The organism is Sphingomonas sp. LM7 (genome assembly GCF_002002925.1).
In the GTDB taxonomy this organism is placed as follows: Bacteria; Pseudomonadota; Alphaproteobacteria; order Sphingomonadales; family Sphingomonadaceae; genus Sphingomonas.
The window spans coordinates 678,505-793,847 of the sequence record NZ_CP019511.1 but is presented as its reverse complement, the minus strand read 5'-3'; the positions used below and the strand labels follow the sequence as shown (position 1 = coordinate 793,847).

The 115,343-nt window shown below is 64.5% G+C and carries 88 protein-coding genes, 1 tRNA gene and 1 pseudogene (2 of these 90 only partly in view); 39 read left to right on the top strand and 51 right to left on the bottom strand.

From position 1 onward, the window contains the following. From BXU08_RS03625 to BXU08_RS03615, 3 genes are all read left to right on the top strand, one after another. Positions 1-2,716: the 3' portion of a S8 family peptidase gene (locus BXU08_RS03625; RefSeq protein WP_077508845.1), read on the top strand. 215 nt of this gene lie to the left of the window's left edge; only the last 2,716 of its 2,931 coding nucleotides appear in the window; its start codon lies off the left edge, out of view; it ends in the stop codon at positions 2,714-2,716. A gap of 101 nt (positions 2,717-2,817) precedes the next feature. Beyond that, entirely contained in the window at positions 2,818-5,292 is a 2,475-nt protein-coding gene (locus BXU08_RS03620; protein ID WP_150125402.1) for an ATP-binding protein, read from the top strand. Between the two features lie 61 nt (positions 5,293-5,353). Further along, a complete protein-coding gene (locus BXU08_RS03615; RefSeq protein WP_077508843.1) occupies positions 5,354-5,746 on the top strand; it encodes a response regulator in 393 nt (130 codons plus the stop codon). Positions 5,747-5,795: 49 nt separating this feature from the next. On the opposite strand, the gene BXU08_RS03610 is transcribed toward BXU08_RS03615, so the two are convergent. The 4 genes from BXU08_RS03610 to BXU08_RS03595 all read right to left on the bottom strand — a co-directional run bounded on the left by BXU08_RS03610 (position 5,796) and on the right by BXU08_RS03595 (position 13,586). After that, entirely contained in the window at positions 5,796-7,085 is a 1,290-nt protein-coding gene (locus BXU08_RS03610; RefSeq protein WP_077508842.1) for a site-specific integrase, read from the bottom strand. 686 nt (positions 7,086-7,771) lie between these two features. After that, positions 7,772-9,211, bottom strand: a complete 1,440-nt coding sequence (locus BXU08_RS03605) for an efflux transporter outer membrane subunit (protein WP_077511966.1) — start codon at positions 9,209-9,211, stop codon at positions 7,772-7,774. Positions 9,212-9,215: 4 nt separating this feature from the next. Then, positions 9,216-12,398, bottom strand: coding sequence for an efflux RND transporter permease subunit (locus BXU08_RS03600; RefSeq protein ID WP_077508841.1), 3,183 nt, complete (start codon positions 12,396-12,398; stop codon positions 9,216-9,218). A 6-nt stretch (positions 12,399-12,404) separates the two neighbouring features. Next, a complete protein-coding gene (locus BXU08_RS03595; protein ID WP_077508840.1) occupies positions 12,405-13,586 on the bottom strand; it encodes an efflux RND transporter periplasmic adaptor subunit in 1,182 nt (393 codons plus the stop codon). 107 nt (positions 13,587-13,693) lie between these two features. Here BXU08_RS03595 and BXU08_RS03590 point away from each other — a divergent pair, with 107 nt between their 5' ends. From BXU08_RS03590 to BXU08_RS03580, 3 genes are all read left to right on the top strand, one after another. After that, positions 13,694-14,299 (top strand): TetR/AcrR family transcriptional regulator, encoded by a 606-nt coding sequence (locus BXU08_RS03590; RefSeq protein ID WP_077508839.1) that lies wholly within the window; start codon positions 13,694-13,696, stop codon positions 14,297-14,299. A 41-nt stretch (positions 14,300-14,340) separates the two neighbouring features. Further along, positions 14,341-14,961: a TetR/AcrR family transcriptional regulator gene (locus tag BXU08_RS03585; RefSeq protein ID WP_376787770.1), complete on the top strand. Its 621-nt coding sequence runs from the start codon at positions 14,341-14,343 to the stop codon at positions 14,959-14,961. Positions 14,962-15,371: 410 nt separating this feature from the next. Continuing rightward, positions 15,372-16,580, top strand: coding sequence for a serine hydrolase (locus BXU08_RS03580; protein WP_077508837.1), 1,209 nt, complete (start codon positions 15,372-15,374; stop codon positions 16,578-16,580). 9 nt (positions 16,581-16,589) lie between these two features. Here BXU08_RS03580 and BXU08_RS03575 read toward each other — a convergent pair whose 3' ends face one another. Together BXU08_RS03575 and BXU08_RS03570 are read right to left on the bottom strand one after the other, a co-directional pair. Continuing rightward, complete coding sequence (locus BXU08_RS03575; RefSeq protein ID WP_077508836.1) at positions 16,590-19,058, bottom strand: glycosyl hydrolase family 28-related protein; 2,469 nt, start codon at positions 19,056-19,058, stop codon at positions 16,590-16,592. 468 nt (positions 19,059-19,526) lie between these two features. Next, positions 19,527-21,071: an amidohydrolase family protein gene (locus BXU08_RS03570; RefSeq protein WP_077508835.1), complete on the bottom strand. Its 1,545-nt coding sequence runs from the start codon at positions 21,069-21,071 to the stop codon at positions 19,527-19,529. Between the two features lie 328 nt (positions 21,072-21,399). Here BXU08_RS03570 and BXU08_RS03565 point away from each other — a divergent pair, with 328 nt between their 5' ends. From BXU08_RS03565 to BXU08_RS03535, 7 genes are all read left to right on the top strand, one after another. Further along, positions 21,400-22,725: a methyl-accepting chemotaxis protein gene (locus tag BXU08_RS03565; protein WP_253190497.1), complete on the top strand. Its 1,326-nt coding sequence runs from the start codon at positions 21,400-21,402 to the stop codon at positions 22,723-22,725. Between the two features lie 19 nt (positions 22,726-22,744). After that, entirely contained in the window at positions 22,745-23,722 is a 978-nt protein-coding gene (locus BXU08_RS03560) for a DUF11 domain-containing protein (RefSeq protein WP_077508834.1), read from the top strand. Positions 23,723-23,733: 11 nt separating this feature from the next. Next, positions 23,734-24,189 (top strand): hypothetical protein, encoded by a 456-nt coding sequence (locus BXU08_RS03555; protein ID WP_253190496.1) that lies wholly within the window; start codon positions 23,734-23,736, stop codon positions 24,187-24,189. Between the two features lie 38 nt (positions 24,190-24,227). Then, positions 24,228-25,319, top strand: coding sequence for a DUF11 domain-containing protein (locus tag BXU08_RS03550; protein ID WP_077508832.1), 1,092 nt, complete (start codon positions 24,228-24,230; stop codon positions 25,317-25,319). A 116-nt stretch (positions 25,320-25,435) separates the two neighbouring features. Beyond that, the gene (locus BXU08_RS03545) at positions 25,436-30,403 is read left to right on the top strand and encodes a carboxypeptidase regulatory-like domain-containing protein (protein ID WP_077508831.1); all 4,968 of its coding nucleotides are present in this window, start codon (positions 25,436-25,438) and stop codon (positions 30,401-30,403) included. A 165-nt stretch (positions 30,404-30,568) separates the two neighbouring features. Then, entirely contained in the window at positions 30,569-31,003 is a 435-nt protein-coding gene (locus BXU08_RS03540; protein WP_171982409.1) for a MarR family transcriptional regulator, read from the top strand. A 43-nt stretch (positions 31,004-31,046) separates the two neighbouring features. Then, the gene (locus tag BXU08_RS03535; RefSeq protein WP_171982408.1) at positions 31,047-32,069 is read left to right on the top strand and encodes a protein CsuE; all 1,023 of its coding nucleotides are present in this window, start codon (positions 31,047-31,049) and stop codon (positions 32,067-32,069) included. 48 nt (positions 32,070-32,117) lie between these two features. Here the strand turns inward: BXU08_RS03535 and BXU08_RS03530 are convergent, their stop codons facing one another. Further along, positions 32,118-32,921, bottom strand: a complete 804-nt coding sequence (locus BXU08_RS03530) for a class III extradiol ring-cleavage dioxygenase (RefSeq protein WP_077508828.1) — start codon at positions 32,919-32,921, stop codon at positions 32,118-32,120. Between the two features lie 229 nt (positions 32,922-33,150). On the opposite strand from BXU08_RS03530, the gene BXU08_RS03525 reads away from it, so the two are divergent. The 6 genes from BXU08_RS03525 (at position 33,151) to BXU08_RS03500 (ending at position 39,545) form a co-directional block, all read left to right on the top strand. Beyond that, positions 33,151-33,654 carry a (2Fe-2S)-binding protein gene (locus tag BXU08_RS03525; protein WP_077508827.1) on the top strand — a complete coding sequence of 168 codons (504 nt, stop codon included), beginning with the start codon at positions 33,151-33,153 and terminating at the stop codon, positions 33,652-33,654. Between the two features lie 120 nt (positions 33,655-33,774). Then, positions 33,775-34,761, top strand: a complete 987-nt coding sequence (locus BXU08_RS03520; protein WP_171982407.1) for an RcnB family protein — start codon at positions 33,775-33,777, stop codon at positions 34,759-34,761. Positions 34,762-34,829: 68 nt separating this feature from the next. Beyond that, positions 34,830-35,570, top strand: coding sequence for a 2OG-Fe(II) oxygenase (locus tag BXU08_RS03515; RefSeq protein WP_077508826.1), 741 nt, complete (start codon positions 34,830-34,832; stop codon positions 35,568-35,570). Between the two features lie 45 nt (positions 35,571-35,615). After that, positions 35,616-37,382, top strand: coding sequence for a single-stranded-DNA-specific exonuclease RecJ (gene recJ, locus BXU08_RS03510; protein ID WP_077508825.1), 1,767 nt, complete (start codon positions 35,616-35,618; stop codon positions 37,380-37,382). A gap of 54 nt (positions 37,383-37,436) precedes the next feature. Next, a tRNA-Glu gene (locus tag BXU08_RS03505) sits at positions 37,437-37,511 on the top strand. A 99-nt stretch (positions 37,512-37,610) separates the two neighbouring features. Further along, positions 37,611-39,545 (top strand): site-specific integrase, encoded by a 1,935-nt coding sequence (locus tag BXU08_RS03500; RefSeq protein WP_150125400.1) that lies wholly within the window; start codon positions 37,611-37,613, stop codon positions 39,543-39,545. Between the two features lie 96 nt (positions 39,546-39,641). Here the strand turns inward: BXU08_RS03500 and BXU08_RS03495 are convergent, their stop codons facing one another. Both BXU08_RS03495 and BXU08_RS03490 read right to left on the bottom strand, forming a co-directional pair. Next, positions 39,642-40,730, bottom strand: a complete 1,089-nt coding sequence (locus BXU08_RS03495; RefSeq protein WP_077508823.1) for an endonuclease NucS domain-containing protein — start codon at positions 40,728-40,730, stop codon at positions 39,642-39,644. A 215-nt stretch (positions 40,731-40,945) separates the two neighbouring features. Next, entirely contained in the window at positions 40,946-42,334 is a 1,389-nt protein-coding gene (locus BXU08_RS03490) for a hypothetical protein (RefSeq protein ID WP_077508822.1), read from the bottom strand. Between the two features lie 742 nt (positions 42,335-43,076). Between BXU08_RS03490 and BXU08_RS03485 the strand changes: the two genes are divergently transcribed. The 7 genes from BXU08_RS03485 (at position 43,077) to BXU08_RS03455 (ending at position 46,320) form a co-directional block, all read left to right on the top strand. Further along, positions 43,077-43,580: a hypothetical protein gene (locus BXU08_RS03485; protein WP_077508821.1), complete on the top strand. Its 504-nt coding sequence runs from the start codon at positions 43,077-43,079 to the stop codon at positions 43,578-43,580. 3 nt (positions 43,581-43,583) lie between these two features. Continuing rightward, a complete protein-coding gene (locus BXU08_RS03480) occupies positions 43,584-44,234 on the top strand; it encodes a MobA/MobL family protein (RefSeq protein WP_253190495.1) in 651 nt (216 codons plus the stop codon). Then, the gene (locus BXU08_RS03475) at positions 44,234-44,722 is read left to right on the top strand and encodes a hypothetical protein (RefSeq protein WP_077508820.1); all 489 of its coding nucleotides are present in this window, start codon (positions 44,234-44,236) and stop codon (positions 44,720-44,722) included. Before BXU08_RS03480 ends, BXU08_RS03475 begins: the two co-directional genes overlap by 1 nt. 104 nt (positions 44,723-44,826) lie before the next feature. Then, positions 44,827-45,117 (top strand): hypothetical protein, encoded by a 291-nt coding sequence (locus BXU08_RS03470; protein ID WP_150125399.1) that lies wholly within the window; start codon positions 44,827-44,829, stop codon positions 45,115-45,117. After that, the gene (locus BXU08_RS03465) at positions 45,110-45,424 is read left to right on the top strand and encodes a hypothetical protein (protein WP_077508818.1); all 315 of its coding nucleotides are present in this window, start codon (positions 45,110-45,112) and stop codon (positions 45,422-45,424) included. Before BXU08_RS03470 ends, BXU08_RS03465 begins: the two co-directional genes overlap by 8 nt. Beyond that, the gene (locus tag BXU08_RS03460) at positions 45,421-45,687 is read left to right on the top strand and encodes a hypothetical protein (RefSeq protein WP_150125398.1); all 267 of its coding nucleotides are present in this window, start codon (positions 45,421-45,423) and stop codon (positions 45,685-45,687) included. The genes BXU08_RS03465 and BXU08_RS03460 overlap by 4 nt, the downstream gene beginning before the upstream one ends. A 60-nt stretch (positions 45,688-45,747) precedes the next feature. Continuing rightward, positions 45,748-46,320, top strand: a complete 573-nt coding sequence (locus BXU08_RS03455) for a hypothetical protein (RefSeq protein ID WP_150125397.1) — start codon at positions 45,748-45,750, stop codon at positions 46,318-46,320. A 192-nt stretch (positions 46,321-46,512) separates the two neighbouring features. On the opposite strand, the gene BXU08_RS03450 is transcribed toward BXU08_RS03455, so the two are convergent. From BXU08_RS03450 to BXU08_RS03430, 6 genes are read right to left on the bottom strand one after another with little or no spacing between them, the layout of a single operon-like run. After that, the gene (locus BXU08_RS03450; RefSeq protein WP_077508815.1) at positions 46,513-49,191 is read right to left on the bottom strand and encodes a DEAD/DEAH box helicase; all 2,679 of its coding nucleotides are present in this window, start codon (positions 49,189-49,191) and stop codon (positions 46,513-46,515) included. Continuing rightward, a complete protein-coding gene (locus tag BXU08_RS03445; RefSeq protein WP_077508814.1) occupies positions 49,188-50,834 on the bottom strand; it encodes a site-specific DNA-methyltransferase in 1,647 nt (548 codons plus the stop codon). The genes BXU08_RS03450 and BXU08_RS03445 overlap by 4 nt, the downstream gene beginning before the upstream one ends. Next, positions 50,831-52,624 carry an AIPR family protein gene (locus tag BXU08_RS03440; protein ID WP_077508813.1) on the bottom strand — a complete coding sequence of 598 codons (1,794 nt, stop codon included), beginning with the start codon at positions 52,622-52,624 and terminating at the stop codon, positions 50,831-50,833. The genes BXU08_RS03445 and BXU08_RS03440 overlap by 4 nt, the downstream gene beginning before the upstream one ends. Before the next feature lie 3 nt (positions 52,625-52,627). Further along, positions 52,628-54,949 carry an ATP-binding protein gene (locus tag BXU08_RS03435; protein ID WP_077508812.1) on the bottom strand — a complete coding sequence of 774 codons (2,322 nt, stop codon included), beginning with the start codon at positions 54,947-54,949 and terminating at the stop codon, positions 52,628-52,630. Beyond that, positions 54,949-55,131, bottom strand: a complete 183-nt coding sequence (locus tag BXU08_RS19470) for a hypothetical protein (RefSeq protein WP_150125396.1) — start codon at positions 55,129-55,131, stop codon at positions 54,949-54,951. The genes BXU08_RS03435 and BXU08_RS19470 overlap by 1 nt, the downstream gene beginning before the upstream one ends. Further along, complete coding sequence (locus BXU08_RS03430; protein ID WP_077508811.1) at positions 55,128-57,983, bottom strand: SNF2-related protein; 2,856 nt, start codon at positions 57,981-57,983, stop codon at positions 55,128-55,130. Before BXU08_RS03430 ends, BXU08_RS19470 begins: the two co-directional genes overlap by 4 nt. A gap of 435 nt (positions 57,984-58,418) precedes the next feature. On the opposite strand from BXU08_RS03430, the gene BXU08_RS03425 reads away from it, so the two are divergent. After that, a complete protein-coding gene (locus tag BXU08_RS03425; RefSeq protein WP_150125395.1) occupies positions 58,419-59,390 on the top strand; it encodes a hypothetical protein in 972 nt (323 codons plus the stop codon). A gap of 39 nt (positions 59,391-59,429) precedes the next feature. Here BXU08_RS03425 and BXU08_RS03420 read toward each other — a convergent pair whose 3' ends face one another. Then, on the bottom strand, positions 59,430-60,086 hold the full coding sequence (locus tag BXU08_RS03420) for a hypothetical protein (protein WP_216352897.1): 657 nt from the start codon (positions 60,084-60,086) through the stop codon (positions 59,430-59,432). A gap of 115 nt (positions 60,087-60,201) precedes the next feature. After that, the gene (locus BXU08_RS03415; protein WP_077508809.1) at positions 60,202-61,218 is read right to left on the bottom strand and encodes a GTP pyrophosphokinase family protein; all 1,017 of its coding nucleotides are present in this window, start codon (positions 61,216-61,218) and stop codon (positions 60,202-60,204) included. A 672-nt stretch (positions 61,219-61,890) separates the two neighbouring features. On the opposite strand from BXU08_RS03415, the gene BXU08_RS03410 reads away from it, so the two are divergent. The 10 genes from BXU08_RS03410 to BXU08_RS03365 all read left to right on the top strand — a co-directional run bounded on the left by BXU08_RS03410 (position 61,891) and on the right by BXU08_RS03365 (position 78,683). Then, positions 61,891-62,403: an RNA polymerase sigma factor gene (locus BXU08_RS03410; protein WP_171982406.1), complete on the top strand. Its 513-nt coding sequence runs from the start codon at positions 61,891-61,893 to the stop codon at positions 62,401-62,403. Further along, positions 62,396-63,439: a FecR domain-containing protein gene (locus tag BXU08_RS03405; RefSeq protein ID WP_077508807.1), complete on the top strand. Its 1,044-nt coding sequence runs from the start codon at positions 62,396-62,398 to the stop codon at positions 63,437-63,439. The genes BXU08_RS03410 and BXU08_RS03405 overlap by 8 nt, the downstream gene beginning before the upstream one ends. A gap of 80 nt (positions 63,440-63,519) precedes the next feature. Further along, entirely contained in the window at positions 63,520-66,651 is a 3,132-nt protein-coding gene (locus tag BXU08_RS03400) for a TonB-dependent receptor (RefSeq protein ID WP_077508805.1), read from the top strand. A 17-nt stretch (positions 66,652-66,668) separates the two neighbouring features. Further along, positions 66,669-67,739: a family 43 glycosylhydrolase gene (locus BXU08_RS03395; protein WP_077508803.1), complete on the top strand. Its 1,071-nt coding sequence runs from the start codon at positions 66,669-66,671 to the stop codon at positions 67,737-67,739. Between the two features lie 120 nt (positions 67,740-67,859). Next, on the top strand, positions 67,860-70,640 hold the full coding sequence (locus BXU08_RS03390) for a TonB-dependent receptor (RefSeq protein WP_077508801.1): 2,781 nt from the start codon (positions 67,860-67,862) through the stop codon (positions 70,638-70,640). A gap of 212 nt (positions 70,641-70,852) precedes the next feature. Then, on the top strand, positions 70,853-71,905 hold the full coding sequence (locus BXU08_RS03385; protein ID WP_077508799.1) for a family 43 glycosylhydrolase: 1,053 nt from the start codon (positions 70,853-70,855) through the stop codon (positions 71,903-71,905). A gap of 44 nt (positions 71,906-71,949) precedes the next feature. Beyond that, a complete protein-coding gene (locus tag BXU08_RS03380) occupies positions 71,950-74,871 on the top strand; it encodes a glycosyl hydrolase 115 family protein (RefSeq protein WP_077508797.1) in 2,922 nt (973 codons plus the stop codon). 196 nt (positions 74,872-75,067) lie between these two features. Then, entirely contained in the window at positions 75,068-77,356 is a 2,289-nt protein-coding gene (locus BXU08_RS03375; protein WP_171982405.1) for an FdhF/YdeP family oxidoreductase, read from the top strand. Further along, entirely contained in the window at positions 77,347-78,132 is a 786-nt protein-coding gene (gene fdhD / locus BXU08_RS03370; RefSeq protein ID WP_077508793.1) for a formate dehydrogenase accessory sulfurtransferase FdhD, read from the top strand. The genes BXU08_RS03375 and fdhD overlap by 10 nt, the downstream gene beginning before the upstream one ends. Next, a complete protein-coding gene (locus BXU08_RS03365; RefSeq protein ID WP_077508791.1) occupies positions 78,129-78,683 on the top strand; it encodes a molybdenum cofactor guanylyltransferase in 555 nt (184 codons plus the stop codon). Before fdhD ends, BXU08_RS03365 begins: the two co-directional genes overlap by 4 nt. On the opposite strand, the gene BXU08_RS19745 is transcribed toward BXU08_RS03365, so the two are convergent. The 18 genes from BXU08_RS19745 to BXU08_RS03285 form a co-directional block, all read right to left on the bottom strand. Next, positions 78,644-79,303 carry an AprI/Inh family metalloprotease inhibitor gene (locus BXU08_RS19745; protein WP_171982404.1) on the bottom strand — a complete coding sequence of 220 codons (660 nt, stop codon included), beginning with the start codon at positions 79,301-79,303 and terminating at the stop codon, positions 78,644-78,646. The two genes, BXU08_RS03365 and BXU08_RS19745, sit on opposite strands and share 40 nt — an antisense overlap. Beyond that, positions 79,300-79,845 (bottom strand): hypothetical protein, encoded by a 546-nt coding sequence (locus tag BXU08_RS19740; RefSeq protein WP_171982403.1) that lies wholly within the window; start codon positions 79,843-79,845, stop codon positions 79,300-79,302. Before BXU08_RS19740 ends, BXU08_RS19745 begins: the two co-directional genes overlap by 4 nt. Continuing rightward, positions 79,842-80,285: a hypothetical protein gene (locus BXU08_RS03355; RefSeq protein ID WP_077508787.1), complete on the bottom strand. Its 444-nt coding sequence runs from the start codon at positions 80,283-80,285 to the stop codon at positions 79,842-79,844. The genes BXU08_RS19740 and BXU08_RS03355 overlap by 4 nt, the downstream gene beginning before the upstream one ends. A gap of 101 nt (positions 80,286-80,386) precedes the next feature. Continuing rightward, on the bottom strand, positions 80,387-80,674 hold the full coding sequence (locus tag BXU08_RS03350) for an Hpt domain-containing protein (protein ID WP_077508785.1): 288 nt from the start codon (positions 80,672-80,674) through the stop codon (positions 80,387-80,389). Continuing rightward, the gene (locus tag BXU08_RS03345; RefSeq protein ID WP_077508783.1) at positions 80,671-81,036 is read right to left on the bottom strand and encodes a response regulator; all 366 of its coding nucleotides are present in this window, start codon (positions 81,034-81,036) and stop codon (positions 80,671-80,673) included. Before BXU08_RS03345 ends, BXU08_RS03350 begins: the two co-directional genes overlap by 4 nt. Then, a complete protein-coding gene (locus tag BXU08_RS03340) occupies positions 81,033-83,186 on the bottom strand; it encodes an ATP-binding protein (protein ID WP_077508781.1) in 2,154 nt (717 codons plus the stop codon). The genes BXU08_RS03345 and BXU08_RS03340 overlap by 4 nt, the downstream gene beginning before the upstream one ends. 102 nt (positions 83,187-83,288) lie before the next feature. Beyond that, on the bottom strand, positions 83,289-85,775 hold the full coding sequence (locus tag BXU08_RS03335; protein WP_077508779.1) for a pilus assembly protein PapC: 2,487 nt from the start codon (positions 85,773-85,775) through the stop codon (positions 83,289-83,291). A 15-nt stretch (positions 85,776-85,790) separates the two neighbouring features. Beyond that, a complete protein-coding gene (locus BXU08_RS03330; protein WP_253190494.1) occupies positions 85,791-86,543 on the bottom strand; it encodes a fimbria/pilus periplasmic chaperone in 753 nt (250 codons plus the stop codon). A 129-nt stretch (positions 86,544-86,672) separates the two neighbouring features. Continuing rightward, positions 86,673-86,834, bottom strand: a complete 162-nt coding sequence (locus tag BXU08_RS19735; protein WP_171982402.1) for a hypothetical protein — start codon at positions 86,832-86,834, stop codon at positions 86,673-86,675. 55 nt (positions 86,835-86,889) lie between these two features. Then, a complete protein-coding gene (locus BXU08_RS03325; RefSeq protein WP_077508775.1) occupies positions 86,890-87,447 on the bottom strand; it encodes a hypothetical protein in 558 nt (185 codons plus the stop codon). 146 nt (positions 87,448-87,593) lie between these two features. Continuing rightward, positions 87,594-88,592 carry a hypothetical protein gene (locus tag BXU08_RS03320; protein WP_171982401.1) on the bottom strand — a complete coding sequence of 333 codons (999 nt, stop codon included), beginning with the start codon at positions 88,590-88,592 and terminating at the stop codon, positions 87,594-87,596. Between the two features lie 35 nt (positions 88,593-88,627). Then, a complete protein-coding gene (locus BXU08_RS03315; protein ID WP_077508771.1) occupies positions 88,628-88,948 on the bottom strand; it encodes a hypothetical protein in 321 nt (106 codons plus the stop codon). Positions 88,949-89,061: 113 nt separating this feature from the next. After that, positions 89,062-89,667 carry a hypothetical protein gene (locus BXU08_RS03310; RefSeq protein ID WP_150125393.1) on the bottom strand — a complete coding sequence of 202 codons (606 nt, stop codon included), beginning with the start codon at positions 89,665-89,667 and terminating at the stop codon, positions 89,062-89,064. 99 nt (positions 89,668-89,766) lie between these two features. Further along, complete coding sequence (locus tag BXU08_RS03305; RefSeq protein WP_077508768.1) at positions 89,767-90,396, bottom strand: response regulator transcription factor; 630 nt, start codon at positions 90,394-90,396, stop codon at positions 89,767-89,769. Between the two features lie 76 nt (positions 90,397-90,472). Then, positions 90,473-90,757 (bottom strand): hypothetical protein, encoded by a 285-nt coding sequence (locus BXU08_RS03300; protein ID WP_077508766.1) that lies wholly within the window; start codon positions 90,755-90,757, stop codon positions 90,473-90,475. 3 nt (positions 90,758-90,760) lie between these two features. Then, entirely contained in the window at positions 90,761-93,292 is a 2,532-nt protein-coding gene (locus BXU08_RS03295) for a cbb3-type cytochrome c oxidase subunit I (protein WP_077508764.1), read from the bottom strand. Continuing rightward, complete coding sequence (locus BXU08_RS03290) at positions 93,289-94,233, bottom strand: c-type cytochrome (RefSeq protein WP_216352896.1); 945 nt, start codon at positions 94,231-94,233, stop codon at positions 93,289-93,291. The genes BXU08_RS03295 and BXU08_RS03290 overlap by 4 nt, the downstream gene beginning before the upstream one ends. Further along, the gene (locus BXU08_RS03285; protein ID WP_077511956.1) at positions 94,220-94,507 is read right to left on the bottom strand and encodes a cytochrome c family protein; all 288 of its coding nucleotides are present in this window, start codon (positions 94,505-94,507) and stop codon (positions 94,220-94,222) included. The genes BXU08_RS03290 and BXU08_RS03285 overlap by 14 nt, the downstream gene beginning before the upstream one ends. 98 nt (positions 94,508-94,605) lie before the next feature. Here BXU08_RS03285 and BXU08_RS03280 point away from each other — a divergent pair. Beyond that, positions 94,606-95,199 (top strand): annotated as a pseudogene (locus tag BXU08_RS03280) (c-type cytochrome); the annotation flags it as partial. A 43-nt stretch (positions 95,200-95,242) separates the two neighbouring features. Here BXU08_RS03280 and BXU08_RS20270 read toward each other — a convergent pair. Continuing rightward, complete coding sequence (locus tag BXU08_RS20270) at positions 95,243-95,914, bottom strand: cytochrome b (protein ID WP_077508758.1); 672 nt, start codon at positions 95,912-95,914, stop codon at positions 95,243-95,245. After that, the gene (locus BXU08_RS03270) at positions 95,911-96,627 is read right to left on the bottom strand and encodes a cytochrome c oxidase assembly protein (protein ID WP_253190493.1); all 717 of its coding nucleotides are present in this window, start codon (positions 96,625-96,627) and stop codon (positions 95,911-95,913) included. The genes BXU08_RS20270 and BXU08_RS03270 overlap by 4 nt, the downstream gene beginning before the upstream one ends. Positions 96,628-96,718: 91 nt before the next feature. On the opposite strand from BXU08_RS03270, the gene BXU08_RS03265 reads away from it, so the two are divergent. Continuing rightward, entirely contained in the window at positions 96,719-99,124 is a 2,406-nt protein-coding gene (locus tag BXU08_RS03265; RefSeq protein WP_077508756.1) for a membrane-bound PQQ-dependent dehydrogenase, glucose/quinate/shikimate family, read from the top strand. Between the two features lie 9 nt (positions 99,125-99,133). On the opposite strand, the gene BXU08_RS03260 is transcribed toward BXU08_RS03265, so the two are convergent. The 14 genes from BXU08_RS03260 to BXU08_RS03195 form a co-directional block, all read right to left on the bottom strand. Then, positions 99,134-101,107 carry a PAS domain-containing hybrid sensor histidine kinase/response regulator gene (locus BXU08_RS03260; protein ID WP_077508754.1) on the bottom strand — a complete coding sequence of 658 codons (1,974 nt, stop codon included), beginning with the start codon at positions 101,105-101,107 and terminating at the stop codon, positions 99,134-99,136. Further along, positions 101,100-101,738 carry a chemotaxis protein CheX gene (locus tag BXU08_RS03255; protein ID WP_077508752.1) on the bottom strand — a complete coding sequence of 213 codons (639 nt, stop codon included), beginning with the start codon at positions 101,736-101,738 and terminating at the stop codon, positions 101,100-101,102. Before BXU08_RS03255 ends, BXU08_RS03260 begins: the two co-directional genes overlap by 8 nt. Beyond that, positions 101,735-102,118 carry a response regulator transcription factor gene (locus BXU08_RS03250; protein ID WP_077508750.1) on the bottom strand — a complete coding sequence of 128 codons (384 nt, stop codon included), beginning with the start codon at positions 102,116-102,118 and terminating at the stop codon, positions 101,735-101,737. Before BXU08_RS03250 ends, BXU08_RS03255 begins: the two co-directional genes overlap by 4 nt. Before the next feature lie 86 nt (positions 102,119-102,204). Beyond that, positions 102,205-102,438: a hypothetical protein gene (locus BXU08_RS03245; RefSeq protein ID WP_077508748.1), complete on the bottom strand. Its 234-nt coding sequence runs from the start codon at positions 102,436-102,438 to the stop codon at positions 102,205-102,207. Then, positions 102,435-104,363 (bottom strand): chemotaxis protein CheA, encoded by a 1,929-nt coding sequence (locus BXU08_RS03240; protein ID WP_077508746.1) that lies wholly within the window; start codon positions 104,361-104,363, stop codon positions 102,435-102,437. Before BXU08_RS03240 ends, BXU08_RS03245 begins: the two co-directional genes overlap by 4 nt. Then, complete coding sequence (locus BXU08_RS03235; RefSeq protein ID WP_077508744.1) at positions 104,363-105,160, bottom strand: protein-glutamate O-methyltransferase CheR; 798 nt, start codon at positions 105,158-105,160, stop codon at positions 104,363-104,365. Before BXU08_RS03235 ends, BXU08_RS03240 begins: the two co-directional genes overlap by 1 nt. Positions 105,161-105,192: 32 nt before the next feature. Continuing rightward, positions 105,193-106,281, bottom strand: coding sequence for a chemotaxis-specific protein-glutamate methyltransferase CheB (gene cheB / locus BXU08_RS03230; protein ID WP_077508742.1), 1,089 nt, complete (start codon positions 106,279-106,281; stop codon positions 105,193-105,195). Then, complete coding sequence (locus BXU08_RS03225) at positions 106,278-107,711, bottom strand: chemotaxis protein CheW (protein ID WP_253190492.1); 1,434 nt, start codon at positions 107,709-107,711, stop codon at positions 106,278-106,280. Before BXU08_RS03225 ends, cheB begins: the two co-directional genes overlap by 4 nt. After that, entirely contained in the window at positions 107,680-109,596 is a 1,917-nt protein-coding gene (locus tag BXU08_RS03220) for a methyl-accepting chemotaxis protein (RefSeq protein WP_077508738.1), read from the bottom strand. Before BXU08_RS03220 ends, BXU08_RS03225 begins: the two co-directional genes overlap by 32 nt. A 604-nt stretch (positions 109,597-110,200) precedes the next feature. Continuing rightward, positions 110,201-112,456, bottom strand: a complete 2,256-nt coding sequence (locus BXU08_RS03215; RefSeq protein ID WP_253190491.1) for a xanthine dehydrogenase family protein molybdopterin-binding subunit — start codon at positions 112,454-112,456, stop codon at positions 110,201-110,203. After that, entirely contained in the window at positions 112,453-113,463 is a 1,011-nt protein-coding gene (locus BXU08_RS03210; RefSeq protein WP_077508734.1) for a xanthine dehydrogenase family protein subunit M, read from the bottom strand. The genes BXU08_RS03215 and BXU08_RS03210 overlap by 4 nt, the downstream gene beginning before the upstream one ends. Beyond that, complete coding sequence (locus BXU08_RS03205; protein WP_077508732.1) at positions 113,460-113,927, bottom strand: (2Fe-2S)-binding protein; 468 nt, start codon at positions 113,925-113,927, stop codon at positions 113,460-113,462. Before BXU08_RS03205 ends, BXU08_RS03210 begins: the two co-directional genes overlap by 4 nt. Further along, the gene (locus tag BXU08_RS03200) at positions 113,924-114,994 is read right to left on the bottom strand and encodes a catalase family protein (RefSeq protein WP_077508730.1); all 1,071 of its coding nucleotides are present in this window, start codon (positions 114,992-114,994) and stop codon (positions 113,924-113,926) included. Before BXU08_RS03200 ends, BXU08_RS03205 begins: the two co-directional genes overlap by 4 nt. A gap of 98 nt (positions 114,995-115,092) precedes the next feature. Next, positions 115,093-115,343, bottom strand: the end of a protein-coding gene (locus tag BXU08_RS03195; RefSeq protein ID WP_077508728.1) for a pitrilysin family protein. Its footprint extends 2,467 nt past the window's final position; the window shows 251 of its 2,718 coding nt (coding positions 2,468-2,718); its start codon lies off the right edge, out of view — the gene reads right to left on this strand; its stop codon occupies positions 115,093-115,095.

Below are 115,343 nucleotides of genomic sequence, written 5' to 3'. Positions count from 1 at the left end.
CCGCACGTTTAGTGGCGACATCGACCCGTCGATCGGCAACATCCGCACCTTCTCCGGCGACCTCAGTCCCTATATCCGGAACATCCGCACGTTTAGTGGCGATGTGAATCCCTATATCGGCAATATCCGCACGTTCTGGGGTGACCTGGCGCCGAACAGCGGCTCGCTCGACCCAATGATCCGCAACATCCGCACCTTTTCGGAAAGCTTCGCCGTCTCCAGCAAGGATACGCTGGGCAGCTGGCTCGATCTGGGCGCCGCGGCGACACCCGGCGACTATGCCGCGATCGCGACCAAGATCGGCACGGTCATCGCGGAATCCAAAACCGCCTGGGGTGCGCAGGTCACCGCCCGCACTGGCCAGACTTTCGAGCAGGCCTTTGTGGGGCCGATGCTGTCGAAGCATGGTGTCGATCTTTCCGACCCGGCTTCGCTCGCCAGGCTCGATCCCTACAGCCGCCAGATGTTCTTCCTCGACTGGTACGACCAGCTGCTGGAATATTCCGGCTATGATCACGTCGATCACTGGATGAGCACGATCAACTGGTCGCCGTCGGTCACGAAGACGATCGGCGAAGGCAAACGGTCGGTGATCGGCCTGCTGGACTTTACGGTCACGGGTGACGGCACGCAGAACATCACCAAGTACGACGGCATCTCGAACTTCTCGAACGGGCATGGCGCGGCTGTCGCGAGCCTGATGATTGCCGCGCATGATGGCCGAGGTGCGATGGGCATCGCGCCGATGGCGTCGGTTGTCTCCTACAATCCGTTCGACAGCTCGGGCACTGCCAACTGGAGCGACGTTCGCAATGGCGTGATGATGCTGGCGCAGAACAAGGCGAGCATCATCAACATGTCGCTGGGGGAACCCGGCTGGACGCTGCCGGCAGGCTGGAACGAGGTTTTCGGCGACGCCGCCGTCGCAGAGGTCGCAAAGAAGTCGATCTTCGTCATCGCGGCCGGCAATGACGGGATAGTCCAGACGAAGAACATCGCCTGGGACAAGGCCAACCCCTATTTCATCGTGGTCGGCTCGGTCGGAGCGGACGGGACCATCTCGCCCTTCTCGAACCAGCCCGGAACGGCGTGCCTGCTGAAGGACAACAAGTGCGCACCCGATGGTGCGCTGATGAACCGCTTCATCACTGCGCCCGGCGAGATGATCCTCGTCTCCGACGGCCAGGGTGGAGTCACGCGCGTGTCGGGTACTTCCTTCGCCGCGCCTTTAGTGTCTGGCACGATCGCGCTGCTCCACGATCGTTGGCCATGGCTGGCAGAATACCCCAAGGAGTCGGTCGAGATCATTCTGAAGTCGGCGCGCGACGCGGGAGCCCCCGGCGTCGATCCCGTCTACGGAGTCGGCATTCTCGATGTTACCGCTGCCCTGTCGCCGCTCAATTTCAGCAACCTGAAATGGTACGAGTACGACGACAAGGGTCGGATCAAGTCGACCCAGGCCAACAAGATCCGGGACCCGAAGGAGCAGGCCAAGTGGGAAGCCGCGGGCATGTTCTTCTATGCCTATGAGGATGTCGGCGCCACGTTCCGCGATTTTGCCATCCCCGTCTCGTCCAAGCTCGTCGACGGCACAGCCATTTCGCTGACCGGATCGACCGAGTTCCTGCAGAGCTACATCTATAGCCGCTTCATGGCGTGGGCGACCGCTGCCAAAGCCGGCGGCCCGGGCAAGGGCTTCACCGGGTTCGCCAGCTCGGCCCCGATCCCCAATGCGTCCGGAATGCGACTCAGCATGGCTGTCGCCCCGCGCACCCGAACGGTCGGATTCCGTCAGGGCAATGTTCCGTACCAGACGGCCGTTCGCCTCGACACCGCCAATGAACGGGTCTCGTTTACCTTTGGTGAAGGCGACGGCGCAGTCCAGCTCGGCGGCGGCGGTTTCGGGATGCCGTCCGATTTCGACCCTGTAAGTGGCGGCGCCAATCCGCTGATGGGCTTCGCTTCCGGCGGTGGTTATATCGGCACCAGCGTCCGTTTCGGAAAGAACTGGAGCATCTCGACGGGTCTAACCCAGCGTCATCTGCGGCGCGATCTGAACCAGCTGGACCTTCTGTCCCAGATGGCAATGGGCGCAATCGATCCTTACAGCTCCGGTGCCCAGAACGTCTCGGTGCGTTACGAAGCGCCGGAAGCTTCGGTCTCCGCCAGCTACACTCGCTTGCGTGAAAATGAGGCCCTGCTCGGGATCCAGTCGCTCGACCCTAACGACTTTGGGGATGGCAGCACCACCGAGGGCGCCAGCCTCGCGGCCGAGCTCAATCTGTCCCCCACCCTGTCCGTCGCGGCGACCGGTACGCTTAACCGGTCCCGAACCGGTAACGGCGCCAACATTACCCCATCGGATGGCGGCCTTGTCAGCACTTCCTTCCAGGTCGGGGTCACCAAGAGCAAACTGTTCGGGCGCAATGACGCCGTCCGGTTCACCATGGCGCAACCGATGCATCTCGAGAGCAGCAGCGTCGACCTGCAGACTGTGCGCGTGATCAACCGGCAGACCGGGGAACTCGGCCCGGTGACGGAGCGGTTCAATCTCGGCGTACCTGAGCGGCAATATGTGGGTGAGCTGATGTACGGCGTGAGCGCTCTCGACGGCACTGCCCAGTTCAGCCTCTTCGGGCGTGCGACGCTCAACGGAAGGCAGACGGAGATGCTGCCGCGCTTCACCGCGGGTGCCGCCCTCCGCTTGTCGTACTGAACGCAATGGCACCGCCAGCTTCTCGCTGGCGGTGCCATTGAGCGGCGCTTAACGAATATCCGCTACTGTAAGCCTTTGATCCAATTATGGAGACAAGGCCGATGCGAGTCATCGCGCTGCTCGCAATAGTATTCGTGATCGCGAGCCCAGCCACCGCCGCGGCGCAATCGTCTTCGCCCTTGCGCGCGCCTGTCAGCGACGCGCGCAGTGCGCGGTTTGAGGCCGCGGTCGCCGAGGCGAAGGCGGCGATGATGGCCAATCCCGAACAGGCTTTGGCGGCTGCGGATGTCGCCGAGCAACGCGCGCGCGAGTTGCCCGCCTCGCCCCAGGCCGAGCGTGCGCTCGCGACAGCCGGATGGCTGAAGGGCGAATCGCTCATGTTTCTCAACCAGCTCGACAAAGCGCGTCCGATCGTCGAGGCGGCAATCGCCCGCGCCGAGCGCCACTCGCCAAACAGCAAACTCCTCGGCGACCTGATGCGTTCACGCGGTGCGATCGCCGCGACCGACAACGCCGTCGAGGCGCTGCGCGATTTCCAGCGCGCCTATGAGATCTTTCGCGCCGCCAAGGAAGTGCGAAGCCAGGCGATCGCTCTCCAGGACATCGGTCAGATTTACTCGAACGCGGGCGATTTCTCGCGGACGCTCGACTATTATTCGCAGGCTACCGAGCTTTACAGCGCCGACCCGGGTTTCCGCCTGAGCTCCTTCAACAATCGCGCCGAGGTGCTGCGGGAGCTGAAGCGCTACGAAGAAGCCGAGCAGGATTTCACGGAGGCACTGAAAAGCGCCCGTACGCTCGGAAGTCCGCTCCTCGAAGCACGCATCCTGAGTAATCTGGCCGGAGCACAGGTTGAGCACGGACGCTTCAATGACGCCCAAAGGTCACTCGACGAGGCGCTTCGCCTGTCCCGTTCCGGCGAGGCAGCAGGCTGGAGACCAATCGTTCTCGGATCGGTAGCGAAACTCAGGGCTGCCAATGGCGACTGGCGGGCAGCCGCCTCCTTGCTTCGTCAGGCTTTCGCCAACGTGGATTTCGATACGACGGACGCCTCGTACAGGGAGTTCCACGAGCTTGCCGCGCGCGTGTTCGAGCGGACCGGCGACGAGGCCAGCGCCCTGCGGCACTTGCGCGCGTTCCAGCGTCTGGAAAGCGAGTCCAGCAAACTCACGGCATCTGCGGCATCGCAGCTTGTGGCGGCGCGGTTCGACTTCCAAAACCAGAAGCAGAAGATCCTCGAGCGCGACGCGCGTATCAAGGAACAACAGGCGCAGTTTCGTACAAGGTTCCTGCTCGCATTGACCGGCGCAGTGGCGATCGTCCTTATCCTCGTGCTGATCAGCGCATTGCGAATCCGCAAGAGCCGGAATCAGGTTCGTGCGGCGAACGTGGTGCTCAACGAGACCAACACGGCGCTTGAAAAGGCCCTGCAGGCCAAGACCGAATTCCTCGCCATGACCAGCCATGAAATCCGGACACCGCTGAACGGCATCCTTGGCATGACGCAGATATTGTTGACCAAGCGGACGCTCGACAGCGAGACGCGGGAACAGGTTCAGGTCGTGCACGGCGCAGGCGAAGCCATGCGCGCGCTGGTCGACGACATTCTCGACGTCGCAAAGATGCAGACCGACGAGACCGCGGTCACCGACGAGGAGGTGCGGTTCAGGCGGCTGCTCGAGGACGCGGCGCGCTTGTGGAGCGGACATGCGGCAGCGAAGGGTATCGCGCTCGATCTCGACATAGAGGGTGCGCCTGCGGCGATCCGTTCGGATGAGGCCCGTCTGCGCCAGATCGTCGGCAACCTTGTGTCCAACGCCGTCAAATTCACGAACGCCGGTACGGTGGCGTTGCGCGCCTACGCCGAGGAGGAACGCAGCACCCTTGTCGTGGAGGTCTCCGACACCGGGATCGGCATCCCCGAAGATCAACTCGAACGCGTGTTCGAGGCTTTCCATCAGGTCGATGGCGGAACAAGTCGCCAGTTCAGCGGAACAGGTCTCGGCCTCGCTATATGCCGTAATCTCGCGAATGCCCTTGGAGGGGAACTAACGCTGCGGAGTATCCTGGGCCAAGGTTCAATCGTTACTCTCCGGATCCCGCTGCTCATCGTAGCGGATCGTCTGACCCAAGCTTCCGGCGAATACGTCCGGCCGCTCTCGCTTGCGCAAGCGCGCCTTCTCCTCGTCGAATCAAACCCCATGACCGAGGGCGTAATGCGCAGCATCTTGGAACCCGCAACGGCGGGAGTGGATTGCGCGCCCGACGGTGCGGCGGCGATCGATGCAATCCAAATGAGGACGAGCGATCACGTCCTGGTCGAAGCCAGATCGGGCGCCATCGAGGGGCTGTCTGGTATTGCGGCGCTTCGCGCCATCTCGGAGGCCTGCAAGGCCGTGAACGTACCCATGACTGTTCTGGTCGCTCCTTCGGATGACCACCCGCTGCAGGATGTCGCTACGGTAGACGCGACGAACATCGTGTTGAAGCCGGTCGGGGCCAAGCAACTCCTCGGAGCATTGCAGTCGGTCTACGACATACCGAATGAGGCGACATTGCGGGTCGAGGCCGCCTGATCGCCTATAATCAATCCTTTACGCCTCTCGCATTAGGGTGCGCGAAGCCGGAGCGTGGTCGATGCAAGTCCTGTTCGTAGAAGATGATCCCATGAATCGCCGTGTCGTGAAGGACATGTTGCGCGTAGTCGGTGCGGACATGGAAGAAGCACCGGACGCGGAATCGGGGCTGCGTATGATCGCTGATGGCGACTACAACATCGTGCTGATGGACCTGCGGATGCCCGGTATGGATGGTCTTGCCGCCATACGGCACCTGCGTGCTGCCAGCGGGGACCGGGCGCTGCTTCCAGTCATCGTCGTCACCGCCGACACAGCACCCGACCTGCGTGATCAGTGCCTCGCGGCAGGAGCCGACGACGTCATCATGAAGCCGGTAGCCATGGGTGCCCTGCTGAGCGCGATGGGCAGAATGATGACCAAGAACGGAACCGACGATATCATCTTGAACTGATCGGACGATAACTACCGGCAGCGCTGATCCCGGGTTCGCCGGCAAGAACCTAAGCAGCTTTGATCCCAGGCGGACGTGTGGATAATACGGCCACGTTGGAGGCTTCGACTATCCCTAGGCCGGCGATCGCCGCCCTCACCGTCTCCGCCACATAGGACGGAGCAAGATGCGCGTAGTGTTTGCGGGTGATGCGTTCGTCGGCGTGTCCCAGTGCTTCCGCAATCACGGCCATCGGAACACCTCGAAGCGCCATGCGGGCTCCGAAGGTTCTGCGAAGATCGTGGAACCCAGTTTTGGCGATCTTTGCCGCACTGTGAGCCTCGGCCATCCGGCGTAGCTGCTGGCTAGGCTTCCAAGGTTCACCGTCCGTCCTTACGAACAGATGGTCGTTCTGACCGCGGCCCAATGTTGATTTCTCCATCAGCGCTACCCCCTCCGGATCGAGATAGGCAGCGCGCGGGTTCCCACTCTTGGTCTCGGCAATCCAGAGCGTCTTCGACTGTGGATCGTAGTCGCGAACGCGCGCGTGACATAGTTCGCCGTAGCGCGCGCCGGTGAGCAAAGCGGCCTTCACCATCGGTCGGAATTCTTCCTCGCAAGCGTTAACCAGCAACCGCGCCTCTTCGTCGCTCAAGTAGCGACGCTTCGCCACGTCGACTTTGGCGAAGGCCTTTACCCTCGACCACGCGCTTACCGGGAGCCGTTCGCGATAAAGCACCGCCCGGTTGAGCGCAGCTTTGAGGACGGTAAGTTCGCGATTGGCAGAAGACCTTCGCCGGCGCACGGACTCCGGGTCCATAGCCTTCGCCAAGATAGGCTTGCGGGTGAGGTTCTTCGTCCGGATGTGCGGCTGACACCTCGACCGCTGCATATGCCAGTCTGACAATATCTTCGCGGTGAGATCCATCACCTGATAGTGACCGAGCGTCGGCTTTATGCGGTTCGTCCGCGAGCGCATGTCGGAGAGCGCTTTTCCTCGGTAGTTCTCCATATACTCATCGAGAGCGTCGCTGACGGAGAAAGGTTCGGCTGGAACGGTTCGGCCGGATACCTGCGCCTCGAACCAAGCTCTGGCGGCTTGGTCGGCCTGCGCGAAGCTCAGGATGTCCGCACCATCGGCGTCACGGATGTCGTCCGCTTCGGCCAGCGTGGTCTTCACATACCCCGATCCGCTGCCGGGCTTGCGATAACGTGCGACCCACTTCCCAACCCGGCCGCCGCGAAAGTAGCCGAGATGGGCACCCTCGGTGATCAGGCGCCAATAGGGCTCCTTGCTTACGGCAAGTCGAAGCCGCGCTTCACGCTTGTCTATTTTTGCATCGCGAACCGCACGTCCCATAACGTCACCAAAAGTTCGGTAATAGATCGGTAATAAGCATAGCTAGACGCGGCGGAATGTTCAAGGACGCTTTGTGCGACATTCCAAGATAACTGAAGACGTTATGTAGTACTCATTACGTCCTATACTGTCTCTTTACTAACTCTCTCACGGCGAAAACACGAGTTCGATTCTCGTAGGGGTCACCAGCGATTTCCATGGGTTGGCGGACTGCCGCGCCCATCATCAGCTGCTTCCCTCAAATCGCTTTCTGTAAGGCTCCCGGCCGATCCCGGATGTTGCTGGAAACGGCAAACCAACGAGCGCGCCAATGCAACGCTGTGAGCTGAGCCCCTGGCGGTATCCGGAACCGACATCCATTCCGTTTCCGTTCTCGCGCCACCGAGCGCTCCGTACTGGTTGGCCCTTCCGCTGCGGACCAAGGAAGCGGCGTTCTGGAATTGGCGCGTGATCCCCGGGTGTGGCAACCCGCTAGTCGGAGGCAGCAACCTGCGCGGGGCAGCAACGAGGCAAACCAACGCATCCCGATGCGGCCACAGTTACGCTCGACGAACCTCGCCACGTCAGCGGCTCGCGCTCGGCGAAGCGTCGCGCCAGACCGCAACCCTGCCCGGCTGGCCGGCTCGCCAATCGCGATAAACCCGACGGAAGTCAGCCAGCCAGGCCAAGCTTTCTGGCGCTTGCGCCTACTGTGGCGCGCGTTCAGCCGGTTCGTTCAAGCCACCGCCCAGCGAACGATAGAGTTCGATGAGATTGCTTGCCTGGGTGAGACGCGCAGTCACCAGCTGCTGCTGCGCTGCATAGGCGGTGCGTTGCGCATCGAGCGTCGTCAGGAAGGAATCCACGCCCGCGCGGAAACGCGCGTCCGAAAGCCGCGCCGCGACTTGCGCCGCGTTCGCACGCGCCGATTGCGCGCCGATCTGCTCACCGATCCTGCCGCGCTGGGCGAGCGCGTCGGCGACTTCGCGAAACGCCGTCTGGATCGCCTTTTCGTAGGTAGCGACAGCGACTTGCTGCGACGCGCGCGCATAGGCCAGATTGCCCGAACGCCGGCCGCCATCGAAGATCGGCAAGCCCACCGAAGGCGTCGCCGAATAGGTGAAGCTGCCGGCGCCGAACAGGCCCGAGAGCGCCGTGCTGACCGTGCCGACCAGCCCGGTCAGCGAGATCGTCGGGAAGAACGCCGCGCGCGCCGCGCCGATATTGGCATTCTGCGCGATCAGCTGATGCTCGGCCTGCAGGACGTCGGGCCGGTGCAGCAGCACTTCGGACGAAAGGCTGGCGGGAAGCGCGTCGCGAGTCATCGGCTCGGCGCCGAGGCCGGTCGGCAGATGCTCGGTCGGCACGGTCGCGCCGGCGAGCAGGTTGAGCGCATTCTGGTCCTGCGCGATGCGGGTTTCCAGCGTCGCGATGTCGTTGCGCGCGCCCTGATAATTGGTCTCCGCCTGGCGCACTTCGAGTTCGGAGCCGACCCCGATGCGGAACTGCTCGCGGGTAAGGCGCAGCGTTTGCTCGAACGCCTTGAGCGTCTCGCGTGACAGCCGCAGCTGTTCCTGATCGGACGCCATCGTCAGCCAGCTGGTGGCGATCTCGGCGATCAGGCTGATCCGTGCCGAGCGCTGGGCCTCCTCGCTCGCGAACAATTGTTCCTGTGCCGCACGCGTCAGATTGCGGACGCGGCCGAACAGGTCGAGTTCATAGGCGGAGAAGCCGGCGTTGAGCGAATAGGCCTCGATATCGGCGGAGCCTGCAGCACCCGCAGCGCCCCCTGCCCCGGCGATGTTGTTGGTATAGGTGCCGCTGCCGGTAACCGTCGCGGTCGGGAACAGGTCCGATCGCTGGGTGCGCAATTGCGCGCGTGCCTGGAGCACGTTGCCCGCCGCGATGCGCAAGTCGCGATTATTGGCGAGCCCGGCCTCGATCACCTGGCGCAGCCGCGGATCGAGAAAGAAGTCCCGCCAGCCGATCGCGCTGACATCGGCCGCGTCGGTCGCCGCGCGCGGATAAACGCCGCCTTCGGGCAGCGCCGCCGGCACCGCGCCTTCTGGCCGGACATAGCTGGGCGCCAAGTTGCACCCGCTGAGAATGGTCGCGCTCGCCAGGAGCACGAGAAACGGCTTGGTCATGATATCAGGCTCCGTGCGGCGTGGGGCCGCCATCCGGGAAGTGGGTTTCGTCGGCAGGGGCGACCGGCTTGGTGCCCTGGCCGTGGCCGAACAATCGGCTCACGACGACGAAGAACATCGGCACGAAGAAGATCGCGAGCACGGTGGCCGAGAACATGCCCCCCACCACCGCGCGGCCGATCGCGTTCTGGCCGCCGGCACCCGCGCCGGTGGAGATCGCCAGCGGCATTACGCCGAAGATGAACGCGAGGCTCGTCATCAGGATCGGACGGAGGCGTAGCCGTGCCGCTTCGACCGCCGCGTCGAAGGCGTGCATCCCCTCGCGCACGCGCTCCTCGGCGAACTCGACGATCAGGATCGCGTTCTTGGCCGCGACGCCGATCGTGGTGATCAGGCCCACCTGCAAGTAGATGTCGTTGTTGAGCCCGGTGAAGCGGGCGGCGAGCAGCGCGCCAAGCACGCCGAGCGGCACCACCAGCAGCACCGCGATCGGCACCGACCAGCTTTCGTAGAGCGCGGCGAGGCAGAGGAACACGATCAGCAGCGACAGCGCATAGAGCGAAGGCGCCTGACCACCCGACAGCCGTTCCTCGTAGGAGAGGCCGGTCCATTCGAGTGACGTGCCCGGCGGCAGCTTGGCGTGGATCTCCGCCATCGCCGCCATCGCGTCGCCGGTGCTCACGCCGGGTGCCGGCGCGCCCTGGAGCTGCATCGCCGACTGGCCGTTGTAGCGCGTGAGCTGCACCGGCGCCTTGACCCAGCTGATCGTCGAAAAGGCCGAGAACGGCGCCATCGCGCCATTGGCGCCGCGGACGTAGAAGTTGGCGAGGTCGTCAGGCGAGCTGCGATAGCCTTCGTCGGCCTGGAGATAGACGCGCTTGACGCGGCCGCGATCGATGAAGTCGTTGACGTACGCACTGCCCCAGGCGCTCGAGATCGCATTGTTGATCGTCGCGATGTCGAGCCCCAATGCGGCGGCCTTGTCCTGATCGATATCGATCTTGAGCTGCGGCGCGTCCTCAAGGCTGAGCGGCCGCACCTGCGCAACGCGCTTTTCCTGCATCGCCATGCCGAGCATCATGTTGCGCGTCTGGAGCAGCTTTTCCGGCCCCGCATTGGCGCTATCGACCAGCCACAGGTCGAAGCCGGTGGCGTTGCCGAGTTCCTGCACCGCCGGCGGCACCAGCGCGAAGATCATCGCATCCTTATATTGGCTGAATGGCCCCATCGCGCGCGCGGCGATCGCCTGTGCCTTCTGCTCGGCGTCGCCGCGGTCGCCCCACGGCTTGAGATTGATGAAGGCGAGGCCGGCATTCTGGCCCTGACCGGCGAACGAGAAGCCGCTGATCGTGAACACGCCGGCGACGCTGTCCTTCTCGGCCTGGAGGAAGTGATCGCGGACCACTGCCAGTGCCTTCTCGGTGCGCGGCAATGCGGCACCTGCCGGACCCTGGGTCAGCGCGATCACCGTGCCCTGGTCTTCTTCGGGCAGGAATCCCGCGGGCAGCCGGACGAACACGATCGCCATCACGGCGACGATCAGCAGATAAACCAGGCCCGAGCGCTTCCAGCTGCGCGAGACGCGCTTGACCCCGCCCTGATATTTGTCGGTGCCGCGGTCGAACTTGTCGTTGAACCAGCGGAAGAAGCGCGCGAGCGGCCGGGTGCCTTCGTGCTTGGTAGGATCGTGCGGCTTGAGGATCGTCGCGCAGAGTGCGGGCGTCAGGATCAAAGCGACCAGCACCGAGAGCACCATCGCCGAGACGATCGTGATCGAGAACTGGCGATAGATCACGCCGGTCGATCCGCCGAAGAACGCCATCGGCAGGAACACCGCCGAGAGCACCAGCCCGATGCCGATCAGCGCGCCGCTGATCTCGTCCATCGATTTGCGCGCCGCTTCCTTGGGGCTCAGTCCCTCGGTCTGGATCAGGCGTTCGACATTCTCGACGACGACGATCGCGTCGTCGACGAGCAGGCCGATCGCCAGCACCATGCCGAACAAGGTGAGCGTGTTGATCGAATAGCCTGCCACCGCCATCACCGCGAAGGTGCCGAGGAGCACCACCGGCACCGCGATCGTCGGGATCAGCGTCGCGCGCCAGTTCTGCAGGAACAGGAACATGACGAGGAAGACGAGCACCACCGCCTCGATCAGCGTGTGGATCACCTGCTCGACCGACAGGCGGACGAACGGCGTCGAATCGTACGGGTAGATGACCTTGACGTCGGCGGGCAGCGTCTTCGCGATCTCGCTCACCCGTGCCTTGACCGCATCGACGGTGTCGAGCGCGTTTGCGCCGGCTGCGAGGCGCACGCCGAAGCCCGAGGCCGGCTTGCCGTTATACTTGACGTCGAAGCCATAGGTCTCCGCGCCGAGCTCGACCCGAGCGACATCGCGCAGCCGCACGATCGCGCCGCTGGCGGCGGTCTTCAGGCGGATATTGCCGAACTGCTCGGGCGTCTGCAGCCGCGACTGGACCGAGACGGTGGCGTTGAGTTCCTGCTCCTTGGACGCGGGCAGCGCGCCGATCTGGCCGGCGGAGACCTGGGCGTTCTGTGCCTGCACCGCAGTGGTGACGTCCGAGATCGCGAGGCCGTAATTCTGCAGCTTGATCGGATCGAGCCAGATGCGCATCGCATATTGGCCGCCGAACACCATCAGCTCGCCGACGCCGTTGACGCGGCTGACCGGGTCCTGAAGCCGCGACACGACCATGTCGGACAGATCGACGTTCGAGTGCGAGCCGTCCTCCGAATAGAGGCCGACGATCACCAGGAAGCTGGCTGCGGACTTGGCGACCTGTACGCCCTGGCGCTGGACTTCCTGCGGCAGCAGCGAGGTCGCCGCCGCCAGCTTGTTCTGCACCTGGACCTGGGCGATGTCCGGATCGGTGCCCTGCTCGAACGTGAGCGTGATGCCTACCGTGCCCGCCGACGAGGACGAGGACGAGAAATAGCGAAGGTTGTCGATGCCCTTGAGCTGCTGCTCGATGATCTGCGTGGTGGTGCGTTCGAGCGTCTCGGCATCGGCGCCGGGATAATTTGCGCTCACCGTGACGGTCGGCGGAGCGATCTCCGGAAACTGCGCGATCGGCAGCGAGCGGATCGCGAGCAGCCCCGCGAGCATCAGGATGATGGCGATGACCCATGCGAAGATGGGCCGGTCGATGAAATAGCGGGCCATGACGGGTTACTGCGCCTTCGGTGCGGCGACGGCCTGCTGGGCAGGGGCCGCGGGCTTGTCCGCCTGATAGGGCTCGCCCTTCACCGGGGTGCCCGGCTGGAGGTTCTGCGCACCTTCGATCACGACCTTGTCGCCGGGCTTGAGCCCGCTGGTGACCAGCCAGTTGGTGCCGATCGTCCGCGGCGCGGCGATCACCCGCGGCTGGAGCTTGCCATCCGCGCCGATGACCAGCGCCGTTGCCTCACCCTTCTCGTTGCGCGAGACCGCGCGCTGCGGCACCAGCATGCCACGCGCCTGCGTCCCCTGGATCATCTCGGCACGCGCGAACATGCCGGGCAGCAGCAAACCGTTGGGATTGGCGAAGACCGCGCGGATCACCTGGCTGCCGGTCGCCGGATCGACCGTCACATCGGTGAACTTGAGCGTACCCTCCTGCGGGTAGGTCGAGCCGTTCTCGAGCTTTAGCCGCACCCGCGCAGCGCCGCTGCCGCGCGTCACGTCGCCCTGCATCATCTGCTGGCGCAGGTTGAGCACTTCGGCGCTCGACTGCTGGATATCGACATAGATCGGGTCGAGCCGCTGGATCGTCGCCAGCGGATCGGACTGCGACGCCGAGACCAGCGCGCCGGTGGTGAAGGTCGAACGCCCGATCCGGCCCGAGATCGGCGCGCGGACCGTGGTGCGGTCGAGATCGATCTGCGCGGCGCGCAGCGCGGCTTCCTGCGCCGCGACGTCGGCGCGGGCCTGTTGTGCGCCCGCGGTGGCGTTCTCGGCATCCTGGCGCGAGATCGCGTTGATACGGACGAGTTCGTCGTAGCGGCGCGCCAGCGACGCCGTCGAGCCGATCGTGGCGCGGGCACGCGCCAGCGCCGCGCGGGCGCTGGCAACCTGCGCCTGATACGGCCCAGGATCGACTCGATAGAGCGGCTGGCCGGCGCGGACCATGTCGCCTTCCTCGAACAGCCGTGCCTGGATGATGCCATTGACCTGCGGGCGCACGTCCGACGTCTCATAGGCGCTAGTGCGGCCCGGAAGCTCGGTACTCAGCGTCACCGGCTCCTCGCGCACGGTGATGTAGCCGACCGTCGCCGGCCCCGCTGCCGCCGCCTGCTGCGCGGCATCCCCGCCACCACTGCCGCAGCCCGAGAGAATCAGTGCTACACCAAGCGCCGACAGCAGTTTTTTCATGAAATCACCGGGGAAATATTGACTGTGAGTGAGCGTTCACACACATATGGAGGGCGGGCTTATATGAAGGCGATCTCAGCTTGGCAACCCCGGGAGAAGTACCGCAGATGAATGACGAACCACCGCGGCCGAACCGCGCAGAAATGCGCCGCGAACATCTTCTCGAAACCGCGCGCACGCTGTTCATCGAGCAGGGATTTCACCAGACCGGCGTCGCCCAGATCGCTACCGCGTCGGGCATCAAGGTCGGCCAGATCTATCGCGACTTCCAGAGCAAGGAGGACATCATCGCCTCGATCTGCGAGCGCGACGTCGCCGACTGGCTCGAAGAGGACGTGCTCGCTGCCGCAGTCAGGACGGGGGATATTCCAGCGGTGCGCGAATGGCTCGATCGCTTCCTGCGCAGCGACGAGCCGGTCGAGGATGGCCGGCTGATGAGCGAGATCGTCGCCGAATCGGGCCGCAGCGCGCGGATCGCCGAGCTCAACCGCACGGTCGACCGCAAGGTCCGCGACAGCCTGTCCGCCGCGCTCACTGCCATATCGCCGCGCGCCGAAGATTCGGGTGAGCGGACCGCGCTCGTTGATTTCATCCTCGCGCTTGGGCTGGGGATCATGATGCGGCGCACCTTCGATCCCAATCTGAGGACCGAGCCGCTGTTCGCCTATGTCTCCGCCATCGTTGATCGGCGCATCGAGGCGCTTTCGGCCTAGCCGATGCGCACAGGGCTTCACTCACAAATCAGAGAAAGACCGTGAAGAAGATCGTCCTTTGTCCCGCCCGGATGGGTCGCCCGCGCGCGTTCGACACCGATCGCGCGCTCGAAGCGGCGATGCGGGTGTTCTGGACCAAGGGCTATGAAGGCACGACGCTCACCGACCTGACCGACGCCACCGGCGTGTCGCGGCCCAGCCTCTATTCGGCGTTCGGCAACAAGGAAGCGCTCTTCAAGATGGCGCTCGATCGCTATGTGCGCGAGAAGCTCGACTTCATCGACCGTGCGATCGAGGCGCCGACGGCACGGGGTGTGGCGAAAGCCCTGCTCCACGGGATGCTCGCCATGCAGGCGAGCGACAGCGATCCCAAGGGGTGCATGGGCGTCATCAATTCGGTCGCGTGCGGAGCCGAGGCCGAGACGATCCGGGCGGACGTGCTGGCGCGGGCGCTGGTAATCCGGAACGCGCTGATCGCCCGTTTCGAGCAAGCGCGCGAGGAAGGTGACTTGCCCCTGGACACCAATCCGGTCGCCCTCACGGCGTTCCTGATCGCGATCCTGCAGGGCACGGCGCTTCAGGCCGGAGCAGGCGCCTCGTATCAGGAACTCGAATCGTTGGTCGCCGGCAGTCTGGCGTTGTGGCCGGGGACGCCAGCGTAAAGGTCAGACGGCCCGGCTCAATGGACGGGCGACGGCTGGTGACCGACCGGCAAGTGATGCATCACTGCATATATGTCGCGCCGGTCCACGGCCTGGCCACACATCGGGCACAGTTCGAAATGGGCCAGCTCGGACTTGCGCGACGCTGCCGCTTCTCGCTTCCGGCTGACGCTCATGGGGTCTTGTACGTTTGCGTAAATCACCGGGCTCGCCTCCGCGTTAGCATCTTATTCACCATTATAGGGGATAGTCCGGGTTTGGCGTTCCGGACGCTGTAATTTTCCCGAATGGCATTGCGAACGCCTCTAATGCAGGCGGCTTTTACGCACCCCGCGTTCGCCCCAATCCGGTTGCGCAGACGATGCGCCTCCCCCAAGATCGGCACCTGATTCCTCAAGAACGAGGTTGCCATGTCCCGTCGGCTCGCTGCCTGGCTCCTGCTGGCGGCATTGCAGATCGCCAGTCCCGCCGCAGCCGGTGAACGCGCGTTCGACAAGTCGCTGACCGATTTTCGCTCGCTTCACCGCGCCGAAACCGAACGGGCCGGCATCGTCGGCAGCAGCTTCTACGTCGTTCGCGACGGCCGCGTCGCCGCGGCAGACCATCACGGGCTGCAGGACGCGGATTCGGGCGTCCCTGTGGATGCGCAGACCATCTATCATTGGGCGTCGATCACCAAGACGATGACCGGGATCGCCATCCTCCAGCTGCGCGATCGCGGCCTGCTAACGCTCGACGATCCGATCGTCCGCTTAGTGCCCGAGCTTGCGGCGGTGCATAATCCCTTCGGCGACACCGGCGCGATCACGCTGCGCCAGCTGATGAGCCACAGCGCCGGCTTCGGCGGCGGAACGTGGCGCTGGCGCGACCGCGACTGGCAACCCTTCGAACCCCGGAGCTGGGCACAGCTCGCCGCGATGCTGCCCTATACCGACGTGCAGTTCCGCCCCGGCAGCCGCTTCAGCTATTCCAATCCGGGCATCGTCTATCTCGGCCAGGTGATCGAGCGCCTCACTGGCGAGGATTTCGAAGTCTATATCGACAAGAACATCCTCAAGCCGCTCGGCATGCACGCCAGCTATTTCGACCGCACCCCGCCGCACCTGCTGCGGCACCGGTCGCACAGCTATTACATCCGCGATGGCAAGCGCGTCGCGGCCCCGTTCGACGTCGATACCGGCGTGACCGTATCCAATGGCGGGCTTAATGCACCGCTGCCCGACATGGCGCGATATGCGGCCTTCCTGCTCGGCGATGCGAAGCGCCGGGCGGAATACGACGTCGTCCTAAAGCGCGCCTCGCTCGAAGAAATGTGGGTGCCGCAGATCGCGGCGGGCGAGGATTTCACTCAGGGCCGGATGGCGCCGACGACGTGGAGCGGCCTCTCCTTCTTCGTCGACCGCAGCGACGGGATCCGCATCATCGGCCACAATGGCGACCAGAACGGTTTTCGCGCCTATCTGAGCCTGTGCCCCGACCAGCATCTCGGTACGCTGCTCGCGTTCAACACCGAGACGCGCGGCGTGGCGAACGATCCGTCCAACCGGACGACAGCGGAATCGCGCATCGCGCTCGCCACCGACGGGCTATGCAAGGCGCTGGCCCCGTCAACGGGCTGACAACGCGGACTAGATAAGGAAGAAGTCGGTGTGGGTCAGCGACAATCCGGCGCTCAGGGTGGCGAACTGGATCGCGGCGCTCGCGCCGTTGCCGTCGGCATCGTAGAACAGCCCGCCCGACTTCGGATCGTAGAGAATGCGTTGGTCTGCGTGGGTGGCGACGGCTCCCAGGCCGAAGGCGCTCGGCGCCAGATCGGCATCGGCCAGCGCGGCGAATATCTTGCGGTCCAGCGCGATCCTGTCTTCGCCGGCCACGAAATCCACCACCAGATCGATATTGTCGGGCCCGAGCGCGGTGCTGAACACGAAGGTGTCCGGGCCGCCCATGCCACGCAGCGTGTCGCTGCCCGCGCCGCCGTCGAGGCTGTTCGCGCCGGCATTGCCGATCAGCTTGTTGTTGAGATTGTTGCCGGTCAGGTCGATCGCATCGCGCAACGCCGCGTTGGCCGTTCCGAGCACTTCGATCGAAGCGTCGGCCGCAAGCGCGAATGATTCCCACGCATAGACCGAATCGAACCCCTCGCCATCCAGTTCGATGACCTGATCGCCGCCGGTGACGTAATAGCTGTCGTCGCCCTCGCCGCCCTGCATCAGGTCGCGTCCGGCACCGCCGTCGAGGATGTCGTTGCCGGCCAGGCCGAGCAGCGTGTCGTCGCCGGCGCCGCCATAGAGCTGGTTTGCGCCGCTATTGCCGATCACCCGGTTGTTGAGTTCGTTGCCGACCAGGCGCAGCGCGTCGGTCAGCCGCCAGTCTGCCGTCGCGATCACCTCGACATGCGACCCCGCCTCCAGCGAGAAGCTGGAACGCACATAGACCGTGTCGAAGCCCTCGCCTTCGCGCTCGCGCGCCACGTCGAGAATATCGTCGACATAATAGCTGTCGTCGCCCTCGCCGCCCAGCATCACGTCCCCGCCCGCACCGCCATCCAGGATATCGTCGCCGGCCATGCCGATCAGGCTGTCATTGCCGGCGCCGCCATAGAGCTGGTTGGCGCCGCTGTTGCCGACCAGCTTGTTGTTGAGCTCGTTGCCGTCCAGCCGCAGCGGGTCGGTCAGCCGCCAATCGATCGTTCCGAGCACCTCGATATGCGAGCCCGCGTCCAGGGCGAAGCTGGAACGCGCATATATCGTATCGAAGCCGTCGCCCGCCCGCTCGAAGACCAGTTCGTCGCTGCCGACATAATAGACATCATCGCCCGCGCCGCCCTGCAGCACGTCCCGTCCGGTGCCGCCGTCGAGGATATCATTGCCGGCCAGCCCGACAAGGACGTCGTTGCCGGCACCCCCGACAAGCTTTTCGCTCGCATCGGAACCGAGAATGAATTGGTCGAGAATGCCTTCCCCTAGAAGCGGGGGCGACCCGAAATAACCGTCCGCGACCAGCAAGGTGTCGGCGCTGACCTCGGGCGATCCGGAAACCGCATATACTAGTCCCGGCGGCCCCCAGGCTTCGATCCTGCCGCCGTCCCAGACGATGCCATCGCCGAAGACGTTGATGCCGTAGGAAGCGGCGAGCGACCACGGGCTCGAGATGCCGAGTGCATCGCTGTGGGAAATGACGATTTCGCTGGCGGTGCCGTCGGAGGAATAGCCGAACTCGGCGCCGATGACGGCACCTTGGAAATAGGAATCGTCGATCGTACCGCTGACGCCACCCAGCCTGGCGCCCGCATTCGAAGCCGAAACGAAACTGGATCCGGAGATCACCAGACCGATCACCGGGTTGAACCCGGCCGCGGTAATCCCCGGGGAGGTCCCCACCTCCACCGTACAATCGATGATCGATATGTTCTCGAGCGCGGCGAGACTGGTGACGAGCCCGAAGCCACCGCTCGCCGCACCGATCGAGCTACAATCCTGGAAAAGGATGTTCTTCGATCCGGCCAGCGGGTGGAAGCTGTACTCGACCCAGATGTCGCCATCGCCATCGCGGGCATGGCAATTGGTAAGGGTGATGCCGTCGCCCATCATCTGTTCGAAGGCGACATTGGCGTTGAAGCTCCAGCAATCCGTATAGGTGCCGCTGGCGTAGACGGCATCGGGATTGCCGAACTGGAATGCGCCGACATCGCCTTGCGCGAACTGGCCATATCCGGTCGCATTATAGGTATTGACGCCGGAGACGGTAAATCCGGTGGCCTGATCCATGTAGCATGCGTTGAGGCGCGCGCCATCGACCAGCAGCTTGTTGGCATCGATGCTGAGATTGGAAACGGTGACTCCGACCGCGCCGGTCTCCGACGCGACCACGCCGAACGATCCCGCGTCGCGGGCGAATTCGGGCAGCGCCTGGATCATGGTGGCGCTCGCGCCCTCACCCGTCAGCGTCTTGTTCGATGGGACGAGGATCGAAGAAGCCGCGTAGAACGTGCCCGGCCCCAGAACGACACTGGTCACATCCGGATCTGCGAGCGCCGCGTTGATCCGCGCGCTGTCGTCCGTACCCGACGGATCCGCTTCGATGTAGATAGTGGTCAACGCCGAACTCCACGCATGCCCTCAATGCACGGGAGGGCTGCGCAACCGCACCATTGATGCAGTTGCACTTCTACAAGACAGACGGCCAAACACCGTCGCGAACAATGACGTCAGGCCCGATGCCTGAAAGACATTCCGAAGACGCGCATGCCTTTCGTGTCTCGACCTAACAAGATCGAAATACCTTCCAGGCCGGCCAAGCCAACTAATGGTCAACCTTTATTTGGTGTCCGTGGAATTCACGCGCAGCGATCTTTATTATTATTATAGATACGACCTGCGCTGGCCATTCGAACCAGAAGCGAACCCAAACCGCGTCGGACCTACGGGGCATGGCACGCCTCGCATTCCAACGAGTATCTTCGAATATATGAAATAAGACAAACATGTTTCTCGATTATTTCACGTTCGAAAGGATTTTCGTCGGGCGTGCGATGGCGTCAGCGCGCTCCTTTCGTACGAGGAAATCTACCGGGCGCGGAGCAGACGACCGGCGCCACCGGCCCGCGCGCCGCTTTCGAAGGCGAGCCGGCCGTTCACCATCACCAGGTCGAATCCCTCGGCTTTCGCGAACGGATCGACATAGGTCGAGCGCGCCTTGACCCTTGCAGGGTCGAAGAGGATGCAATCGGCCTTTGCACCGACCCGGATCACGCCTCGGTCGGCAAGGCGCAGGATGCCCGCGGGGAAGCCGGTGGCCTTCCGGACCGCCTCCTCGATCGGCAGCTTCCTGTCGCGCACGACATATTCCTCGATCCACTTGGCATAGGTGCCGGTCGCGCGCGGATGCCGCATGCCGGGGCCGCCATCGGTCGAGATCGCGACGTGCGGATCCAGGATCATCAGGTCCTGCAGCGCCTTGTCCATCGTGAAGTGGGCGCCAGACGCCGCCACGGGGCCCAGCTTGATCAGGAAATCGGGATAGGCGAGTCCGGCCTCTGCCGCCGCCTGGGCGAGGGTCTTGCCTGCCCAGGGCGCCGTGCCGAGCAGCAGCGCCTCGGGGCCGCCGCGGCGCGTCATCCGCTTCTCGAGATGTTCGCGCAACGCCGGCCGGCGTGCCGCGACGACCGCGGCATAGTCGGTCGGCGGCAACGCCCATTCGGGGAAAAGCAGCGCAATACCGGTATAGCCGGCGGTATAGGGATATTCGTCTGATGTGAGTGCGATGCCCTGGCGGCGCTTGGCGGCGAGGAAGTCGAGCAGTGCCCGCGCCCGCGCCTCGCCTTTGCCGAACACGACCTTCAGGTGCGAGATATGCGGCCGCGCGGGGAGCGACGAAGCGATCAGCTCGTCGATCGACGCTTCGATCTCCTCGTCATTCTCCGAGCGCATATGGCTCATCACCACGCCGTCGTGGCGGCTGACGACGCGGCCGAGATTGGCCAGCTCGGGCGTCTGCGAATAGATGCCGGGGACGTATTCGAGGCCATAGGACAGGCCAAAGGCGCCCGCGCGCAATTCGGCTTCGAGCTGCGCCGCCATCCGCGCCAGCCCGGCCTCGTCGGGACGCCGGACAGCGTCGGGCACCCTGACTGCGCGCCGCAGCGTGCCGTGGCTCGACAGTGCCGCGACGTTGACGTCGATATGCGCGCGATCGACTGCGGCCATCCAGCTTCGCAGGTCGAGATCCTTGCCGATCCGCGGCCCGTCGCCATCCTGGCCGAGGACGATCGTGGTGACGCCCATCGCGAGGAAACTCTCGTACGAGTCCTCCAGCGGATCGCCATGACTGTGCGTGTCGATGAAGCCCGGCGCGAGAACGCGTCCTTCCCCCGCGACGACGCGCGTGGCCGAGACCCGCGTGCGCGCGGCAGGCGCTCCGATCCGCGCGATCCGCTCGCCGGCAACCAGCACGTCGGCAAGCCGCGGCGGCGCGCCGGTGCCGTCGACCAGCAGCACTTCGCGGAACAGGGTCGAAGCCTCGGCCGATGCCGCGCGCGCCGGCCAGTTCGCCAGCCCGCCCGCCGCCACGGCCCCGCCGATCAGCTGACGCCGTGTAACACGCTGCGACATGACCCTTCCCCCGCACCCCTGCCCGAAGCCACCGCTATGCCGGAAGGGCCAAGGCAGGGCAATTAGGTCGCCCCCGCCGATGCCGGCCAAGTTGTTCTGCCCCGGATCCTCACTGTCGGAGCACAATCGAAGCTCTCGTAAATACACTTAAGGTTAATGCCGCCGCCCCTTAGAAAAGCTGCCAATACCTCTCAAAATGGGCATTGTTGCGGCCCCTCAAATCCAGGGCACCCAACGCTAAGCCTCTACAAATCAAGATGATCCCCCTCGCCCGCTGTGGTCGCAGCAGGCGGTGGAGTGGCATCGTGCTTTACTGAGGGGTTCAGCCTTGAACTGGTTTACCGCGCACGCTCCGATCCGGCTCAAGCTGCTGATCGCCTTTGGTGCAATGGCCGCATTGGTCGCCGTCCAGCCTATCGCCACCGTGATCGCCGGCCCCTCGGCGGGCCTTGTCGTCGGGCTGGGCGCCACCGCGCTTGCCGCCGTGCTCGGGATCGTCTTTCGTACTGCGATCGCAACGCCTTACGTCACCACCGTGCTCCGCATGGAGGCGCTGGCAGAGGGTGACCTGACGAGCCCGATCGTCTTCACTGACTATCGCGACTGCGTCGGCCGGATGACCAAGGCGATGTTCCGCTTCCGCGATTCCGCCCAGGCGCAGATTACGCTTAACGCCCAGGCCGAAAAGCATGCCCGCCTAGTGAACGGGATGACCGCCAACTTCAAGCGCCTCGCCAATGGTGATCTCACTGCCGATATTATCGAGGACTATCCCGCCGACTATGCGGAACTGAAGGCCAACTTCAACGATGCGCTGGCCAGCCTGCGCGACTTGATCGGTTCGGTCACGCAGAGCACCACGATGATCCGCGCGGGCTCCAGCGAGATCGCCGGCGCGTCGGAATCGCTCGCGCGCCGCACCGAAGCCAATGCCGCCAGCCTCGAGCAGACTTCGGCTGCGATCGCCCAGATCGACGGTCGCCTCAAGTCCAACGCCGTTGCCGCGACGCGCACCGTCGCGCGTGCCGACGGCGCCATCTCCACCGTCGGCAAGGGCCGCACCGTGACCGGCGAAGCCGTGCAGGCAATGAGCCGCGTCTCGGAGAGCGCCAAGGGCATCGACGACGTCATCGAGGGTCTCGACAAGATTGCCTTCCAGACCCGCGTCCTCGCGATGAATGCCGCCGTCGAGGCCGGCCGCGCCGGCGAGGCGGGCCGCGGCTTTGCCGTGGTCGCCGATCTCGTCTCCGCGCTCGCCATGCGCGCCGAGGAAGAAGCCAAGCGCGCCCGCGAGCAACTCACCGTCACCCAGAGCGAAGTGCTGACCGCCGTCGAGATGGTCCAGCGCGTCGATGGCGCCCTCGCCGCGATCTCGGGCGATGTCGATGAAGTCCATGCGCTGCTCAGCAACATGGCGAGCGACAACCAGGCACAGGCGATCGCGATCTCGCAGATCACCGAAGCCGTCGGCACGATGGATTCGGCCACGCAGCAGAACGCCGCGATGGTCGAGGAAACCTCGGCCGCCGCGCGCAACCTCGATGCCGAAGTCAATGCGCTCGCCGAACAGGCCACGCGCTTCCGCACCGGCAACACCGCCCCGACGAACCAGGCTCCGGCCCGCACGGCGCACCGCGCCCTCGCGCTCCACTGAGTTCGGGCTCGAGGACGTCATGACCCCCCGCTCGCCCTTTCCGCACCCCAGCCCGGCCGCGCGGCTTCGCCGCCGCGCGCTTTGCGCGGGCGCAGCGTGCGCGATGCTGGCATGCGCTGCGCCGGCAATGGCGCAGCGCGCAGGTAGCGAAGTGCGCAATATCGCAAGCGCCGAGTTGCTGGTCGAGGGTGCGCCCGCGCGCATCGCCTCGAACGCCGCGACGCTGCGGGTCGCCGAGCGCCTCGATATCGGCCTCGCTGCGACCGGCAGCGGCGTCACGATCGACGGCGCCGGGAGCGCGGTTCCGTTCACGCTGGTCAACGGCGGCAACGGCAATGAACGCTTCATCCTCGCCGGCACGCTCCAGGGCGTCGCCGGGCAGGTCCGCGGCTTCGCGCTCGACAGCAACGCCAACGGCATCTTCGACGCCGGCGATACGCTGCTCGACGGCCCCACTCCCATCCTGTCACCTGGCCAGGCGCTGGCGCTGCTTGCCGTCGTCGATCCCGGCATGGTGTCCAATGGCGCCGCGCTGGAGGTCTTCGCCCGCGCCGCCACCGGCTCGGGCGCGCCCGGCACGCGCTATCCCGGCCGCGGCGACCAGGGCACCGACGCCATCGTCGGCCCCACCAATGCCGAGGCGACGATGCGCTTCACGCTGCTTCCCGGCGGCACGGCCCCGGCCGCCAGCCTCGAAAAGAGCCAGAGCATCCTCGCGCCCGATGGCAGCGGCATGACCGTGCGCGGCTCGGTCATCACCTATTCGCTGGTCGCGCGCTTCGCGGGCAGCAGCACCGCCTGGGGAGTCCAGATCGCCGATCCGATCCCCTCGGGCACCAGCTATGTCCGCGGCAGCCTGACGCTTGATGGCGTCGCGCTCACCGACGGCGCCGACGCTGATTCCGGAAGCTTCGCCGCCGGCCGCATCGCGGTCACGCTCGGCGACATCCCCGGCGCCGCCACCCGAACCGTCCAGTTCAAGGTCAAGATCCTGTGAGGAGTATGCCCATGTCGATTACCCTGTTGCTCGCCGCGCTCACTGCCGCCCCGGCCGCGGCGTCGCCGATCGAGATCGTTTCGAGCGTCCTCGCCGAGAAGCGTGCGCCCGCGGCCGACGGCACGACCAAGGTCGAGCTCGTCCATGCCGCACGCGTCACGCCGGGCGACCGCGTCGTCTATCGCATCGAATATCGCAACAACGGCAAGCAGGCCGCGAGCGGGTTGGTCATCGCCAATCCGGTTCCCGCCGCCATGCACTATGCCGGCCCTGCCGATGGCTCCCCCGCGCCCGAACTTTCGGTCGACGGCCAGACCTTCGGTCCGCTCTCCGCGCTCAAGGTACGCAGCGGCGCCACGATGCGCTCCGCTGTCGCCGCCGATGTGCGCGTAGTCCGCTGGCGTCTCGCCCAGCCCGTCGCCGCCGGCGCCAAAGGCCAAGTGGCCTTTCGCGCGGTCCTCAAGTGATCCCCTGCCCAGAATAAGGTTAGTTCGTCATGTACAGAATGAAGTTGCATAATGCGCTGCTCGGCAGTGCCGCGATCGCCGTCGGCGTGACCGGCGCGGGCGCCGCACAGGCCCAGCAGACCCCTGCCGGCACTAGCGTCAACAACCAGGCAACCGTTAACTATGAAGTCGGCGGCAACCCGGCCTCGGCGTCGTCGAATGTCGCCACCTTCGTGGTCGACAAGAAGGTCAATCTGGCCGTGGCCGAAGTCGGCGGCGCGCCGACCCAGACTGCGCTCAGCGCCACCGATCAGGTGACGACCTTCACCGTCACCAACCTCACCAACTCGGTGCAGGATTTCCGGCTCGAGGCCGATCAGCAGCTGGTCTCGATCCCGCTGCTCGGCACCGACAATTTCAACATGAACAACTTGCGCGTGTTCGTGGATAGCAACGGCAACGGCACCTACGACGCCGGCGTCGACGTCGCGACCTATATCGATGAGCTCGCGCCCGACGCGACCGTCACGGTGTTCATCGTCGGCAACACGCCAAGCACCCCGGGTGCCGAGACGGCGATCGTCTCGCTCAACGCCGTCGTCGCCACCGGCGGCAGCGGCGGTGCGCTCGGCGCCGACCTCGTCGCCAGCTCGATCCTGGTGGCGGACTCGCCGACCACGGTCGAAACGGTCTTCGCCGACGACGGCGGCCTGCTCGACGGGCTGCGCAACGGCCAGAGCCGTGCGTTCGACGCCTATCACATCTCCACTGCGGTGGTGACGATGACCAAGAGCGCGACGGTGATCAGCGATCCGATCAACCTGCTGCTCAACCCGCATCCGATCCCCGGCGCGGTCGTCGAATATTGCATGCGCGTGGCCAATGCCGGTCCCGGCACCGCCAGCAACATCGTGCTGACCGACGCGGTTCCGGCGAACAGCACGTTCGTTCCGGGCTCGATCGCGGTCGGTACGTCGGGCATCCTCGGCGCCTGCATCCTGCTCGGCACGTCGGAGGACGACAACAACACCGGCGGCGACGAGACCGACCTGTATGGTGGTTCGTTCGACGGCACCACGGTGCGCGCGACCCTGCCCACTGTGTCGGCATTGACGTCGATGTCGATCGCGTTCCGCGTGACCGTCAACTAACCGCCCCGTCTCCCTTTTCGAGACCTCTCTCAACCGGCGCGCGGGCACCCCCGCGCGCCGGAACGGGAAGCTGCATGCTGCGAAATCGCCCTCCCTTGCGCGCCTTTGGCCGCGCCATGGCTCTCGCCATCGCCACGCTGTCGATACCGACTGCGGGGGCGCAGACGATTCGCAACACCGCGGCAATGACCTTTGCGACCGCCGAGGCTGGCCCGCAGACGATCGCGTCCAACACCGTGACGCTAGATCTCGCCAAACGCCCGACCCAGATGCGGTTCCACGAAATTCCGGCGGGGTATGAATATACCGGCCTCGCCTGCCAGACCGACCCCGTTCTCCAATTCACGCCTAGCCAGGTCTCGCCGCGCGAACTCGCCAAGGCGCCCCCGCTGGCGACGATCCAGCGCGGCCAGGCACTGATCATCGAACTCGACGCACAGGCCGAGAACCGCGATCCACTCAAGCGCGAAGTCGCGTGGATCGACGTGTCCGCCGGCGACTTGTCGGTCAAGCTGCCGATCACCGAGACATCCGAGAATACCGGCGTCTTCGCCGGCGGCGTCTCGGCATCGGGCACCCACCCCGAATTCGCCGCGTGCGACATCGCCAAGCGTGCGTCGGGATCCAAGATCCGCGTCTCGTTCGTAGGCAGCGAAGACAGCTTCTCGTCCGAAGCCGACGTGCTGGTCGATCCCGAAGGTTATGTCTTCGATTCGCTCACCGGCGCATTGATCGACGGCGCGACCGTCACGTTGATCGACAACGCTACCGGCCGGCCGGCCGAGCGGGTCTATGGCGATGACGGGACAAGCGCCTATCCCAACACCGTCATCAGCGGTGGGAGCGCGACCGATGCCAGCGGCCAGGTCTACAATTTCTCGCCGGGCAATTTCCGCTTTCCACTGGCGCCCAAGGGCTTTTACCGGCTCCAGGTAACCCCGCCGGGCGCCTACACCGCGCCGTCGCGCGTCACACCCGACGCGCTCGCGCACCTCACCGGCCCTCCCGGCGCCTTTCGCATCACCGATGCCTCCTATGGCGGCAAGTTCGAGCTGTTCGATCCCGAGCCGGTCCATATCGATATTCCCATCGATCCGATCATCGCCCGCACCCTGCTGGCGCCGCAGCTTGTGCTGGAGAAGACCGCATCGGTGCGCGAGGCATCGCCCGGCGAGTTCGTCCAGTATCGCCTCGATCTGCGCTATGTCGGCCTGTCGCCTACGGTCAGCGAAGTCGTCATCGACGATACGCTGCCCACCGGGCTGCGCTACCGCCCGGGCACCACCCGCGGCGCGCCCGAGCCGACGGTATCGGCCGACGGCCGCAAGCTCTCCTTCACGCTGCCGCGCATGATGGGCGAAGGCAGCGCCGCGATCAGCTACATCCTTTCGGTCGCCCCCGGCGCCAGGCAGGGCGATGCAGTCAACCGCGCTATCGCCTGGACCGTCGCCGGGCGCAGCAACGAGGCGAGCGCCTTAGTGCGCATCCGCCCGCTGCTGATGACCGACGCCATGACGCTGCTCGGCCGCGTGACCGAAGGCGGCTGCGGCGATCCGCTGCGCCATCGCAAGGGCGTGGCCGGCATCCGGGTAGTGATCGAGGACGGCAGCTTCACTGTCACCGACGCCAACGGCTTCTATCATTTCGAGGGCGTCCGCCCGGGCACCCATGTCGTCCAGCTCGACACCGCCAGCCTGCCCGTCACCCATGCCCCCGCCACCTGCGACCGCGACACCCGCAGCGCGGGCAGCGACATCTCCCGCTTCGTCGAGGGTCAGGGCGGCAGCCTCCAGCGCGCCGACTTCCAGCTCGTCCTCACCGGCAAGGCGGCCGTTGCCGACACCGCGCTGCCGGTGGTTCAGGGCGACGACGCCCTCGCCGCGGGCAACCGCACCGACTGGCTCGATAATGCCACCCCGGGCGTCGACTGGCTGTTCCCGGAGATGGACCACAATCCGCGTTCGCCCGCGCTGCGCGTCGTCATCCGCCACCAGCCCGGCCAGCGCATCGCGCTGAGCGTCAACGGCAAGCAGGTTGAGGCGCTGAGCTTCGACGGCACCGATGCCGATGCGGAACGCGACGTCGCAATCTCGCGCTGGACCGGCATCCCGCTGGCCGACCGCGACAACAAGCTTGAGGCGCGCGTCCTCGACAAGGACGGCAATCTGGTCACCACGCTGACTCGCACTGTCCATTACGCCAACGTCCCGCTCCGCGCCGAGCTGGTCGCCGGAAAGTCGCGCCTGATCGCCGACGGCCTCACCAAGCCGCTCGTCGCAATCCGCGTCACCGACCGCGACGGCCGCCCGGTCCGCGCCGGCACGATCGTCCCCTTCCGCGTCGACCAGCCCTATGGCGCCGCGCAGGAGACCGAAGCGCAACAGGGCCGCCAGCTCGCCGGTCTCGATCGCACCGAAGCGACCGCGCGCGTGATCGGTGACGACGGCGTCGCCTTCGTCGCGCTCCAGCCGACCACCCAGGCCGGCAGCGCGCACATCACGATCAAGCTCGCCGACCAGGGCCTGACCCAGACCAGCGAGATCAAGGCGTTCCTCGCCGCCCCGGCGCGCGACTGGATGGTCGTCGGCTTCGCCCGCGGCACCGCCGGCTTCGACATGCTCCGCTCGAAGAGCAAGACCTTGCCGCGCCGCGACCGCAGTGACGTCACCACCGACGGCCAGGTCGCGCTCTATGCCAAGGGCCGGATCAAGGGTTCGTGGCTGCTCACCCTCGCCTACGACAGCGACCGCGCCTACGATCCCGATCGCGGCCTGCTGGGCACGATCGATCCCAACCGCTATTACACCGTCTATGGCGATGCCAGCCAGCAGGCCTATGACGCGCCGACCCGCGGCAATCTCTACCTCCGCCTCGAGCGCAAGGCATTCTACGCGCTGTTCGGCGATTTCGAGACCGGCTTCGTCGACACGCGCCTGGCCCGCTACAGCCGCACGCTCAATGGCGTGAAGGCCGAGGCTTCAGGCGACACCGTCACCTTCAGTGCCTTCGCCGCCCGCGACGAGGATCGCTATGGCCGCGACGAGATCCAGGGCAACGGCCTGTCGGGCCCCTATCGCCTCTCGGCGCGCGACATCGTGCCGAACAGCGACAAGATCACCCTCGAGACCCGCGACCGCCTCCGTTCGGACCGCATCCTCGACAGCAAGCTGCTCACCCGCCACATCGATTACGACATCGACGCGATCGGCGGCACGCTGCGCTTCCGCGAGCCGATCCTCAGCCGCGATGCCGATCTCAACCCGGTCTACATCGTCGCCGATTACGAGACCTATGGCCGCGGTCGCAAGATCGCCGCGGGCGGCCGCGGCGCGGTCAAGCTCGCCAAGGGCAAGGTCGAGCTCGGCGCCACCGTGCTTCACGACCAGGCCCAGTCCGACGCCACCGTCGCGGGCCTCGACCTGCGCGCCAGGCCGGTCGAGGGCATCGAGCTGCGCGCCGAAGTCGCCACCGGCGGCCGCGAGGGGCTGCACTCGGCACAGGCGCTCACCGCCGAAGTCGAGCATCATGGCGGCGGCGTCGATGTCCTCGCCTATCTGCGCCACCAGGAGGCCGGCTTCGGCGTCGGCCAGCAGAATGCCGGCGAAGCGGGCACCACCAAGGCCGGCGCCGATGCGCGCCTCCAGCTGGGCGGCGGCTTCTCGGCCACGCTCGCCGGCTGGCGCCAGGAAGACCTGACCAGCGACGCGAGCCGCACCGCGGGCGAAGCGCGCGTCGAATATCGCAAGGATTCGAGCCTGATCTTCGCCGGCGCACAGCTGGCCGCCGACCACGGTGCCGATGGCCAGGCCCGCAACTCGACCTTGCTCACCGTGGGCGGCACCCAGTCGCTGCTCGGCAACAAGCTCGAACTGACCACCCAGGCGCAGGTCGCGATCGGCGGCGCCGACGACAGCACCGATTTCCCCGCCCGCCAGCAGATCGGCTTGAGCTGGAAGGTGCGCAACGGCGTCCGTCTGATCGGCGGCTACGAAATCGCCAAGGGTGACGACTATTTAGCGCACAATGCTCGTATCGGTTTCGAGGTTGCCCCCTGGACCGGCGCGCGACTGATGTCGACGATCAACCAGCAGGCGCTGGGCCAGACCGATGGCGAGAACGGCCGTCGCGCCTTCGCCCAATATGGCCTCAGCCAGTCGCTGCCGCTCGGCAAGCACTGGACGGTCGACGCCACGGTCGATGCCAGCACCACCGTCTCGGGCGAAGTCCCCGAGACCAGCCTGTCGCGTCCGGTGATCGGCAGTTCGATCCTCGGCCAGAATGTCCGCGAAGGCGATTTCGTCGCGATCACCGCGGGCGCCGGCTATCGCAGCGAGCTGTGGTCGTGGAACGGCCGCGCCGAATTCCGCACCTCGCAGGAATCGCGCCGCCTTGGCGTCACCAGCAACCTGCTGCGCACGCTCGGCGAGGGCAAGACGCTGGCGTCGTCGCTCCGCGCCTATCGCACTACCGACAGCAAGGGCCGCTCGGTCGTCTCGGCCACCGGCGATCTCGCGCTGGCGCTCCGCCCGGCGGACAGCCCCTGGTCGCTGCTCGAACGCTTCACGCTGCGCCACGAGCAGGCCGATCAGGGCGTCACCAGCAACAACGTGCTCGACGTTCCGACCTTTGCGCAGGGCGGCCTCGCCACACTGCGCGCGGTCAACAGCCTCGCGATCGGCTATCGCTCGGGCGAGGAGGGCGCGTCGCACGGTTTCGAGGCGAGCGTCTATTACGGCGCCAAGTACGTTCGCGGCCGCTATGCCGACGAGAAGCTCGACGGCTTCATCGACGTGATCGGCGCGGAGATCCGCAAGGACGTCCGCCGCAATCTCGACATCGGCGTGCAGGGCAGCGTCCAGCACAGCTGGACCGAAGGCACCGCAAGCTTCTCGGTTGGCCCCAGCGTCGGCGTCTCGCCGAGCAAGGGCCTGTGGTTCAGCGCCGGCTACAATATCGCAGGCTATCGCGACCGCGACTTCGAAGACGAGCGCTACACGCGCCAGGGACCCTATGTCACGCTGCGTGCCAAGTTCGACCAGTCGCTCATGGATCGTGCGCGTAATCTATTCGGCGGGAGGCAATGATGCGCTCGACTCCTCCATTGTGGACTTTGTTTTTCCGTCGAAGGCATGCGAATGTCCGCAGAAGGCTCCTTATCCTACTTAAAACTATAACCCATGTTATACTTGTGGAGGCGGTCCGAGTCGCTACGATGCAATCGAGTCGTCTGGAAAGGGTCCAGGTATTCGATGAGTCGGAAGAAGCAGGACCCCGCCGATACGGAGCAGCCCGGCGACCCCATTGCCGCGCCGGGGAGCATCGAGGAATTGATGTGCGCTCGCGCGGAGGCAGACCATCGCGCAAGTGTGGAGAGCATCATTCGCGTCCGCGAAGCACGCGGCAAGTTCATGCCCGAGAACTGGTTCTCGGATCCGGCGTGGGACATCTTGCTGCGGCTCTACCAGGCCTATCTCGACGGGCTCGAACGCACGGTGGGCGATCTGGGCAGCTTTGCGAGCACCTCGCCGGCGACCACAATTCGCTGGCTCGACGTGCTGACGGCACGCGGCTGGATCCATCGTCGTCGCGACGAGCGCGATCAGCGCCGCGTCTTCATCACGCTTTCGGAAGAGGGCGCCGAACAGATGCGCGAATGTTTCGAGCAGATGCGCAAGATCTGCTGATTTCCCGGCGCCGGGCCGCGCGCCCGTTTGCGGAGCAATGCCTGTGATCGCCCTTCTTCACCGCCTCGCTCTGGCGTCACTCGCGCTCGTCCTCTGGTCTGCGCCGGCCGCCGCCTGCACTGTGACCTCGCCAGCCGCGAGTGATTTCGGCAGCCACTCGCCCAATGCGATCAAGGCCGCTGCCGTCCCTGTAGTTGAGCGCTTCGGCGGATTCTACTGCGCGGTCTCGTTGCTGGGTGGCAACGTCCTAACCGCGACGATCAGCAATGCCAACAGTTTCAAGCTGACCTCGGTTGGGCATCCGGACGGCGCCTTCGAAGTCTTCCCCAGCAAGACGAGCAGTTCCGCGATGGCCTCGGGCGTCGCGGTAAACTTCCTCAATCCAAGCGTAGTCGATCTGGCAGCATTGCTTGGCGGCAGCGCGGGCAACATTCCGTTGTTCATTAAGCTGTCGAGCGCGGGCCTGCTCACGCCGGGGACCTATAACGGCGCGTTCCGCGTCACTTGGACGTGGAAATTCTGCTCGGGCGTATGGGTCGGCAGCACATGCACGCTCGGCACGGTCGATCAGGGCACCGCCGCATCGGACATCGCATTTACCGTCACAGTAGCGCCCAAACCCGTGACCGTGACGATGAGCGGCGTGACCACCTGGGATCCGATCGCGGGCACCACCTTCCCCAAGGCAATCGTCGGCGCCAAGAAGCGCGTCACCGTCGTGGTCTCGAACCCGGACATTGTCCCGACCGATCTCAATTCGGTGCGCGTCGAAATCCCGAGCCAGGCAGGTACCGCGCTCGCGCTCGAAGGCGACGGCGCCAGCATCGGCGCGCCGATCAAATTCACTGACGGCACGCCGAGCTCGACGCTGGCGTTCAGCTACACCAACGCCGGCGACGGCGCAGACGATGTCGATTTCTTCGCCGACGGCACCGGCTGGGCCTATGTCCCCACCCCCGGCGACGCCGTGTCGCAGCGGCTGGTCAAGAAGGTCCGCCTCAAGCCCCGCGGCAAGCTTGCCCCCGGCTCGTCGTTCACCGTCACGCTGCCGTATCTGGTCTATTAGTCATTCGATCCCCTCCCTTCCTAGGGAGAGGTTAGGGGGTTGACCCTCTCACCCAAACCGGAACCCGCTCACCGCCCACCCCATCACATGGTCGCGATAGTCGCACGCCGCCGGCCCCTCCCCGCCCGCGCCGAGCGCCACCATCAGCGGCAGCAGATGCTCCTCGCGCGGATGGGCGAAATGGGCGTGGGGAAGCTGATCCCATGCCGCCACGCGCGCCGCCCGGCGCAGCGGATCGCCATCGGTGACGGCATCGACTAGCGCGGCATCCCATTCGTCGGCGACCGGCGTCACCTGCGGCCCCCGCGCGCGGAGGTTGTGGAAGCTCATCCCCGATCCGACGATCAGCACGCCTTCGTCGCGCAGCGGTGCCAGCGCCCTGCCGATCGCGATATGCGCTGCGGGATCGAAATCCTTGCGCAGCGACAGTTGGACAAGCGGGATGTCCGCCTCGGGCACTGTGACCATCATCGGAATGAACACGCCGTGATCCCAGCCCCGCGCGCGCTCGACGCCGGTCGGGAAGCCCGCTAGCTCAAGCAATTGCTTGGCCCGCGCCGCCACCTCGGGCGCGCCGGGCGCGTCCCAGCGCAGCTTGTACGTGTGCTCGGGAAAGCCGTGATAGTCGAACAGCAGCGGCTGGCCGTTCCCGGCATGGACCGTCACCTGCTCCTCTTCCCAATGTCCGGAGACCATCAGGATCGCCCTGGGCCGTTCGGGCAGGCTGTCGATCAGCCCCGCAAGATACGCCTGCATCTTCTGCCACATCGGATCGGCCGGACCGCCATTGGGGTCCATGAAGAAACATGGGCCCCCGCCATGCGGGATGAACAGGCTGGGCAGGGTCGTCATAAAAATCTGTCCTACAAACCGATGTTCCGCTATTGTTCCACCATGGCGATCGAGGAAGTTGCACGATTTGGAAAACAATCTGCGAAACAAAATTCCACCGCCACGCAACTAGATTCCACGTCCACCGTGAAAACCGTAAAATTCCGGGCAGCGAATCCAACATCGGCGGGACAGGGCAGCGCGACAATGCCGGTTTCGGAAACACCCTGTTTCCGGCTACACCCGCGGCATGACTCGCTTCACCGTCAACAACCAGCCGGTCGAGTACAAGATGGACCCGCGTACGCCGTTGCTCTGGGCGCTGCGCGATGCTTCCAACCTGACCGGCACCAAATATGGCTGCGGCACCGGCGATTGCGGTGCCTGTGCCGTGGACGTCGATGGCGGGCTGCGGCTCGCCTGCCAGGAGACGATCGGCGCGCTCGAGGGGACCTTCGTCACGACGATCGAAGGGCTTTCGAAGGAGCGCACGCATCCCGTCCAGCAGGCCTTGCTCGCGACCAACATCGTCCAGTGCGGCTATTGCATCCCGGGAATCGTCATGGCCGCGTCGGTATTGCTTCGAAACAATCGCAATCCCAGCGAGGACGACATCAAGGTCGGCATCCCCAATATCTGTCGCTGCGGCATCTATCCCCGGCTGATCGGGGCGATCACCGAAGCGGCGCGATCGGCGCGCGGCGAAGCGCCATTGCCCCCCGATCCGGAACCCGAGACGCCGGCGCCCGAATGAGCTTTCCCAATTCTTTCAATCACCTTTCGCCGCAATTCAGCAACCGCTCATCCGGCGAACTCTATTTCCAATCCCACGATGGTGCCCGGCCTCATGCCGGCCTCGACGGAGACAGTTGAGATGAAGAAGACCTTGCTCGCGGTGCTCGTCGCCGCAACGGCTCTGGTCCCGCCGGCGGCGCTTGCGCAGGACCGCGGCCGTTGGGGTGGCCGCGAACGTGCCGAGAGTTCGTCGGGAAGCGGCCAGTCCCAGGCGCGCCAGGGCCGCAGCGAATGGCGCCAGCAGCAGCAGAGCCAGCCCGCGCCGCAGGCACAGGCTCAGCCGCAGCGCCAGTCGAACAATGGCGGCGAACGCCAGCGCGGCAACTGGAACCGCGGACAGGCCCAGCAGCAGGCGCCACAGGCCGCTCCGCAGCAGTCGCGACCCCAGCGCAGCGACGTCAACCGCGGCGACCGCGGCCAGTGGAACAATGGCGGCCAGCGCAGCCAGTGGAACGGCAGCAACAGCCAGTGGAATGGCGGCACGCGCCGTCCCGACGCCGGCCAGCTTCCACAGCTCGATCAGCGTCGCCAGCAGCAGGTCCGCGACGCCACGCGCAATCGCTGGAACGACGGCGACCGCGATCGCGGTCAGGTCGATCGCGGCAACCGCGACTGGAACGATCGCAACCGCAACCAGGCCGGTCGCGGTGACCGCAACTGGAACGACAACCGCGACCGGGGCCAGTATGACCGCGGCAACCGCGGCTGGAACGACAACCGCAACCGCGGCTGGGGCAATGACGGCAATCGCGGCCGCTGGAACAACAATTGGCGCAACGATCGCCGCTATGACTGGCGCGGCTACCGCACCAGCAACCGCAGCCTCTATCGCCTGCCGCGCTATTACGCGCCCAGCGGCTGGGGCTATGGCTATCGTCGCTTCGGCATCGGCTCGATGCTAGATTCGATCCTCTATTCGTCGAGCTACTGGATCAACGATCCGTTCTATTATCGCCTGCCCGAGGTCGATGGGCCATACCGCTGGGTGCGCTATTACAATGATGCGATGCTGATCGACATCTACACCGGCGAAGTGGTCGATACGATCTACGACATCTTCTGGTAACGCTCGCGGGCCCGGTGGCGACACCGGGCCCCTTGCAAATCCGTCCGCAGCGCGCGATTTCGCGAGGCGTGAGCAAGAACGGCAACAAGAATGACGGCAGGGTCTCGGGCGGCCCCTCCCCCGTCCGCGCGAAGATCTGCCGCGACGTCGTCGCTCGGCTGGAGGCCAATCCCGCGGTCCGCCGCGCCAAGACCGACGCGGCGCAGATGTTCACTGTCCCCGATTTCCTCAGCGAAGCCGAGTGCGATGCGCTGATCGACTTGATCGACACCAATTCGCGCCCCTCGACCTTGCTCGCCGCCAGCGAGGACCCCGAATACCGCACCAGCCACAGCTCCGACCTGTATCGCTGGTCCGAGGAGATCCTGGCGATCGACCAGCGCATCGCCAGCCTGCTCGGCATTCCCGAGGAGAATGCCGAGACGCTCCAAGGCCAGCGCTACGCGGTCAACCAGCAGTTCCGCGCGCATTGCGACTATTTCCACGAGGCAAGCGCCTATTGGCCCAAGATGAAGGAGACCGGCGGCCAGCGCACCTGGACCGCGATGGCGTATCTCAACGACGTGGCCGAAGGCGGCGCCACCTGGTTCCCCCGCGCCGGCATCCGCTTCAAGCCCAAGCGCGGCATGCTGGTGATCTGGAACAACATGTGCGCCGACGGCACCCCCAATTACGACACGCTGCATGAGGGCATGCGCGTGCTTGACGGCACCAAGTACATCGTCACCAAGTGGTTTCGCGAAGGCGCCTGGATCAAGGATTACATCCAGACCTATGTCGCCGGCGGAATCGAGAACGCGGCGGACTGAGGCGGCTTTGCTCGACAAGCTCGCGCCCGACGGCCAGAACGGCGTATGTCCTCCGTTCTCAACATCCATCGGTCGATCCTTGGCCAGCCCTGGCGCTGGCGTGGGATCGCGGCCGATGCCCGCGATCCCAATTTCGCCCCCGACGACCTCGTAACCCAGTTGCTGCTGACCCGCGGATGCCCCCGCGACGGCATCGACGATCACCGCGCCCCGAGCATCCGCGCCTTCATGCCGGATCCCTCGATCTTCCGCGACATGGACAAGGCCGCCGAGCGGCTCGCCGACGCCGTCGAGAAAGGCGAGCAGGTCGCCATCTTCGGCGACTATGACGTTGATGGCGCCACTTCTGCGGCGCTGCTGATCCTGCTGCTGCGCGATCTCGGGCTCGAGGCCCGCCCCTACATTCCCGACCGGCTGATGGAAGGCTATGGGCCCTCGGGCGAGGCGCTGGTCCGTCTCCACCAGCAGGGCGCCAGCTTGATCGTCACCGTCGATTGCGGCGCGCAGGCCTTCGAGGCGCTCGAAATGGCCAGGAGCGCCGGCGCCGAGGTGATCGTCTGCGATCATCACAAATGCGCCGCCGAGCTTCCGGTCACCTATGCCCTGATCAACCCCAACCGGCTCGACGAAGCCGAAGGCGCCGCATTTGGCCATCTCGCCGCAGTCGGCGTCGCCTTCCTGCTCGGCGCCGCGCTGATCCGTTCACTTCGCGCCCGCGGCTGGTTCAAGGACCGCGCCGAGCCGCGGCTGCTCGACTTGCTCGATCTGGTCGCACTCGGCACCGTCGCCGACGTCGCATCGCTCAAGGGGCTCAACCGCGCCTTCGTCGCGCAGGGCCTCAAGGTCATGGCGCAGCGCCGCAACATCGGCATGAACGCGCTGATCGAGGCGTCGCGCCTCACCCGCACGCCGACCTGCACCGATCTCGGCTTCGCGCTGGGCCCGCGAATCAATGCCGGCGGCCGCGTCGGATGCTCCGATCTCGGCGTGCGCCTCCTTACCACGCGCGATCCGGACGAGGCGCGCTCGATCGCGGAGGAGCTCAACATCCTCAACGAGGAGCGCCGCGCGATCGAGGCCGAGGTCCAGCTTGCCGCCGAGCAGCTGTGCATCGCCAAGAGCAATCGCGCCGTCGTGGTGATCGCGAGTCGCGGCTGGCATGCCGGCGTGATCGGCATCGTCGCCGGACGCCTAAAGGAAAAGCTCGGCCGCCCGGCGATCGTCATCGCGCTGGACGAACACGGCATCGGCAAGGGTTCGGGCCGCTCGATCCCGGGCGTCGATCTTGGCGCCGCGGTGCTGGCTGCCAAGGATTCGGGGCTGCTCCACGCCGGCGGCGGCCACGCCATGGCCTGCGGCGTGACGATCGCCGAGGATCAGCTCGAAGCCTTTGCCGAGTTTCTGGAGGAACGTCTCGCCGAACGCGTGACGGTGGCGATGGGCGAGCGGGCGCTCCTGCTCGACGCCGTCCTCGCCCCGGGCGGGGTCAACCCGGATCTGGTCAATGCCATGGACGCCGGCGGCCCCTATGGCATGGGCTGGCCAGCGCCGCGCGTGGTCGCAGGACCGCTCAGCGTGCTCAAGGCCGATGTCGTCGGCTCGGGCGGACATGTCCGCCTGATCGTCGCGGGCGAGGACGGTCGCAGCCTAAAGGCCGTTGCCTTCCGCCATGCCGAGACCGAGTTGGGCGCTGCGCTCCTGTCCGCCCCCCGCCATCGCAAGCTCTGGCTCGCCGGCCGCGCCAGGATCGACGACTGGGGTTCGCGCCCCGCCGCCGAATTACATGTGGAAGATGCGGCTTGGGCCGATTGAGGTGCTTGACCCGGGCCGCATCCTTCCGTAACCGGCCGTTCCACGCTACGGCATGGCCCCTTCGTCTAGCGGTTAGGACGCGGCCCTTTCACGGCTGAAGCACGGGTTCGATTCCCGTAGGGGTCACCACTTCAAGCGGAAGTGGCTGATGCGAAAGAAAATCCAGCAAAATTAAGTCTTACTTGACTGCCCGGTGGTACGAAAGGGTGGTACGAAGTGAGGCGTAGAATGAGCTATTCGCACCGGCATGCAAAGTCGAAAAACGAGTGGTTCCGGTTGGACGTGCCGCATCGGCTACGGGCGCTAGTAGGAAAAACATCCTGGAAATGCTCGCTCGGGACCATTGATCCCTACTTTGCCGCCATCAAGCGCGCCGAACTGACGGCCTTCTATCATGCGGAAATCGTGCGTTTGGACGGCGTTCTGAAAAACGCAGTTCAGCGCGAATCGACGGAGCTGGTCGACGAGGGGCTCGGCGTTCTCGCCGCGCGTAAAGGCTCGCTCGATAACGTCGTATACGCGATGCTGCTGGCGCTCTCGATGCGCGTGCGAAACTCATGGGGCAAAGAGCACGCTTGGCGAGCGGCACAGCACTTGGGCGCTCCGCCCATTATGACCATCGATGATTTCAGCGATGCGGATGAGGAGGCGCCGCTAGCCGGTTTTGAAGCGCAGAACGAACGCAACGCTATCGCAGCCGTCCAAGACTCGTTCGCTGCTGGGAGCGGACCGTACATGCTGGTGCTTCAGCAGTTCGTGAACAGATTGCTTATCCGCCGCCAGTGGGACGCGGTGCAACTTGAGCTTATGATCATTCTCGATGGCGTTGGCACCCAACTCAGGCTTGGGACGCCCAGATATGACACCGCCGCCGAACATCTGCTGCGCCGGCTGAGCGAGCACCGCTTTGCCGCTGTGTCGACGGAAGTTCGCGAGGGCCTCGCCCTCGTTGCCGCTGATCGTCCTAGGGAGAATGACGCGAACATCGAGCCGGCTGGCGGAATCTCGACAAACGGTGGCGCGCCGGCATCATCTGGGGCGAAGCGTTTGTCCGATGGCCTTTCGACTTGGAGCAAGCTCGCCGCTCCCAAGCCTCAATCGGTAAATGAAGCTGCGCGGGCAGTAGCACGGTTCGTCAACATCTTCGGCGATCTGCCCGTGCTCAGCATCACCAAGAACCACATCCTCGAATATCGTGACCTGCTCGCGGAGATGCCAGCCAATCTCAACATGGAAAAAATCAAGCGCGACGGAGCCTCACTGCGCAAGATTATACAGGCCGCAAGCTCGGGAGAGGACGAATATCGCACCTTGGCGCCAGGCTCCCTCAAAAAGGATATCGGAGCCCTCCAGGCGATCCTGAGCACTCTGGAGGATGAAAGCTGGATACCCGCGAACGTTGCGGCGGGAGTGCGGGTGCAAGGATATTCCAAAACTCGCAAAGGCCAGAAAAATCCGCGCCTCCCGTTCCGGCCAAACATGATGCAGGCTCTATTTGAATCTCCGCTTTTCACCGGTTGTGCCGGACGAAAGCTCGCGGATAGGTCAAAGCCAGGCCCTCATGTTTTCCAGGATGAGCTGTATTGGTGTTTCCTTTTTGCGGCCGCCTCGGGCCCGCGGGTGGAAGAAATAGGGCAGATAGCGCTCACGGACATCGAGGAGATCGATCTCGGGAAGGCATATGGCTTGGACGTGACCGGCACTTGTACGGTCGCGTATCTGACCGGTACCGGGGAGGATCAGAGCACCAAGAATGACGCTTCCGAGAGAGCGGTGGTCATACACCCGCGTTTGATCGAGATCGGGTTCTCCAAATATGTGGAAGGGCGCCGTAAATCTGGCGCCACCCGTCTTTTCGATCTTACTGCGGACGACGCTGGAAAGTGGACAAAGGAACTGAGCCGTAGCCTCAATCGCTACATCGATCGCACTGTCACCGAAGACCCCCGATATACGTTTCACTCCCTGCGCCACGAGTGGAAAGACCGCGCGGAAGAGTCGGGCATCGAGGAGAAAATGAGTGACCGGATCACGGGGCACGCACCGGCGACGGTCGGTCGGCGCTATGGTGTGGGCGCTTCAGTCCGAAAGCAATTCGTCGAAATTCAGAAACTCAATCTCAATTTCATTGATTGGGACCGTTTGAAGAAGGCTGCAGGCTGAACGTTCGTACTGACTGCCCCTCATTCACATCCCGTCCCCTGCTGCCTATGGAGGGAGGAAGCGGCTACTACTCGGGATGCTACGAAGCTTGGCGTCTCAGCCTAAACTCCATCGCTCTTTCAGCCTCTCGACCGTCGTTCGCCATTTCGGCGTCGTTGGCTTGCAGACCGTGTTTTGATTGCCAAACAAGCCGATGTCATTGACCGCTTCCTGAATAGCGACGGTGTGTATCCAGCGCACTGGCACGAAATATTCCATGCGCTCGGGATCCTCGATATATTCGCGGTGGTAATTGGCACCGTCGAGGAACTCGTTGGCCGAACGCTCCGTACCGTCGATCGAGATGCTGAACTCGGTAATTGGCTCGCGGGGTCCCGTCACCTCGCCAACGCCGACAAAGCCATAGCCTGGTGCCTTCACCCACACCCGATCACCAGTATTCAGCAGGTTCAGCGTATTGCTGTACCAAGTACCGCCGCCAGCACTGATGAAACCGTGGCGGCGCCCTTCATCCCAGCTCCGGCTCTCGCCATGGCCGAAGCACGCGTAAAATTCCCCATTCCAAGGTTCCCTTTCGCGCACTCCGCGCTTGGTTGGGGCCGCGACGCTCACCTGCGTTTCAACGGGATCGAGTAGCCAGGCCCGGCTCAGCAGCTGCTCGTCGCCATGCACGAAGATCTGAAAGCACAACACGTTGATCGCGATCCCGCGCTGATTGAGATACTCGACGATCCGCTCGCTACTCTCGTCGAGGTGCGTGGCAACGATGACGATCTCGTGCTCGTAGTTGAGCTGGTCTTCATCCAGTGGCTCACCAAATCGGGCTTGGAAATCGGCGGCTAGATTTCGCCGGGGCGCATAGCGATCATAGATCGCCGCGATTTCGTCTGCCTCAAGTTTTTCGACCCAGCAGGCATAGTCGATCGCCTGCGCCACCACCTCGCGTGGGGTGCGGTCACGCTTCAATTCTATCAGTACCAATGCACCGTCCGGGGCGATCGCCAGCAGGTCAATGATGCCGCCGGTTCCAGTCCGCTCCTGTCGACCGATCAGCATCCATTCGTCGGATAGAATGCGCGGCGCGGCGACAATCATATCTTCTAGCACGCGCTCGCTAGGCAGGCGCGCCTCTGACAGTGGTTGCGGCTGACCGCTGACGGTCCAGATGGCATTCCGGATAGGCATGAGACGTCCTCAAGTACTTGGCGATCGGGAAGAGCGTGGATTTCGACGTGAAGTCCAGCGATCGCTTGTCGGTTTAGGCAGTCAGCGAGCGATGCCGTGTCGAAAGTGACGCAGTGCCGAATATGGTAGTGCAAGCGCAAGCTGTCTCGGCGATGAGCCGAGAGGGCATTCTGCAATCATGGGGCGCTTGAGTCGATACGGGCTCGCGGCAGTCCTTATCCCCGGGATGCGCCCCCGCGTCCGGGCAGGATGAAGCCGGGGGGCAAATCCTCCGCTGTTAGTCCCTCGGCGGCTTTCAATGCCATGTTGACGGCGGGCGCACGCTCGCTTTCGGGAATTGGATCCCACGCGCTCCTGAACCGCATAGCCTGGTCGAGGGTGCGCTGAAGCAACGTGGCCTTTTTAAAGAAGAGCTCTTCGTTATTGTCGAAGAGCTCTTCGTTATTGCGCAGGATGGCGTCGCGCGCGGACAGTGCGGTCTGCTTGTTGGCAATTTCGGTTTCCTTGTTGGCAATGACGCGCTCGCGCTCGTCAATGACCCTCTCGCGGTCCCTCGCTGCGCTTTCTCGCTTCGCCAGCTCGGCAATCTTTTTTCGCACAGCCCACAGAACGTCGGCCACAAAGCGGGCGAGCTCCATCATCCGCTCAGTCCAGATCAAACGATATGCAAACCGTTCGTCGTCATTCATCGCCTCCTCGTTCATTCTTGGCCTGCCGGACTTTTGAATGGCTAGCTCAAGGCTCCCATCGTCTTCGAGAGCGCGGAGCAGCAAGTTCGTTTGGCCTTGCTCACGCAAGACGGTGGCTCGATTTTCCTGGACGGCCGCCTCGTCGGCGCCCAACTTATTTTCTCGCGTGTTCAATCTCGCCTCGCGAGCGGCGAGATCTCGATCGAGATCTTCCTGCCTGGCTTCTCGTGCGTCTTGAGCCGCAGCCCGTTCATCCAACCCGCGTTGCAGCTCTTCCAGCTCCTCGAGCCGTTGTTGCTCGGCTGATTTCCAGTCCGGTCCGGGATACGCCTTTCGCGCGCCGCGCTCGACCCCGTCGAGTTTCATTACGTCGCGAAAGTACTCGAAAAGCTCATCTTGCATCGCTCTACCGATTCCGGGCGGAATGGGCGGGTGGCCATGCTTCTCGGCGAGCTGCTTCAGGTGCCGGGTCATCGACACACTGATCTTTTCCGACCTCTTCGTGCGCTTCACATATTTGGGAGCGATAAAGAGATCCACGACCTGTGTGTTCTTCTCGTCCCTATCGATCCGATCAGCAAAGACGGCGTCTGCGCCGAATACGCGCTCAGCGTAGGCGCGGGCATGATGCAGCATGCCGGCTGCATCCTCTGGATCAACCAATTCCTTCGGGAACTGGAAGATGAGGTGCATCGCCTTCGTCTTTGCCTCGGGGATAAAGGCGCCTTGCACATGGGCATCGAATAGCGCGTTCAGGTCGAGACCGGTTCGGGTCAGCGCAGACCTGTCATTGATCGCGCGGCCCTGGCCTGCCGCATCGAGCCGCTTCCCATGTTTTTCGGCCCTCGTAAGACCGGCGCGCGTCAACTGCGCGAGGCGAACCGAACCTGCTACGCCCGAAACAACGCTCTTCATTACTCGCCTCCGCCCCAGCGTACTGATAGTACCAGAGCCACTCGGTGCTAGAAAAGAAGAACATGCTATTCTTTTTCTGCGTGCGCAGAAAAAGGCATGCCGGGGATCCCCTTGGACCCCTCGCGCGCCCGCGCCACCGGCTCTGGTTCGCGACCTTCCGCGCCAATCGCGCAAGGTATGCCTGCGACGGTTGAACGTCGATCCCGATGGGCTCTCGTCCGCCCGCGCTTATCAGCTCCAGCGCCCCGCGCATGGGCCGATGTCAAACGCCGTCGCCTAAGACGACGCACGCGATTGCGCCGCAATTCTGGCGAATACCCTTCCCCGATCGCGCTGGACAATCCGGCGGACCCGAGAAAGCCGCTCGTCCGCGGCCGGAGGAGGCGCAGCTGCGCTTGTCAGGCTCCGCCCTGCGGCTCGCGCCTAGAAGCCGAGGTGAAGCTGAGACCAGCATCGATTGAGGAAAATTGCAGGCGAGCCATGATGCAGCCGTCCGCGAGGCCGAGCGATCTTTCGGATGTTTCATGCCACGAGCACTTGCGGCAAGCGGCCGAAGCTGCAGCACTCGGGGCCGACATGCGTCGTGCCGAAGAACTGGGGCCCAAAGCGGCCCGCGCTGACGCTCGCAGCGCACATTTCCCCAAATCGAGAATGAAGAGGCCGGTTGGCAAAGCACGAGGATGAAAAAGAGCCTGCTGCGACCCCCGCTCTGCTGTCGCCGCCTAATCGAAGAGAATCCACTATGAAGCTAAACCTGAACGACCGCACCTGTTCGGACGACGTTCTGCCGCATCCGAGTCCGACGGTGCAGCGCCGCATGCTTGCCACTGTCCACACGATGGGAGCGCTGATCCATCCGCCTGGTAGCGCCGGTCCGAAGTTGCAGGGGTGCCTGGTGCTGCCCTTGGCTGGTATCATCCTGGCAGGGACCGCATGTGCTCGCCCGCTGCTGTTCGCGGAGTACGATGCCCTCGCGCGCGCGACCAACCACGACGTTATCATCCTCCGGCATGACACGCTGCGTGGCACGACGTTCGACATCAAGCTCAGGTCCGAGCCCCGCTGGTACCGGCGGTATCTGGGCACGCCTGTCGAGAACGGCATGCGGATGGCGCCGGATATCGGAGCGGGTCCTGTCCTTCGCGCGACGGCTTTCGGGCTCGAAATCTTGGATAACCGCGCCGCATCCGACATGCCCCCGCGGATGTCGCGCCGGATCGCATCCGCTTGTCTGGTGGAGGCGTAAGTCATGGCTCGCAATCCAACTGCCCGGAAAACTGCAACCAAGGCGAAGCCGGCAGCAGTACCCCTGGCATCGACCGATCTGCCCGCGTCAGCTGAGCTGAAACAGTTCTCGAATGGTGCCGGGTCCCAGCCCGGCTTCTACTTCGAACGCAAATGGTGGGAAGGGCATGGGCCCCGGGCGGGCATCAGCCCGTGGGTCGAGAAGAAGATCCGGGTCGGGAACGATCTGGCCTTCGGAACCGCGGCTCGCTTCGAAGTGCTGCTGCCGCGTTTCGCGCCGGGAGAATATGCCACGCTTGCCCATCTTGTCGCCCGCTTCGACGAGACGCTGCCCATGTACGAGCGCCATGCGCTGGTTCAGGTGAAGATCGAGCTTCCGTTCCACGAGCCCTATCATGTCGGTTACGAGGTCGTCCGCGCCTTTGCCCGCCAGCATTTCACTGTCGAGCGGGCTCATCCCGTCATCCTCGTGGCACATCTACCCGGCATGGCTGGTTCGGAGAACAAGCCGCACATCCATGCGATCGTGCTGGCGCGTGAGTTGGGCCCCAATGGCTTCGGCGAAACCAACACGCGGATGTGCTCCGATAAGGGGCAAGCCGACGCCTGGGAAGCCTGGCAGCCTCGTCTTGCTGATTGGCGGGGTGAGCGTTGATGGCATCCGAGGAGATGCGCGTCGAGGAACTCGCGCAAAGGATCGCCGCCAATGGAGCGAGCTATCTGCCCCGCTATCAACGCGCGCTCGAGCGGGCACGCCAGATTCTCGCCAGCGGCGAACCGGGCACGATCCAGACGCAGGGATCGCCGCTTTATCTCTGGGAACTCGGGGAACCCGCCCATCCGCCGAACGCGATGCCACGGCTGTTCACGGCCGCTGTGGATGGCGGCGCGACCGGTGAGGGTGCGGTGCTCCAGTTCATGGCGAGGCTTGCCCGTGACGAAGTCGAGTTTCGCAGGCACCTGGCGCTTCGGGTTGGACCGCACGTCGCCAACAATGCCGAGATCCGGACCGGAGCTGCCGATCTGGCACCATTCAACACTGTGTTTGTGTCGCCCGAGCTCAAGGTCGTCCTCGAGCAGGTGGACGCCGGTGCCTTGCCCACGTTCAGCTACTTCGCCCGGTTCTACGCCCATTACCGCTAGCGAATGACGCCCACCGGGCGTTGGCCTTGTCATGTCGGCGCCAGCTTCCCGGCTCCATTGCTAGCTTCAGCCGGCGTTTCAAAAAGAGAGAATATCCAATGCTAATGATCACCGCCGAAATCTGGCCTGGTGGCGACAAGTCACGAAAACACGTGATCGGCGAGATGCGCATCGCGAACGAGAGCGATCTTGCCAATGTCAGCAGCTACTCGGTCACGACGTCACAGGCCGCCGACCCTGGTAGCGGCGCCGGAGGCTGGCAATCCAGTCTCGTCATCCATGGCCATCGGCGATCCGATGGCGTTTGGGCTCTGGTGCGAGCCATCCTCGACGGGGCACTCCCGAACGCCGCCCGTGATGAGCGCTCGATCGGGGAAGGCAAATCCGATGTATGATCTTGCAGCGCCGCTGATCCTCGCCCTGATCGCTCTCCAGACCCTGGTGATGCTCGATCCGATCTTGCGCCCCGCGCCGCCCGTTGCTGGCGCCACGGCGCTGATGTCGATTGTGGCGATCGCCATCCTGCCCGCGCCGATTAAGGTGACTGCCCCGATCGCGCTTTCAGCCTGGACCGTCGCGGTCTTCGCGACGGTCATGGCGCTCTGCTCGATCAGGTACCGATCAGCGCTGCGACCGCGGGCTCATGTCATTCTCGAGGATAGCGCGGCGGATCGGCCGCACGAATGCGGGAAGGGTCGATGATGGCTGGGGAAAATCTCCGCTGGCTGGAGCATCTGCCGCTGGGTTGGCACCCGCTATACCGCGATCTGATGACCGCGCTTGCCGACATCGATCCCGATATCGTGGTCAGCGAGGCGAAGCAGAAGCTCGGTTGGCTTCGCGTCTATCTTCAGACATCCCAGCCCCAAGCCGAGTCGCTGGTTCGAGCCGCGGAAACGCGATCGCGGACGATGTGCGAGCTGTGCGGCGCGTCCGGCGAGTTGCGGATCAGCCAGACCGGCTAGCACCGAACTTTGTGCGATGAGCACGGGGTTGGCTTCAGGCCGACGGGGATCGGTCGCAACGTGACAGTGCCCGCGAGCGAGATGCCGTCAGCCATCCAGCTGGACGGAGCAATCATCCCTTGGCCACTCTTCACTCTGGATTTTGAAGCGAGCGGTCTGGGCGAATTCACCTACCCGATCGAGGTAGGCATTGCCCGGTGGATGGAGCCCGATGCTCCGATCAGTTCTTGGTCGGTCCTGATCAAGCCGACGAAAGCCTGGCTTCGTCACCGAATATGGATGCCGGAGAGCGAGAAGATACACGGCATTACACGTGACGAACTCGATCAGGGCATCAGCCCGAGATGGGCGCTGGAGCATGCGAATGCCTTGCTCAGGGATCACATCGTGTACTGCGATGGCGGGGAGCACGATCTCAGATGGCTGCGCCACCTGGCTCACGCCGCTCAGGTTAGACCAACGTTCGAACTGGCCGGCTGGAACGAGGTCGTGCGCTTGCTGTCGCCGGATCAGCGCTCGCGGATGGCGCTGTGGCAAGACCGCCAACCAATTCGTCACCGTGCAGGAGACGATGCGATGCGGCACCTTGTTTCCCTAGCCGTCGCTCTCTTTCAGAAGGACGGCCAATCTTGAGATAACGCAGCACCCGGCTGAAGCGCCGAAACCGCTAAGATCGTCGGGGATGCTGTTACATCGCGTCAGTGTCAAAATTTCGAAAGAGCTCGCGACTGGCCTCCAAGAAGCGTTATGGGACAACGGGCTGTGTCGTACGGTAACCGTTTGCCTCGCTGGGTGCAGGAGGCTGAGGAGTTGCGGCACTAAGGCTTAGTGGAACTGCCTTAAGAGAAACTCGAGCGTCATGTTCTCCGCAATCGCGTCGTGAGGAATAAGCGCGTACCTCCACGGCTTGCCGCCATAGGTCCGGGAGTGGTCGGTTGCCCAACCGCACCATTGGATCGCAACATCCCGCTTTGCCAACACGTCCTTGTCCTGCATCTGCGTCGCCATCTTAGGCTCAAGCATGAGGATGCAATCTGCCGTCTCGGCGACGAAGTCAGGCTGATATTCTAGATGGTCGTTGCCGCTGCGATAGAACATTTGAAACTGCCCCTTGGCCGGACGCATCCATTTAAGTGATTCACGCTCAAGGATGACCGCCAGCTTCCGTTCGGAATCCGAATGGAACTTGGTAACAGTGGATAGGCATTTGCTGAATCCACCGAACAGGTAGCGCGCCATGTTGCTCTTGTCGGTGGGCGGTACGCGGTAATTAAGCGGTGCTTCCCGCAACGTGGTGTAGGCGCTTTCCCTCAACTCGGTGAAGCCTTGGCGCACCTCGTGATGATACTGGACCGTATCGTCTTTCCAGAAATGATCCTGCATCTGCGCGTGGACCGCGCGAGCAATATCGCGCTGATGTAGCGCTAGAACCTGGCCGGCGTCCTTTTCGGAGAGGTAGGTCAGCAGGTGGCGCACAACTTGCCCCGCCAGCTCGTAGAGCATGTCGGCTTGTTCGTCATAGGCGATGTCGGGAAAATCGATCAGTCCGCTGACAACGTAATCCTCAAGCCGACGCTCAAGCAGGTTGCCTTGCGACAAACCGATCACGTCCACCCGATCAGTCCGCAGATGCTTCGCCCAAAGCTCCTCGCTGGGTGCGGGGTAGCGCATCCCCGACAAGTCGAGGTTGAACGGTTTGAAGCCTGCCTTCACTTCGCCTCTCGGCATGACCGTGATGCGGGGAATGTCGATCGTGCGCTCGGCCATCAACTTCGCGGTAGCCGCGATCACTGCCGCCATGTCGGGTACGGGCTTCGCTACCCCCTCCAGTTCCATCTGCGCAGGCTGATACTGGCTGCGCACTTCCCGGAAGATCTGTTCCTGCACCTCGGGCCGCGAGAGGTAGGACACGCTCGGCACCTTGTCAGGCTCGCGCGCGAGCTTACGGAACGCATCATATGCTAGGCGCGCCACGCGCATTTCGTCGGGGTTGGTGAAGGCCGGGGTCGGCGCAGGACCAGCCGAAGCTGCACCGTCTGCCGACTGCGTGGTTTGAAGGCCAAGGCTTGCAAGGATGGTCGGTGCGGAAACGACCGTCACAGTCTTGCGCGCAAAATCGGCTTCATCCAACACCAGTTGCTTCAAGCGGATGGGCGAATTGGGATTGTTGGCCTCGTCCACGATCTCCTGGAATCGGTCGTGCGCAACAATGTTCAGGCGGTCCACGGCAATGACGCCCGTGCGCTTTCCATAGGGCAAACGAAGCCCGCGTCCGATGCTCTGCTCGATCAGCGTTCGGGCATTGGCCGCGCGCAATGGGATGATGGTGTAAAGGTTGGTGACGTCCCAACCTTCTTTCAGCATGTTGACGTGAATGACGATTTCGACGGGGTTGTCATTCTGCTCAACTGTCAACAACTTCTCGACGGTCTCCTCTTCCTTCACGCTAGAATCGACCTGAATCACCTTATCGGCGTAGCGCGCCTCAAAGAACGCTTCGGACTGAATGAGGCTCATCAATTCGGCGGCGTGGGTCGTGTCGCGCGCGATAACGAGGACAAACGGCTTGACGATCCGTTCGCCATTTTCGCGAGCGTAGGTCTCAAGATCAACCTTCACGCTTTCGTGCAGGCGAACGCCGTCCTCGAGCTTCATCATTTGAATGGCATCAGGTGATTTGCCCGCCGGATTGAAGTCGCGCCTTGTGACGACAGCAGGCTCCTTGACGAAGCCATCCTCCATCGCGCGCGCCAGCGGGTAATCGAAAATGACGTTGCTGAACGGCACCGGGCCGCGCGTGCCTTCGACAAACGGCGTCGCAGTGAGTTCGAGCCCAAGGACCGGCTTCAGTTCGTTGATAGCCCGCATCCCGGCGGTGGCGCGATACCGGTGTGACTCATCCATCAACAACACCAGGTCAGGCAAGCTGGCGAGATAGTCGAAGTAGCTCTCGCCGATTTCCTCGCGAAAGGAACGGATGCGCGGGCTGCGGCCGCCGCGGACCTCGGACGAGATTTTGGCGATGTTGAAAATGTTGATGGTAGTTGGGAAAAGCTGCCCGCCCGAAGCGATTTGCCGTTCGTAGGTTTCGCCGGTCGTCAAAACAGGCGGCGAAATGGCGAACTCGGAGATGCCCTTGAAGACATATTTCGGCGTGTTGGCCGTGAAATCGGTGATCAGCTTGTTGTAGATGGTGAGGTTCGGGGCCAGCACGAAAAAGTTATTGATGTCGTGCGCCAGCTTCAAATAGGCGATGAATGCGCCCATCAGGCGGGTCTTGCCGACGCCCGTCGCAAGCGCGAAGCAGAGTGACGGGAAATCGCGTTCGAAATCCACGACGCCCGGATACTCGCTCCTTATGATCTCAAGGGCGGCGGCGAGGTCAGCGGTCTTTGTCGGCGGCACAATCTCCGCCACACGGTCGAGGATCTCAAGACTGCGACGCTGTGGCTGACGCAGGCTCAGACGACCGGCAATGGCATTCACATGACGAAGGTTGCTCACGCGGCATCTCCGTCGTCGAATAGACCGGGCTGCGGTGCAACCGGCGCGGCTTTCACCTCAGCCTGCGGAAGATTGGCGATGTTGAGGCTGTAGTCATCATGCCCCCATTCGCAGCGGCTGCGAATGTGGTTCGGAATCTTACGCACAGTGAGATTGGGCCAAAGTTCGGCATTGCCCCGGAATGCGGCGCATAGGATCAACAGCGAGCGGCCCTCGCCGACGTCCTCACTCAATGCGGCCAATTCCTCCGGCCCAAGGCTTTGCGTGGTAACGTAGAGGAAGTCGCTTTCAGATGAATGCCCCTGCTGCCAATATATATCAGGGCTGGGCGCGTAGGTGAAGCCTTCAAGTTTACACAGTGCCTGCGCAAGCATTGCAGCATCGTATTCTTTCGAAATAACCTCGCGACCCCATTTATCCTTCTCCAGCAAGGAGGGAGCGAGCTCATAATAGCGGAACCCTCCACCACCATTCCAATCTACCGGCTTCGAAATACCGCCGGGATCATTGCCATCGATTACCTTCTTCAGGCGCGGCACAATATGGGTAAAGCAATGATCCCCAAGTTCGACCATAATCCATCGACGACCCATTTTGTGGGCCACCGCGCCCGTCGTGCCGGACCCCGCGAATGAATCTAGCACAATATCGCCCTTATTCGTCGCAATATGGATTATGCGACTGAGCAATCCCTCGGGTTTCGGAGTGGCGAAAGGTTCTATATTAGGAAGTAGTTTGTTAAGGTGATCCCGCTTAGCCTGCTGGTTTGTACCAACTTCATCGGCACTCCACCAAGTGCGGGGGGCAACCCCATCGCGAACCTCATCAATGTAGCGCTTGATGATTGGAAGGCGATTACCGTCGTTTCCAAAATACGCCCTCCCTTCGTCACGAGCTTTGGCAAGGGTGCTTTGAGAGAACGCCCAGAAGCGGCCAGGCGGCGGCGTCACCACCCGACCAGAAGGCAGCGTTACGGGAAATCGTTGTTTCTCGGTCCCGCTCTTGGCCGTGCCATCGTCGCCTTGGCGCCAGGGGCCTCGCGGATCATTATCCGGGTTCTTAAAGCGACCTAACTGAGTTTCTGTCCGCGGCATCAAGTTCCGAGACTTCGCCCAACTTGCCCTATCGCGGGAATAAACAAGCACATTGTCGTGCGAGAGTGAAATATCTGCGTCTCCGCGTCCACCTTTGTCCTTTTCCCAAACGCAGGTCGCTACAAAGTTCTGGCGACCGAAAATCTCGTCACACATCACTTTCAGGTAGTGCGCCTCATTGTCGTCTATGGTTATCCATAAAGAGCCGTCTTCGCATAGTAGATTCCTGATGAGCTCTATTCGATCACGAATGAGTCCAAGCCAAATAGAATGCTCAAGACCGTCATCGTACTGAGCGAAGGCGCTGCCGGTATTATACGGTGGGTCGATGAAAACGCATTTCACCTTCCCAGTGTATTCAGATTCAAGAGCTTTCAACGCCAACAGATTATCGCCGTGAATAAGTATATTGTCGAATATATCATTTTCGCTCACCCGCGTCGCCGCATGATATGTTCTGCCGGCGTTCTCCAGAAGAATGCGCGGCTCCAGTCGTGGTCGGGTTTCCTTTCCTACCCAATTCAGTTCAAGTTTTTGCTTTTTACTCATACCACATTACCGATTTGGGTTGATTTAGATGCTAGGTATTTGAAGAGGTCAACTTGATAAGGTTGCCCGACAATATTCTTGGCGCGCAGCGGATTGATTGCTGGGTCGCTCTTCAGTCCGTATTGACGGACCATCAGCCTGCGTATCACGTTTAGCGTGTGATCTTGATTTTTGGAGACTGCCAAGGGACCGGGCCATGGGATCGACTGCATAATCTCCCAAAGGTGCTGGCGCAGCGTGTCATAGCCCGCGCTACCCGCGGACATTAGTTTGGCTGGCTGGACAAGCTCGTTGCCGTCAATGGCGGCGCGGAACTGCTTCGCAAAGACGAACGCCATCGCATATTCGCTGTGCTTGTAGGCCTTTCGCTCCTCATAGAGACAGCCGCGAACCGACGCAGCTACCTGTGCCCTGATATAGCGGTAAACCCGGACGGCATTGGCAAGTCTTAGCGAACTGAGCGACTGGCTGAATATCTGCTTATATGGCTCGCCATCTGTGCGCTGGAAGTCGGGAAGCGACCGCTTCATCCAAACCGGATAGCGCGGGTCGAGCTCGAGCATGGCAAGCGCCTGGATTGCTTCCGCGACCAATATGCGGTTCGGATTGATGCCTGTGACGGTCTCCCCGACGCGATACACATATTCGATATCGAGATGCTGTAGCTCACGGCGAACGCGTTCCTGCTCTTCATCCAATGCGGCGAAGGCAATTTCTTTGACGTCATTCTGATAGTTGCGCGCCCTGGTGACGTCCTTGCCGAAGTCGCTCTCAGCGTCGGCCTTGATAAGGGTGATCATCACTTTGGCGTCAGATATGTCGGCGGCTGGATTTTCCACCACGAAATTTGCGGTGGATGCGACCGTTTGCGCACCATTGATGATGGAAAAGCCAGTCAGCTCGTAGTCGCGGTACTCCGTACCCTTGCCGCCCTTGGGTGCGATATCTTCGCATAACGCGGTGACACCGTTATTCAGATATTGAAAGCGAGCTGGATTTGCAGCCAACGTCTCCCGGATCGCCTCATTGACCGGGGTATTGTGACCAAGCCAGGTGCGGATGTTCTTCTGGTAGAGGGCTTTGCCGTGCTTCTTGTGAAGGTCGGACAGGGCTGACAGGGCCACGGTCCCGTAATAGGCGACCTTTGGCTCCGTTGCGGAACCGTGATTGAAGAGCGTGATCCTGCAATCCACGGGTTCGACCGCATTGACGCTATGGAGCCCGTTGACGGCGCTCGCGGCATCGAAATCCAAGATGCTATCGCTCAGCCGGGCGTCGACATTTGCCTTATCGCCCAACAGGTCGTTGATTGCTTTGGCGGCGTTGGCAGTGATGCCCTGTCCCGTGTGTGCAATAACAATTTCGATTTTGTCGCAGTGATCCAACGCCTGCCGGATCGAAGATTCCCGAGCAAGGACGTTCGCGTTGAAATCGCTGTAATCGCCGTTAAGCAGCTTCCGGATACCCTGCGAGAATGCCAATGCTTCCGGTTGCGTGAATGACGCAGTGTCTTTCAGCTTAGCCTGGACGAGATAAAAGGTTTTCGTTCTCGCGTGATAGTAGATGGCGTCGACGCCGTGATCGTCAAAATCATCGACGACCGCCTTCGAAGCCTTCTTGGGATCGAGACGGCAGATATGGTCGAGTGCGAAAGCCGCGAACGATCGGTCAACGTTTTTCTTTAGATCATCCTCCGGCGTTTTTGGCTGCAACAGCTTTGGCAGGTGCGGCACATACACTTGTTCGAGGTGACGTTTCAGGATTGCAAATTGCTCGGGTCTGATCGCCATGCTCTAGTTCGGCCGTTTGAGTGGGTGGAGGCGTCGCGTATCGCCGCTATTACGCCAATAACTGCCGGATTTATCATTGCTCGGCCAACCGTGGTCGGGGCAGACTAGGGTGTCGACCAACTCCAGCACTTGCTTGGCGAAGCCAATTGCATCGCTATCGAGGAGCTCAAACGAGATGGCTTTGAAGTGCGCGCCGAAGGCATTGCGCGCCTGCGCGATCCGCGCCAGCTCCTCAAGAATGGGTTTAAGCGCAACGGTACTGCTCGCCGGAGCCGTAGGGTCAGTAACGCCGTCGCGCATCTCGACCTTAAGCGCATCACGCAGCTTGGTATTGATCGCAGGCAGCAGGTCGCCAAGCGTGTATGCCGCGCCATGACGACGCGGAACCGGGCATTCATATTTTTGAGTCAGGTAGTCGAGTGCCGCTTCCAGGATCACACCGGCCTTACTGCACACCGATTGGACATCGACCGGAGACTGGCCGAGTAGCACCCGTAAGCGTTCTACCTCTGGGAGCGAGCTGATGATGCGGATGCCGTCGTCAATGGCCCAGCCGGTCAATTCGACAAACTGGCAGGGCTGGCCCGGTTTCAGCCAACCCCAACGATATTTCTCCCGCCACGGGCGATAATGGGTCGTTACGATCGTATGCTGGAAACCGCCGCTCACCTCGTAGATCATGCCGATGACCCGCTCGACATGGGGTTCATCCACGCTTCCCAGAACGTCATCTAGAATGAGAACGGTTTCCGTCGCGCGATCGCGCGCCGCAAGAGCGAGAAATACGCAAAGACCAAGCGTATCCAGATGCGATTGGCTGAAATAGGCTTGAGGCGGCACGTCGTGACCCTCGAAGGTCGCACCTAGATTCAGCGACGCGCGACGCGCCGGGTCCAACTCCAGCGCTATCTTGTCAAGCCCCTCGCCGGGATGCACCTTCTCGTAGAGTTTGCCGACTTCCTTCGCGATTTCGCCTATGATGGTGTCAGTAAATTTCTGCCGCTCCTCGACGCACTGCGTGAGCGCCATGTCCACGTTGGGAATGAGCATCGCCAACTCTGCAACGCGAGAGGCGTTCGTTTCATATCGATCGGCGGCTGCCATCAACTGCGTTCGGAACTTGCTCTCGTCGCGCCAGCCCGCTTCGACATTGGCCCATGCGGTCGCCGTCGCGACGTTGGCAGCCAGCCAAGCAGGCAACGCTATTGAATCGGCCGGCGCAGCGCTAGCCGGAAGCTGGACGCCATGCTTCCACTGATGAGCGGTCTGCGCGCCGGCAAGGGCCGCCAAGGCTTTGGCATATTCGGCTTCCATTTGCTGTAGAGCCGTTTGCGCCGCTTTCAGGGCAGCGTGCGCTTGCTTCCATTTCGTTGTGGCCGCCGTGAGCGTAGCGAGCTGGGCGAGCTTGCCCTTTACGGTCGCAGCGAGCCCGCCGATATTCTCTTCACTTTCGCAAAGCGGACATTCTGCGGCATCGGGATGCGCTTCGAGATAGCTGCGGGCGGCGGTAAGGATGCCCACGCGTTGGGCTGCATCACTATCGGCGGCTGCAATCGCATCAAGCTGACCTTGATCCGCGTCATCGACGGCGGTCTGTGCCACGACCACCGCATCCCGTTTTGCCTCGAGCTTTTCCGGGAAGGAGTTAAGCGCATCGAAAGCGGCCCGCAATTTGGTGATAGCGGCAATGTCGGCGTCCAACCCGCTGGTCGGCTCGGCAAGTTTCTGTTTGGCCCAAGAAACGGCATTGAGTCCTGGCGGACTGCCTGCGGCTTCATAGAAGCCTTGCAAGGCATTCAGGTTTTCCTGTTCAGCCGCGATGGCTCCGACCTTATCTGTCGCTAGGGTCTTGCCCAGCTGACGCAAGGCTTCTTCGGAGCGCTCGAAAGCCTCGATGTCGATGAAGCGTTTAATCGCCTCGTATCGCTTGGCAGGCTGAGCCTGAATTAGTTCAAGGATCTGCCGCTGGCGCAGCAGCTCGATTTTCGGACGCGACGCGCTGGGAGTGACCGAGACCTTTTTATCGACGATGTTGCCGGTGCACTTCGACGCGCTGGTTTCCAGCTCGACTACCAAGGCGCTGGCAGGCTTACCGGCGGTCGGCCAGAATTTCTCCAGCCCCTTGCCCATACCACGATCTTCAAGCGAGCCAATGCGCTCAAAGGCCAGGAACTCGAAAGCATCGCAAATGGTCGTTTTGCCGGTTCCGTTCTCGCCGTAAATCAGGGTGAGTTTTTTGCCCTTTTCAAAGTCGAGCGTGAACGTGCTGGCTGAGCCACGGAACGCGGTCAATTTGAGTGATTTCAATGCGGCGGAGGACGCCATCAGCTCGCTGCCTTCGCGGAAGCGAGTTCGATTTCGACCTTCCAATCGCCGCCGGACATTGTGCCGGCAGCGATCTTATCGATCAGGGTGTTCCGCTTATCGGCGCGCATCAGCCCGGACGCGATCAAACGGTCCACAGCCAAGGCCGCCAATTTGGCGGACGGAACCTCTGCGTCTGTCATTGCACCCTCCACCGGATCGTGAAGAGCGACTGTGCGTCGATCTTCTGCTCCAATTTCCCCTCGATCTGAGCAATAAGTTCTGTGCGCTGCTCGTCAATTCTATCCTGCGCGTCGAACAGCGATCGACGCTTGGCAGAGCGTTCGGCTTCCAGTGCTTTGACGGCCTTTTGACCCGCCAGTTTTTCTTCCAGCGTCAAAGCGACGGTCGCGGCGCGCCGCGCTTCCTTGATTTGCCTGTCCAGTTCTTTCAGCTCGCGCTCGAGCCCGACTTTCAAATCGTCGGCCCAGCCATCTAGCTTGTCGGCCTCGGCCTCAAAAAACCGCGCGTTGCGTTCGGAAATACCTAGCCGAATGTCTTTTTGCTGATTGGTCAGCCCTTCCGCCAAGGCTAAAAGCACATAATCCGGTTCACTGGACTCTCCCGTCACCGAACCGGCCACGGTCATCAACCGCGACATAGCTTCGTGGCCGAGAGAGGCCCCGTCATCACCGATGCCGGAAAGGATTATATGATCTTCGCTCTGCCCAAGGGCATCGACGGAGAGGAGCGCCGCGGAAAGCCAGCCCGCTTTGCCCACAAGGGGCTCGACTTGCGAAATGCGCCCCTCGTGGCGCGAATAATCGAAAACGATTTCGGCGATGGGTAGGGCTCGCCCCCGTGCTCGCGAAACGATGGCCTCGCCGAGCGGGTGATTGACGCGGAAGAAGTGCGCGTCGCCGGTTCGCCGAGGCAGCTCGTAGAGGCCGGTTGGAATAGTCGTTTCGGCGATCCAATCGGGCAAGGAGTTGAGCCGGAACGAAGATGAATCCACAAAATCCGCCGCTCCATCCAGCTCGTGCTTGGCTAGCCGCATCAGTTGCTGCTCAAACTGATTGAGGTGCAGGTTGGTGTCGGCATTACGGACTTTCAGCTTCTCCCGAACCTCGTCGTCGAAATTCTCCAGCAGCTTTTGCCGCGCGTGCGTCATCGCCTCGTTAATCTCGAGCGTCAGCTCCTGTTGGAGTTCATCGAATGCTGCCCTGATCTCGCCAGTCTGGCGGCACTGTTGATAGATCCCGGCGATGCGCTTTTCAAAATCGACACCGGACTCAATAACGCCCAGCACCTCGTCGCTCGCCCCGAACACGCCCTCGAACAATTGGAATTTTTCGGAAAGCAATTGATAGACACGTTGGTCGGCTTCGTTCTTTCGATTGAGAAAGTTCACCACGACAACATCGTGTTTCTGACCATAGCGATGGCAGCGTCCGATGCGCTGCTCGATACGCTGCGGATTCCACGGTAGGTCGTAATTCACGACCATCGCACAAAATTGCAGGTTGATGCCCTCGGCTCCGGCCTCGGTGGCAATCATAATCTTGCCGCTTTCGCGGAAATAATCGACCAGCGCAGAGCGCATGTCCGCGGTTTTAGAACCAGTGATCCGATCCGAACCGGAATGGCGCGCAAGCCATTCCTGATAGATGGCCTTCGATTCAAGGTCGGTATTTGTGCCGTTGAACAGGACGATGTGGTCGGCCCATGGGCTGTCTGCCAAGACACGGAGCAAGTAGGATTGGGTCTTCCGCGACTCCGTGAAGATGATCGCCTTTTCGTCCGCCCCAAACTCGCGAGCCTTGGCGAAACCGACCTCCAACGCCTTGAGCAGGGCACGGCCCTTGGCGTTCTGCTCGATCGAGGTTGCCAACGAGGCAAATTCCCGTAGCTCGGCAATCTCCAATCCTAGCGCCTGCTGGTCGGCCTCGGTTAGCGACTCTGGCTCATCATCCGACCACTCTTCTGCAGTTTCGTCGAGCGCCTCGTAGTCCTCGTCCAGTTCATCGACGAGCGATACGGGCTTTTGCTGGTCCAGGCGCTTTTTCAGGCGATTTGATATGGATGTGAGCGCGCCAGCAATGGCGAATGTCGACGATGCCAACAGCTTGCGCAAGACCAGCGTCATCAGTGACCTCTGGCTGGCGGGAAGTGCCTGCAAATTGTCCCGCTGCAAGTATGCTGTGACCAAATTGTAGAGCCGGTCCTCAGCCTCGTCCGGGCTGAACTCCTCCAAGATGGCGTGTCGCTTGGTGTAGGGGACATACGCCGTGACTTGGCGCCGCAACGTGCGGTGGCAAATCGGTTTCAAACGCTCTTTAAGTGTCTGGAAAGTGCGCTCCTGCGCACCGCCACCAAACTGCTCCCGGAAACTCTTCAAATCGCCGAACGTGTGTTCGTCGATGAAGCTCACCAGGCCATAGAGCTCAAGCAGCGAGTTTTGCAGCGGCGTCGCCGTCAGCAGCAGCTTGTTGCGCTCGGCAAGCGCGACCTTCAATGTGTTGGCGATGACATTGGACGGCTTGTAGACGTTGCGCAGCCGATGGGCCTCGTCGATCACGACCAAATCCCAAGGGGTGCCGTGAACGTCAGCCGCCTTGTTCCGCGCGAACTGATAGGAGCAAATGATGATGCTGTCGGTGCGGTCAAAGGGACGAAAATTCCCTGCCTTTACCTCGGCATTGTAAGGCTTAGATTCGATAATCGTGCAAGGGATGAAGAACTTCTCGTTGATTTCCTGATGCCACTGCTTTCGTAGATTGGATGGCGCAATAATGAGGATACGACGCTTGCCTTCGGCCCATCGCTGCGAGATGACCAGGCCCGCTTCAATGGTTTTGCCGAGACCAACTTCGTCCGCCAGCAGTGCGCCTTTGGATAAGGGGGACGCAAAAGCAAACAATGCCGCATCTACTTGGTGCGGGTTCATATCAACCTGGGCGCCAGCAACGGCGACGGCCAGCTTCTCACTGCTATCGGACGAGCGTCGTCGTACCAAATCCGTCGCGATGTACTTTGAATGATAATCTGTGATCATTGTATATTCTGCACTGCGGCCAGCGAGGGAAGCTCAACGGTCCTTTAGATCATTAAGAGTCGAAGGAGAGCAACCTGGCAAGGTTAATCTCCTTGACGGGCTCCCCAAAGCTCCTCCTCGCGCACGTAGAGTCCGGGGGGTGCCATGTGGCCCATCCGGACGAGGCTCGAACAGGCCGCTTGGCAGCCTGACTGGGCGTTAGAACGCTTATAGACCGGACCCGGGCCGAGTGCGGTCTGGCAGGTTTCAGATGATTGCCACGAGAAAGTTGCCGTTTTCAGCCGGCCAGCACAGTCCGCCGCTTTCGACCCAATCTACGCCGTTCATGCTTGACTGGCTGTCACCCGAAAGCGGTCAGGCAACAAAATGGGCAATAGGGTTGTAGGAATAAATTCTCGATTGGCGACGCTCTGCGTGTCGCTGTAGCTTGGTGCGATGCATGCGCCATTCCGACCAACCCAGCCGAACATGGTGCCTCGCCGGGAGCTGTGGCGGCGACAGTATCGTGCCAATCGTTATGCGCGGCATTTATCTCGCGTTGAGCTAAACAAGCGGCTGCGCGATCTTGTGCTGAACATGCTCACCGTCACGCCGGAAGCTAAAATAGGCTTGTTGCAGATGGACCGCGTTGGCGCGGAACTCATGGAGAAATGGACGCACGCACTTGAGGAGATGGTGCAGAGATACGGCCCGTATCCCGCGGGGTTTGACCGCGACATTCTTCACTCTGAGCCGTTTCCCGATTTCGCGTCGGAACTTGCCCAAAAAGCCGCGGATCGCATGTCTAAGCTCGAACTTCGGAAGGGCGAGGTCTTCATCAAACTCGGCAAGCGCAAATATATGGAAGCGTTGTTTGCCGCCGGTCAGCTTCGATTGCAGCCGGGCAGCTTTTTCTCAAACCCCGATCACAATCAAGCCGTGCGAGACGACGAGATGAGCTTGCCTCTCTCGTTCATGCTCACGCGCGAGCAGATCATTCGCCTTGTCCAAAATCCCGAGGACGTGCCCCCCAATGTGACTGAGCAGCGGCTCGACATCCAGTTCGAGTCCGGAGCGGATTTTTGGTTGTATTGCGTCACGCAATCCATCGATCCGCGCTTGTTCGTCGATTTCAACGCCGACGCTTGCGTCGTGATCCGGGACAGGCGCAAATTCTCACAACGCCTGCTCGATAAGGCAAAAGGTCGCCTCGGCACCACCGAGGCCCGGCAAGGGCGGGCGAACTATGTCGATCCGCTTTTGCCGAAATCGCCGAAGATATTCGTTCCGCTCAGCAAGCCCTTTGGCTACGCCTATCAGGACGAGTTTCGGTTTTGCTGGCTGCCCAAACCTCCGGTCAAACAGGTGGGGCACGTGGATTTGGAGCTGGGTCCGCTTGAGGACATCGCGGAGCTGATCATCCTCTAGCAATCTCGCGAGGCCGCGGGGTGGGAAAGGATAGCGTGCTCACTCGCCGTGGAGATCGCCATGCTGCTCCAAGACACGCATCAGGACCGCGTTCGCGTGGCTGAAGTTGTCTAGCTGCCCCTTTAGCTTGTACTGCCATTTGATGCCATGAAAGAGGTTATTGCGATACCGCAGCACCACGATCAGCATCGCTATCAGGCGGTCTCGAGGGCTCGCATTGCTCCCGTCGAGCACGGCCTGGACCAACGCAGGTTGGTCGTTCGCCCTCAGTTTCAGCCCGTCGAAATGACAGGTCATCTCGCCATTCGCGACGTAGCGATCTTGGAAATAGGCCAGTTCTCTGTCGTACGAAGTGGCGCCAAAGGTGCTCGTTTGCTCCCAGCCCTCAACCACCTCCACGATCTTCTGAGCGCTCCCCTGAGTCGCGAGCACCCGAGATTCAAAGAGCGTCCACAGCATCGTGAAGTCGGCAATGGCTTGCCGTTCGGCTTTGCTCAGCTCCGCGAAGCCTGGAACGTGGGCTTCCAACCAAGTGGTAGTCATGCGCGCCCCATTTGTTGAGGCATTCAGGATACCGAGATTGGACGGAATCGCTTGCAACATTTTTTGCCCATTCTGTTGCATAAGGTGGGGTGCCAGCTTCGGCCGCATTGGCATCCAAAGCAGCCAGGCAGCAAAGTCCCCAGTCTCGGCCATTGCCACACGCGCGGCGAGCAAGGTGAACGAACGACCGATTTCGAGATGAGTGGCTGGCAGGCGCAACGGCCGAAAATAGGGCGCATTGCTGTCGCGGAGGCCGCTTGCTCACGCACTACGCGATAGGAGCCGTATGCCCTTCTACGTTCTTTAGCAGCCTATCGAAGAACCTTTGCAGTGCCTTCGTCGCCTGATGCTCAGGGCTCTTCGCCTTGGCGATGGCGAGGTCCGCAAGCCCGCCCTCGATATCGCCGGCGAGCGCGCGCGCTTTGGCCCTACCGACGTAATGTGTGACTTGGTTCGGCTGCATGTCGATGAACCGGTCGTAGACTTGGATGGCCTCGGACGGTCGATTCTCGGCTAAGAGCTCGCTAGGCCGCTTTCCAAAAAGCAACGATACTCGCGAGAGCTGAAGGTCGTTCTCGACCGAGGAGTCCGAGGCCGCGTCGATCTCCGTACCAAGGACCTCCGCTTCGGCAGCCTCCGCATTCTTCTGCAATTGCTCGTTGATTTCGTAGATGCGATCGAACTCCTCGTCCGCCGAACTGATTGCCGCAGCCAGTCTCAGGAAGCGCTTCTGAAGTTCGGGATTCTTAGATTTCTTGTATTGAATTCGATGTTCGTTTTCCGCCCATGCGTGCTGAAGCGCCGTTCGCACCTGGATCTCGAACGGTTGATCGCAAAGACCAGCATATTCGCGAAGGACGGCCCGATCCTTGCCGAGGCGGCAAAGAAAATGATAGCTTTCATATCCGAGCTGTCCCGTTTTGAGCAGCTCTGCGGCCTTGTCCTCCTCCTCGAACGCATCGAGCGCGATCCGGATGGCGTCACGGACGTCGGCCACATTTCGTTGCGCAATCACGACGATGCGAATTCCAACAAGGTCGAGAATTTGTTCGAAAGGTTTAGTGTACTTCAGCTTACCATCGACCTGCTTATTGGCCTTTTCATAAAAGCTGCTGAAGTCCTTGACCCGATGGCTGACCGTAACCACCACCTTGGGGGGCAGCACTCGATCCAAGATGGAGAGCGCTGCGCCCATCGTGGCTTGATAGCGGGGCGTGTTGCGTGTGAACTCGTCGAGCAAATCCTGCCTGGCATGAGTCTCGATCGAATTCTGTTCCTGCGTCACAACACATCCCCGGTGAATTCGTAAGCTTGGTCCGAGCTCGCCGTGACCGTCAAGCCTCAGCGGGATCGCATCGAGCTCGCAAGCCGGGGCAAACGCTAGGCAGAATTTCGCTAAATATCCGCTTACGCCATTTTGGCACTCGAGGGCGGCTCGACCGCAAATCCCGTCCCGATGACAGCTAATGTGTGAGCAGATGCAGGTTCTCGGGATCTCGGCTAGGCAACCAAACGTCTGAAATAGACACGCTCGACGAACCTCGCGTCTGCATCAATGTCAGCTTTCAGTCTCCACGAAAGGCACCGCGAACGACCGAGATTCGGCGCAAAGCTGACCGTCCGCTCCAAACGGCTGCTGGACACTCGCCGCCAAATCGGCATTTTCAGTAGGACGTTCCGGTGGTACGAAAGCGATACGAAAGCACGAAAATCGATCGGTTAAGTATCTGATTTTATTGGAAACTATTCGTCAGCAACCCTTCCCGTAGGGGTCACCATCGTCAAGCACTTGGCTGCGGGCGGTGGCGCAACTGGCGAACGCTCTTCAACTGCCCATTACAGAGTCTCGCGAACGTGGGGTCTTTTCCTGCGCGTGGCATTCCGGCGCACCATCCGCAGAGATGGAGTGAGAGTCTCGCCTCGCAGTGCGTCATATGACACGACACAGGCGAGAATGATGACCCAGGCACCCAGACCCCTGCGCGAAAGATTCTACCGCGACCTGCGGCCTGCGCTGCTTGCCTTCTTTACGCGCCGGGTCGGCAATCGCGCGGAAGCCGAGGATCTGGTGCACGACGTTTATGTGCGTCTCGAGAGTGCGCAAGAACCGCAGATGCGCGACCCGGAAGCCTATGTGTTCCAGGTAGCCGCAAATCTCGTGCGCGACCGGGCGCGCCGCGCGCAGGTGCGTACCCGCTATCTCGCAGCCTCCGGCCCTGATGATCATGCGCAGGTCGATCCGATCGATCCGCATCGCATTGCGGTTAGCCGCGAGACACTGGCGGCGCTGGTCAAGGCTCTCGACGCGCTACCCGAACGCACCCGCAGGATATTTCTTCTGTATCGATACGAGCAAGTCAGCCGCCAGGCGATTGCCGACACGTTCGGTATCTCGATGAGCGCCGTCGACAAGCACGTCCACAAGGCATTTGTCCGCCTCAGCGCGCGGCTGGGAGGGACGGATGTCTGAAGTGCACGCTTCACCCATGCCCACGAGAGACGAAGAAGCAGCCAGCTGGTGGCTGAAGCTTCAGGCGAACGAGGGACATCTCAGCGCAGAGGAAGGCGACGCGTTCGACGCCTGGCTGGCAGCGGATACCGCCAACGACGACGCCCTGCAGCGCTGTGCCGCGGTCTGGAACGACCTTGACGGCCTGGCGGGTGCGCCGGAGATGGTGGCGATGCGCGCCGATGCGCTTGAGCATATGCGGCGGCTCAATCAGCGGCGCTGGGCAAAGCCGCTCCGTACGGGAAAGCTCGCTTATGCGGCCGCCGCGGTTCTGGTCCTGTCGGTGGGGGCCGGCGCGTGGTACTTGAACACGGCAGATGACCAGCAGCTCGCGACCGGCTTGGGCGAGCGCCGCGTATTGGCCCTTGCCGACGGATCGCACGTTTCGATGGACGCGAAGACGCAGGTGGCGGTTTCGCTGTCGAACGGTCAGCGCCGGCTCCAGATCGACGCCGGCCGCGCAAAGTTCGATGTGGCGGCCGAGCCGCACCGCCCCTTCACCGTCGAAGCCGGCGGGCATATCGTCGTCGCGACCGGCACGTCCTTTTCAACCGAGCGAGTCGACGGCAAGCTGCACGTGATCGTCTACGAAGGCAAAGTCGTGGTCCTGAACGGCGCGATGCCGGACCCGCGGACGCTGCTGTCGCTCCGTCATCAACCCACGCCGGGCGTGATTGCGCTGCGCCCCGGCCAGGAGTTCGTCGTGCAGGACGGGGCAGCGCGAGGCATCGTGCGGAACGACGTGGCCGGATCGTCCAGCTGGGAAGCGGGCATGTTCGAGTTCATCGAGGAACCGCTTTCCGACGCGGTCGCCCAGCTAAACCGCTATTCGGCTCAGGCCATGGTCGTGACGGACGCGCGCGCTGCGGCGATCAAGGTGGACGGCGTTTTCAAGGCCGGACAGACCGAAGCCTTTGTCGAAGCGATGACCCGCGTCTACCCGGTCCGGACGCGGCGCCGCACTGACGGCACGATAGAGATTTCATCGCGCAATTGATCAAGAATTCCGGTGCAAGTTCGCGGGCAGTCTGCGTCTTCTCCGAAAGACCATCAGAAGATGGCCGACAGGGAGGGTGTATGAGGGGCGGCGCCAGCGTCGTGAGATTTGCGCTTTGCTCGACTGCCGTCGCGCTCGCGATCGCTGCGCCGTCGGCTGCCTCGGCGCAATCTGAAGCGCAGGCCGGCCAGCGCTACAGCTTTCGAGTACCGCGCCAATCGCTGGACGCGGCGCTCCGGTCCGTCGCCCGCACCGCGCGCGCGCAGATCCTCTTCGACCGCGAACTGGTCGCCACGCGCCAGAGCCAACCGCTGGATGGCGTTTTCACGGTGCGGCAAGCACTGACCCGAGCGATCGGGGCCTCGCCGCTGACCGTCGAGCAGAGCACCCGCGGCGTCTTCACCATTCGTCTGGCGACGCGTTCGATCTCCACGCCGATGCAGCGTCCGGACGTGCATGCCCGGGCAGGCAAGCCTCGATCGGGTGGAGCCCCCTCCATACGCGCAGGAGCAGAGGGCGGCGTCGCCGAGCCGGAACCCGCCGAGGAAATCGTAGTGACCGGCTTCCGGCAAAGCCTCGAGCGCTCCGCAGGCATCAAGCGCAGATCCGTGCACGTGGAGGACGCCGTTGTCGCCGAGGACATCGGCAAGTTTCCCGATCCGAGCACCGCGGCCGCCCTGCAGCGTGTGCCGGGGGTCCAGGTTACGGTTGGCGGCAACAACGAAATCACTGGGGTGATGATTCGCGGTCTCGCCGACATCCTGTCGACGGTCGACGGACGCGAAGTGGTGTCCGCAGTCGGTCGCGGCTTCGCGTTGCAGGACTTGCCGGCAGTCGCGCTGGCGCGGGTCAGCGTGGTCAAGACCAGCACGGCCAATCTGATCGAGGGCGGAATCGCCGGCATCACCGACCTGCGGCTCAACAAGCCGTTCAACTTTCGCGATCCTGCGCTCATCGTCACCGCGCGCAGCAATTATTCATCGAACACGGAGCGGCTGAACCCGCAATTGGGCGTGCTGGTCACCGATCGATGGGACAGCGGCATCGGCGAGATCGGCGCGCTGCTGAACCTAAGCTACGCCTATTTCGACTATGCGCGCCCGAATTCCTACATAACCGAGCAGCGCAGCCTGTCGGCAGCGCCGTATCGTATTGCGGGTGTCGTCGCGCGCAACACTGCGGCAGGCAGTACCGAATATGGCTGGTACGATCGCCCGCAGGTCAACGGATCGTTGCAATGGCAAGCGGCTCCGGAGCTGGAAGTCTATGCCGATGGCCTGTTCACCGGATATCGCTCGAAATACCAGACCGCTGTCGTCGCCACGCCGTTGTTCTTCGGGGAGACGACGGTCGCGCAATACGAGGTCGATCGGGAAGATTGCTTCACGGCACGGGTGACGCCGGGCGGATACAATCCCAACGCGCTGGAGCTGGCGCGCGGGCTGATCTCCGATAGCAATCCGGGCGGCGGCTTTGCTGTCGAGCGGCTCTGTAACTTGACGTCGGGGCGATTCAACAACGCCCGCGCACTCACCAGCACCCAGGCGCGCACGCAGCGGAGTTACAACTATGTCCTCGCGGGCGGCCTGAAATATCGGAGCGGGCCGGACACGATCGTGTTCGACGTCGCCTATCAACGCGCGACGAGCGAAAGCTCGGGCGTGATCGTCGATATCGGCAAGCGGATCACCGTCGATCTTCAAACCGATGTCGATGAAGGAAACCTCCAGATTCACCCCGGCAACCCGCTGGGCGACGCGAGCGGCTTCTTCCTGCGCAATGGGCTGAACCAGAATTTCAGCCGCTCGGTGGGCGGCCTGAAGCAAGCGCGGCTGGATTTCACCCACGATTTCGACCGCGCCTGGGGAGGCATCGATACGCTGCAGGTCGGCCTGCGCTATGCCGATCGCACGGGGCTGTTCAACCAGGCGATCCTGAACCGCACGGTCGCCGACCTGACGATACCCGTCGCAGTCACCCTTCCTGCCGATTTCCTGGTCCGGGCGCCCGGCATCTCGCGGATCAACGGCGGTGCCCCGTTTCTCGTCCCGGATCCGTACTATCTGCGGTCGAGCGCGGGCCGAGACATTCTGCGCGGCATCTATGGCGTGCCGCTGGGCGACCCGCCGTACCAGCCCGAACGGCGGTTCGAGGCAGAGGAACGGACCTATGCAGCCTATCTTCAGCTTGGCTTCTCGACGCCGATCGGCGAATCCGTGTCGATCGATGGCCTGGTCGGCGTCCGCGCGACGCACACCGAGCGCCGCATCGCCGGTGCCGGTCTGGTCAGCGGCGTGCTGGTTCCGCAGCTGGCCAGCACGACCGACACCGACATGCTTCCGAACGCGAGCGCGCGCATCCAGTTCGGGGGCGGACTTCAGACGCGCCTGAGCTATGCAAAGGCGATTCGTCGGCCCGAATTCTCGGCGCTCAACCCCGGCCTCAGCTACACGATATCGACCAATCCGGCGACGCTGAACACGGGGACGGCGGGCAATCCGAACCTGAGACCGCAAAAGTCCGACAGCTTCGACGCGGCGGTCGAATATTATTGGGGATCGAACTTCGTGGCGGTCGGCGCCTTCGCACGGAACATCAAGGACCGAGTGATCAACGCCGCCAATGCCGAGATTATCGACGGCTTTACCTATAATATCAGCCGTCCTCGCAATGTCGGCGAGGCGAAGCTGCGGGGCGTCGAGGTCAGCGGGCAAGCCTTTCTCGATTTTCTCCCCGGCGCACTCTCCGGGATCGGCCTGTCGGGGAATTTCACGCTGGTCGATTCCGAAGTCGGCGCCGGCAACGGGTCACGCCCGGACCAGCTCGCCGGTTTCGAGATCCAGGGCGTGTCCCGGTACAACTACAACCTCGGCCTGATCTACGAACGGAACGGCATCTCCGGCCGGCTCGTCTACACGCGCCGGTCGCGATATTATGACATCGACGTCACCGGCTCCGCGAACGTCCGGCCGATCGATCCGGCACGGGCGCTCGATCTGAGCTTCACCCCCACCTCGCTGCGCCATGTGCGGCCCGGCGGCCGCCTCGACTTCAGCATCGGCTACGACATCAACGACAATCTGCGTGTCGATGTCGGCGGCACCAACATCCTGCGCAATACGCTGCGCGGCTATTTCGATGTCGACTATCTCACCCACGACCGCCGCGAAGACGATTCCATCTACACCATAGGAATCCGCGCGCGCCTTTGAAATATCAGGAGAGTTTGATGAAATTCAGTTTTCAGAGGAGCGCGCTGGCGTTCTCCGTCGGCGTGGCGATTGCCGCCGCGGCATCCGCAGCCGCGCAAATGGCGCCAGTCGTCGGAGAAGTCTCCCCGGGTGCGCCCGAAACCCCTTATATCGATCCGAACAAGGCCTATCTCCTCGCGCACATGACGAAGGAGCGATACGGCGTCCTCTATTATTCCGTCAGCCTCGATGGACTGCACTGGCGTCGCATCAATGGCGGGCGGCCTGTCTCCGACGACTATCACGGCCACGCCTCGATCGCGCGTGGCGGCGACGGGCGCTACTACCTCGCCGGCAACAAGAGCGACGACGATCCGTTCGTCCGCTTCTGGGTTTCCGACGATCTCGTCCGTTGGACGCCGTTCGGCACCTACCAGCCCGATCTGAAGGACGTTCCGGGACATGTGAACGCGCTCCAGCGCGTCGGCGCGCCCAAGCTGTATTTCGATGCCCCGTCCAACACGTTTCTGGTGACGTGGCACACCCCCAACGTCCCGTGGATACGCCAGGACCCGGAACGTATCTGGTCGAGCCAGCGTACGCTCTACGCAACCTCGCGCGACCTAAAGACCTTCGAGAGCAAGCCGAAGCTCCTGTTCGACTGGGACATCGCGACGATCGACACCACGATCGTACGCCACGACAACGGCAAGGGCTATTGCGCGATCGTCAAGGACGAGCGCTACCCGTCGTTCAACTGGACCAGCGGCAAGACCGTCCGGATCAGCTGTGCGCCCTCGCTGCTCGGTCCCTACCCCATGCCTGGTCCGCCGATCAGTCCCAATTTCCGCGAGGCGCCCACCCTCATCCGCGCGCCGAACGATCGCGAATGGCTGATGTACTACGAACAATATGCCGGCGTGAGCTACGGCGTGTCGAAGGCGCCGCGGCTCGAAGGTCCCTGGTATCAGCTGCAAGGCAATAGCGGCGTCGAACGCTGGAACCGCTTCGAGATGCCGGCGGGCACGCGGCACGGTTCGATGATCGAGATCAGCCGCAAGCAATATGACGCGATCGTCTCGGCCTTTCCCGACAAGCCGGCGCGCTGACCGAAAAAAACATTTCCAACCTTCGCCCCCTCCCGCGTCTTACGTAGTGGCCTGACCAATTTAGCCAAGGTCAGATCACTACGAAGCCGGCACGAACCGGCAGGATCGGGAGGGGAAAATATGGCGCGTTACTTCGATAGCCTTTTGTGCGGCGCATCGGCGCTGGGTCTGATCGCCACGGCCGGCACAGCGACGGCGCAGGACAGTTCAGGCGCTGCCGAGAGCGTCCCGCAGGAGGAAGCGAGTTCTGGCGATATCGTCGTCACCGGTTACCGCCAGAGCCTCGAGACCGCGCAGGCGATCAAGAAGGATTCCGATCAGATCGTCGATTCCATAGTCGCCGAAGACATTGGCAAACTGCCGGATTCCACCGGCGCCGAAACGCTGGCGCGCATTACTGGCGTTTCGGTCGAACGCGTCACCGGCGAGGCGGCCGCCATCCGCGTACGTGGCCTGCCCGATCTGACCACCACCTATAATGGTCGCGAATTGTTCACGGCCGAAGGGCGTTCGGTGGCGCTGCAGGACTTTCCATCGGGCACGATCTCGCGGTTCGACGTCTACAAGACGAGCTCGGCCAATCTGATCGAAGCTGGCATCGCCGGCGAGATCGATGTGCGCTCACGCAAGCCCTTCGACTTCAAGGATTTCCGCATCGCCGGGGGTGTCACCGGGCTCCATTGGCAGAATTCCCAGAGATTCGGCGTCGATGCGAACCTGCTGGTGAGCAAGCGCTGGAACACCGGTATCGGCGAGATCGGCGTCCTGATCGAAGGCTCCTATACCGATAACAAGTTTACCGACGACCACCGCACCAACAACAACGCGATCCAGACGCGCCCGGCCACGATCACCGTGGGCGGCGTCGTGACACCAAACACATTCCCGAACGCGCAATATCCCGCACTTCTGACGATCCAGCCGGACGTGTCGAACCGTTTTCGCCCATCGGTGGGCGCAGCGGTGCAATGGCGCCCGTCTTCCGATCTGGAAATCTACGGCGATTTCCTGTTCCAGGGATTTCGCGGTCGCGGGTTCGGCTATGGCCTCCAGATTCAGGCCGGAACCGGCGCAACGCTGTCGAACGTCAGCTTTTGCGAAGGCAGCACTACCCAGGTCTGCCGGATGACCGCGACGGGCGGCAACGCTACATCGGCATATCAGGCAGGGCAATTCTCGCAGACCGATACCTATCAGGCTGGAACCGGGTTCATCTGGAAGCCGGGCAGCGCACGCATCACCGGCGATTTCGCGTTCACGGATTCGGTCTTCACATCGACCAACTTCCAGACGGCGCAGACCACGCTTGCCCCCGGCACCCGCGTTTTCGACTTCGACACGCCCGGTGGAGGCGGCACCGCCACGGTTACCGACATCAATCTGGGCGATCCCGCCAACTGGCGCTATTCGGGGTTTTCGCAGGCGAATTCGCGCAACCACGGCCGAAGCTATCAGGCCAAGCTCGACGCCGACGTGCCGGTGGAACTGGCTCTGTTCGACAAGCTCCAGTTCGGCGTGCGCTTCAACGATCGCAGCGCCGATTCCGAAGCGCTGTCGACCGATCCCGCGACGAATACCAGCTTGCTGAGCGGCACTATCAATGTGGGCACCGCGGGCTCGTTGCTCACCGCCGCGCCGCTCGCGCTCGTGCCTGTCGATCCGAGCTACAAGAACGATCCGACTGCCCACCCGCGAACCTGGATCACCCCGACCCGACAGAGCGTCATCCACTATGCCGACTATATCCGCGCGATGGCGAACAATCCCCTGCTTCGCACCACCGGCATGCCCGGCCGCACGCGAAACTATGATTCGGGCGAGAAGTCCTATGCCGCCTATCTGCAGACCCATTACGAAGTGGATCTGGGCGGCACCCGGATCGATGGCCAGATCGGACTGCGCGCCGTTCGTACCGAGACCGATATCAGCGGCCTGCAGACCATCGCACGGACCGTGCCCAACCCGAATGCACCCCCTGCAACCATCGTGGTGCGCTCGGTCGCGCCGATCGAGCGCAGCAAGGCGTATAATGATTTCCTGCCCAGCGTGAGCGCGCGTATCCGCTTCACGCCGCAGCTTCAGGCGCGCCTGGCTTTTACCAAGACGCGGACGCGGCCGAGTTTCGGCCAGTTGAATCCAACGATCACGATCAATCCCCAGGCCGGCTGCACCGGCACCGGCTGCGTAGCGTCGGCCAGCGGGGGCAACCCGGATCTCGAGCCGATCAAGTCGACCAACTACGACGCGTCGCTGGAATATTATTTCTCGCGTTCCGGGTCGGCGACCGTGCAGGTGTTCCAGCGCGACATCGTCGGATTCATCAACAACCGCACCTTGTCCTACCAGGATCCCGATCTGGGCACCGTCAACGTCAACCAGCCCGCCAATGGCGAGCAGGGCCGGATTCGGGGCGTCGAAGCCGGCTTCCGCACCTTCCTGAACTTCGACGGATTGCCGGAGTGGACGCGCGACTTCGGCGTGCTGGCGAACTACACCTATCTCGATCACTGGTCGGTGCTGTCGACGTCGGTCCAGACCACGCTGCCGGGCCGGCAACCGATCACCAATGTGTCGAAGCATCTCGCCAACGCGCAGGTCTTCTACGAAAACAAGTCCGTCTCGCTGCGCGCTTCGTACAATTATCGCTCGTCGTTCCGGTTCTACAATCAGATCGACGCGGCGATCGGGACGTTGCCGACTTTTGAGCGCGGCCGCGGCGTCCTCGATCTGTCGGGCGGGATCAATCCCACAAGCAACCTCTCGCTGACCTTCAACGCCTCCAACGTGCTCAACAATCCGGCGCGCAATTTCCGGCAGTTCAACCGCGCGGGTTCGATCTACCCGTGGCAGGTCCGCTACCTCGAGACGGTATACCGCCTCGGCGCCCGCTTCCGCTTCTGATCGGCGTGTCCCCCTTGGCCACGCCATCCTCAAGGCAGCGTCGCACCGCTTCGTGCGGCGCTGCCCCTTTTCTCCTGATCCGGCACCAAGGCACGGCGATGAGAAACCAATTCAGGGCACTCCTGCACCTTCGGCGGACCAAGATCGATCTGATCGAGCGCCGGCGACGGCCGAGCCCATCGTGCCCAACTGAGATCCATGGAGGAAAGTCGATGTCGATATCCGTGAAGCGGTCCCTCGCCTGGACTGGGGCCAGCGCGGCCGCGCTGCTCCTCGCCCTCCCCTTCGCCACCGCGTCGCAGCGCGCTGGCGGCGTGGGCCAGGAGGCAAAGCTCATCGCGAAATATTCGGACACCAGCCGCATCGGACGACCCTATGCCAAGGATCCATCGGTCATTCGCTTCGGCAACCGTTACCTGATGTATTATTCGATCCCGCCCGCGCAGGACAACCGCAAGGGAGGCGACGGCTTTCCCACGGGCTGGGCGATCGGCATCGCCGAAAGCCGCGACCTGAAAAGCTGGAAGAAGGCTGGCGAAGTGCTCCCGGTGCAGCAGGTCGAGCGCAACGGCATCGCCGCACCGGGCGCCGTCGTGATCCGCGGCAAGGTCCATCTGTTCTATCAGACCTATGGCAATGGCCGGAACGACGCGATCAACCACGCCGTATCGTCCGACGGGATCCACTTCGATCGCGATCCCGGCAACCCGGTCTTCCACCCGGACCCGGCGCAGGCACCGTGGAGCGCCGGCCGCGCGATCGACGCGGAGGTCTTCGTCCATGGCGACAAGCTGCTGCTCTATTACGCGACCCGCGATCCCGAGATGAAGGTTCAGAAGATCGGCGTCGCGCAGGCACCGCTCAATTCCGCTTTCGGCAAAGGGGACTTCAAGAACCTCAACAATGATGCGGCGATCCTCACCCCCGAACTGCCGTGGGAGCGCAATTGCATCGAGGCGGCGAGCATCATCCGCCGGGGCGACAAGCTCTACATGTTCTACGCCGGCGGCTATAACAACGAGCCGCAGCAGATCGGCGTGGCGGTGAGCACCGACGGCGTGAAATGGACTCGCTTGTCGGACAGGCCGTTCCTCACCAACGGGCCTCCGGGCAGCTGGAACAGCTCTGAATCTGGGCATCCCGGCATCTTCCAGGACGGCAAGCGCACCTACCTCTTTTTCCAGGGCAACCCCGATCGGGGCAAGACCTGGACGCTCGCGGCCACTGAGATCGGCTGGAACAAGCAGGGCCCGTATCTGAAGTGATCCCCGCCGCCCGGCGAACACGAACATGAAATCAGGAGAACAGGATGGCTCTCGCCCGAATTCTGGTCGCGCTCAGTCTCGCGGCGACCATCCCCGGCCTGACGCCGGGCCAGGCGCTCGCACAGCGCGCCCCGGCCTCGATGCAGGGCTTCGACCTAGTTGCAGACGGCGCCGCCCCGACGATCTTCGTGAGCGCGGGCGACGCGCCGGTGGTTGGGATCGCCGCTCGCGCCTTTGCCGGCGATGTCGAGCGCGTCTCGGGCGTACGGCCACTGGTCTCGGAAGCCGCGCCGAGCGGACGGCTGGCGATCCTCGCCGGCACGATCGGCGGTTCGCCGCTGATCGACGGACTGATCGCCAGCAAGCGGCTGACGGTGGACAAGATTGCCGGCCAGACCGAAGCCTATACGATAGCGCTGGTAGAGAATCCGGCTCCCGGCGTGTCGCGCGCGCTGGTGATCGCCGGGACCGACCGGCGCGGCACGGCGTACGGTCTCTTCCGGCTATCCGAGCGGATCGGGGTCTCGCCCTGGGTGTGGTGGGCCGACGTCAATCCAACGCGTCGAACCCAGCTTAGCCTGGGAGCCGAGACGATCGTGCAGGGCGCGCCTTCCGTCCGCTATCGCGGCATCTTCATCAACGACGAGGACTGGTCGATCCGCCCCTGGGCTGCGCGCATCGACCCGACCGGCGATATGGGTCCGACCACCTATGCGCATGTCTTCGAGCTGCTGCTCCGCCTGCGCGCTAACTTCCTGTGGCCCGCGATGCACAAGGTCACCTCCGCCTTCAACCAGGTGCAGGGCAACGCCGAACTGGCGGATCGCTACGCGATCGTGATGGGCGCCAGCCATGCCGAACCGATGCTGCGCAACAATGTCGCGGAGTGGAATTTCCAGCAGCGCGGCGAATATAATTACCACGCCAATGGACCGCAGGTACTCGATTATTGGCGCGATCGCGTGCGGATCAATTACCCGTACGAGAATGTCTACACGGTCGGCATGCGCGGCATTCACGACAGCGCCGTCGAAGCCGGCAAGGGCGTCGACGGCGTCAAGCTGCTCGAGAAGGTGGTCAGTGACCAGCGCGCGCTGTTCCGCGACGTCGGCAAGGACCCTGCGACCGTTCCGCAGATCTTCGTGCCGTACAAGGAAGTGCTCGACGTCTATCGCAAGGACATGAAAGTGCCCGACGACGTCACCCTCGCCTGGGTCGACGACAATTTCGGCTATATCCGCCAGCTTTCGACCAAGGCCGAGCAGCAGCGCTCCGGCGGTGCGGGCGTCTACTACCACATCTCCTATTGGGGGACGCCCAACGACTATCTGTGGCTGGACACCACGCCGCCGGCCTTGATCGGCGAAGAAATGGGCAAGGCCTATGCCACCGATGCCAGGCGCCTCTGGGTCGTGAACGTCGGCGACATCAAGCCGGGCGAGAAAGGAATGAACTACTTCCTCGATCTCGCCTATGATTTCGAAGGCACATCGAAACTCGGGCAGCGGGGTTGGCTCACGCATTGGGCTGGCGAGAATTTCGGCGGCGAACAGGCAGAGGCGATCGCGGCGCTGCTCGGCGACTTCTACCGGCTCAACTACGCCCGCAAGCCCGAGCATATGGGCTGGAACGACGGGGAAACGGTCCCGCGTGCAACCGAATTCTCGCCGGTGGCATATGGCGACGAGGCGGGCGGACGCGTGGCCGAGTTTCGCGAACTCGATCGGCGAGCCGAAATGATCGCGGCGCGATTGCCGGCCGAGAAGCGCGACGGCTTCTATCACCTGGTGCAATATCCTATCCGGGGAAGCGCGTTGATGAACGCCAAGATCCTCGATGCCGATCGCAGCTTCCTCTACGCGCATCAGGGCCGCGCCAGCGCCAATCTCTATGCCGATTCCGCCGCGGATGCGTTCAGGCGCATCAAGCAGGCAACGGCAACGTACAATGCCGTCGGCGGCGGAAAAAAATGGGCTGGCTTCATGGATGACGCGCCACGCTTCCAGGCGGTATTCTACACCCCCCCCGTCGCCCGCGTCACCCCCGCGTCCGCTCCGGGGCTCGGGGTAGCGGTGGAAGGGTCGATCGATGCTTGGGCCGAGCGTCCTGCAAAGGCAGTCGAAGCTGCCGATACAAGCCTGCGCGCGAGGCGCTGGCAGAACCCGGGGATCACGAATGACCGGCTGCCGATGTTCGAACGTGCAACGGACAGAAAGTATTTCGTTGACGCCTTCAACACCGGCACGGGTGCGCTCGACGTCACCGCGACGCCATCGGCTGCGTGGATCAAGGTCGCCCGCGAAACGCAGCCGGGAGGCGATCAGCGGCTATGGATTTCGATCGACTGGACAAGGTTGAAGAACGGCGAGACCGCGAGCGGCGCGGTGGAGATATCCGGCGCGGGCGTAAGACGACGGATAGCCATCGAGGCACGTAACCTGCCCGCGCGCGCCGGGGCGCTGGTGGAGGACAATGGCATCGTCGCGTTCAACGCTGATCGCTACACGAGGATCCAGCCAGTTGGGGGGCTGGGCTGGCAGCGCATGCCCGATCTCGGCCGCTCGGGCCATGCGCTCCAGAGCAACGTCGCGCTTCCAAGCGCCGGCGATCCGGCGCTCGCGCCTTATGCCGAGTACCGGTTCCACGCGACCAGCTCTGGCAAAGCCACACTTCGGGCCACGCTGCTGCCCGGCTTCGCACTCAATCCCGAGCACAAGCTGCGATACGGCGTTTCGATCGACGACGGTCCGATCCAGGTGGTGGACGCCGAGCAGGGACGCGATTGGGACGATGGCGTTCAGCGCGCCGCGATCGCTTCGGCGACCAACTGGTCGATAGCTCGTCCAGGTGAACATCGGCTGCGGATCTACGCGCTGGATCCAGCTGTGGTGCTGGACTCGATAGTGATCGATTTCGGAGGGCTGCTCCATTCCTATCTGGCCCCGCCAGAGACGGTCGCGCGATAGCGCCGCCCCGCGAGTAAGCGGGGGATTCATGGAGCCAAGGTTCACTTTCAAGCCGGAGCGCACTGCGCGCTCGCGGAAAAGTCGAAAGCGCTCCGCTGACTGAATCATCCTGTTTCGCTTGAACTTGCCGGCGCGCCATCCATTGTCCTGCTGAACCGTTCGGCACAGCCGGGGGATGCGGCAAGAGGATGTGCAAATGTCGAAACAGCGTTCGGACAAGCCAGAGATCAAACCCTTTGCCGGTCCTGCCGGTGGCTGGGGATCGGTGCGTTCGCTCGCCGAAATCCTGCCGCGCGAGCGCGTAACGCCCCAGGCGCTTCTCGAACTCGGCCGGCAGAACAAGCCGGACGGCTTCATGTGCGTCAGTTGCGCATGGCCCAAGCCGGCCGACCACCATCCCGCCGAATTCTGCGAGGAGGGCGCCAAGGCGACGGCGTGGGAGCTGACCACGCTGCGCACCACCCCGGAATTCTTCGCGCAGCACACGCTGAGCGAGCTTCGGGGCTGGAAGGACTATGACCTCGAACAACATGGCCGGCTGACGCATCCGCTTCGCTACGATGCCGCCACCGACAAATATGTCGCCTGCGCCTGGGAAGAGGCGTTCGACGCAATCGGCGCTGCACTGCGGCCGCTCGATCCCAGGTCTGTCGCCTTCTATTCCTCCGGCCGCACCAGCCTCGAAGCGTCGTACATGTACGGGCTGATGGCGCGGATGTTCGGCAACCAGAACCTGCCCGACAGCTCGAACATGTGCCATGAATCGACTTCGGTAGGGCTCAAGGCGGCGATCGGGGTTCCGGTGGGGACGACGCAGCTCAAGGACTTCGAGGAATGCGACGCCATCTTCTTCTTCGGCCAGAATGTCGGGTCGAACGCGCCGCGCATGCTCCACGACTTGCGCAGTGCGCGGAAGCGCGGCGTGGAGATCATCACCTTCAATCCCCTCAAGGAACGCGGGCTCGAGCGCTTCACCGATCCGCAGAATCCGGTCGAGATGGTCACCGGCGGCGAGACGCAGATCTCGACGCAATATCATCAGGTCAGGGCGGGCGGCGACATCGCCGCGATCCTGGGCATCGCCAAGTTCCTGATCGAATGGGACGATGCCGCGCTGGCGGTGGGCGATCCGCGCGTGCTCGACCATGAATTCATTGCCGCGCACACCAAGGATTTCGACGCCTTTGCAGATTCCGCGCGCGCCGCGGCATGGAGCGATATCGAGCACGAGTCCGGGCTGGAGCGGTCGGCGCTGGAGGAGGCCGCCCGGGTCTACGCCAGGTCGAAGGCCGTACTCGCCATCTACGGCATGGGGCTGACCCAGCATGTAAAGGGCGTCGAGAATGTCCGCATGGTGGTCAACCTGCTGCTGCTGCGCGGCAATATCGGCAAGCCCGGTGCGGGCCCTACGCCGGTACGCGGCCATTCGAACGTGCAGGGCCAGCGCACCGTCGGCATCACCGAAAAGACCGAGCTGGTGCCGGTAGACAAGCTCAAGGAGCTGTACGGCTTCGATCCGCCGACCGAGAAAGGCCTCGACACAGTCGAGACCTGCCGCGGGGTGATCGACGGGTCGGTGAAGGCAGTCGTCGGGCTGGGCGGCAATTTCCTGCGCGCAGTGCCCGAGACCGCAGCGATGGAGGAAGCCTGGCCGCGGCTCGACTTGTCGGTCCAGATCGCCACCAAGCTCAACCGCAACCATCTGTTCGCCGGCAAGGTAACCTATCTCCTCCCCTGCCTCGGCCGGATCGAGGCGGATGTGCAGGCAAGTGGCCCGCAGGCAGTGTCGGTAGAGGATTCGACCAGCTGCATCCACGGCTCGCGCGGAAAGGCGACGCCCGCCAGTCCGCATCTCCTGTCCGAGCCGCGCATCGTCGCGGAGATTGCCAAGCGCATCCTGCCGCCCAACCCGCGCATCGACTGGGACAGCTGGGTCGCCGACTATGGCCGGATCCGCGACGCGATCGAGGCGACCTATCCGGCGATCTTCAAGGATTTCAACCAGCGCCTGTTCGTGCCCGGCGGCTTCTGGAAGGGCAACAAGGCTGCCGAGCGCATCTGGCAGACGCCGAGCAAAAAGGCCGAATTCCTCGCCCCGACCGGCCTGAGCGCCACCGGGTTCGACGATGCGGAGGGACGCTTCCGGCTGATGACGCTGCGGTCGAACGACCAGTTCAACACGACGATCTACGGCTATCACGACCGTTTCCGCGGCGTGAAGGGCACGCGCGACGTGCTGTTCATCAACCGCGAGGACATGGCCAAGGCCGGCCTGGCCGAGGGCCAGATCGTCGCGCTGGAGAGCGATGCCGGGGACGGCAAGCTTCGCCGCCGCGACGGGCTGATCGTCACGCCCTATGATATCCCGCGCGGATGCCTCGGTGCCTATTATCCCGAGGCGAATGTGCTGATGCCGGTCGAGCATCATGCCGAGGAGAGCCATGTTCCGGCCGCCAAATCGGTGCCGGTGAGGATATGCGCCTGAGCGACGCGGTTTCCCTGGCATTCGAAAGCGTCGCCGCCGATGGTTCGGTGACCGTTCAAGCGCGTACGGTAGCCGAGGAAGTGCCCGTTGCGATCGAGTGCAACGGCCTGGGCTACGCCGTGCTGATGGCCAGCCCCGGCGACCTCCTCGACCTCGGCTATGGCTTCGCGCTGACCGAGCGGCTGATCGACCGCGCAAGCGACATTCTCGACGCCGAAGCCCATGCGCTCGAGCATGGGTTGTTGCTGCGCCTCACGCTGGCGCCGCATGTGTCGGAGCGCGTCTCCGGCCGCGTTCGCCATCGCACCGCCGATTCGTCCTGCGGCCTGTGCGGCGTCGAGAGCCTCGAACAGGCGCTTCGGCCCCTGCCCGCGCGAACTGCGCGCTGGGCGGGTACGGACGAAGCAGTGTTCGCCGCGCTCCAGGCGCTGGAGACTGCGCAACCGCTGGGTGCCGCGACCCGCGCAGTCCATGGCGCCGCCGCCTGCACGGTTGATGGCGCGATCCGGCTCGTCCGCGAGGATGTCGGCCGCCACAATGCCTTCGACAAGCTGATCGGCGCGATGCTCCGCGAGGGACTGGGTTGGGACCAGGGCTTCGCTCTGCTCACTTCGCGCTGCTCGTATGAGCTGGTCGAGAAGGCCGCACTCTCCGATTGCCCGATGCTGGCGACGATCTCCGCGCCCACCGCCCTGGCAATCGCCCGCGCCCGCGAAGCGGGTCTGGACCTGCGCGTGCTCGCCCGCCCCGACGCCTTGCTGCGGCCGACCGCATGAAGCTGCTCGGTGCGATACTCGCCGGCGGCCAGTCGCGCCGCTTCGGCAGCGACAAGGCCGAAGCAATGCTGAATGGCCGCAAGCTCATCGACCATGTCGCCGAGGCGCTCCGACGCGACTGTGAGGCCCTGGTCGTCTGTGGAAGGGCACATCCGCCGTTCCTCCAGCTGGAAGACCTCCCGCGCTCCGGCCTCGGGCCGCTGGGGGGCCTTTGCGCCGCGCTGGCGTACGGCAGGGATGCCGGCTTCGACGCTGTCCTCAGCGCGCCTTGCGACGTGCCGGATCTCCCGGCCGAACTGTTCGCACTGCTCTGCCTGGACGGCGCGCCCGCCTACGTCGTCGATCTCCCGGTCATCGGCCTATGGCCCTGCACGCTGGCGGAGCCGCTGCAGCTATATCTGGACCAGCACGCAGACCGGTCGCTACGCGCCTGGGGACGCAGCGCGGAGGCGAAGCCGGTCACGCTCGCGCACCCCATGTCCAACATCAACACACCCGACGAAATGCAGGCCTATCGCGACAACTCCCATCTGCCCGGCTCGGCAACATAGCGGTTGTCGGCGACCGGCGCGAGCGCCAGCATATCATCGCCCGGCCCCCACAGCATGATCTTCATGTCCTCCATCGACCAGCGGGTGAGGCGCGCCGGAAGCGGGCTCCCGGCACAACCCTTGCCCAGCGTGACCCCGCGGCGCGGCGCGCTCGAATAGGCGGGAGTCGCAGTGAAGGTGAGCACGCAGGGCGCTCGGCCCTTGCGACGAAGCGTCCAGCGGCCGACCAGCTCGGACGGCTGCGGCAGGTGCGTATAGCCCGTAATGCGCGGCACCAGATAATGCTTCGGCGCCTGGAGATCGGGGCTGGCCGGCAGCGCGGTCTCGTCCTCGATAAAGGTCATCGCCGGCTTGCCCCGGGCGTCGAGCAGCAGGATCCCGTCCATCGGCTCCCACGCGACCACTCCGGCGCTGGCACCCACCCGCGCGGCGCAGCTTGCATCGGGCCGCGCGCGCCAGGCCTTGCCGATCGGCTCGGCGGTGAGCTGGATGCCGCAGGCCGGGCCGCCATCGGTAGGCACGATCTGATACGGGCCCGCCATGTCGCCGACGATTTCCTGCGCATGCGCGGGCGTCGTCCCCATCGCCGCCACCAGCGCGCCCGCCGCCCAAAGCCTCACAGCAGCGCCTTCGCCACGGCGAGCGAGCGCGCCTTGGCATCGTCGCCCGCGGGGAGCTTGAAGAAGTTGATCACTGCGGCGCGGCGATCGTCGAGAAAGAGCTGCGCCTGCTTGCCGCCCTCGCTCCAGAACGCTGCCTTGCCCAGCCCGGGCACCGGATCGGCCGGCGGTGCCAGCCCGCCGCCGGTGCGCGCGGCCTCGATCGCCGCCGGCGTCGCATCCGCATCGGGCGCCTCGCGCGCGACGATCATCAATGTCGCTCCATTGGCGTAGGTGAACGTACACATCGAGACCACGGCCAGTCCCCCGCCGCCCGCCGACATCTCCTCGAGCTTGGCATCGGTGACTGCCGCGCCCCCGGCGACCGCCGCCTTGTCGCGCCCCAGCGACGTGCAGGCATCGCGCGCGTTCCAGCTGCCGCCGGTAGCCGTGCTCGTGGTTTCGCCCGTGTTTGCGCCACCACCGCCAGGTCCGCCGCATCCCGCCAGGAGCAGCGTCAGCGCACTGAGCCCGGCAGCGCTCCGCATCGCGCCGCGGTTCATTGCGCGCGCTTCGGGGCAGCGGCCCAATCAACGAACACCGTCCGCGTCTGGCTCATCCGCACGGTACAGTCCGGCCCGGTGGTGCCGACGCAGTCATAGGACCATTGCCCCGGCGCAGGCGCCTCGCCCTGTCCCAATGGCGTGCGCGGGCCCGCAGGTCGGCGCAGCGCCACGCGAATTACCGATCCGGTCTTCACCCAGGCGTGGCAGGTCGTCTTCTGCGGCTTGTCGTCGCAGACCAGCGCGACATCAGGATCGGTGTCGATCGAAACCCGCGCGCCGCCCGAATTTGCCGAGACGATGCGGATGGCCTGGCCCGACGCGGAATCGGCGCCGATCGTCGAAGGACCGCCGATCACCACCACTTGCGCGGCGGCGGGTTGAACGACGAAGCCGAGCGCGGCGGCCGCGCAGGCAGAAGTGAAACGCAAGATCGACATGTCCAGGCTCCCGCTCGGCCGGGCTATGGGCGCGGCCTCCTCACCAATCCAAACGGCACCGGCGCGCAGAACCGGACATGCGCTCGAAGTTTTCCGGCGGATCAGGTCTCGTTGGGCAGGTCGCGGAGCTGCGAGACGAGGGTGGCCGCCAAAGGCTGCAGGGGTTCGCCCGCCTCGCCGTCCTCGATCGCCTGCTCGAGGATCTTGGCGGTGTCGGACAGCGCGACATACCCGAACATGCCGGCGCGCCCGACCAGGCCATGGCTGCGATCGCGAACCGCGTGCCAGTCGCCCTGCGTGGCACATCGCTCGATCTCGTCCGCGTCGATGACGGCTTGCTCGATGAAGCGTCGGCGGAACGCCTGCAGCCGCGCGTCGAATTCCGTCATTCGAGCAAGTCGCGCACGCGCGCGGCCAGCATCATCGGGTCGAAAGGCTTGGCCAGAACTCCCCGCGCACCCATCTCGATAAAGGCCTGGACTTCGGACGTCTGGGTCCTGGCAGTGATGAACACCACGGGAATCCCCGCCGTCGCCGGCTGGTCGCGCAGCTGCGCGAAGACCGTAGGGCCATCCATCCCCGGCATCATCACATCGAGCAGGATCAGATGCGGCACCCACGCGGCCGCGTCCGCGATTGCAGCGGCGCCCGACGCGCAGGTCCGTACCTCGAACTCGGGATCCAGCTCGAGCGACATCTGCGCGACTTCGCGGATATCCGCTTCGTCGTCGACATAGAGGATCCGAGTCATCGCAGCGCCCTCCCCCGGTCGCCGATCATCCGCATCACTGCATCGACCACCCGGTCGAGGCTCGCCCGCGACTTGACCAGCACCAGATCGACGCCCTCGACTTCCACCGGGTCGATTTCCTGTGCAGTGAAGACGATGATCGGCATCGCGGCGTTTCGCTGGCGGAGCACGGGCACCAGTTCGAGACCGCTTCCATCGACGAGGCCGATATCGAGGATCGCCGCGTCGAAACCGGTGTGGCGGATCGCCGCGCGCGCTTCGACGACGCTGGGTGTCGAATAGAGTTCGGCGCGATCCTCGAACACGCTCGACAGGACCCGCAGCATGTCCGGGTCGTCATCGACGTGGAGGATCGCCGGGAAGCCGGTCTTGTCCCGGGCCGGGGCGACAGGTGCGGCAGCTGTCGCGATCGTGCCGGCGGCGGGCAGATCGACATGGAAAGTCGTACCCTCGCCGATCCGGCTGTCGAAACCGACATCGCCGCCGAGCCGCGTGACGATCTCCCGGACGATGCTGAGCCCTAGCCCGGTGCCGCCCTTCTGGCGCGCGTCGGAATTGTCCGCCTGTGCGAACTTCTCGAAAATGCGCTCGCGCAACGCCTCGGGGATCCCCTCCCCCTTGTCCGCGACGTCGATCCGGAAACGACGGTCGAGCGCGTGGACGCTCAGCCGCACGACACCCTCGCGCGGCGAGAATTTCACCGCGTTGGAAAGCAGGTTGGTGATCACCTGCGTCAGCCGGTCCTCGTCGGCGAGCACCGCTGCGTTCGCTGGCGGCGGCGCCAGCTCCACCCGCACGCCATATTCGGCGGCGAACCCGGCATTGTCGCGCACTGCGCGGCGCAGGATATGGTCGAGGTCGATCGGCTTGATGTCGAAGCTCATCTGCCCGGCTTCGATCTTCTCGATGTCGAGAATGTCGTTGATCAGCCGTACCAGGCGTGCCGAATTGCTCTGGGCGATCTGGACGAGGCGAAGCGCCTTTGCGGGAATCGCCCCCGCCGCGCCGCCGGTGATCAGTCCCAGCGATCCCGCGATCGACGTCAGCGGGGTGCGCAGCTCGTGGCTCACCGTCGCGACGAATTCGCCCTTCATCTGCTCGATCTCGCGGCGTTCGCTGATATCGCGGCAGACCGCCAGGAACAGCGTGGTATCGGCCAGCGGCACCGCGCTGAGCGAGACTTCGAGGGGGAAGGACGATTTGTCGTTCCGGCAGCCGGTGAATTCCTGGACCTCGCCGGCGGAGCCGTTGCGAGTGGTCTTGAGCCGGCGCAGGAAACTCTCCACCCGGCCACGATCGGGTGCGACGTCGAACAATATCCCTATATCGCGGCGGAGCAATGCGTTCGGCGCAAAGCCGAACATTCGCGCCGCCGCGGGATTGAGGCTCTCGATGCTGCCGCTGCCGTTCAGCACGATCATGCCATCCTTGGCGCTGTCGAAAATCGCTTCCTGCCGCGCCGCGAGATCGTCCGACCGGCGCCGGGCGCGATCCCGCGCCGCATTACTGCGGACGACGAACAGCCCCGCGGCCGCGAGCATCAGGAGCAACACCGTCTGCAGCGCGAACGTCTCGTTGCGCAGCTGGATGCGGGCCGCCTCGGCATCGGCGGTGACGCGCTCCAGTTCGCGACGTTCGGCATCGGCAATTTGCCCGGTCAATGCGCGGATGCGATCCATCAGGCGCTTGCCTTCGCCATTGGCCACAAGATGCCGCGACGCATCGGGATCGCCTGCGCGAGTCAGACCGATCGAGCGGGCGACGAAGCCGCGCTTCGCCAGCGACACGCGACGCAGCTCGGCAAGCGCGGGCCGGTATCGCGCGTCGGCGGGCAAATTGCCGTCGAGCGCCGAAAACGCCGCATCGATCTGCTGCGTGGCGGCGAAATACGGCGTCAGGAACTGCGGATCCCCGGTGATCACGAAGCCGCGCTGCCCCGTCTCGAGATCCTGGTGCAGCGAAAATATCCGCTGGAGATCGGCGCGCGCCTCATAGGAGCGGACCACTTCGCGGCGCAGCGCCGCCGTCTCGTCGAAGCCGCGCCCCACCAGCAGCGTCAGCACGAGCAGGAGCAGCGGCACGCAGACCACGGCCGCGATCACGCCCCAACGGACGAGCTTGGTACGACGCGTGACACGGATCAGCGACATCGACGCGATACTCTCTACGCCACGACCAACGCGGCCCGACGAACATGGAACCGTGAACCCGGTCTATCGCACCAGCCGGGCCGAGAAACCATCACAAAACCGTCACTTCGCCGCATTGGCAGGGCGCAACTCGCCGACTGCAATCGTCGCATCGGCGCCCTTGGGGATGACGAGGTCGAAGCTGGTCTTGTCGGCATCGGTCAGCGTGATCCGCCAGCGGCCCGGCGCCAGTCCGGTCGCGCCGAAGCGTCCGGTGGAATTGGTGAACAGCGGCACCGGCTCGCGCTCGGGATGCGCCGCCTCGACTGCGCTGCCTGCAACCAGCGCGATCGGCTCGCCATTCGCGCCGAGCAGCCGTCCGACCACGCTGACCATGTAATCCGAGCCTACCGTCAGCCGGTATCCGCCGCGATAGGGCGGCAGCAACCGGAACGAACCCTCGCCCAGGTTTGCGCCGAGAGGCGCATCGGGCGCAGTAACCAGCAAATTGCGCTCGCTATAGCTGCTGAGGCTCGACTGGATCGCGGTGCCGAGCGTGCCGGTGTTCGTAGTCGAACTGGTGCCGTTGGCGTCGATCAATATGTCCGAGCCGCGCAGCGACGGGTGCGCGCGGACGATCGCGAAGCCGTCCTGGATCGGGCGGCCCACCGAGACGCTGCCATCGGCCATCGCCAGCGCCGTGCCGAACCGCAGCGAGGTCCGCTGGCCGGTCGATCCGCCCAGATTGCGTTCGAAGGTGCCGAAATGGCTGAACCCCAGCTCGGCGCGATTGGTGTAATAGACGCCGCTGGCATTCGCACCTGCGCCAAGGTCGCTGCGCTCGACATCCGCGCTGAGCGTGTAGGCGCCGGTGCCCGATCCGCGATAGGTCTGGTAGGTCAACCGCGTGCGATTGTAGCGGCTGTCATAGTCCGACCGCAGGCTCGACGCGCGATCCAGCCGATAGGTGAGCGACAGGAACGCGGCGACGCGATTGCCGCGGCCGTCGCGTTCATAGCTCAGATCGCCGGTGAAGCTCAGATCGGGACTGATCCGCCAGCCGCCGGTTGCGCGGATGCTCCCGACGTCGCGTTCGCGGTCGCGCCCCTTGGAATAACGCGCATCGAGCCCGGCATAGACGGCGTCGCTGATCGCGCTGTTATAGCTCACCCCGGCGATATAGCTGTACGGATTGGACGGGAAACGCGTGCCGATCGGCGCGAAATTGCGGCTTCGCGTCTCCAGCGAGAACGATAGCGCATCGGCGCGGTCGCTCGATCGGCTGATCGTCCGCTGAAACGTCATGATCGATGCCCAGCCCGATCCGACGCCGTTGACGTGCGAGGCCGAAGCAAAGCCGCCGAACGAGCCGACCGGCGTGGCCACCACCGTTTCGAGCCCACCCATCCAGCCGCGGCCATCTGCCTGTGCATTGGCGCCCAGCGTCAGCCGATCGCTGACGCCGCGGCGATAGAAGCCGCTGAACGCGAGATCGTTGCTGTAGACCGGCCCGCGCGTTCCGAGCGGCGAGAGCGTTCCTGCATAGAGTCCGAACTCGCTGAGGCCGGAGGCAAGCTGCGACTGATCGAGGAAGATGTCGAAATCGAACGACTGGGTGCGCCCCGAATCGTCGGTGATCGTCAGGCGCACATCGTTCGCGCCCTGGGTGAAGGGGAAATCGCGCAAGTCGAAGGTGCCGGGATCGAGTTCCAGCCGCCGCACCAGCTGGTCGTTGACGCGCACCTCGACGGTCGAGCGCCGCTCGAGCTGGAAGCTGCGGCTGCCGCGCGGGCGGATGATCGTTTGCGGATCAAGCAGCGAATAGAAGCGCGATACCGACAGGCCGGCGATCTCGGGCGCCGACTGGAATCCGCGCGCCAGCGTCTGGAGGTCGCCCCCCGTCCAGCGGACCAAGTTGCGGCGATCGTCATACACCAGCCGCGTGCCCCGCCGCTGGAAGTCGGCGCCGGCAGCGCCAGACTGCCAGTTCGCCTCGCTTTCAAGCACCACGCCGCCCGCGCGGACTGCGCCGTCCAGAAAGGTCACCGGCGATGCGAGTCCCTGATCGGCACCTTGCTGCACCCAATCGAGCGAGCCGCGAATGTTGAGATACGCGCTGAGATCGGCCGGCGTGACATAGCGCACCGGGCCCCGGTTATTGACGTCGCTCAGCCCAACCGAACGGCTGGCGCGGCTCGGCGCGGCGATTTCCAGCATCACCTGCAGCGCCTGCGGATCATAGCGGATCGCGATCCCCACCCCCTGGAGATCGGCACGGTCGAGCTGGCCGCGAGCGGAAAGGCGATTGCGCAGTTGCGCGATCAGCAGGGCGGCGATCCGCGGCTCGATCAACGCGATCAGCCGCTCTGCCGAGAAGCTCGCCCGGCCCGAGGGATCGAGCGTCAGAGTCGCATCGCCGAGATAGGCCTGCCCGTCCATCACCGGCGCAGTGAGGACGATCGCCCGGCCGGTTGGGTTGATCCCGGTCGCATTCGCCTCGGCATCGATCACAACGCGGGCCTGCGCGGCGTCAGCCGCCTGCGCGTATGCTGCTACCGGCGCGGATAACGCGACGAGCACCAGCGCTCCCGCGGCGGCATTCCTGTGCATGCGAGACGTGATGTCTCAGCCCTCGGGCGTGAACTGCGCTTCGATCCGCCCGTCGGCTCGCGGAAGGCGCATGGGCAGCGTCATGCGGCGCGTCTGTCCGCCACCGATCAGACCATAGCCGATCGCCTGCTGGAGATCGGGGCCCGTGATCTGCTGGCGGAACACTTCGCGGCCATCGGTAGCGAACTGGACGATGCGCACGCGTCCGCGCGACAGATAGCCGTGCGCCGCCGACGCGTTCGAAACGGTGATCACCGGGGCAAGCCCGCCCTCGGCATCCTTGCCGATCTCCGCCGAGGCGATCGTCAGCGCGGGCTTGGCGCCGTCGGGCGAGACGCTGACCAGCACCTGGAAATTGTAGAGCAGCTGGATGTTCGACTGGGTGTCCGTCGTCTGGACGGGCAGCTGTGCGACGGTAATGAAGAAGTGCTTGCTGCGCGCCAGCGCGGGATCGCCGACATATTGCACGCGGAAATTCTGGCGCTGGCCGGGCTGGATCAGCGCTTGCGGCGGAAACACCGCAAGTTCGCCGGAATCGCGCCCCGTGGGCTTCACGCCGTCGGCGGTGAGGTCCAGCGTCTCGATGCGCAGTTCGACGGGGAGCGGCTTGTCGAAGCTGTTCTCGACCGTCACGACCTGGCTCATGCCGCGGCCCGAGGTGGTGAGGTCGATCACCACCGGCTGCACGGTCATCGCATAGACGGCCGTGGAAATGCCGAGCACCGTTGCCGATGCGATCAACGCGGCGACGAAGGATCTACGCTTCACACCCTGCTCCTACACGCTTCGCATCATTCACCGGATGCGGGCGGCGGGATGATGAACCCATGGACCGTCCCCGCCAAGGCAGGAAAAGCGGCAATCCGGCAGAGGTTCATTCCGAACGCGTCTTAACCGTCATTTCGGAAGCAGTACCTGCACCGGCCCGTGCTGCAATGCTGCAGCCAGCCGCTCATATTCGGCAGCGAGGAAAAGGAGGTCGGCACGTTCCTCGGCAGTGGCGCACAGCGCGCGAATGCGGAGTTCGGCCGCGAGCGAGAGGGGGTTCTGAAGGTCCATGCTACAGCAATTTCCGGCAAGCCCCGCCCCTCGCAAGGCTTGCCGGAATTCCCGATCAGGCGGCCGGGGCGACGGTGATCTCGACCTTGCCCGCATAGGTGCCGGCGTCGAGGATCGCAGTCGATTCGGTGGTGATGCCGCTGCCGATGGTCAGCGCGATGTTGTTCGAAACCGCGGCAAGGCGATCGCCGAGCTGGCCCGACGTGGCGCCCGAGCTAAGCGACTGATCGGCTACGCTGGTGCTGCCGCCCTTGGCGCCCATCGCGACGACGGTCGCAGTGTAGTGGACGGTGTTCGTGTAGCCGTTGGGCGAATTGGTCGCGGCGGCATTGACCAGCGGCTTGGCTTCGACGGTAACCTTAGGGTTGGCACCGTTGCACTTGATCGTGAAGTTGCGGCTCAGGCCGCCGGTGTTGCCCGAAAATGCCGCATCGACGGTGCCGTCGGACTTGGCGAGTTCGCCCAGCGTGATGCTGCCGCTGATCGGCGTAGCTGCCGAGCAGCGCGCCGAAACGGTGCCGCTGACATCGACCGAGCCGTTGGCCTGCGCAAAGGCGGGCGCCGCAGCGAAAGCCGAACCGATCATCAGGGCGGACACAACCAGCTTCTTCATCTCACGTCTCCAGAAATTCGCTTGGGGCCTATCGCCCCGACGACCTGGATATGCCCCCGAACTGCGCGCGGGCCCATTTAGCGGGCGGCCAAAAGCAGGCTAACTTCAAGCGCAACTCGCTATACCCGAGGATATAGGATCCCTGCTCAAAGCCCTGCGCAGCTGGTCGCCGAAGAGGCAGTGACGATCGGCGTAAAGGTGATGCTGATCGTGTCGGCATAGTTCGGCGCGGGGGTCTTGGCCGAACCGCCTTCCTTCAGCGTCGCGCGCAGCGGCAGCGTTCCCGCCTCGCCCCCGATCCCGGCGCGCGCGCAGGTGCGCGTACCGAACGACGCGTTCGACGTGACGTCCTGACCCAGGAACCGTGCGCTGTAGCGAATCGTCTGCGCCGCGTCGGACAGGCTCCCGCCCGGATAGGTCAGCTTGAAATCATTCTGCGAGCGCACGCGCACTTCGAACGGTCCCGAACTGCGCACCCGCAGCGAATTGGCCAACGAAGTGGTATAGCGGTCGGGCGCGGCGAGCACCGCGGCAGTGGTCGCATCGCCGATCTCGCCGAAATCGAGCGCCGACCCGGCATAATAGGCCTGGAGCGCGCTCACCGTGTTGACGTTGATCCTAAGCGCCCCGGTATCTCGAACGGGGGTGGGCACGCTCAGCATCCCGCCCTCGCCCGAGCAGATGTACAGGATGTCGAAGACGATCGGCTCGCCTGCCGAGAGATCGGTGCCCGGCGGCACGGTGACTCGCAGGTTGAGCGGCGCCGACAGGTCCGAGGCAAAGAGATTGCCGAAATCATAGCGGATCTCGCCCGCGGCGCCCGCGCCATTGTCCCTCGAATTGAGCGATCGCGGTCGGCCGGCGGTGGCGCCTTCGGCATAGAGCACGCGATAGCCCAGATAGGTCACTTCCAGCGGCGGCGTGCCCGACGGTGCCGTAAGCACCAGGCTGACTTCGTTGGTCCGCCCGGTGAGCAATCCGCGATTGCGCCGCAGCACCAGCGGGATCGTGACTTCGGAAAGCCCCGCCGGCGAGAACGGGTCATAAGTGATGCTGGCCGGTGCGGTGGCATTGCCGGTGATCCCGCACGTCGCCGAAAGCTGGGTCTGCGCCGTTGCCGGCGACGCGAGCACCATCGCAGACACGACGCCCGTTATTGCAAGCCCACCGGTACGCAACCTCATAGTTGCGGTGATACGACGATCTCTAGCGCCGCGCGACCCGATAGTTGCGGCTGGGTGGGCTGAAGCTCGGCGGCGGGCTGGATTTCCGCCAGCGTGCCATCGGCATTGAGCGTCCGGACATTCGACCGGAGCATCGGCGTCGATTGGTTGCAGATCGCGTGGGGACGCGGCGCCGGCATGTCCGCGCTCGGCTGGAAGGTCGCCGGATTGGCCACCCAGCAACGCGGTTTGACATAGCCATTGAGGTCGACTTGCGGGCCGGTATCGGCCTGCGCGGGCCCGGCGAGGACGGCGAACGCCAGCACAAGCGCCGACATGGCCCGAGTCGCTGGGGCTTGGAAGCGGCAAGAGGAGCTGCTGCGCGTCATCGTAGGTCATGACATAACGCTCCTGCGTGAATAAAGCCTCATTTGAGATACTTATCGACTCCTTAAGGGCTCACGCTAACCGTGATCGACAAGGTGTCGGCATAGCGTCCGGCAACCAGCGGGGCAGTCCCGGCATAGCTCGGTGCGCTGACCCGCAGATAGGAGCCGTTGGCCTTGGTCGATGCCCCGGCGAGGCGCAGCCCGGTGGCGCTGCCCGCGGTGCCGGCGAAGCTGCAGCTGCCGCCGGTCGCCAGCGTCGCCGCGTCGCACGACGCCGTGCTGCTGGTGCCGTTGTCGGCAACCACCTTGAGCGCGACCTGATAGGGCGCCTTCACCCCATAGCCGGTGGCGGCCGCCGCCTGGGTCGCCATGCCGCCATTGACCGACGACACCGCAACGCGTGCGGCGCCGGTGCAGTTGAGCTGGATCGCGAAATCCTTGGTGAAGCCGCTCTGGTCGAAATCGGCCTGGTCGACGCTGCCGGTGGGCGCCCCGCCCGTCGCGAAACCGCAGCGGCTGCGCACCGACGCGCGCACTTCGACGCCGACTTCGACGCTGTTCACGGCGCCCTGCCCGACGGCATAGGCGGTGACCTGCGCGCACGCCGGCTGGATGGCGCAAAGCACCACCAGCATCGCCAGCCCGAGCACGCAGAGAATCCGCTTCATGCGGTTCAGATGCCCCGCGCACTCCGCCAGAACCATTCAACCGGCGGCGAGAACCATGCTTACCAACGGCCGAAAGCGCCTATCTCTTTGGATATAGGTTCAGGCGTCGCGCCCCTGGGCGAGCAGGATCAGATCGGTGCGGCTGCGCACGCCGAGCTTCTCGAAGACCTTGTGCAGATGGACCTTCACCGTGCCCTCGGTCAGCCCGAGCTCGTCGGCGATTTCCTTGTTGCGCAGGCCGCGCTGGACGAGCGACGCCACCGCGCGCTCGCGTCCGCTCAGCGCCTCCAGCGGATCGCGCTCCGCAGTATCGGGCGACATCGCCAGGTCCATCGCGCGCTGCATCACTTCCTGGTCGAGCCAGCGCCGCCCTTGCGCGACGCTCTCCAGGCAGGTCAGCAGGTCGCGCGGCGCAGTCGATTTGATGACGATGCCGTTCACCCCCAGCTGCATCGCCTCTTTCGAGACCTGGTCGTTGATCCCGCCGGTGAGCAGGATAACCGGCCGATTGTCCCCTCGGTTGCGCAATGTTCGGAGCACGTCCATCCCCGAACGCTCGGGCATGCTGTTGTCGAGAACGAGCATGTCGGGCCGGGTACTTGCCAGCGCATCGAGCGCCGCCGTGCCTGTATTCACGGTCGCGACCACATCGAAATTGGTCTTGTCGAGAAGTATCCCGATCCCCGCCGCGGTTAGCGGGTCATCCTCTGCCACGAGTATCTTGGTCATTTCGACCCTTACGCTGATACGCTACTAGGGATGATCCAATATCATCGAGTGCGCCCCGCGGTCCAGCGCGCTGCGCTCAGATGAGGAGCGCAGGCAATGCCTGCCACAGGATCGCGACGATCGAGAGGCCCGTGCCGTACAGGGCGACGGCGCGCATCCAGCCGTCCAGCTGCGTGGCCGCGTCGCTGCGCCGTATCCGCACCAGCAGCAGCGCCGCGGCGGCGAGGCACAGGACCGTCACCAGCAGCGTCAGGCCGCGGGCGAGCGGAGTCGTCAGGAACACGCTGGCCAGGAAATAGAGCGCGAAGAAGTGCACCGCCCAGACGATCAGTCCGCCCAGCAGATAAGTCCAGCCGCGCACCGCTCAGCCGCCGAACACACGCGTGAGCAGCGCCGTCAGCGCGCCCTGCCCCGCTGCATAGACTACCCACAGCACGCACAGGTCGAGGCTGTTGTTGCGCGGCCGCACCAGCATGCCGCGGCTGTTGCGCGCCGAGATATAGCCCGCCATCAGCAGCCCGATCGCCGCAAGCATCACTTCCAGCGAGAGCAGCGCATAGACCGTCGCCCCCTGCCCGCTCGCCGAGGGCCGCAGCCCCAGGTCCATCCAGCTCCACAGATCCGCGCCGATGCCCGCAGCGAGTGCCAGCGCGGCGCAGACGAACAGCACGCCCGGCGTCCACCGCTCGGTCGCTTCGCGCGCCAGCATGTACCGCGCCAACAACGCCAGCCCGGCCGCGGCGGCGTAGAGCGGCAATAGTAGCGCGAGCGACAGCGGTCCCGGCGGCGCGATCCAGAAGCTCGGATGCACGCCATACAAATAGAGGAAGCTGAACACCGCCATCACGTAGATCATGCCGACGACGACCAGCAGGATCACCATCGCCCACCAGCCATGGCTGCTCGGCCCGGTGACGTAGGTCGGCAAATAGATGCCCGCGCCTACATCGACGGTCTCTTCCTCTACGCGCCTGTCGGTATCCCACAGCCAGCGCAGCACGCAGACCACCGCGAGCACCCCGCAGGCGAAGGACAGGAAATAGGCCTGCACGGTCATCAGCAGGAAGAACCCTGCAGTGAACACCGCCGCGAGGAACGGCCACACCGACGGCCCCGGCATGATCTGGAGATATTGCGGCTCGGCGCGCAGCGGGCTGGTTACCAGCGTCTCGCGCAGCCCGGTGGCGGAGCCGGGAAGGAAATAGCGGCCCTGCTCGACATCCTCGGCTAGGTTGGGATCGTCCCACAACGGCTCCCGGCTCTTCACCACCGGGATGCTGCGCGCCGAATAGAGCCCGGTCGGCAGCCATTCGAGCGTGCCGCCCGCATAGACGTTGCCGGCATCATCCTGCGTGGTGAAGCGAAAGTTGCGGGCAAGGTCGACCAGGAACACCAGCACGCCCGACGCCAGCACGAATGCACCGATCGTCGATACCATGTTGGTGACTTCCCACTCGCGCCCGGGGAGGTAGGTGTAGACTCGCCGCGGCATGCCCATAAGCCCGGTCAGATGCATCGGCAGGAACGTGACCTGCATGCCGGTGAACATCAGCCAGAACGCCCATTTGCCCAGCCGCTCGGACAGTGCCCGGCGGCTGATCATCGGCGTCCAGTAATAGAAGGCGGCGAACATCGGGAACACCATCCCGCCGATCAGCACATAATGGAGGTGCGCGACGATGAAATAGCTGTCGTGCGCCTGCCAGTCGAACGGCACCATCGCCACCATCACCCCGGTCAGTCCGCCGATCACGAAGGTGAGCAGGCTGCCGAGCAGGAACAGGGTCGGCGCGTTGAAGCGCGGCTTGCCGACCGCGAAAGTCGCGATCCACGCGAAGACCTGGATGCCGGCGGGCACGCTCACTGCCATGCTCGCCGCAGCGAAGAAGCCGATCGACAAATTGGGCATGCCGGTGGTGAACATGTGGTGTGACCACACGCCGAAGCTGATGAACCCGGTCGCGAGGAAGGCGAGGACGATCAGGTGATGCCCGACCAGCCGGGTGCGCGCCATCGTCGCAACCATCATCGATACCAGTCCCGATGCGGGGAGGAAGATGATGTACACCTCCGGGTGACCGAAGAACCAGAACAGATGCTGCCACAGCAGCGCGTCGCCGCCGCGGGTGGGATCGAAGAACGGCCAGTTGAACGCGCGCTCGAGCTCGAGCAGCAAGGTGCCGAGGATCACCGAGGGGAAGCCGACGACGATCATCACGCCGAACACCAGCATCGCCCAGGCATAGACCGGCATCTTGTCGAGCGTCATGCCCGGGGCGCGGGTGCGCAGCACGCCGACGATGATCTCGATCGCGCCGGCGATCGCCGAAATCTCGATGAAGCCGATGCCCAGCAGCCAGAAATCGGCGTTGATCCCCGGCGAATAGGCAGTGCTGGTCAGCGGCGGATACATGAACCAGCCGCCATCGGGCGCCAGCCCGACGAACAGCGAGGCGAAGAAGCACAATCCGCCGACGAAATACGCCCAGAATGCGTATGCGGAGAGCCGCGGGAACGGCAAATCGCGCGCAGACAGCATTTGCGGCAACAGCAGCACCCCGATCGCCTCCATCATCGGGACGGCAAACAGGAACATCATCACCGTGCCATGCATGGTGAAGAACTGGTTGTAGGTTTCCTGCGGCAGGATGCCCTGGAGCGGCAGCGCGAGCTGCACGCGCATCACCAGTGCCAGAATGCCGGCCAGCAGGAAAAACAGGAAAGCAGTCGCGACGTAGAAGAAGCCGACATAGTTGTTGTTGACCGCAGTCAGCAATTCCCAGCCCTTGGGCGCGCACCAGATGCGTTCGAGCTCTTCCAGCTCCCCCGCCGGGCGCTCGCCCTTGGTGGGAAAGCGATCGTAGAGCGCCGGATCGAACCCGGTTTCCGACGTCACTTCTGTGCCTCGAGATAGGTCGCAATTGCCTGCAGTTCCGCCGCGGAAAGCATCTTGTACGACGGCATGCGGTTGCCCGGCTTGATCGACTGGCTATCGCCGATCCAGCCGGTCATCGTCCCGCGATTATTGGGCAGGATGCCCGCACCCAGCGAACGCCGCGCGCCGACATGGCTAAGGTCAGGCCCGGCAGTGCCGTTGGCGTCGGTGCCGGCGATCCGGTGGCACGCGGCGCACCCGGTCGAGCGGAACAGGTCTGCGCCTGTTCCCGTCATTTGCGGCCGCGGTGCGCGGCGGTCTGCGATCAGCCGCTCGAACGCTGCGGGCTCATGCGCGACGACGACGAACCCCATCAGCGCGTGCGGGCCGCCGCAATATTCGGCGCATTGCCCCCCGAACACGCCCGCACGATCGGCCTGGATCGGCAGGATGTTGCGGCGCCCGGGGATCATGTCGAGCTTGCCCGAGAGCTGCGGCACCCAGAAGCTGTGGATCACGTCGTTCGATTCGAGTTCGAGCACCACGGGCTTGCCCACCGGAATATGCAGCTCGTTGGCGTCGAGCAGATAGGGCCGTCCCTGCCCGTCGAGATAGGCGACGCGCCACCACCACATCTCGCCGGTGATCCGGACGCGCATCGCGTCCGCCGGTACGGGGGCAGTGAGGTTGCGCGTGAGCGTCAGCCCATAGACCAGCAGCACGCTCAGCACGATCACCGGAAAAGCGACGCCGCCGATCCAGATCAGCCTGGTCCCGCCGAGCCGCTTCTGCAGCCGCGCATTGCCGAACAGCGCTATCCCGAGCGCAACCACCACCACCGCGAATACCGCCACCGCCATGCCGATCAGGATCCAGCTCAGCAGCGTCACCGATCCCGCATAGGGGCCCGCGGGATCGAAGATCGAGGCGGGCCAGCCGGCCCCGGCTTCAGCGCGTGCCATAGAGATAGGCCGCGACATCGCGCGCCTCTCCTTCGCTGAGCGGCATCGCCGGCATGGTGGTGCCCGGCAGCACGCCGGGCGCATTGCGCACGAATGCGGCGAGCATATCCGGCCGATTGGGCAACCGTCCGGCGATCAGCCCCTGCTCGGCGAACCCTGCGAGCGAGGGCCCCGATCCGCCTTGCGGCCAACGGATACCCGGAATTTGGTGGCACGCTGCGCAGCCGACGCGCTCGATCGCCGCCTTGCCGCGCGCAGGGCTCGCCTGGGGCATGGCATTTTCTTCGCTCGGCGGCGCCTTGCAGGCGGTCGCCAGCACTAGCGGCAACAGGACACGGGCTATCGACAAATCTCCCCCTATGCAGTCGGTCGATGCGTTACACCTCCGGAACCACTTGTCCGCCGCGTAGGTTCCGAAGCGCAATGGATTTACGCTCCCGACTTGCCCTGGCGACCTTAGTGCTGCTGCCGCTTGCCGGCTGCGGGCAGACCGACCGCAGCTCGACCGATCGCCTCGCCGCTACCGGCGAGCTGGTTGCGCTGAGCGGCGGCGATGCCGGCGCGGCAAAGGCGTGCATCGCCTGCCACGGAGTCGACGGACGCGGCGATGGCGCCGGTGCCCCGCGGCTGGCGGGGCTCGACCTCGGCTATCTCGAAGCCCAGCTCCAGGCCTATGCCGATGGCCGCCGCGAGCATCCCGAGATGCACTGGATCGCCAACCGGCTTCGCCCCGACCAGCGCCAGTCGGTCTCGGCTTATTATGCCGCGCTGCCCTTCACGCCAAAGCCGCAGGCGATGCCCGCCGATGGCGCCGCAGCGAGTCTCTACCAGCAGGGTGATCCTGGACGCGGCCTGGCATCCTGCGCGTCGTGTCACGGCGCCCGCGGCGAAGGCCTGGGGCCCGCCAATCCGCCGCTCGCCGGCCAGCCCGCCGCCTATCTCGCCGAGCAGCTGGAACGCTGGCGCAGCAGCAAGCGTCGCACCGATCCCGAGAACGCGATGCTGCGGATCAGCCGGGCGCTTTCTCGGGCGGAATCTTCGGCTCTCGCGGGCTATGCTGCGGCGCTGCCCGGGGATCCTCCGCGTCCGGGATCTCCGGCAGCATCCCCTCCAGCACATCGTGCCGATCCCAGAAATGATGCTTCAGCGCCGCGCCGACATGGAGCGGAATGACCAGCAGCAGGGTGATCACCAGCCATTGATGCACGGTCTCGGCGCCGTGGAGGATCTGCCAGCGCAGTTCGAGCGGCATCGCGCCGAACGGCATTTGCGGCCAGGGGATGAAGCCCGCGAGATAGAGCGGCCCCGGCTCGGCGACCGACGACCACATCGCCCAGCCGCTGAGCGGCAGCCCGAAAAAGGCAGCGTAGAACACATAGTGCATCGCATAGGCGATCTGGGTCTGCCAGCCCTGCTTGTCGGCATCGTTGACCGGTCCGGGAATCATCAGCCGCCATCCGAAGCGCGCAATCGCAAGCAGCAGCACCGGTAGCCCGACCGCGCTGTGCACCTGATAGCTGAACAGCTTGTCGCCGCCCGGCGGCAGCCAGCTCGTATAATAGCCCCAGCCGAGCTGAAAGAGCACGAGGAATGCCATCACCCAATGAAAGGCGATGCCGACCGGGGAATAGCGGTTACGCTCGGTATGCGTGCGCGCCCAGGCGCGAAGCTCGCGGATCATGCTGCCGCCTGCTCGCGCGCGAACCAGCGCGACAGCAGCGCCAGCGCCGCCGCCAGATAGACCGCCGCGCCCGGCGCCCACATGATCAGCCCGGCGAGTTGCTGATCCTCCAGCGGCGTGAAGCCCCAGGCGATGGGCCCCAGATAATGCGGTGCGTAGAGCGGTGCCGGCGCGAAGGTGATCAGCGCGCCAAGCAGCCCCATCTGCACCATCGTCGCCAGCAGCGCGGCAATCGCCGCCGGCATCGGCGCGGCCCGCACCGCACTCCACAGCGCCACCGCGCTACCGAGCAGGGTCGCCTGCATCAGCCAGTAGGCCCCGTGGCTCGACAGCGCCCAGCCGTAGACCGGCGGCGCGTGCCACACCCAGAAGACCAGCGCGTGCAGCCCCGCCCAGAGTGCGATTCCGCCGCGCGGGATCGCCGGCAGCGCCGCAGCGAGCAGCGGCGCCGCCACTGCGGTGAGCACGACATGATGCGCCACCCGCGCCGCGAACAGCGCAGAGGTGAGCGCGCAGAAGGGCGAGACAAACAGTACGGCCAGGATGCCGGTCGCCGCCGCGAACCAAGCCCGCCGTGCCGCATCCCTGCTGCCGAAATACACGAAGCCGGCAATCGCCACCGCGAAGCCGAGCAGCAGCACCGGATCGAAGTTCCAGCGCGCCATCAGCGCACCGGGCACCGGCGCCGCGCCGCAATAGGGTATCCAAATCACTTCGCCCAATTCGCCATGCCCCGCAAAGTCCCGACCATTTCGGAACCGATTGGAACCCGGGTCGGTTCCCCTGTCAAACAAGGGGATCCCCATGCCAGACGCGATCATCGGCCAAACCCGCAGGCACCCGCTCCCGGCGATGCTGGTCGGCGGGCTGCTCGCGCTGATCGGCGCGGTGCTCGCGATCGGCGGCGTCTGGCTCGCGGTCATCGGCGGCTCGGTCTACTACCTGCTTGCCGGGCTCGCGCTTGTCGGCTCGGGCGTGCTGCTGGTGCGCGGCCGTCCGCTCGGCGCATGGATCTATATCGGCGTGTGGGCGCTCACCATGATCTGGGCGCTGTGGGAGGCCGGGCTCGACGGCTGGGCGCTGATCCCGCGCGTCGTCGGCCCCAGCGTGCTGCTGATCCTCGTCCTGCTGCTCCTGCCCACCTTGTCGCGCTGGCAGTGGCGGACCGCGCTCGGCGCTTCCGCAACGGTGGTGTTGCTGCTGGTCATCGGCGGCTTCGCAATCTCCCGGATCAACCAGCCGGCGATCGGCGCATTGCCCGGAGTGATCGCGTCGAGCGTCGCCGATCCCTCGCCGCTGCGCCCGGGCACCGACTGGCCGGCCTATGGCGGCAGCTATGCGGCGCAGCGTTACTCGCCGCTCGCCCAGATCACCCCGGACAATGTCGGCAAGCTCAAGCGCGTCTGGCTCTACAATACCGGCGACTTGCCCAAGGACATGAAGGACAACAAATACGGCGCCGAGACGACGCCGCTCAAGGTCGGCGACACGCTCTATCTCTGCTCGGCCAAGAACATCCTGATTGCGCTCGATCCCGCCACCGGCAAGCAGCGCTGGCGCTACGATCCGCAGGTGCCCGACGCCTGGATCCCCTACACTGCCGCCTGCCGCGGCGTCGCCTATCATGCCGTCGCCGGCGCGGCGGCGGACAGCGAATGCGCCACCCGGATCGTCGAAGGCACGCTCGACGCCCGCATCATCGCCGTCGACGCGCGTACCGGCCGCCCCTGCCCCGGCTTCGGCACCAATGGCCAGGTCGATATCAAGCGCGGCATGGGCGAAGTCTTCCCCGGCATGGTCTCGATGACCTCGCCACCCACGATCGTCCAGGGCGTGATCGTCACCGGGCACCAGGTGCTCGACGGCCAGAACCGCACCGCGCCTTCGGGCGTGATCCAGGGCTATGATGTCGTCACCGGCGCCAAGCGTTGGGCATGGGACATGGTCAATCCGACATGGACCGGCGATCCGCCCGCCGGCCAGCAATATGCCCGCGGCACGCCGAACATGTGGACCACCGCGAGCGGCGACGAAGCGCTCGGCCTGGTCTATCTGCCGATGGGCAACTCGGCGGTCGATTATTGGAGCGGCAGCCGCAGCGCGCCGGAAAAGGCCTTTTCGACCTCACTGGTCGCGATCGACGTGAACACCGGACGGCCGCGCTGGCGCTTCCAGACGGTGCGCAACGATGTGTGGGACTATGATCTCGGCGCGCAGGCGACCTTGATCGACTTCCCCTCGGGCGGCGGCACCGTCCCCGCGCTGGTCCTGCCGAGCAAGCAGGGCGACATCTACGTTCTGGACCGCCGCACCGGCCAGCCGCTGTTCCCGGTGCAGGAGCGGGCCGTGCCCCGCACCGGCGTCGAGCCCGGGCAGCGCAGCCCGACTCAGCCCTTCTCCAGTTACCACACGCTGGCCAAGGACCAACTGACCGAGCGGGACATGTGGGGGATGTCGCCGATCGACCAGATGATCTGCCGCATCCAGTTCCGCCGCGCCGAATATCGCGGCCCCTACACCCCGCCCACCGCCGACAAGCGCTTCATCGAATATCCCGGCTATAATGGCGGCACCGATTGGGGCGGCCTCGCGATCGATCCGGTACGCGGCGTGATCGTCGCCAATTACAACGACATGCCCAACTATAACCGGCTGATCCCCCGCGCCGAGGCCGACAAGCGTGGCGCCTTCGCGCGCGGCGACCCGCGCGGTGGCGACATGAACGAGGGCGGCCACGGCAAGCTCGATCCGCAGGCGGGTTCGCCTTATGCGATCTCCGTCAATGCCGGGTGGCGGCTGCCGCTCACCGGGCTGCTGTGCAAGCGCCCGCCCTATGGCGGCATCCGCGCGATCGACATGCGCACCGGCCGGACGATCTGGGATCGCCCGTTCGGCACCGCGCGCCGTAACGGCCCGTGGAACATCCCGTCGATGCTGCCGGTCAACATCGGCACGCCCAACAATGGCGGCGCAGTGTTGACGGCAGGCGGCGTGGTGTTCATCGCCGCGGCCACCGACGACCTGATCCGCGCGATCGACCTGCGCACCGGCGCGACGATCTGGCAGGACGCGCTACCCGCCGGCGGACAGGCGACGCCGATGGTCTATGAAGTCGCCGGCAAGCAGTATCTGGTGATCATGGCCGGCGGACATCACTTCATGGAGACCCCGGTCGGCGATGCGGTGATCGCCTACGCTCTGCCCGATTGACCTGCGTCGCTACGCCTGGCGGTCCAGCACATCCCGAACCTTTGCCGCCAGCGCGACGAAGGTGAAGGGCTTCGAGATCAGATCGACTCCCGCTTCCAGCCGGCCGTCGCGCATGATCGTGTCGCGGGTATAGCCCGACGCGAACAGCACCTTGAGATCGGGTTGCATCGCACGCGCCTTGTCGGCAAGTTCCTGGCCGGACATCCTGGGCATCACGACGTCGCTCAACAGCAGATCGACCGAAAAATCCTCGCGTTCGAGCAATCGGATCGCCGAGACCCCGTCATGCGCCTCGACCACGCGATAGCCGAGTTCGCGCAGGATCCCGACGGTGTAAGCGCGAACCTCGTCGTCGTCCTCGACCACCAGCACGGTTTCCGACGCGCTGCCCATTTCGGCAGCTGTCCCTTCTGCAGCAGTCTCGACCTGGCCATTGTCGAGCTTGCGTTCGAGGAACAGCCGCACCGTCGTGCCCTCCCCCTCGGTCGAATCGATCGTCACATGCCCGCCCGATTGCTTGACGAAGCCATAGACCATCGAGAGGCCAAGCCCGGTTCCCTTGCCCACTTCCTTGGTCGTGAAGAACGGGTCGAATACCTTGGCAACCGTCTCGGGCGACATGCCGATGCCGCTGTCGGAGACTGAAATCGCGACATAGTCGCCAGGCAGCGCGCCATCACGCGCGGCCTCTTCCCCAACCTCGACATTGCGTGCGTCGATCGTCAGGCCACCTCCCGCGGGCATGGCGTCGCGGGCGTTTACGGCGAGGTTCAGTATTACATTCTCAAGCTGGTGGGGATCGGCTTCGACGCGCCACAGATTTGTCTCGGTTACGATCTGAATCGCGATCGATTCGGAGATCGAGCGCGTCAGCAGGTCCGACATTCCGGCGAGCAGCCGCGCGACGTCGATCGTCTTGGGTTCAAGCGGCTGGCGGCGCGAAAAGGCGAGAAGGCGCTGGGTGAGCGAAGCCGCGCGCTCGGCTCCCTTCAGCGCACTCTCCAGCGATCGCCGTGCGCGCGGATCGGCCCCGGATTCGAAGCGGCGCAGCACGGTATCGACATTGCCGATGATCACGGTGAGCAGATTGTTGAAATCATGCGCGATGCCGCCGGTAAGCTGGCCCACCGCTTCCATCTTCTGCGCCTGGCGAAGCGCCTCTTCGGCTTCGCGCCGCTCGGCGACTTCCTGCTCGACGCGCGTCTCCAGCGTGTCGTTGAGCTCGCGGAGCCGGGCCTCCTGCTGCTTGGATTCGGTGACGTCGTAGATCACGCCGACCAGCCGGTAGCCGGCGCCTTCGCGCAGGATCTCGCCGCGGCGCGCGACCCAGCGGCCGCTGCCGTCGTCGCTGCGCGTGATGCAGAAAACGCCTTCCAGCGTCTCGGGTATAGCCCCGTGGCCCGGCTGCGGGATCAGCGGCGGATGGTCTGCCTGCACCACATTGTTGATCGTCCGCACCGGCAGCGCCGATGCCGGATGCAGGCCGAGCAGCTGGCAGAATTCGCTGGAGACAGTGACAGTTGCGAAGCCGTCGACATATTCGAACGTGCCGATGCCGCCCGCCGACTGGGCGATGCGCAGCCGCTCCTCGGTGCGCTTGCGTTCGGTGACATCGACCAGCAACCCGGTGAAACGCACCGGCATGTCGTCGGCGTCGAAATGGCTTTGCCCGCGACCGTGCATCCACAAAATGGCGCCGTCGGGATCGATGATCCGGAATTCCTTGGAGAACAGCTCGGCGCCGCCCAGGATACCGGCGACTGCGATCCGCATCCGCGCGCGATCGGCGGGATGGATCGCCTTGAAGAAGGTTTCGGTGGAAACGCCGGCCAGCGCCGCTTCGGAGTCGAGGCCGTACAGCTCGGCGAAGCGCGCATCGACGTGCAGACGGTCCTCGGCGACGTCCCAGTCCCAGGTTCCGCTGGTTCCCGCGGCGGCGAGGATCGAGCGCGTCCGGCTGGCTTCGTCGCTATGCTCAGCCATCGGTTCCCACGATGCGGGCGATGAATTCGTCGAGCAGTTCCTTGAGCACTTCGAGCGAAGGGATGTCCATTATCATTGCGATATAGCCGCGGATGTCGCGCTTGCGCACCGCGAAGTCGATATAGAGGAACAGCACCAGCCCCTCGACTTCGCTGCTCTCATCGATCTCGAACAGCAGCGCGCCATTGCCGCGCAGCACTTCCGGGATGGTCATGATCAGCGAGCGCTTGAGCATGTTGGCCATGGTGGCGAGACAGGAATTGAGGATGACGTTGCCGGTCTCGGTCAACGCCTCATGTTCCATGTCGACGACTTCCTGCGCGCTGAGCGTATCGCCGGTCACGGCGCGGACCAGCTCGAGGCTGTTGCTCTCCGGGAAGATGAGCAGCGCGCGGCCCGAGAACGGGCCGGAGAAGTCCTGGCGGACGGCGACCAGCTCGGCGACTTCGCGTTCGCTGATCAGGCGCGCGGCGCGGCGCTGGCTCACCACATCGATCGACGGGACCGACAGCGTCACATGATCGCCGATCATCTTGCGCAGGCTCGACGCGGCGCGGCTGACGCCGATATTGACGATCTCGGTCAGGGCATCGCGCTCGAGCTCGCCGAGCGCCACGCTCTCCGGGATCATGCCTTGTTCGATCGCAAGCGGAGCGCCGCACCCGAGAGAAAGCCCTCCAGGCTGTCGGCCGTGACCGGCTTGGCGACGAACGCGGCGCCGATTTCGCGCGCACGCGCGACGATCTCGTCCTGGATATTGGCAGTGATGATGGCGATCGGCATGTCGGGACGCAGAGCGCGCAGTTCGCTCGCGAGTTCCAGCCCGTCCTTCTCGGTCATGTTGAAATCGATCAGCGCAAGATCGACGTCGCGCGCAGCGATCACTTCCAGCGCTTCCGCGGCGCTGCTCGCCTCGACCTTTTGCCATTCGGGCTGGAGCGCAGCCAAGGCCTTGCCCGCGACGATCCGCGCGAGCTTGCTGTCATCGACGATCAGAACAGTAACGGGCATTCGCGTCTCCGAGAGGGCCGTTTCCAGCCTTATGCGCTTTCCGGCGAGGTCAGCATGGGCAAGCATAGCCGCCGCCCACTGCTTTGTCATTGCAGCAGGTTAACGAAATGACGCGCCAGAAACGCATTGGCCGGGTTGCCGCGGATCGCGGGCCGCGCCCCGAGAAGAACCTGCGCGACGGCGAGATGCATGCGCTGCACTTCCGCCAGATCGACGATACGGTCGGGACCTTCCTGAAGCGCGACGAGCAGCGTCTCGGCATCCTCGGCCTGGCAACGGCCGGCGAGGTGGATTACGTCGTCCTCAACGTGCACGCTCATGCCGCCAGCGCCGGCAAGTCGAGGACGAGCAGCACGCCGCCGTCGCCGAGCAGGGTTGATCCGGTGACTCCGGGCACGCCGGCCAGGATACCGCTCGACGGGCGGACCAGCGTATCAATTCGCTCGGCGAAGCCGTCCACCTTGAGCGCCACCCGCTCGCCACCCGATCGAGTGACGAGCAATTTGGCAGTCGGCGAGGGTGCGTCGGCGCCCCCAAGCAACGCGGCGAGGCTCAGCACCGGAACCGTACGTCCGCGCAGCACACAGGCCGCGCCGCCGCCCACCGGCATCAGCGCGTTGCTGTCGATACGAACCGTCTCGACGATCTGGTCGAGCGCGACGCCGTAGCGGTCGCTGCCTACCTCTACGACCAGCAGCCGGGTGGTGAGCGCGTTGGCGGGAAGGCGCAGGCGAAAGCGCGTGCCCCTGCCCGGCTCGCTGGTAATGTCGATCGTACCGCGCAGCCGCTCCACCGACGCCTGTACCGCGTCCATGCCGACGCCCCGGCCCGAAACTTCGGTGACTTCGCTTGCCGTCGAGAAGCCCGGCGCGAAGATCAGCCGGAGCGCCGCCGTGTCGGTGAGTTGCGACGCCGCCTCTTCGCCGATCAGGCCGCGCGATACTGCCGCGGCGCGGATACGCGCGGCGTCGATCCCGGCGCCGTCGTCTTCCAGCGTGACGAGGATCGCGTCCCCGTCGCGCCGCGCCGCCAGCCGGACGCTGCCCTGCGCCGGCTTGCCCGCGGCTTCGCGCGCCGCCGGCGTTTCGATTCCATGGTCGATCGCGTTACGGATGAGATGAAGCAGCGGCTCGAACAGCCCGTCGGCGATCTGTTTGTCGACTTCCAGCCCCTCGCCCGAGACGTCGAAATCTACACCCTTACCCAGCCCCCCCGCGATCTCCCGCGCCATGCGCGGCAAACGCCGCAGCGTTGCCGCGAGCGGGACCTGCCGCACGGCGCTGACGCCGCGGTGGAGGTCGCCTGCGACGCGCTCGATATTGGCCTGTACCGTGCGGATAGTGGCGGCGAGCGCGCGGTCCACCTTGTCGGCCTGTTCGGCAAGCGGGGCGAAAGCGTTGACCGCGACGACCAGTTCGCCGAGCCCATCCGCCAGCGCATCGACACGCGCGGCATCAACGCGCAGCACTGCGGTCGCGCGGGCAGCGGTCTCCGCCAATCCGGCTTCGGGCCGTGCTGCGGGATCGAGCCGGTGCAGCACGACCTGATCGGGCATCATCCGGAACGTGGCGCGCACGGCGTCGGCGGGGGCTGCGCTGAGGCCCTCTAGCACCGAAACACATGCAAAGGGCTCGATGACGTCTTGGGCAGGCCATGCCCCGCTCGCGGGGAGGATCGCCAGCGCGACCAGTTCGGGGACTTCCGCCACTATCGCCAGCGGGTCCTCGCCACGGAAGAAGCAATCGGCGTCAGGCGTGTAGCGGAAGGCCGTCAGCGGCCCTGCCGCCGCGTCGATCGCCGGCCATTCGCGCTCGGCTAGACCCGCAAGCCAGTCCGGCACCTCGCCCGATACCGGCGCGGCCGATGCCTCGGCATGGCCGGGGAGTTGCGCGATTACTTCAGCGGCAAGCCGCTCCGCGTCGGGCGCCAGCGCACCGCCTTCGATCTGATCGACCCAGCGGTCCACGGCGTCGAGACAAGCGACCAGCCCGGTAACGGCGGCGGCATCAAGCGCGCCGCGGCCCTTGCGCGCCCGTTCGAGCACGTCCTCGGCGGCGTGGAGCACGCGTTCCGCCGGCCCCATCGGGAAGATGCCAACCGAACCCTTGAGCGTGTGGATCGCGCGAAAGGCGCTGTCGACCGCCGCAGCATCGCCGGGATCGCGCGCAAGGCGGGCGAAGTCGGACGCTCCCTGCGCGATCAGGTCGCGCCCTTCGATCAGGAATTGCTCGAGCAGCTCGTCCATCACGGCCTACGATAGACGATTGCATCTTCAAGGCGAGCCATGACGAACTGGTCGCTGATCCGCGTCATCGACTCGCTGTGGCCAAGGCAGAGGAAGCCGCCCGGATTGAGGCTTTCATAGAGATTCGCGGCGGCCTGGACGCGCGAGGCATCGTCGAAATAGATCAGCAGGTTGCGGCACAGGATCACGTCGAACTTGCCCATCCCGGCCAGTGTCGCGCGATCGACGATGTTGGCGGGCGTGAAGCGCACCGATTCGCGCAGATCGTCGATGATTTTGCGGCGATGCCCGCGCTCCGCCTCGAAATAGCTCTCGATCACCCCGGGCGGCAATTTCGCCAGCGCCCGCGCGGCATAGCGTCCCTCGCGCGCCTGATCGAGCGCCTGGGTATCGATGTCCGACCCGACGACCTCGACATTATATGCGTCGACCAGCGGCCAGTTTTCGAGCAGCCAGAGCGCGATCGAATAGGCTTCCTCGCCGGTCGAGCACGGCATCGACCAGATTCGCACGAGATCGCCGGGTCGTTTGGCGCGGATTATTTCAGGCAGTATCTGGCGGCTCAGCGCCGTGAGCTGGTGGCTTTCGCGATAGAAATAGGTTTCATTGATCGTGAAGGCGTTGGTCAGTGCCTCGCGTTCCGTGGGATTGCTCGCGGCCAGCGCGAGATAGCTGCGCGCATCGGCCATGCCGGTCTTCGCTATGCGATCGCCGATGCGGCGCTCGATGTAATAGCGCTTGCTGGCGCCGAAGATCATGCCCGTCCAGCGATAGAGAAGGTCGGCGACCCGCTGCATCTCGTCCTGGGAAAGGGTCGGATGCGGCGCACTCACGCCTTGAAGAGTGCCATCAGTTCGCCAGCGATGCGGTCCAGCGGTGCGACGACGGAGGCGCCGTCGGCCGCGACCAGCGCGCCCGGCATGCCCCAGACCACGGCGGTATCGACCGATTCGGCGATGGTATGCCCGCCCCGGGTCCTTAATTCTGTCATCGCCCTCGCTCCGTCCGCGCCCATGCCGGTCATCAACACACCGACAAGGCTTTCGGGTGCGACCTGCGCCATCGCGCTCGAAACGAGCCGGTCGACACTGGGGTGCCAATAAAGCTCGGGGTCGCTCGGCGCGGCGATCGCGGTGAGCAAGCCGGCGCGGCGCGTGATGAGGATGTCGGCGTCGCCGCGGGCGATATAGACCTGGCCCGGGTGGAGCGGCGTCGCCTTGACGACTTCGCTGACGCCCAGCGCGCAGAGCCGGTCGAGCCGGCGGGCGAGCGGGCCGGTGAAGCTCGCCGGCATGTGCTGCGCGACGACGATCGGCCAGGGAAAGTCGGCGGCGAGCCGGCCGAGCAGCGCATCTAGCGCAGGCGGGCCGCCGGTCGAGCAGCCGACCAGCACCAGCCCATCGGCCGGCAGCGGCCCCCTGGGCACGCTGATCCTCTGCGCTGCACGGGGCCGCGGGACGGGCCTGGCCATCGCACCGCCGGTCCGCGCACGGACGCGCTCGCGCAACCGCGTCGCGCGCGAGATGCGCGCGCTCGCCGCCTGGCGGACCTTGTCGACAAGCTCCGGCGCCAGCGCGTCGATTTCGAGCGACACCGCCCCGCGCGGCTTGGCGATGAAGTCGACTGCGCCAAGCGCCATCGCCTCCAGCGTCTCGTCGGCGCCCTCGGCAGTGAGCGAGGAGACCATCACTACCGGGCACGGCCGGATCAGCATGATCTGGTCGAGACAGGCGAGGCCATCCATGCCGGGCATATGGATGTCGAGCGTCACCACGTCTGGCGCGAAGGCGGTCAACAGGTCGAGCGCCTCGGCACCGGTGCGCGCCACTGCGACTTCGAAATCGCCGGCGGCGCTGAAGATCTCGGTAAGCAGCCGCCGCATCAGCGGGGAATCGTCGACGACGAGGAGCTTGATCACGGTGCGGGCGTGGCGCCTTCCCCGGCGATGCTCCGCAGCAGGTCCTGTTCGGCGCGATCGAGCAATTCGCGCGGGGAGACGATCAGCACGATCCGCTCCTCCCCGGCGAGATTGGCGACGCGATCGAACACGCGCGTCTCTTCATTGCCAAGATCGGGCGCCGGGCGCAGCGCGCTCGCCTCGATCTGCAGCACGTCCGATACCGAATCGACGACGAATCCGGCGCTGAGATCGCCGATGCGGACGATCACGGCGCGGCGTTTGCGGCCCGATGCGGCGCCCGCGCCGAAGCGCTGGGCCTGGTCGATTACCGGGATCACCTGCCCGCGCAGGTTCATCACGCCCTGGACGAAGGCGGGTGCCCGGGGCAGCCGGGTGAGTTTGGCGGGAAGCAGCGCGACTTCCTCGACGGCGCCGATCGGCAGGCCGAATTCCTCCTCGCCGATCCGGAACAGCAGGAACTGCTCGAATTTCTGCGTGGATGCGGCTTCGCCCATGTCCTGCTGCTCTCCGGCGCCCTGAAACAACCGCGCGGTGATGTCATCACGCAGCAACTGGTCGGCGGCAAGCACCGACACCAGCCGCTTGCCGCCCTCCAGCCGGCAGATCGCCTGGATCCGGGCTTCAGCGCCGCCACGCGCCAGCACCTGCGGCACCGCATCGATATCGCCCTCGGGCACGCGCAGGATCGAGCGCATCGCATCGACGACCAGTCCGACGCGGTTCGCGCCGATCCGCACCACCAGCATCCGGCCGCGCGCGGCATCGTCGGCACCGGGCAGCGCCAGCAGCGCGCGCAACGACAGCAACGGCAGCAGCGCACCACGCAGCGCAGTGCTGCCCACCACCGCCGCATCGGCGCGCGGCATGCGTGCGATATCCTCGGGCAGGCGCAGCACTTCCTCGACCACGCCGATCGGCAGCGCGAATTCCTGGCTGCCGATCGCGAAAATCACCAGCGGCACCGTGTCGGCACGCAGTTCGGCGTCCTGCGCTTCGACCAGCCCTGCACCGCGGGTGCGGCGTTCGCCACCGTTGGGGCTAAACTTCGCGATCAGCGCGGCGATATCGAGCGTCCGCACCGACGCTTCGGCCGCTTCGTCGGCGCCGATCATCTGCGATACGTCATCGACTGCCAAGCCGACGACTTCGCCATCGTTGACGATCACCACGCGGCGCTCGCCGGTGGAGTGCCGCTCGACCAGAGTCGCCAGCGACAGCACCGGGACCACCGCGCCGCGGATGTTGGCCAGCCCCATCAGCGCGGCGGGCGCATGCGGCACGCGCGCCAGCCGCGGCAGCCGCGCCACTTCGCGCACGATCCCCGAAGGCACGGCGAAGCGCTGGCCGTCCACGCCCAGCGTCAGCAACCGGTCGCCGGGGGCGGCACCCGCCATGTCAGGCGGCCGCGCCGGCGAGCGCAGTCGCAATCGATGCGATCTCCTCGATCGCGGCGGCAAGCGCTTCGGCACCCTGCGCCTGCTGGCGCGCCGCGGCGCCCGCCTCGCGCACCGCAACGGTGGCGATCTCGGAGGCTTCGGCGATCTGATTGGTGCCGCTGCGCACTTCGCGCACCGATCGCAGTACGTCTTCGGAGCCTGCGAGGATCGCGGCATTGGCCGCCTGTGCTGCGTCCAGCTCGCCGGTGATCGCAGTAAAGCGCTCGACCACGGCGCGATTACGGCCGATCTCGACTTCGGCAGCGCCGGTGACCTGCTCCAAGTCGCGGCGCACCAGCCCGACCTGGTCGAGCATCTTGCGGACGATGTCGCTGGCGCGCTCGGCGCTGAGCGAAGCGTCACGCGAGAGCTTGCGGATATCGGCCGCCACCGTCGCGAAGCCGCGACCGGCCTCGCCCGCGCGCGTGGCTTCCACGGATCCGCTCACCGCGAGCATACTGGTCTGCACCGATACCAGCGCCAGGCTGTCGGTGATCTTCTCGATCCGCCGCCCGGTCTCGCCCAGAATGGAGAGCAGCCCGATGACGTCGCGCACTTCGGCCAGCGCCGCCTCGACACCGCTCGCCAGCCGATCGACCGTGTCGCGGTTCCCGTCCACGCTGGTCACGATCGCACCGATCCGCTCTGCGGCAGTGGCGGCACGCGCCTGCGAAAGCTCGGCTGATTTCTCGATCTGGCCCATCGCGGTATTGGCCTGCATCGTCGCCGCGGCCTGGATCTGGGTGCCGCGCGCAATCTGCTCCAGCGCGACCTGGATCTGCACCGACGCTCCCGACATTTCCTGCACAGTCGCCGACAATTCCTCGGCGGCGGCCGCGACCTGCTCGATCGCGTCCTGGTTCGACGCATCCTCGCGCAGGTCCTGAATCATCGAACCCAGCGCTTCGGCGGTCTGCTGGCTTTCCTCCAGCGAAGCACTCTGCTGCTCGATCGCCTGCTGTGCCTCGGCGGCGGCGGCGGACTGTTCCTCCGCTGCGCTGGCGACTTGCTCGGCGCCCTTCTCGGCTTCGCGCGCGGCGGTCTCGGCCTCGCCCGAGGCAGTGACGATTTCGTGCGCACCTGACCCTAGCACCACCAGATCCTCGCGCGCTGCCCTGAGATCGGCGACGACATTGCGCCCGAGCCCGGCCTCGCTCGTCGCCAGTTCGGCGGCGGCGCGTATACGCTCGGCGATCCGCTGGACGTCGGCGGCGACGGTGGCGGCGAGCTGTTGGATGTCGCCTGCGCTCGCCTCGGAGCTTTCGGCCAGCGCACGGACCTCGTCGGCCACCACGGCAAAGCCGGTGCCCGCCTCGCCGGCGCGCGCCGCCTCGATCGTCGCATTGAGCGCGAGCAGGCTGGTCTGGTCGGAAACGTCGGCGACGCTCTGCCCAATCTCGCCGATGCTGGCGGCGACTTCCTCGAGCGAGGCGATGACCGCCACCGTCGCGAGCTGGCGCTGGGCGTTGAGCTCGATCGCGACCACCGATCCGTCGATCTGCGCGCCCACTTCCACAAAGGCGCCCTGCACCATGTCGGTCTGGCGGCGTGCGCTCTCGGCCCGTTCGCGCGCTTCGCGGAAATTGACGTTGAGTGCGCCGATCAGTCCCAGCGATTCCTGCGACGCGCCCGCGGCTTCCTCGGCGCCGCTCGAAATCTGGTCCATCGATCGCTGCAATTCGCCCGCCGCGGCGGCGGCCTGGCCGATGCCGCTGGCGAGTTCCTGCGTCGCCTGATCGATACGATCGAGTGCATTCGCCGGGCGCCTGGCGGCGGCAGCCGGACGCCTGGGCGCCGCCGGCGCCTTTGGCGCCGGCGTCTCGGCCTGCGCATTCTTCGCTCGGGATCCGAGCGTGGACTTCTTCACCAGGGCCATCGGGGAGAACTCGAAAGGAAGGTCGGGTGACATCGCTTAAGCCATGGCCGTGCCCTATGCCAGCGCTACGGCGTATCGACACTGCGGTTTCCATCGAAGTGGCAGTTCAGGGAGCAGCGGCGTAGCCACAGGCGTGTTGCTCACGGCCAAAGCCCCCTCCGTCAGGCTGCGCCTGCCACCTCCCGCTCCCTGCATAGCGAGGGAGGAATTGGAAAATCTGAATGTCGGACCGGGCGACTTCTAGTTCCTCGCTCGCGTAGCGGGGGAGATGACGCCGAAGGCGAGGGAGGGGGCATCTCCGCAAAGACATCGCTCGCGAAGTGCGGGGTCGGATCGGTGGCTGGGGACTTCGGCTGCAGCCTGACAAACCGCTTGAAATTTAGGATTTCGCCCGCTGGGATCGACGCCCGGAGCCTTGGCCCTCGCTTTTTGCCGGTGTCGATCTAGCCGGAAACACAAACCCGCGTCCGGCTGACCTCTGCGATTTTCCGCGGGGCCACGCCGCCGTTGAAACATGTGCGACGGTGTGACCCTGGTGTGACCTTTGGCCCGTAACGCTTCACGCTGCGTTGGCCCTCCCCTCGACCAGCCACGGCTTCGGACCTTAATCCAGCAACTGGTCCATCGTGATCGGCAGGCTGCGCAGCCGCTTGCCGGTGGCGTGGTGGATCGCGTTCGCCACCGCCGCCGCCGTCGCGACGATGCCGATCTCGCCCAACCCCTTCACGCCGAGCGGGCTTACTTCGGGATCGGGTTCGTCGACGAAGATCACTTCGATGTCGTGGATGTCGGCATTCACCGGCACATGATATTCGGCGAAGCTGTGGTTCATGAAGCGGCCGAGGCGGTGATCCGCCTTGGTCTCTTCGTGCAACGCGGCGCTGATCCCCATCACCACGCCGCCCAGTATCTGGCTGCGCGCGGTGCGCGGATTGATGATCCGCCCGGCGGCGACGGCATTGACGACGCGCGTGACCCGGATGACGCTGAGTTCCTCGTCGATCTTTACTTCGGCGAAGATCGCGCTGTGGGTGTTGCGCGACTTGCTCATCATGCTGATCATCCCGCCGATGCCGGGCCCCGCGGTCTCCTCGACTTCGATCGAGGATAGTCCCGCGGCCGCCATCGCCTCCACAAAGGATACGGCACGCCCTGCCCCATCCTTCCGCCGCATCGCGCCTTGTTCGAACAGCAGGTCTTCGAACGCCGCATCGCCAAGCGGCCTGCCGTCGATCTTGCCCGCTGCCTTGACCAGCTTGTCGGCGATCGCCTCGCAGGCAAGCTGGACCGCTGCGCCGGTGGATGCCGCACCCCAGGATCCGCCCTCGACCGGCGCCGCCGGCAGGTCGGAATCGCCGAGCCTGGCAGTGATCTGCTCGACCGACAGACCAAGCACGCCCGCGGCGATTTGAGTCATCACCGTATAGGTGCCCGTGCCGATGTCCGACGTCGCGCTGGAAACCTCCAGATGCCCGTTCGCGCCCAGCCGCGCGCTGGCGCTGGTCTTGATAAAGAACGCGTCCCACATCCCGGTCGCCATGCCCCAGCCGACCAGCTCCTTGCCGTCGCGCATCGATCGCGGCTCGGGCGTGCGCCTCGACCAGCCGAATGCCTCCGCGCCTGCCGCATAGGCCTCGCGCAGCGCCTTGCTGGTGAACGGCGTGTCGTTCATCGCATCCTTGTCGGAATAGTTGATCAGCCGAAGCTCGAGCGGATCGACGCCCGCGGCATAGGCCAGCTCGTCCATCGCCATTTCGAACAGCGTCATGCCCGTCGCGGCGCCCGGCGCGCGCATGTCGCCCGGCGTGTAGGTGTCGATCGCGGCGATGTTGGACACGCCTTCGGCGTTGTCGCAGGCATAGTTCATCATGCCCCAGTTGACGATCGTCTCCATGTAATTCTCGAAGCGCGATGTTGCCGTGGTGGCGTCGTTGACGATCGCCGTCAGCTTACCATCAGCGTCCGCCCCCAGCGATATCGACTGGAAGCATTCGGGGCGGTAAGTCATGGTGAACTGCTGCTGGCGGGTCAGCACCACGCGCACCGATCGTTCGAGCAGCTTGGCCGCCATCGTCGCCAGATAGACCGAATATTGCGGCCGCAGCCCGGATCCGAACGCGCCCCCGACATAGGGGTTCATCACCCGCACGTCCTTCGCCGAAAAGCCGAATACGCTAGCCAGATAGGCCTGGACGTTCTTCGATCCCTGGGTCTTGTCATAGACCGTGATCTTGCCGTCGCCCTCCCAAATCACGGTCGAGGCGTGCAGCTCCATCGGATTGTGATGCTCCACGCCGTGATGGAAATCGCCTGAGACCTTCACCGCCGCCTCGGCAAAGGCAGTTCGCGCATCGCCGCGGTTCTTGGGCGGCATGAAGCCCGAGCGCTTCTTCGCCGGCATGAAACGATCGGGCAGCGCGACTTCGAGCGAGGTGTTGTGCGGCCTCGCCTCGTAGCGCATGTCGAGCAGCGCGGCGGCGTGGCGCGCCGCCTCGAAGCTGGTCGCCACCACCAGCGCCACCGGCTGGCCGCTGAACAGGATTTCGTCGTCGTACAGCGCGCGGAACGGCGAGCCCGGCGCGGCGACATCGTCCTTGTAGCTGCGGTCGAACCACGCCGTGTCCGGGCGGTTCAGATGGGTCAGCACTTCCACCACCTCGGGCACCGCGCGTGCCGCCACCTCGTCGATCGCGACAATGCGGCCCCTCGCAATCGCCGACGACACGACCACGCCATAGAGCAGGCCAGGCGCCGGATGCTCGGCGGCATAGCGCGCCTTGCCGGTGACCTTGAGCACACCATCAACGCGCGCCAGCGGCGTGCCGATCGCTATCGCATTGCCGTCGGTCGCCATGGTCATGCCACTCGCTTGTCGATCTGGGATTGGGGCGTGGCGTCCGCGGCCTGGCGCAGCGCCCGCACGATCGCCTTTCGGGCAAGCGGAATCTTGAAGTCATTCTCGCCCTGTCCCACCGCGCCGGCGAGCAAAATGTCGGCCGCGGCCAGGAACGCGCCGTGCGACGGCTCCTGCCCGACCAGCAGCCCCTCGGCCTCGGGCTTCCGCCACGGCTTGTGCGCCACCCCGCCCAGCGCGATCCGCGCTTCGGCGATCCGCCCGTCCTCGAAGCGCAACGCCGCCGCGACCGAGACCAGCGCAAACGCATAGGACAGCCGGTCGCGCAGCTTGAGATAGCTGTAATGCTCGGCAAAGCCCTCGGCCGGCAAGTCGATGCCGGTCACCAGTTCGCCGGGCTGGAGGTTGTTGTCGCGCCACGGTTCGTCGCCGGGCAGCCGATGATAGTCGGCAAAGGATATCACACGCTCGCCTTGCGGACCCGCGACCCGCACGTCGGCATCCAGCGCGGCGAGCGCAACGCACATGTCGGAAGGATGCGTCGCGATGCACTGGTCGCTGGCGCCGAGGATCGCGTGGATACGGTTCACCCCGCTGATCGCGCCGCAGCCGGAGCCCGGCGCGCGCTTGTTGCACGGCGTGGCGGTGTCGTAGAAATAATAGCAGCGGGTGCGCTGGTTCGGATTGCCGCCGTTGGTCGCGGCGTTGCGCAGCTGCGGGCTGGCACCGGCAAGGATCGCGGAGCTGAGCAACGGATAGCGCCGCTCGATCCGCTCGTCATAGGCGGTGTCGGCATTGCTCACCAAAGCGCCCAGCCGCAGCCCGCCTTCCGCCAGTTCCTCGATAGCCCCCAGCGGCAGCTGGTTGATGTCGATCACCCGCCCGGGCCGTTCGACATTTTCCTTCATCAAGTCGATCAGGTTGGTGCCGCCAGCGAGGTAGCGCGAGTCGGGCGCGAATGCCTGCACTGCGTCCGCCACGCTGGCCGCGCGGACATAGTCGAAGCGGTTCATCGCGCATCCTCCAGCACGTCGAGGATCGCGTCGGCGATGTTTGTATAGGCGCCGCAACGGCACAGATTGCCGCTCATCAGTTCGCGCACATCGTCGCGTGTCACGGCGCGGCCCTCGTTGATCAGCCCCTGCGCCGAGCAGATCTGCCCCGGCGTGCAATAGCCGCACTGGAACGCGTCGTGGTTGATGAAGGCTTGTTGGAGGGGGTGTAGAGTGTCGCCCTGCGCGAGGCCTTCGATTGTGACGATTTCGGCGCCTTCGCGCGTTACCGCGAGGGTCAGGCAGCTGTTGATGCGCTTGCCGTCGATCAGAACGGTGCACGCGCCGCACTGGCCGTGGTCGCAGCCCTTCTTGGTGCCGGTCAGCCCCTCCTGCTCGCGCAGCAAATCGAGCAGGGTCACCCACGGCTCGATCGTGCGCTGGACCGGGCGCCCGTTGATCTTGAGCGAGACCGGGACGGTCATGCGGGCCGCGATGCGGCAGCGTGGACGGGGCAGCCGCGAAACGCCTGCGACTGTTCATAGACCGGCTTGCGCGCGCGATTGACTCCGCCGAGCGGCTGGAACGCGGCGAGCCCGTGCCAGGGGCTGAAGGCGAGATCGGCCTCCTCGCGCTCGGACGTGCCGTGCTGCCAGCTGATCTGCGGATCGACCGTGATCCGCGCTACGGCACGGAACGGGCTCTCCGCCTCGTCCCAGATCACCGATGCGTCCTCGATCGGCATCTTCTCCAGATCGGTGCAGAGCTGGACGCGCAGCTCCCATTCGCCGCCCTGCGTGGCGATCGTCTCGCGGATCACTTCGCGCAAAGCCTCGGGCCGGTCATGCGCATTGACCTTGTCCCCCTTCAAATCGGTGAGCCAGGGCGAGACCGGCGCCACCGAGAATTTGGCGATATAATCGCCGAAGCGGAACGGCACCTGGCTGAAATAGATGTCGCCCAGCGGATGCGTATTGGGCGCGCCGCCCAGCGTGGCGATCAGCGGGCTCTTGATGCCGACGCTCTCCAGCGCGCCTTCCACCGTCTGCATCACGCCCGAGAACACCGCCTTGGCGCCATCGGCCTTGTCGGTGGTCTTGGCGAGCAGCTTGAGGCCGGGCAGGAACTTGGCCGGAGTCGGGTTGCCAAAGGCCGGGCCGTTGACCAGCACGAAGTCTTGGCCGTCGCTGGCCGGCGTCCCCGCGAGCCGCTCGCCCGACACGTCGAGGACCTTGAGCGCCAGACCGCGCGGCGAGCTGACGCTGTCGTCGAGGATATCGCCGGGCGCCGTCGAGAAGCGCAGCACCGCGTCATAGCGCCGCGGCTCGGCGAACAGTCCCTGCGCCAGCTCGGGCGGCAATCCCTCGGCCACGCTCAGGCTGGCCTTGAGCAGCCCATGCCCCTTGGCGTGCACGCCGCGGATAGTGCTGCCGTAATCGGCGGCGGTGGTATCCTGGATTTCGCGGATCGCGGCTTCCAGTTCGCGGATCGTCTCCGCTTCCTCGGGCTCGACCTGTTCCACGGCGGGCGAATACGGGACAAAGGTCGTCATGGGGGGCTCTCCGAAGGTTCGAAGCGCCAACGCTGGTCCGGTCGCGTAGTTTCAAGAACAGGCCGGTGTCGGTACGAAACCGGACACCGGCCGTTCGCTCAGCGCAGCTTGCGGCCTTCCGCGTCCCAGACTTCGACCGGGCCCAGGTTGAGCGCGCGGATCTTCGCCTCGACCTTGGCAAGGTCGCCGACGATCACCCAGGTCAGTGCGTCGGGCTTGAGCATCGTCGCGGTGGTGGTGATCGTCGCGGGAGTCAGCGCCTGATACCGCTTCGGCAGCGTGGTGATGTAGTCATATGGCCGGCCAAAGCGGTTCACGTACTGGAGATAGCCGACCATCGCCTGGTTGG

What these genes read in the sequence shown, in the direction of transcription:
- BXU08_RS03265 (WP_077508756.1), top strand. Translation starts at nt 96,719, where the DNA reads ATGCCAGACGCGATCATCGGCCAAACCCGCAGGCACCCGCTCCCGGCG.
- BXU08_RS03410 (WP_171982406.1), top strand. Translation starts at nt 61,891, where the DNA reads ATGACCCAGGCACCCAGACCCCTGCGCGAAAGATTCTACCGCGACCTG.
- BXU08_RS20270 (WP_077508758.1), bottom strand. Translation starts at nt 95,914, where the DNA reads ATGATCCGCGAGCTTCGCGCCTGGGCGCGCACGCATACCGAGCGTAAC.
- BXU08_RS03385 (WP_077508799.1), top strand. Translation starts at nt 70,853, where the DNA reads ATGTCGATATCCGTGAAGCGGTCCCTCGCCTGGACTGGGGCCAGCGCG.
- BXU08_RS03395 (WP_077508803.1), top strand. Translation starts at nt 66,669, where the DNA reads ATGAAATTCAGTTTTCAGAGGAGCGCGCTGGCGTTCTCCGTCGGCGTG.
- BXU08_RS03345 (WP_077508783.1), bottom strand. Translation starts at nt 81,036, where the DNA reads ATGACTCGGATCCTCTATGTCGACGACGAAGCGGATATCCGCGAAGTC.
- BXU08_RS03425 (WP_150125395.1), top strand. Translation starts at nt 58,419, where the DNA reads ATGCATGCGCCATTCCGACCAACCCAGCCGAACATGGTGCCTCGCCGG.
- BXU08_RS03200 (WP_077508730.1), bottom strand. Translation starts at nt 114,994, where the DNA reads ATGACGACCTTTGTCCCGTATTCGCCCGCCGTGGAACAGGTCGAGCCC.
- BXU08_RS03470 (WP_150125399.1), top strand. Translation starts at nt 44,827, where the DNA reads ATGATCACCGCCGAAATCTGGCCTGGTGGCGACAAGTCACGAAAACAC.
- BXU08_RS03285 (WP_077511956.1), bottom strand. Translation starts at nt 94,507, where the DNA reads ATGCCCCAGGCGAGCCCTGCGCGCGGCAAGGCGGCGATCGAGCGCGTC.
- BXU08_RS03315 (WP_077508771.1), bottom strand. Translation starts at nt 88,948, where the DNA reads ATGTCGGCGCTTGTGCTGGCGTTCGCCGTCCTCGCCGGGCCCGCGCAG.
- BXU08_RS03290 (WP_216352896.1), bottom strand. Translation starts at nt 94,233, where the DNA reads ATGGCACGCGCTGAAGCCGGGGCCGGCTGGCCCGCCTCGATCTTCGAT.
- BXU08_RS03460 (WP_150125398.1), top strand. Translation starts at nt 45,421, where the DNA reads ATGATGGCTGGGGAAAATCTCCGCTGGCTGGAGCATCTGCCGCTGGGT.
- BXU08_RS03245 (WP_077508748.1), bottom strand. Translation starts at nt 102,438, where the DNA reads ATGAGCGTGCACGTTGAGGACGACGTAATCCACCTCGCCGGCCGTTGC.
- BXU08_RS03490 (WP_077508822.1), bottom strand. Translation starts at nt 42,334, where the DNA reads ATGAAGAGCGTTGTTTCGGGCGTAGCAGGTTCGGTTCGCCTCGCGCAG.
- BXU08_RS03525 (WP_077508827.1), top strand. Translation starts at nt 33,151, where the DNA reads ATGACTCGCTTCACCGTCAACAACCAGCCGGTCGAGTACAAGATGGAC.
- BXU08_RS03580 (WP_077508837.1), top strand. Translation starts at nt 15,372, where the DNA reads ATGTCCCGTCGGCTCGCTGCCTGGCTCCTGCTGGCGGCATTGCAGATC.
- BXU08_RS03420 (WP_216352897.1), bottom strand. Translation starts at nt 60,086, where the DNA reads ATGGCCGAGACTGGGGACTTTGCTGCCTGGCTGCTTTGGATGCCAATG.
- BXU08_RS03375 (WP_171982405.1), top strand. Translation starts at nt 75,068, where the DNA reads ATGTCGAAACAGCGTTCGGACAAGCCAGAGATCAAACCCTTTGCCGGT.
- recJ (WP_077508825.1), top strand. Translation starts at nt 35,616, where the DNA reads ATGTCCTCCGTTCTCAACATCCATCGGTCGATCCTTGGCCAGCCCTGG.
- BXU08_RS03620 (WP_150125402.1), top strand. Translation starts at nt 2,818, where the DNA reads ATGCGAGTCATCGCGCTGCTCGCAATAGTATTCGTGATCGCGAGCCCA.
- BXU08_RS03390 (WP_077508801.1), top strand. Translation starts at nt 67,860, where the DNA reads ATGGCGCGTTACTTCGATAGCCTTTTGTGCGGCGCATCGGCGCTGGGT.
- BXU08_RS03205 (WP_077508732.1), bottom strand. Translation starts at nt 113,927, where the DNA reads ATGACCGTCCCGGTCTCGCTCAAGATCAACGGGCGCCCGGTCCAGCGC.
- BXU08_RS03400 (WP_077508805.1), top strand. Translation starts at nt 63,520, where the DNA reads ATGAGGGGCGGCGCCAGCGTCGTGAGATTTGCGCTTTGCTCGACTGCC.
- BXU08_RS03570 (WP_077508835.1), bottom strand. Translation starts at nt 21,071, where the DNA reads ATGTCGCAGCGTGTTACACGGCGTCAGCTGATCGGCGGGGCCGTGGCG.
- BXU08_RS03545 (WP_077508831.1), top strand. Translation starts at nt 25,436, where the DNA reads ATGGCTCTCGCCATCGCCACGCTGTCGATACCGACTGCGGGGGCGCAG.
- BXU08_RS03495 (WP_077508823.1), bottom strand. Translation starts at nt 40,730, where the DNA reads ATGCCTATCCGGAATGCCATCTGGACCGTCAGCGGTCAGCCGCAACCA.
- BXU08_RS03560 (WP_077508834.1), top strand. Translation starts at nt 22,745, where the DNA reads ATGACCCCCCGCTCGCCCTTTCCGCACCCCAGCCCGGCCGCGCGGCTT.
- BXU08_RS03405 (WP_077508807.1), top strand. Translation starts at nt 62,396, where the DNA reads ATGTCTGAAGTGCACGCTTCACCCATGCCCACGAGAGACGAAGAAGCA.
- BXU08_RS03465 (WP_077508818.1), top strand. Translation starts at nt 45,110, where the DNA reads ATGTATGATCTTGCAGCGCCGCTGATCCTCGCCCTGATCGCTCTCCAG.
- BXU08_RS03340 (WP_077508781.1), bottom strand. Translation starts at nt 83,186, where the DNA reads ATGTCGCTGATCCGTGTCACGCGTCGTACCAAGCTCGTCCGTTGGGGC.
- BXU08_RS03310 (WP_150125393.1), bottom strand. Translation starts at nt 89,667, where the DNA reads ATGAAGCGGATTCTCTGCGTGCTCGGGCTGGCGATGCTGGTGGTGCTT.
- BXU08_RS03530 (WP_077508828.1), bottom strand. Translation starts at nt 32,921, where the DNA reads ATGACGACCCTGCCCAGCCTGTTCATCCCGCATGGCGGGGGCCCATGT.
- BXU08_RS03475 (WP_077508820.1), top strand. Translation starts at nt 44,234, where the DNA reads ATGGCATCCGAGGAGATGCGCGTCGAGGAACTCGCGCAAAGGATCGCC.
- BXU08_RS03210 (WP_077508734.1), bottom strand. Translation starts at nt 113,463, where the DNA reads ATGAACCGCTTCGACTATGTCCGCGCGGCCAGCGTGGCGGACGCAGTG.
- BXU08_RS03220 (WP_077508738.1), bottom strand. Translation starts at nt 109,596, where the DNA reads ATGGCCCTGGTGAAGAAGTCCACGCTCGGATCCCGAGCGAAGAATGCG.
- fdhD (WP_077508793.1), top strand. Translation starts at nt 77,347, where the DNA reads ATGCGCCTGAGCGACGCGGTTTCCCTGGCATTCGAAAGCGTCGCCGCC.
- BXU08_RS03520 (WP_171982407.1), top strand. Translation starts at nt 33,775, where the DNA reads ATGAAGAAGACCTTGCTCGCGGTGCTCGTCGCCGCAACGGCTCTGGTC.
- BXU08_RS03215 (WP_253190491.1), bottom strand. Translation starts at nt 112,456, where the DNA reads ATGACCATGGCGACCGACGGCAATGCGATAGCGATCGGCACGCCGCTG.
- BXU08_RS03615 (WP_077508843.1), top strand. Translation starts at nt 5,354, where the DNA reads ATGCAAGTCCTGTTCGTAGAAGATGATCCCATGAATCGCCGTGTCGTG.
- BXU08_RS03435 (WP_077508812.1), bottom strand. Translation starts at nt 54,949, where the DNA reads ATGGCGTCCTCCGCCGCATTGAAATCACTCAAATTGACCGCGTTCCGT.
- BXU08_RS03240 (WP_077508746.1), bottom strand. Translation starts at nt 104,363, where the DNA reads ATGGACGAGCTGCTCGAGCAATTCCTGATCGAAGGGCGCGACCTGATC.
- BXU08_RS03555 (WP_253190496.1), top strand. Translation starts at nt 23,734, where the DNA reads ATGTCGATTACCCTGTTGCTCGCCGCGCTCACTGCCGCCCCGGCCGCG.
- BXU08_RS03250 (WP_077508750.1), bottom strand. Translation starts at nt 102,118, where the DNA reads ATGCCCGTTACTGTTCTGATCGTCGATGACAGCAAGCTCGCGCGGATC.
- BXU08_RS03595 (WP_077508840.1), bottom strand. Translation starts at nt 13,586, where the DNA reads ATGAAAAAACTGCTGTCGGCGCTTGGTGTAGCACTGATTCTCTCGGGC.
- BXU08_RS03355 (WP_077508787.1), bottom strand. Translation starts at nt 80,285, where the DNA reads ATGTCGATCTTGCGTTTCACTTCTGCCTGCGCGGCCGCCGCGCTCGGC.
- BXU08_RS03255 (WP_077508752.1), bottom strand. Translation starts at nt 101,738, where the DNA reads ATGATCCCGGAGAGCGTGGCGCTCGGCGAGCTCGAGCGCGATGCCCTG.
- BXU08_RS03605 (WP_077511966.1), bottom strand. Translation starts at nt 9,211, where the DNA reads ATGACCAAGCCGTTTCTCGTGCTCCTGGCGAGCGCGACCATTCTCAGC.
- BXU08_RS03440 (WP_077508813.1), bottom strand. Translation starts at nt 52,624, where the DNA reads ATGGCGATCAGACCCGAGCAATTTGCAATCCTGAAACGTCACCTCGAA.
- BXU08_RS03365 (WP_077508791.1), top strand. Translation starts at nt 78,129, where the DNA reads ATGAAGCTGCTCGGTGCGATACTCGCCGGCGGCCAGTCGCGCCGCTTC.
- BXU08_RS03540 (WP_171982409.1), top strand. Translation starts at nt 30,569, where the DNA reads ATGAGTCGGAAGAAGCAGGACCCCGCCGATACGGAGCAGCCCGGCGAC.
- BXU08_RS03550 (WP_077508832.1), top strand. Translation starts at nt 24,228, where the DNA reads ATGAAGTTGCATAATGCGCTGCTCGGCAGTGCCGCGATCGCCGTCGGC.
- BXU08_RS03335 (WP_077508779.1), bottom strand. Translation starts at nt 85,775, where the DNA reads ATGCACAGGAATGCCGCCGCGGGAGCGCTGGTGCTCGTCGCGTTATCC.
- BXU08_RS03485 (WP_077508821.1), top strand. Translation starts at nt 43,077, where the DNA reads ATGAAGCTAAACCTGAACGACCGCACCTGTTCGGACGACGTTCTGCCG.
- BXU08_RS03480 (WP_253190495.1), top strand. Translation starts at nt 43,584, where the DNA reads ATGGCTCGCAATCCAACTGCCCGGAAAACTGCAACCAAGGCGAAGCCG.
- BXU08_RS19470 (WP_150125396.1), bottom strand. Translation starts at nt 55,131, where the DNA reads ATGACAGACGCAGAGGTTCCGTCCGCCAAATTGGCGGCCTTGGCTGTG.
- BXU08_RS03600 (WP_077508841.1), bottom strand. Translation starts at nt 12,398, where the DNA reads ATGGCCCGCTATTTCATCGACCGGCCCATCTTCGCATGGGTCATCGCC.
- BXU08_RS19740 (WP_171982403.1), bottom strand. Translation starts at nt 79,845, where the DNA reads ATGAACCGCGGCGCGATGCGGAGCGCTGCCGGGCTCAGTGCGCTGACG.
- BXU08_RS03590 (WP_077508839.1), top strand. Translation starts at nt 13,694, where the DNA reads ATGAATGACGAACCACCGCGGCCGAACCGCGCAGAAATGCGCCGCGAA.
- BXU08_RS03350 (WP_077508785.1), bottom strand. Translation starts at nt 80,674, where the DNA reads ATGACGGAATTCGACGCGCGGCTGCAGGCGTTCCGCCGACGCTTCATC.
- BXU08_RS03445 (WP_077508814.1), bottom strand. Translation starts at nt 50,834, where the DNA reads ATGAGTAAAAAGCAAAAACTTGAACTGAATTGGGTAGGAAAGGAAACC.
- BXU08_RS03260 (WP_077508754.1), bottom strand. Translation starts at nt 101,107, where the DNA reads ATGGCTGAGCATAGCGACGAAGCCAGCCGGACGCGCTCGATCCTCGCC.
- BXU08_RS03380 (WP_077508797.1), top strand. Translation starts at nt 71,950, where the DNA reads ATGGCTCTCGCCCGAATTCTGGTCGCGCTCAGTCTCGCGGCGACCATC.
- BXU08_RS03305 (WP_077508768.1), bottom strand. Translation starts at nt 90,396, where the DNA reads ATGACCAAGATACTCGTGGCAGAGGATGACCCGCTAACCGCGGCGGGG.
- BXU08_RS19735 (WP_171982402.1), bottom strand. Translation starts at nt 86,834, where the DNA reads ATGGACCTTCAGAACCCCCTCTCGCTCGCGGCCGAACTCCGCATTCGC.
- BXU08_RS03430 (WP_077508811.1), bottom strand. Translation starts at nt 57,983, where the DNA reads ATGATCACAGATTATCATTCAAAGTACATCGCGACGGATTTGGTACGA.
- BXU08_RS03500 (WP_150125400.1), top strand. Translation starts at nt 37,611, where the DNA reads ATGAGCTATTCGCACCGGCATGCAAAGTCGAAAAACGAGTGGTTCCGG.
- BXU08_RS03235 (WP_077508744.1), bottom strand. Translation starts at nt 105,160, where the DNA reads ATGCAGCGGGTCGCCGACCTTCTCTATCGCTGGACGGGCATGATCTTC.
- BXU08_RS03325 (WP_077508775.1), bottom strand. Translation starts at nt 87,447, where the DNA reads ATGAAGAAGCTGGTTGTGTCCGCCCTGATGATCGGTTCGGCTTTCGCT.
- BXU08_RS03610 (WP_077508842.1), bottom strand. Translation starts at nt 7,085, where the DNA reads ATGGGACGTGCGGTTCGCGATGCAAAAATAGACAAGCGTGAAGCGCGG.